General features: G+C 47.0%; 104 protein-coding genes, 10 tRNA genes, 3 rRNA genes, 3 pseudogenes and 2 riboswitches (1 of these 122 only partly in view). Of the genes and pseudogenes, 24 read left to right on the forward strand and 96 right to left on the reverse strand.

All coding sequences use genetic code 11. The annotated features are described in order from the left end of the window. The 5 genes from AC07KQ_RS11685 to AC07KQ_RS11705 form a co-directional block, all read right to left on the reverse strand. A protein-coding gene (locus tag AC07KQ_RS11685; protein WP_003567411.1) for a metal ABC transporter permease crosses the window boundary here: on the reverse strand, nucleotides 1-506 show its 5' portion. Its footprint begins 391 nt before the window's first position; only the first 506 of its 897 coding nucleotides appear in the window; its start codon is at nucleotides 504-506; its stop codon lies off the left edge, out of view. After that, nucleotides 503-1,246 carry a metal ABC transporter ATP-binding protein gene (locus tag AC07KQ_RS11690; protein ID WP_003567413.1) on the reverse strand — a complete coding sequence of 248 codons (744 nt, stop codon included), beginning with the start codon at nucleotides 1,244-1,246 and terminating at the stop codon, nucleotides 503-505. The genes AC07KQ_RS11685 and AC07KQ_RS11690 overlap by 4 nt, the downstream gene beginning before the upstream one ends. A gap of 275 nt (nucleotides 1,247-1,521) precedes the next feature. Beyond that, entirely contained in the window at nucleotides 1,522-2,988 is a 1,467-nt protein-coding gene (gene aldA, locus AC07KQ_RS11695; protein WP_003588856.1) for an aldehyde dehydrogenase, read from the reverse strand. Between the two features lie 200 nt (nucleotides 2,989-3,188). After that, a complete protein-coding gene (gene rpsN, locus AC07KQ_RS11700; RefSeq protein ID WP_003567416.1) occupies nucleotides 3,189-3,458 on the reverse strand; it encodes a 30S ribosomal protein S14 in 270 nt (89 codons plus the stop codon). Nucleotides 3,459-3,546: 88 nt separating this feature from the next. Then, on the reverse strand, nucleotides 3,547-3,666 hold the full coding sequence (locus AC07KQ_RS11705) for a putative metal homeostasis protein (RefSeq protein WP_003567418.1): 120 nt from the start codon (nucleotides 3,664-3,666) through the stop codon (nucleotides 3,547-3,549). Between the two features lie 200 nt (nucleotides 3,667-3,866). Between AC07KQ_RS11705 and AC07KQ_RS11710 the strand changes: the two genes are divergently transcribed. Both AC07KQ_RS11710 and AC07KQ_RS11715 read left to right on the forward strand, forming a co-directional pair. After that, nucleotides 3,867-4,784, forward strand: a complete 918-nt coding sequence (locus AC07KQ_RS11710) for a metal ABC transporter solute-binding protein (RefSeq protein ID WP_003576335.1) — start codon at nucleotides 3,867-3,869, stop codon at nucleotides 4,782-4,784. Nucleotides 4,785-5,023: 239 nt separating this feature from the next. Beyond that, nucleotides 5,024-5,665: an SDR family oxidoreductase gene (locus AC07KQ_RS11715; RefSeq protein WP_003567422.1), complete on the forward strand. Its 642-nt coding sequence runs from the start codon at nucleotides 5,024-5,026 to the stop codon at nucleotides 5,663-5,665. Nucleotides 5,666-5,782: 117 nt separating this feature from the next. Here AC07KQ_RS11715 and AC07KQ_RS11720 read toward each other — a convergent pair. Beyond that, a pseudogene (locus AC07KQ_RS11720) lies at nucleotides 5,783-6,415 on the reverse strand (NUDIX hydrolase N-terminal domain-containing protein). A 157-nt stretch (nucleotides 6,416-6,572) separates the two neighbouring features. Further along, nucleotides 6,573-7,097, reverse strand: coding sequence for a hypothetical protein (locus AC07KQ_RS11725; RefSeq protein WP_003567424.1), 525 nt, complete (start codon nucleotides 7,095-7,097; stop codon nucleotides 6,573-6,575). Between the two features lie 262 nt (nucleotides 7,098-7,359). On the opposite strand from AC07KQ_RS11725, the gene AC07KQ_RS11730 reads away from it, so the two are divergent. The 3 genes from AC07KQ_RS11730 (at nucleotide 7,360) to AC07KQ_RS11740 (ending at nucleotide 10,641) form a co-directional block, all read left to right on the forward strand. Further along, nucleotides 7,360-9,195, forward strand: coding sequence for a SpaA isopeptide-forming pilin-related protein (locus AC07KQ_RS11730; RefSeq protein ID WP_020751755.1), 1,836 nt, complete (start codon nucleotides 7,360-7,362; stop codon nucleotides 9,193-9,195). 150 nt (nucleotides 9,196-9,345) lie between these two features. Further along, entirely contained in the window at nucleotides 9,346-10,248 is a 903-nt protein-coding gene (locus AC07KQ_RS11735) for a metal ABC transporter solute-binding protein (protein WP_003585593.1), read from the forward strand. Between the two features lie 243 nt (nucleotides 10,249-10,491). Further along, a complete protein-coding gene (locus AC07KQ_RS11740) occupies nucleotides 10,492-10,641 on the forward strand; it encodes a hypothetical protein (RefSeq protein WP_003567431.1) in 150 nt (49 codons plus the stop codon). Between the two features lie 263 nt (nucleotides 10,642-10,904). Here AC07KQ_RS11740 and AC07KQ_RS11745 read toward each other — a convergent pair whose 3' ends face one another. The 3 genes from AC07KQ_RS11745 to AC07KQ_RS11755 form a co-directional block, all read right to left on the reverse strand. Then, nucleotides 10,905-11,087 (reverse strand): hypothetical protein, encoded by a 183-nt coding sequence (locus tag AC07KQ_RS11745; protein ID WP_003588867.1) that lies wholly within the window; start codon nucleotides 11,085-11,087, stop codon nucleotides 10,905-10,907. 159 nt (nucleotides 11,088-11,246) lie between these two features. Beyond that, on the reverse strand, nucleotides 11,247-13,670 hold the full coding sequence (locus tag AC07KQ_RS11750) for an SEC10/PgrA surface exclusion domain-containing protein (RefSeq protein WP_013246069.1): 2,424 nt from the start codon (nucleotides 13,668-13,670) through the stop codon (nucleotides 11,247-11,249). Between the two features lie 174 nt (nucleotides 13,671-13,844). Then, the gene (locus AC07KQ_RS11755; protein ID WP_013246070.1) at nucleotides 13,845-15,032 is read right to left on the reverse strand and encodes a hypothetical protein; all 1,188 of its coding nucleotides are present in this window, start codon (nucleotides 15,030-15,032) and stop codon (nucleotides 13,845-13,847) included. Nucleotides 15,033-16,220: 1,188 nt separating this feature from the next. Between AC07KQ_RS11755 and AC07KQ_RS11760 the strand changes: the two genes are divergently transcribed. Further along, complete coding sequence (locus AC07KQ_RS11760) at nucleotides 16,221-16,385, forward strand: hypothetical protein (RefSeq protein WP_003576369.1); 165 nt, start codon at nucleotides 16,221-16,223, stop codon at nucleotides 16,383-16,385. Nucleotides 16,386-16,768: 383 nt separating this feature from the next. Here the strand turns inward: AC07KQ_RS11760 and AC07KQ_RS11765 are convergent, their stop codons facing one another. The 3 genes from AC07KQ_RS11765 to AC07KQ_RS11775 form a co-directional block, all read right to left on the reverse strand. Beyond that, the gene (locus AC07KQ_RS11765) at nucleotides 16,769-17,125 is read right to left on the reverse strand and encodes a fluoride efflux transporter FluC (RefSeq protein WP_003576372.1); all 357 of its coding nucleotides are present in this window, start codon (nucleotides 17,123-17,125) and stop codon (nucleotides 16,769-16,771) included. Further along, nucleotides 17,119-17,529 carry a fluoride efflux transporter FluC gene (locus AC07KQ_RS11770; protein ID WP_274991016.1) on the reverse strand — a complete coding sequence of 137 codons (411 nt, stop codon included), beginning with the start codon at nucleotides 17,527-17,529 and terminating at the stop codon, nucleotides 17,119-17,121. The genes AC07KQ_RS11765 and AC07KQ_RS11770 overlap by 7 nt, the downstream gene beginning before the upstream one ends. Before the next feature lie 154 nt (nucleotides 17,530-17,683). Then, nucleotides 17,684-17,738, reverse strand: a riboswitch (Fluoride riboswitch). A 381-nt stretch (nucleotides 17,739-18,119) separates the two neighbouring features. After that, nucleotides 18,120-18,407, reverse strand: coding sequence for a hypothetical protein (locus AC07KQ_RS11775; protein WP_013246073.1), 288 nt, complete (start codon nucleotides 18,405-18,407; stop codon nucleotides 18,120-18,122). A gap of 52 nt (nucleotides 18,408-18,459) precedes the next feature. Next, a riboswitch (Fluoride riboswitch) is annotated at nucleotides 18,460-18,524 on the forward strand. 59 nt (nucleotides 18,525-18,583) lie between these two features. On the opposite strand from AC07KQ_RS11775, the gene eno reads away from it, so the two are divergent. From eno to phnE (AC07KQ_RS11805), 6 genes and pseudogenes are all read left to right on the forward strand, one after another. Further along, nucleotides 18,584-19,870, forward strand: a complete 1,287-nt coding sequence (gene eno, locus AC07KQ_RS11780; protein WP_013246074.1) for a phosphopyruvate hydratase — start codon at nucleotides 18,584-18,586, stop codon at nucleotides 19,868-19,870. 189 nt (nucleotides 19,871-20,059) lie between these two features. Beyond that, nucleotides 20,060-22,200, forward strand: a pseudogene (locus tag AC07KQ_RS11785) (HAD-IC family P-type ATPase). Nucleotides 22,201-22,581: 381 nt separating this feature from the next. Further along, nucleotides 22,582-23,529 (forward strand): phosphate/phosphite/phosphonate ABC transporter substrate-binding protein, encoded by a 948-nt coding sequence (locus tag AC07KQ_RS11790; protein WP_003567447.1) that lies wholly within the window; start codon nucleotides 22,582-22,584, stop codon nucleotides 23,527-23,529. A gap of 59 nt (nucleotides 23,530-23,588) precedes the next feature. Further along, nucleotides 23,589-24,362 carry a phosphonate ABC transporter ATP-binding protein gene (phnC, locus tag AC07KQ_RS11795; RefSeq protein ID WP_003567449.1) on the forward strand — a complete coding sequence of 258 codons (774 nt, stop codon included), beginning with the start codon at nucleotides 23,589-23,591 and terminating at the stop codon, nucleotides 24,360-24,362. After that, complete coding sequence (phnE, locus tag AC07KQ_RS11800) at nucleotides 24,362-25,144, forward strand: phosphonate ABC transporter, permease protein PhnE (RefSeq protein WP_003576383.1); 783 nt, start codon at nucleotides 24,362-24,364, stop codon at nucleotides 25,142-25,144. The genes phnC and phnE (AC07KQ_RS11800) overlap by 1 nt, the downstream gene beginning before the upstream one ends. Continuing rightward, entirely contained in the window at nucleotides 25,141-25,944 is an 804-nt protein-coding gene (gene phnE, locus AC07KQ_RS11805) for a phosphonate ABC transporter, permease protein PhnE (protein ID WP_003606005.1), read from the forward strand. The genes phnE (AC07KQ_RS11800) and phnE (AC07KQ_RS11805) overlap by 4 nt, the downstream gene beginning before the upstream one ends. Before the next feature lie 379 nt (nucleotides 25,945-26,323). On the opposite strand, the gene AC07KQ_RS11810 is transcribed toward phnE (AC07KQ_RS11805), so the two are convergent. The 9 genes from AC07KQ_RS11810 to AC07KQ_RS11850 all read right to left on the reverse strand — a co-directional run bounded on the left by AC07KQ_RS11810 (nucleotide 26,324) and on the right by AC07KQ_RS11850 (nucleotide 35,037). Continuing rightward, nucleotides 26,324-27,298, reverse strand: a complete 975-nt coding sequence (locus tag AC07KQ_RS11810) for an aliphatic sulfonate ABC transporter substrate-binding protein (protein ID WP_003567455.1) — start codon at nucleotides 27,296-27,298, stop codon at nucleotides 26,324-26,326. Then, on the reverse strand, nucleotides 27,288-28,820 hold the full coding sequence (locus tag AC07KQ_RS11815) for an AMP-binding protein (RefSeq protein ID WP_274991015.1): 1,533 nt from the start codon (nucleotides 28,818-28,820) through the stop codon (nucleotides 27,288-27,290). Before AC07KQ_RS11815 ends, AC07KQ_RS11810 begins: the two co-directional genes overlap by 11 nt. Then, nucleotides 28,777-30,009, reverse strand: coding sequence for an acyltransferase (locus AC07KQ_RS11820; protein ID WP_003567458.1), 1,233 nt, complete (start codon nucleotides 30,007-30,009; stop codon nucleotides 28,777-28,779). Before AC07KQ_RS11820 ends, AC07KQ_RS11815 begins: the two co-directional genes overlap by 44 nt. Continuing rightward, nucleotides 30,006-30,707 carry an ABC transporter ATP-binding protein gene (locus tag AC07KQ_RS11825; RefSeq protein WP_480156566.1) on the reverse strand — a complete coding sequence of 234 codons (702 nt, stop codon included), beginning with the start codon at nucleotides 30,705-30,707 and terminating at the stop codon, nucleotides 30,006-30,008. The genes AC07KQ_RS11820 and AC07KQ_RS11825 overlap by 4 nt, the downstream gene beginning before the upstream one ends. Further along, nucleotides 30,704-31,519, reverse strand: coding sequence for an ABC transporter permease subunit (locus AC07KQ_RS11830; RefSeq protein ID WP_003571451.1), 816 nt, complete (start codon nucleotides 31,517-31,519; stop codon nucleotides 30,704-30,706). The genes AC07KQ_RS11825 and AC07KQ_RS11830 overlap by 4 nt, the downstream gene beginning before the upstream one ends. Nucleotides 31,520-31,813: 294 nt before the next feature. Further along, a complete protein-coding gene (locus tag AC07KQ_RS11835) occupies nucleotides 31,814-32,593 on the reverse strand; it encodes an ABC transporter permease (RefSeq protein WP_003567464.1) in 780 nt (259 codons plus the stop codon). 3 nt (nucleotides 32,594-32,596) lie between these two features. Next, the gene (locus AC07KQ_RS11840; RefSeq protein WP_003571452.1) at nucleotides 32,597-33,367 is read right to left on the reverse strand and encodes an ABC transporter permease; all 771 of its coding nucleotides are present in this window, start codon (nucleotides 33,365-33,367) and stop codon (nucleotides 32,597-32,599) included. Further along, nucleotides 33,364-34,314, reverse strand: a complete 951-nt coding sequence (locus tag AC07KQ_RS11845) for an ABC transporter ATP-binding protein (RefSeq protein WP_003567469.1) — start codon at nucleotides 34,312-34,314, stop codon at nucleotides 33,364-33,366. Before AC07KQ_RS11845 ends, AC07KQ_RS11840 begins: the two co-directional genes overlap by 4 nt. A 474-nt stretch (nucleotides 34,315-34,788) precedes the next feature. Further along, complete coding sequence (locus tag AC07KQ_RS11850) at nucleotides 34,789-35,037, reverse strand: hypothetical protein (RefSeq protein WP_003659627.1); 249 nt, start codon at nucleotides 35,035-35,037, stop codon at nucleotides 34,789-34,791. A gap of 247 nt (nucleotides 35,038-35,284) precedes the next feature. Between AC07KQ_RS11850 and AC07KQ_RS11855 the strand changes: the two genes are divergently transcribed. Further along, entirely contained in the window at nucleotides 35,285-35,725 is a 441-nt protein-coding gene (locus AC07KQ_RS11855) for a DUF2785 domain-containing protein (protein ID WP_003659628.1), read from the forward strand. A gap of 1 nt (nucleotide 35,726) precedes the next feature. Then, entirely contained in the window at nucleotides 35,727-35,999 is a 273-nt protein-coding gene (locus tag AC07KQ_RS11860) for a DUF2785 domain-containing protein (RefSeq protein ID WP_013246079.1), read from the forward strand. A gap of 103 nt (nucleotides 36,000-36,102) precedes the next feature. Here AC07KQ_RS11860 and AC07KQ_RS11865 read toward each other — a convergent pair whose 3' ends face one another. Next, the gene (locus AC07KQ_RS11865) at nucleotides 36,103-37,062 is read right to left on the reverse strand and encodes a hypothetical protein (protein WP_003567472.1); all 960 of its coding nucleotides are present in this window, start codon (nucleotides 37,060-37,062) and stop codon (nucleotides 36,103-36,105) included. 363 nt (nucleotides 37,063-37,425) lie between these two features. Here AC07KQ_RS11865 and AC07KQ_RS11870 point away from each other — a divergent pair, with 363 nt between their 5' ends. Further along, nucleotides 37,426-37,749 carry a hypothetical protein gene (locus AC07KQ_RS11870; RefSeq protein WP_003567474.1) on the forward strand — a complete coding sequence of 108 codons (324 nt, stop codon included), beginning with the start codon at nucleotides 37,426-37,428 and terminating at the stop codon, nucleotides 37,747-37,749. Nucleotides 37,750-37,912: 163 nt separating this feature from the next. Here AC07KQ_RS11870 and rpsI read toward each other — a convergent pair whose 3' ends face one another. The 3 genes from rpsI to AC07KQ_RS11885 form a co-directional block, all read right to left on the reverse strand. Next, nucleotides 37,913-38,305 (reverse strand): 30S ribosomal protein S9, encoded by a 393-nt coding sequence (rpsI, locus tag AC07KQ_RS11875; protein WP_003567483.1) that lies wholly within the window; start codon nucleotides 38,303-38,305, stop codon nucleotides 37,913-37,915. Between the two features lie 13 nt (nucleotides 38,306-38,318). Beyond that, entirely contained in the window at nucleotides 38,319-38,765 is a 447-nt protein-coding gene (gene rplM, locus AC07KQ_RS11880; RefSeq protein ID WP_003567485.1) for a 50S ribosomal protein L13, read from the reverse strand. 243 nt (nucleotides 38,766-39,008) lie between these two features. Continuing rightward, nucleotides 39,009-39,620, reverse strand: coding sequence for a TetR/AcrR family transcriptional regulator (locus AC07KQ_RS11885; protein WP_013246080.1), 612 nt, complete (start codon nucleotides 39,618-39,620; stop codon nucleotides 39,009-39,011). 79 nt (nucleotides 39,621-39,699) lie between these two features. On the opposite strand from AC07KQ_RS11885, the gene AC07KQ_RS11890 reads away from it, so the two are divergent. From AC07KQ_RS11890 to AC07KQ_RS11905, 4 genes are all read left to right on the forward strand, one after another. Beyond that, nucleotides 39,700-40,758, forward strand: coding sequence for an FtsX-like permease family protein (locus AC07KQ_RS11890; RefSeq protein ID WP_003567491.1), 1,059 nt, complete (start codon nucleotides 39,700-39,702; stop codon nucleotides 40,756-40,758). A gap of 1 nt (nucleotide 40,759) precedes the next feature. After that, on the forward strand, nucleotides 40,760-41,470 hold the full coding sequence (locus AC07KQ_RS11895) for an ABC transporter ATP-binding protein (RefSeq protein WP_003567493.1): 711 nt from the start codon (nucleotides 40,760-40,762) through the stop codon (nucleotides 41,468-41,470). A gap of 173 nt (nucleotides 41,471-41,643) precedes the next feature. Further along, a complete protein-coding gene (locus AC07KQ_RS11900; protein WP_003567496.1) occupies nucleotides 41,644-41,865 on the forward strand; it encodes a P8 family protein in 222 nt (73 codons plus the stop codon). Between the two features lie 285 nt (nucleotides 41,866-42,150). Further along, the gene (locus tag AC07KQ_RS11905) at nucleotides 42,151-42,912 is read left to right on the forward strand and encodes a MerR family transcriptional regulator (RefSeq protein WP_003567498.1); all 762 of its coding nucleotides are present in this window, start codon (nucleotides 42,151-42,153) and stop codon (nucleotides 42,910-42,912) included. Nucleotides 42,913-43,007: 95 nt separating this feature from the next. On the opposite strand, the gene truA is transcribed toward AC07KQ_RS11905, so the two are convergent. The 34 genes from truA to rpsJ all read right to left on the reverse strand — a co-directional run bounded on the left by truA (nucleotide 43,008) and on the right by rpsJ (nucleotide 61,464). Continuing rightward, nucleotides 43,008-43,751, reverse strand: coding sequence for a tRNA pseudouridine(38-40) synthase TruA (gene truA, locus AC07KQ_RS11910; protein ID WP_003567500.1), 744 nt, complete (start codon nucleotides 43,749-43,751; stop codon nucleotides 43,008-43,010). 13 nt (nucleotides 43,752-43,764) lie between these two features. Further along, nucleotides 43,765-44,559 carry an energy-coupling factor transporter transmembrane component T family protein gene (locus tag AC07KQ_RS11915; RefSeq protein ID WP_003567501.1) on the reverse strand — a complete coding sequence of 265 codons (795 nt, stop codon included), beginning with the start codon at nucleotides 44,557-44,559 and terminating at the stop codon, nucleotides 43,765-43,767. After that, on the reverse strand, nucleotides 44,552-45,418 hold the full coding sequence (locus AC07KQ_RS11920) for an energy-coupling factor ABC transporter ATP-binding protein (RefSeq protein WP_003567503.1): 867 nt from the start codon (nucleotides 45,416-45,418) through the stop codon (nucleotides 44,552-44,554). Before AC07KQ_RS11920 ends, AC07KQ_RS11915 begins: the two co-directional genes overlap by 8 nt. Further along, nucleotides 45,394-46,230: an energy-coupling factor ABC transporter ATP-binding protein gene (locus AC07KQ_RS11925; protein WP_003580999.1), complete on the reverse strand. Its 837-nt coding sequence runs from the start codon at nucleotides 46,228-46,230 to the stop codon at nucleotides 45,394-45,396. The genes AC07KQ_RS11920 and AC07KQ_RS11925 overlap by 25 nt, the downstream gene beginning before the upstream one ends. Before the next feature lie 143 nt (nucleotides 46,231-46,373). After that, nucleotides 46,374-47,045 (reverse strand): hypothetical protein, encoded by a 672-nt coding sequence (locus AC07KQ_RS11930; RefSeq protein ID WP_003567507.1) that lies wholly within the window; start codon nucleotides 47,043-47,045, stop codon nucleotides 46,374-46,376. A gap of 416 nt (nucleotides 47,046-47,461) precedes the next feature. Beyond that, entirely contained in the window at nucleotides 47,462-47,845 is a 384-nt protein-coding gene (gene rplQ / locus AC07KQ_RS11935; RefSeq protein ID WP_003567509.1) for a 50S ribosomal protein L17, read from the reverse strand. A 21-nt stretch (nucleotides 47,846-47,866) separates the two neighbouring features. After that, nucleotides 47,867-48,805: a DNA-directed RNA polymerase subunit alpha gene (locus AC07KQ_RS11940; protein ID WP_003567511.1), complete on the reverse strand. Its 939-nt coding sequence runs from the start codon at nucleotides 48,803-48,805 to the stop codon at nucleotides 47,867-47,869. Nucleotides 48,806-48,879: 74 nt separating this feature from the next. Continuing rightward, nucleotides 48,880-49,269, reverse strand: coding sequence for a 30S ribosomal protein S11 (gene rpsK, locus AC07KQ_RS11945; protein WP_003567514.1), 390 nt, complete (start codon nucleotides 49,267-49,269; stop codon nucleotides 48,880-48,882). Between the two features lie 20 nt (nucleotides 49,270-49,289). Beyond that, the gene (gene rpsM, locus AC07KQ_RS11950) at nucleotides 49,290-49,655 is read right to left on the reverse strand and encodes a 30S ribosomal protein S13 (protein WP_003567516.1); all 366 of its coding nucleotides are present in this window, start codon (nucleotides 49,653-49,655) and stop codon (nucleotides 49,290-49,292) included. A 33-nt stretch (nucleotides 49,656-49,688) separates the two neighbouring features. Then, the gene (gene rpmJ, locus AC07KQ_RS11955; RefSeq protein ID WP_003567518.1) at nucleotides 49,689-49,805 is read right to left on the reverse strand and encodes a 50S ribosomal protein L36; all 117 of its coding nucleotides are present in this window, start codon (nucleotides 49,803-49,805) and stop codon (nucleotides 49,689-49,691) included. A gap of 27 nt (nucleotides 49,806-49,832) precedes the next feature. After that, nucleotides 49,833-50,051, reverse strand: a complete 219-nt coding sequence (gene infA, locus AC07KQ_RS11960) for a translation initiation factor IF-1 (RefSeq protein ID WP_003567521.1) — start codon at nucleotides 50,049-50,051, stop codon at nucleotides 49,833-49,835. A 143-nt stretch (nucleotides 50,052-50,194) separates the two neighbouring features. Continuing rightward, entirely contained in the window at nucleotides 50,195-50,851 is a 657-nt protein-coding gene (locus AC07KQ_RS11965) for an adenylate kinase (RefSeq protein WP_003567523.1), read from the reverse strand. A gap of 147 nt (nucleotides 50,852-50,998) precedes the next feature. Then, a complete protein-coding gene (gene secY, locus AC07KQ_RS11970) occupies nucleotides 50,999-52,324 on the reverse strand; it encodes a preprotein translocase subunit SecY (protein ID WP_003567525.1) in 1,326 nt (441 codons plus the stop codon). Then, a complete protein-coding gene (gene rplO, locus AC07KQ_RS11975; protein WP_003567527.1) occupies nucleotides 52,324-52,764 on the reverse strand; it encodes a 50S ribosomal protein L15 in 441 nt (146 codons plus the stop codon). Before rplO ends, secY begins: the two co-directional genes overlap by 1 nt. Nucleotides 52,765-52,797: 33 nt before the next feature. Next, complete coding sequence (rpmD, locus tag AC07KQ_RS11980) at nucleotides 52,798-52,983, reverse strand: 50S ribosomal protein L30 (RefSeq protein ID WP_003567529.1); 186 nt, start codon at nucleotides 52,981-52,983, stop codon at nucleotides 52,798-52,800. 11 nt (nucleotides 52,984-52,994) lie between these two features. Continuing rightward, entirely contained in the window at nucleotides 52,995-53,498 is a 504-nt protein-coding gene (gene rpsE / locus AC07KQ_RS11985) for a 30S ribosomal protein S5 (RefSeq protein WP_003567531.1), read from the reverse strand. Between the two features lie 22 nt (nucleotides 53,499-53,520). Beyond that, entirely contained in the window at nucleotides 53,521-53,880 is a 360-nt protein-coding gene (rplR, locus tag AC07KQ_RS11990; RefSeq protein ID WP_003567533.1) for a 50S ribosomal protein L18, read from the reverse strand. 37 nt (nucleotides 53,881-53,917) lie between these two features. After that, complete coding sequence (gene rplF, locus AC07KQ_RS11995; RefSeq protein WP_003567536.1) at nucleotides 53,918-54,448, reverse strand: 50S ribosomal protein L6; 531 nt, start codon at nucleotides 54,446-54,448, stop codon at nucleotides 53,918-53,920. Between the two features lie 30 nt (nucleotides 54,449-54,478). After that, nucleotides 54,479-54,877 carry a 30S ribosomal protein S8 gene (gene rpsH, locus AC07KQ_RS12000; protein ID WP_003567538.1) on the reverse strand — a complete coding sequence of 133 codons (399 nt, stop codon included), beginning with the start codon at nucleotides 54,875-54,877 and terminating at the stop codon, nucleotides 54,479-54,481. 25 nt (nucleotides 54,878-54,902) lie between these two features. Continuing rightward, on the reverse strand, nucleotides 54,903-55,088 hold the full coding sequence (locus AC07KQ_RS12005; RefSeq protein ID WP_003567540.1) for a type Z 30S ribosomal protein S14: 186 nt from the start codon (nucleotides 55,086-55,088) through the stop codon (nucleotides 54,903-54,905). Nucleotides 55,089-55,102: 14 nt separating this feature from the next. Further along, nucleotides 55,103-55,645, reverse strand: a complete 543-nt coding sequence (gene rplE, locus AC07KQ_RS12010; RefSeq protein ID WP_003567542.1) for a 50S ribosomal protein L5 — start codon at nucleotides 55,643-55,645, stop codon at nucleotides 55,103-55,105. 24 nt (nucleotides 55,646-55,669) lie between these two features. Continuing rightward, complete coding sequence (gene rplX / locus AC07KQ_RS12015; RefSeq protein WP_003567544.1) at nucleotides 55,670-55,981, reverse strand: 50S ribosomal protein L24; 312 nt, start codon at nucleotides 55,979-55,981, stop codon at nucleotides 55,670-55,672. Between the two features lie 29 nt (nucleotides 55,982-56,010). Beyond that, complete coding sequence (gene rplN, locus AC07KQ_RS12020; RefSeq protein WP_003567546.1) at nucleotides 56,011-56,379, reverse strand: 50S ribosomal protein L14; 369 nt, start codon at nucleotides 56,377-56,379, stop codon at nucleotides 56,011-56,013. Nucleotides 56,380-56,410: 31 nt separating this feature from the next. Further along, the gene (rpsQ, locus tag AC07KQ_RS12025; RefSeq protein ID WP_003567548.1) at nucleotides 56,411-56,674 is read right to left on the reverse strand and encodes a 30S ribosomal protein S17; all 264 of its coding nucleotides are present in this window, start codon (nucleotides 56,672-56,674) and stop codon (nucleotides 56,411-56,413) included. A gap of 20 nt (nucleotides 56,675-56,694) precedes the next feature. Next, nucleotides 56,695-56,889, reverse strand: coding sequence for a 50S ribosomal protein L29 (gene rpmC / locus AC07KQ_RS12030; protein ID WP_003567550.1), 195 nt, complete (start codon nucleotides 56,887-56,889; stop codon nucleotides 56,695-56,697). Beyond that, on the reverse strand, nucleotides 56,879-57,313 hold the full coding sequence (gene rplP / locus AC07KQ_RS12035) for a 50S ribosomal protein L16 (RefSeq protein ID WP_003567551.1): 435 nt from the start codon (nucleotides 57,311-57,313) through the stop codon (nucleotides 56,879-56,881). The genes rpmC and rplP overlap by 11 nt, the downstream gene beginning before the upstream one ends. A 3-nt stretch (nucleotides 57,314-57,316) precedes the next feature. Beyond that, nucleotides 57,317-57,979, reverse strand: coding sequence for a 30S ribosomal protein S3 (rpsC, locus tag AC07KQ_RS12040; protein ID WP_003571453.1), 663 nt, complete (start codon nucleotides 57,977-57,979; stop codon nucleotides 57,317-57,319). Between the two features lie 13 nt (nucleotides 57,980-57,992). Then, nucleotides 57,993-58,346 (reverse strand): 50S ribosomal protein L22, encoded by a 354-nt coding sequence (rplV, locus tag AC07KQ_RS12045; protein ID WP_003567555.1) that lies wholly within the window; start codon nucleotides 58,344-58,346, stop codon nucleotides 57,993-57,995. A 17-nt stretch (nucleotides 58,347-58,363) separates the two neighbouring features. After that, the gene (gene rpsS / locus AC07KQ_RS12050) at nucleotides 58,364-58,645 is read right to left on the reverse strand and encodes a 30S ribosomal protein S19 (protein ID WP_003567557.1); all 282 of its coding nucleotides are present in this window, start codon (nucleotides 58,643-58,645) and stop codon (nucleotides 58,364-58,366) included. Nucleotides 58,646-58,684: 39 nt separating this feature from the next. Further along, nucleotides 58,685-59,521 (reverse strand): 50S ribosomal protein L2, encoded by an 837-nt coding sequence (gene rplB / locus AC07KQ_RS12055; protein ID WP_003567560.1) that lies wholly within the window; start codon nucleotides 59,519-59,521, stop codon nucleotides 58,685-58,687. Nucleotides 59,522-59,549: 28 nt separating this feature from the next. Beyond that, a complete protein-coding gene (gene rplW, locus AC07KQ_RS12060) occupies nucleotides 59,550-59,852 on the reverse strand; it encodes a 50S ribosomal protein L23 (RefSeq protein WP_480156567.1) in 303 nt (100 codons plus the stop codon). Further along, a complete protein-coding gene (gene rplD, locus AC07KQ_RS12065; protein WP_003567564.1) occupies nucleotides 59,852-60,475 on the reverse strand; it encodes a 50S ribosomal protein L4 in 624 nt (207 codons plus the stop codon). Before rplD ends, rplW begins: the two co-directional genes overlap by 1 nt. Before the next feature lie 22 nt (nucleotides 60,476-60,497). Next, on the reverse strand, nucleotides 60,498-61,130 hold the full coding sequence (gene rplC / locus AC07KQ_RS12070) for a 50S ribosomal protein L3 (protein ID WP_003567566.1): 633 nt from the start codon (nucleotides 61,128-61,130) through the stop codon (nucleotides 60,498-60,500). A 25-nt stretch (nucleotides 61,131-61,155) separates the two neighbouring features. Further along, complete coding sequence (gene rpsJ, locus AC07KQ_RS12075) at nucleotides 61,156-61,464, reverse strand: 30S ribosomal protein S10 (RefSeq protein ID WP_003567567.1); 309 nt, start codon at nucleotides 61,462-61,464, stop codon at nucleotides 61,156-61,158. A 324-nt stretch (nucleotides 61,465-61,788) separates the two neighbouring features. Here rpsJ and psiE point away from each other — a divergent pair, with 324 nt between their 5' ends. Then, nucleotides 61,789-62,226 (forward strand): phosphate-starvation-inducible protein PsiE, encoded by a 438-nt coding sequence (psiE, locus tag AC07KQ_RS12080; protein WP_003567569.1) that lies wholly within the window; start codon nucleotides 61,789-61,791, stop codon nucleotides 62,224-62,226. A gap of 144 nt (nucleotides 62,227-62,370) precedes the next feature. On the opposite strand, the gene ahpC is transcribed toward psiE, so the two are convergent. The 6 genes from ahpC to AC07KQ_RS12110 all read right to left on the reverse strand — a co-directional run bounded on the left by ahpC (nucleotide 62,371) and on the right by AC07KQ_RS12110 (nucleotide 76,630). Continuing rightward, nucleotides 62,371-62,934, reverse strand: a complete 564-nt coding sequence (gene ahpC, locus AC07KQ_RS12085; protein ID WP_003567571.1) for an alkyl hydroperoxide reductase subunit C — start codon at nucleotides 62,932-62,934, stop codon at nucleotides 62,371-62,373. Between the two features lie 280 nt (nucleotides 62,935-63,214). Next, nucleotides 63,215-64,249, reverse strand: coding sequence for a helix-turn-helix transcriptional regulator (locus AC07KQ_RS12090; RefSeq protein ID WP_003591912.1), 1,035 nt, complete (start codon nucleotides 64,247-64,249; stop codon nucleotides 63,215-63,217). A gap of 181 nt (nucleotides 64,250-64,430) precedes the next feature. Then, a complete protein-coding gene (gene fusA, locus AC07KQ_RS12095) occupies nucleotides 64,431-66,533 on the reverse strand; it encodes an elongation factor G (protein WP_003585667.1) in 2,103 nt (700 codons plus the stop codon). Nucleotides 66,534-66,622: 89 nt separating this feature from the next. After that, entirely contained in the window at nucleotides 66,623-67,093 is a 471-nt protein-coding gene (rpsG, locus tag AC07KQ_RS12100; protein WP_003567577.1) for a 30S ribosomal protein S7, read from the reverse strand. Between the two features lie 197 nt (nucleotides 67,094-67,290). Then, on the reverse strand, nucleotides 67,291-67,707 hold the full coding sequence (gene rpsL / locus AC07KQ_RS12105; RefSeq protein WP_003567580.1) for a 30S ribosomal protein S12: 417 nt from the start codon (nucleotides 67,705-67,707) through the stop codon (nucleotides 67,291-67,293). A 730-nt stretch (nucleotides 67,708-68,437) separates the two neighbouring features. After that, complete coding sequence (locus AC07KQ_RS12110; RefSeq protein WP_480156568.1) at nucleotides 68,438-76,630, reverse strand: SpaA isopeptide-forming pilin-related protein; 8,193 nt, start codon at nucleotides 76,628-76,630, stop codon at nucleotides 68,438-68,440. Nucleotides 76,631-77,017: 387 nt separating this feature from the next. Here AC07KQ_RS12110 and AC07KQ_RS12115 point away from each other — a divergent pair, with 387 nt between their 5' ends. Continuing rightward, entirely contained in the window at nucleotides 77,018-77,512 is a 495-nt protein-coding gene (locus AC07KQ_RS12115; RefSeq protein WP_013246085.1) for a peptidase, read from the forward strand. Between the two features lie 183 nt (nucleotides 77,513-77,695). Here AC07KQ_RS12115 and rpoC read toward each other — a convergent pair whose 3' ends face one another. The 30 genes from rpoC to pth form a co-directional block, all read right to left on the reverse strand. Then, entirely contained in the window at nucleotides 77,696-81,358 is a 3,663-nt protein-coding gene (rpoC, locus tag AC07KQ_RS12120) for a DNA-directed RNA polymerase subunit beta' (RefSeq protein ID WP_013246086.1), read from the reverse strand. 12 nt (nucleotides 81,359-81,370) lie between these two features. After that, on the reverse strand, nucleotides 81,371-84,970 hold the full coding sequence (gene rpoB, locus AC07KQ_RS12125) for a DNA-directed RNA polymerase subunit beta (RefSeq protein WP_003567588.1): 3,600 nt from the start codon (nucleotides 84,968-84,970) through the stop codon (nucleotides 81,371-81,373). Between the two features lie 329 nt (nucleotides 84,971-85,299). Further along, a complete protein-coding gene (locus AC07KQ_RS12130; protein ID WP_003567589.1) occupies nucleotides 85,300-87,807 on the reverse strand; it encodes an ATP-dependent Clp protease ATP-binding subunit in 2,508 nt (835 codons plus the stop codon). Between the two features lie 39 nt (nucleotides 87,808-87,846). Further along, a complete protein-coding gene (locus AC07KQ_RS12135) occupies nucleotides 87,847-88,314 on the reverse strand; it encodes a CtsR family transcriptional regulator (RefSeq protein WP_003567591.1) in 468 nt (155 codons plus the stop codon). A gap of 125 nt (nucleotides 88,315-88,439) precedes the next feature. Then, a tRNA-Pro gene (locus AC07KQ_RS12140) sits at nucleotides 88,440-88,513 on the reverse strand. A 4-nt stretch (nucleotides 88,514-88,517) separates the two neighbouring features. Continuing rightward, nucleotides 88,518-88,589, reverse strand: a tRNA-Gly gene (locus AC07KQ_RS12145). Between the two features lie 49 nt (nucleotides 88,590-88,638). Next, nucleotides 88,639-88,712, reverse strand: a tRNA-Arg gene (locus AC07KQ_RS12150). An 11-nt stretch (nucleotides 88,713-88,723) separates the two neighbouring features. Then, nucleotides 88,724-88,809, reverse strand: a tRNA-Leu gene (locus AC07KQ_RS12155). Nucleotides 88,810-88,820: 11 nt separating this feature from the next. Further along, nucleotides 88,821-88,892: transfer RNA gene (locus AC07KQ_RS12160), tRNA-Gly, on the reverse strand. A gap of 75 nt (nucleotides 88,893-88,967) precedes the next feature. Then, nucleotides 88,968-89,050 (reverse strand) — tRNA-Leu (locus AC07KQ_RS12165). 17 nt (nucleotides 89,051-89,067) lie between these two features. Continuing rightward, nucleotides 89,068-89,140 (reverse strand) — tRNA-Lys (locus tag AC07KQ_RS12170). Nucleotides 89,141-89,142: 2 nt separating this feature from the next. Then, a tRNA-Val gene (locus AC07KQ_RS12175) sits at nucleotides 89,143-89,215 on the reverse strand. Nucleotides 89,216-89,223: 8 nt separating this feature from the next. Then, nucleotides 89,224-89,340: ribosomal RNA gene (gene rrf / locus AC07KQ_RS12180) — 5S ribosomal RNA — on the reverse strand. 122 nt (nucleotides 89,341-89,462) lie between these two features. Beyond that, nucleotides 89,463-92,380 (reverse strand): 23S ribosomal RNA (locus AC07KQ_RS12185). A 160-nt stretch (nucleotides 92,381-92,540) separates the two neighbouring features. Then, nucleotides 92,541-92,613 (reverse strand) — tRNA-Ala (locus AC07KQ_RS12190). A 34-nt stretch (nucleotides 92,614-92,647) separates the two neighbouring features. Further along, nucleotides 92,648-92,721 (reverse strand) — tRNA-Ile (locus tag AC07KQ_RS12195). Nucleotides 92,722-92,807: 86 nt separating this feature from the next. Further along, a 16S ribosomal RNA gene (locus AC07KQ_RS12200) occupies nucleotides 92,808-94,377 on the reverse strand. The 16S, 23S and 5S rRNA genes sit together here with 10 tRNA genes alongside, the layout of an rRNA operon. A 416-nt stretch (nucleotides 94,378-94,793) precedes the next feature. Continuing rightward, nucleotides 94,794-96,290, reverse strand: a complete 1,497-nt coding sequence (gene lysS / locus AC07KQ_RS12205) for a lysine--tRNA ligase (RefSeq protein WP_003658719.1) — start codon at nucleotides 96,288-96,290, stop codon at nucleotides 94,794-94,796. Nucleotides 96,291-96,429: 139 nt separating this feature from the next. Further along, complete coding sequence (dusB, locus tag AC07KQ_RS12210; RefSeq protein ID WP_003567619.1) at nucleotides 96,430-97,431, reverse strand: tRNA dihydrouridine synthase DusB; 1,002 nt, start codon at nucleotides 97,429-97,431, stop codon at nucleotides 96,430-96,432. A 62-nt stretch (nucleotides 97,432-97,493) separates the two neighbouring features. Beyond that, entirely contained in the window at nucleotides 97,494-98,378 is an 885-nt protein-coding gene (hslO, locus tag AC07KQ_RS12215; RefSeq protein WP_003567621.1) for an Hsp33 family molecular chaperone HslO, read from the reverse strand. A gap of 256 nt (nucleotides 98,379-98,634) precedes the next feature. Beyond that, nucleotides 98,635-99,534 (reverse strand): WxL domain-containing protein, encoded by a 900-nt coding sequence (locus AC07KQ_RS12220; protein ID WP_003567623.1) that lies wholly within the window; start codon nucleotides 99,532-99,534, stop codon nucleotides 98,635-98,637. A gap of 407 nt (nucleotides 99,535-99,941) precedes the next feature. Continuing rightward, nucleotides 99,942-102,089, reverse strand: coding sequence for an ATP-dependent zinc metalloprotease FtsH (ftsH, locus tag AC07KQ_RS12225; RefSeq protein WP_003567624.1), 2,148 nt, complete (start codon nucleotides 102,087-102,089; stop codon nucleotides 99,942-99,944). Between the two features lie 61 nt (nucleotides 102,090-102,150). Then, nucleotides 102,151-102,696 (reverse strand): hypoxanthine phosphoribosyltransferase, encoded by a 546-nt coding sequence (hpt, locus tag AC07KQ_RS12230; protein ID WP_003567626.1) that lies wholly within the window; start codon nucleotides 102,694-102,696, stop codon nucleotides 102,151-102,153. Next, nucleotides 102,693-104,003 carry a tRNA lysidine(34) synthetase TilS gene (gene tilS, locus AC07KQ_RS12235; RefSeq protein WP_003567628.1) on the reverse strand — a complete coding sequence of 437 codons (1,311 nt, stop codon included), beginning with the start codon at nucleotides 104,001-104,003 and terminating at the stop codon, nucleotides 102,693-102,695. The genes hpt and tilS overlap by 4 nt, the downstream gene beginning before the upstream one ends. Before the next feature lie 77 nt (nucleotides 104,004-104,080). Next, a complete protein-coding gene (locus AC07KQ_RS12240; protein ID WP_003567630.1) occupies nucleotides 104,081-104,566 on the reverse strand; it encodes a S1 domain-containing RNA-binding protein in 486 nt (161 codons plus the stop codon). Between the two features lie 355 nt (nucleotides 104,567-104,921). After that, on the reverse strand, nucleotides 104,922-105,323 hold the full coding sequence (locus AC07KQ_RS12245) for an FtsB family cell division protein (RefSeq protein ID WP_003567632.1): 402 nt from the start codon (nucleotides 105,321-105,323) through the stop codon (nucleotides 104,922-104,924). Between the two features lie 99 nt (nucleotides 105,324-105,422). Then, complete coding sequence (locus AC07KQ_RS12250) at nucleotides 105,423-105,686, reverse strand: RNA-binding S4 domain-containing protein (protein ID WP_003567635.1); 264 nt, start codon at nucleotides 105,684-105,686, stop codon at nucleotides 105,423-105,425. A gap of 3 nt (nucleotides 105,687-105,689) precedes the next feature. Next, complete coding sequence (locus AC07KQ_RS12255) at nucleotides 105,690-107,267, reverse strand: polysaccharide biosynthesis protein (RefSeq protein ID WP_003567637.1); 1,578 nt, start codon at nucleotides 107,265-107,267, stop codon at nucleotides 105,690-105,692. A 120-nt stretch (nucleotides 107,268-107,387) separates the two neighbouring features. After that, entirely contained in the window at nucleotides 107,388-110,912 is a 3,525-nt protein-coding gene (mfd, locus tag AC07KQ_RS12260; RefSeq protein WP_003567639.1) for a transcription-repair coupling factor, read from the reverse strand. A gap of 72 nt (nucleotides 110,913-110,984) precedes the next feature. Next, nucleotides 110,985-111,542, reverse strand: a complete 558-nt coding sequence (gene pth, locus AC07KQ_RS12265) for an aminoacyl-tRNA hydrolase (protein WP_003567642.1) — start codon at nucleotides 111,540-111,542, stop codon at nucleotides 110,985-110,987. Between the two features lie 641 nt (nucleotides 111,543-112,183). Between pth and AC07KQ_RS12270 the strand changes: the two genes are divergently transcribed. The 3 genes and pseudogenes from AC07KQ_RS12270 to AC07KQ_RS12280 form a co-directional block, all read left to right on the forward strand. Next, the gene (locus tag AC07KQ_RS12270; protein WP_003662706.1) at nucleotides 112,184-113,191 is read left to right on the forward strand and encodes an L-lactate dehydrogenase; all 1,008 of its coding nucleotides are present in this window, start codon (nucleotides 112,184-112,186) and stop codon (nucleotides 113,189-113,191) included. Between the two features lie 405 nt (nucleotides 113,192-113,596). Then, nucleotides 113,597-114,967 (forward strand): L,D-transpeptidase family protein, encoded by a 1,371-nt coding sequence (locus tag AC07KQ_RS12275; protein ID WP_003571470.1) that lies wholly within the window; start codon nucleotides 113,597-113,599, stop codon nucleotides 114,965-114,967. A 174-nt stretch (nucleotides 114,968-115,141) separates the two neighbouring features. Further along, nucleotides 115,142-115,298: pseudogene (locus AC07KQ_RS12280) on the forward strand (NAD(P)H-dependent oxidoreductase); the annotation flags it as partial. Nucleotides 115,299-115,343: the final 45 nt, after the last annotated feature.

Genomic DNA, 115,343 nt, shown 5'->3' on the forward strand with positions numbered 1-115,343 from the left:
GCAAACGTATTATCAAACGAGGTGATCAGCAGTTCCTTATAGAACAGAACCACGAACAGGATCACAATTCCCAACACGACAGCGGTGGTGACAATGTCGCTGTCGCTGACGGCTAAAATGTTACCGAACAGAATATGGTGCAAGTTAGTCGCACTTTCAGCCATTGAAATCAGAATAAAACCCAAGGCATAGAATGCACTGAACACGACCCCGATAGATGTGTCGGTTTTGATTTTACTGTTGGCTGCCACAAACCCGATCAGCAAAGCCGCAATAATTCCGAAAACCGATGCCCCGATCATGACGTTAATACCGAGCATATAAGCAACGGCTACCCCGGGCAGGACCGCATGGGAAATCGCATCCCCCATCAGCGACATGCCGCGTAAAATGATGAAACTTCCGATCAAGCCTGACATGATACCAACCATGATGGCGGTGATCAACGCGCTTTGCAGGAAATCATATTTTCCCAAAGCGGTAAAGAATTCCATTATTGATGTCATACGCGCGCACCCTCCTTTGCCGTAAACAAGACGGACGACAGGTCGGCTGAAAATGCCCGTTCGATATTTTGGGCGGTGTAAACTTCCTTGACCGGTCCTTCCGCAACAATGCCGTGGTTCATGACCACAAGTTCGTCAAAATATTTTGAAACTTTATTCAGATCATGATGGACCACAATCAGCGTTTTACCGGCATCGCGCCACTGATTCAAAATCGTCATGATCTCTTGTTCACTTTTCATGTCGATCCCCACAAACGGTTCGTCCATGATGATAATTTCTGCATGTTGCACAATCGCCCGCGCAACGAAAACGCGTTGCAATTGACCACCTGATAACTGGCTGATCTGACGTTTCTTAAAATCCTCAAGACCGACTTGGGTCAGGGCGTCAAGCGCCGCCTGTCGTTCCTTTTTGCCAGGACTTTTCAGTAAGCCCAATCGGCCATATGTCCCAGTCAGCACAAGATCTTGAACATTGATCGGAAACGTCAGATCAAGATCTTTACGTTGCTCGACATAAGCGATTGACTGCTGTACCTCTTTGAGTGTCCGGCCGGAAAAGTCGACCGTTCCTGATTGTACCTTGATCAATCCCAAAATAGCTTTGATCAAGGTCGATTTACCTGCTCCGTTAGGCCCAATGATTCCGGTGATCTTACCTGCGTTAAAATGAACGGCAACATCAGCAAACACCGGTGTGTCAGCGTAGGCAACGGTCAGGTCCTTAACTGTTAACATAAGAGCCTCCAATTTTTAGGGTGACCTAATTCGCTTTCATCTTAAGCTTACAGAAAATTTCAAATGCTATCAAGTGTTTTTTAAGGCGAACTTAAAAAAGCTAAAGAACATGAACTAGTGACTATCACGAATCTAATGCTTAAATGGCTTACTTCTCGACAACTGCCGTAGATAAAAGTATGTAATCGCATTCATTCATAAGCGCTGAGCATCATCAAAAAAGAGAACCATGATCGAGATAAATGCTCGCTCATGGTCCTCTGGTTATCGCCTAGTTATTTTAAGCTTTCTGGGTGACGCTGTAAATAAATGACATGTGTGTTGGTAAATTCTTCAACACCGTGAATACCATCGGCGCCTCCGACACCAGATTGTTTCCAACCAGCATGGAAGCCTTGGATGCCTTCAAAGTTGAATCGGTTAATGTAGGTCTCGCCAAACTCAATCTCGTTAGCAACATACGAAGCGGTTTCCAGATCACGCGTATAAACGGAGCTGGTCAGGCCATATACCGTGTCATTCGCCATTTCGATTGCTTCTGGAATGCTCTTGAATGTCAAAATCGGTAACACCGGTCCGAAGATCTCATTTTGCACAATCTCGGAATCCTGCGCGACATTGGTAATCACAGTTGGTTCGTAGAAGAAACCACCGTCAATGTCAGCTGGGTGACCACCTGTTTGAATCTGGCCGCCTGCTTCAACCGCCCGCTGAACCAAACCGTCCACTTTATCAAGGGCGCCTTGATTGATCAACGGACCCATTTCGGCATCTGGATCAGTGTTCGGATTACCGACTTTCACCGCCGCCATCTTTGCCGTCATTTTCTTAATAAACTCATCCGCAACATCTTCTTGCACATAAATCCGTTCAGCGTTGTTACAAATTTGCCCATTGTTATCAATTCGCGAGTCAAAAATGGCCTGCACAGCTAAATCGATATCAGCATCCTTAGCAACAATTGCCGGTGCCTTCCCGCCAAGTTCCAATGACATCTTTGCCACATGATTCGCCGCAGCTGCCATGACCTTCTTACCGGACGCGGTGGACCCAGTCAGGCTGATAATGCCGACTTTGGGGTTCTTCGCCAAATCATCCCCAATGATGGACCCGCGACCACTCACAAAGTTGGCTACCCCTGCCGGCAAACCGACTTCATCAACCAGTTTTGCAAATGCCAACGCCAGTCCTGGGGTGTCCGAACTTGGTTTGATCACGATGGTATTGCCGGTTACCAAAGCTGGCCCCATTTTCCGAGCAATCAGGAAGAACGGGAAGTTCCAAGCAATAATACCAACCGCAACACCGATTGGCTGACGGGCAATGATAATATTTTCGTTTTCATTGTCAGATTGCATCACATCGCCGGAATAAACGCGTGCGGCGTTGGCCATATAGTCAAAATAATCCGCCGAAAACTCAATTTCGGTTTTCGCTAAGGCATGAATTTTTCCTTGCTCCAACATCAGAATCTTCACCAGTTCATCTTCATGCTCACGCACTAAAGTAGCAAGCTTGCGCAAGTACGCACCACGCGTTGGAGCAGGCACGCGCCGCCAAGCATTCTTAGCCGCCCAAGCAGCATCCACGGCTGCGCGGGCTTCCTCAATTGTCGCTGCCGGTGCGGTCCACAATTTCTTACCTGTGGAAGGATCGATCACGGTTTCAACATCGCCTGATGCCGAATCCATGAACTTGCCATTGATATACATCTGATAGTGCGTTGACTGCAATTCAGCCATTGTGTTTTTCCTCCTTGCAAACGTCTTTTCTGTCCGACGAACATAAGCAAAGCCACTTTGCTCATATTATGTAAGCGCTAACTTCGTACATCTTAAGTATAACGTCATCTTCAGGCAAAAGACATGATAATTGCTTGTGAGTTAGCAAACATGAGGAAATAAAAAACACAAAACGAATTCATCGCCGGTGGCTTCAGGTTTCACCAACTGGCTTTCCGCACCCCAGGAATTTGACCTTTATGGGCGAGTTCACGGAAATTAAGCCGGGACATGCCAAACTTCCGCATATAAGCATGCGGTCGCCCATCCAAAACGTCACGATGATGTAAACGAACTGGGCTTGAATCACGTGGGAGTTTGCTTAGACCAATATAGTCACCTTTCGCTTTTAATGCAGCGCGTTTTGCCGCGTATTGTTGAACAAGTTTTTCTTGTCGTTTTGCTTTTGCAATTTTAGATTTTTTTGCCAAAAGAATGCCTCTTTCCTTCACTGATGGTCTTTAATCTCCCGCAAACGAGTCACTCAAAGTATTCAAATGACCACCAATTATTGATACATTACCGATTTTTCTGTTGCTTACGCTTAGCATCGTGCAAAACTTTTAACGCCCGTTTTCGGGTCTTAATGTTGGGACTCTTCATACGCCGCCGTGCACTGGCAAGATCTGTCTTTTCCAAAAATGATCACCTCTTTTTAATTCGTAATCATTACTATTTAAGCAACGGCAGTAACCGTATCACGACTGCGATTTATCTGTCAATTAGAATTTAAGAACGACACTTTTCTCAATTTTTTTGAAAATTTTCCTTGCCAGACCGCTCACTTTGCTTTATGGTTTAAATCGTAATTATTACGTTTTGGAAGGAAGCGGGAATTTATGATGAAGCGATTACTTGCAGGTATCAGTGTCGCATTGCTGGCAATTTTTGCAGTCGCATGCGGTAGTAACGGTGCCGCAAAGCAATCCAGCTCGAATGGCAGCAAGATTCAAGTTGTTGCCAGTCTTGATTTTTATGGTGAGGTTGCCAAAGCTGTGGGTGGTAACAAGGTGTCGGTGCAGTCGATTATCAACAATCCGGCGGTTGATCCCCATGACTATGAGCCTACTACCAAAGTTGGGAAATCAGTTGCGTCTGCCGATCTTGTTGTCGCTAGTGGCATTGGTTACGACGGCTGGATGGATAAGGTCGTGAAATCAGCGGACAAATCCAAAAATTACTTACGTGTCGCTGACGATTTGATGAATAAAAAGGAAGGCGACAACGAACATATCTGGTACGATCCGCGAACCATGCCAAAACTGGCCAATACGTTAGCTGATAAGTTTGCCAAGAAAGATCCAGCTGACAAAGCGACCTTCAAGGCGAATGCAAAAAAATACATCGCTTCACTGGACGATCTCAATACTTTGATCAACAAGTTGAAGTCGAAAGTAAATGGCCAACTCGTTGATGTCTCCGAACCTGTCTTTGGCTACGCGCTCGATTATCTGGGCTACAAAGTCAATGACGATCACTTCTCGAAGTCAACCGAAGACGGCACAGACTACAGCGCAAAAGATATCCATGGTATCGAAACCGATATTAAGGAAAAGAAAATTGCCTTCTTTGTCAATAACATCCAAGCAAGCTCAAAGACTGTCAATCAACTCGTCAAATTAGCTGAACAAAATAATGTGCCGGTTTTGAAAGTGACCGAGACATTACCTAAGGGCAAAAACTATCGGACTTGGATGACCAGCCAATACCAGCAACTTGAAAAAATTCAGGATCAAGCAACGAACAGCGCAAAATAGCATCACTTCTGGTCACAGGGGTTTATCATTCCCCCAATGTTTCGGCAAAGCTCACCCTCTGTCGAAGTTTCGTTAATTGCTTTGATGACAAGATAAACCATATGCCCGGGCCAACAACACCGGACAGCACTTGACCAGAAGGAAGCCCGCGAAGAAATTCGCGGGCTTTTTTGATCGTTCCGCCCACAAATACCGGTGTTACAATAAAACTGTATTGGGAACAAGAAAGGAAGATTCAAATGGCAAATGTCATGATCTTAGGCGCACACGGGCAAATTGCAACGTTGGCGCGGCATCAGTTGCTGAAAGAAACCGATCATCACCTGAGTTTGTTTCTACGCAATGCCGGGCGGCTGCAAGACGTCAATCCGCAACGGGAGACGGTGATTGACGGGGATGTCACCGACACCGCCAAGTTGACCAAGGCGCTTGCTGGCATTGACGTTGTCTATGCCAACCTTGGCAACAAGGGAATTGAAGATCAGGCAAAATCCGTCGTGAAAGCGATGGATGCTGCAGGTGTGAGTCGATTGATTTGGATTTCGACGTTGGGAATTTACGATGAAGTCCCCGGCGCTTTTGGCAAGTGGAATCATCAAATGCTTGATGGTGGTTATCTTGAAACCTACGCCGCAGCCGCCAAAGTCATTGAAAATTCTGACTTAAAATATACGATCATTCGGCCAGCTTGGCTTTCCAATAAAAACATTGTCAGTTATGAATTAACGGAAAAAGGCGAGCCATTTAAGGGCACAGAAGTCTCTCGGCGCAGCATCGCTGACTTCGTCGTCAAGCTGATTAACGATCCAAGCAAACACATCGGTGCTTCACTTGGCGTTGACCAACCTAACACCCAAGGCGATAAGCCTTCCTTCTATTAAAGTAACCAGTCATCGGCCAAATCAAAAAGAGTTTATTTCCGTGTTCATCACTGGGAAATAAACTCTTTTCTGTTGCCATGCCCTTTACTTGTCTATCAAAGTATTATCTTTTTAAACTCAATCAAACTTTGTCACCCAGTGACTAGCCGTATGTGCGTCAAATGCCATCTCAATGTCGGCCGGCAAATTGCGTTGTAGCGATAAGGGCACCTGAAGCGCTTGTTCTCGCGTAAAAAGTTAAACCTTTGCAGTTTCGATCCCGCTTTTTAACGCACGATTCTCCGGTAGACAAGCAATGAACATTTTGTACACATCTTGCGAACTTTGCTTGGCATAGGCGTGCTTACGTAGTGCCCGAACTGTCAGTAATTGTTGCGGTTTCACGGTTAAGCCGGCCTCTTCACGGGTTTCTTTTACAGCAATTTCACCCGCACTATAACCCAAATCCGCCCAACCACCGGGGATGGACCATGTACCGCCCGCTCGTTCCTGAACCAGCAATAGTTGATCCTCAATAAAGGTAACCGCACGAACATCAACTTTGGGCGTCACATAGCCAAAATCCGCATCGACAAATAACTTTGCTTGCTGGTCACTGGCACCAAGCTTTATTGCCAGCTTAATCGTCACGTCAGCCAGTTCTGTATAACGCTGCTGATCAAAAACATCCTTTGCGTAATAGTTACCCGTCTGTGCAATTGCCTGCAACTTGGCCAGCAAAGTATTCAAATCATCTTGATAGGGTGCCAAACGATCGCCTCCTCACGTCCAACCTAACAAATCAGCGCGCCATCACCTATCACAAACCCCGTCAATTTGAAAAAGTCTTACGTTTCAGGTCGCCTGACGCTGTGTAACAAAAAAAGCAGTCATCAACTGCCTTTTGCGATCCTATGTAACTTGATTGTTACTTCGAGCTTCCGCTAGTTGTCACCGCTTGCTGATTGTTCGCATAGTTGCGCACGGATTCCGGAACTTGACCGCCGAAAGACTGTTGACCAATACTGACGGCTTGCTTAAAGAAAGCTTGAGCGCTTGACTGATAGCCTTTTCCATCATTGTTAATAACGGCTGTCAACACGTCACTTGATTGCTTGGCATAATCAACCAATGTCTTTGCCAAGGCATCATCCCCTGAATCCTGTGATTTGTTATTATCCAATTCCAGCCGGATCTTATCAAGTTTAGAGAGACTGGCTTTAGCCGACTGACTGAGGGTCTTGTTATCACTTTGCAGTGAGACCTCTGTCATCGTTTTCATCACCAAGTCAGAAATGGTCGTATACTGTTTCTGCAAAGTCTGCTTGGTAAAATGGTTCACCTTAATCATCGTCGACCCAGTCGAGCTAGACGACTTTGAACTTTTTGACTGACAACCAGTTACACCGATCATAGCCATCACTGATACTGCAATAACAAGCCACCTTCGCAACTTGATCCCTCCCCAACATGATGACGAATAACCGCATCATTAAATTAATTCAAACATAAGCCGTTCGAGACGTCAAACATTTCACCAGTTATTTGATCCCTTTAACCAAATAAGCCAAGCGTCATTGTTTCGTTATTTTTGTAAGTATTATCTCACAAAAATTGCCTTGCTAAACAAGGGGATATTCATTATATTTGTTAATCCGAATAAATATCCTTATGTTATAATTATTTTGTTAAATTATGACTAAGGAAGTGCCGAGATGCAAAAGCGCCGCCACTCACAAAAGCGTGCTTCAGTCTTTTTACTTATCACCTTGTTGTTGTCAGTTCTGGTTGCCTTAATCCCACCGCTCATAAGCAAGCCGATCAGTGTCGGTGCTGGCCAGAATATCGCGGTCACCGGTTTTGGTAGTCAAGATGCTACGATTACTGACACCACTGGGAAAGATTTCACCCACGCACCCAATCTTTCGATGTATAGCGTGTACACATTAACCTATCACTGGCGAATTCCTGACGAAGTGGTCGTCAAAGCCGGTGATACCGCGACAGTTTCCCTGCCAGCAACGGTTGTATCGCGAGCCAATGTGGACTTTGCAGTGGTTGATCCCACAACTGGCGCCACGATTGGCCATTTCTTTTCCAAAGCAGGTAGTTCAACCGGTATTTTGACCTTCACGGACTTCTTCAGCCATTCAACAGTCGGCCGCCAAGGTGAGCTTCAATTCATGGTAAGTGGCCGCTATGATGATAGTGGTCATCAACGTCCAGGATGGTATATCTACAAAGCCGGGTGGGTTGTCAATCCGCCAACAGGTGCAACTCCAGAAGAAAAAGCGCAGTATGTTGATGACCTTGGTCGACCCAAAATTTTCCAGTGGGAGATTACGATTAATCCAAATATGGAGCATGTCGACAATGTGGTGCTCACTGATACACTTGGTCCCGGGCAGCATTTTGATACAAGTCGTGGGCTGGTCGTCCACACTGGTACTTACGATGACAACTGGTTCCATGCTACCGGCACCATCACCCCAAGCTATCAAGTGAATGGTAACCAAGTCAAAATATCGCTGGGAACGATCACAACCGCCATCCAAATTGATTTGTGGACTAATCCCACCTCTGCAAGTTTCGAAACCACAGATTCTTGGACGAATTCAGTCGTTGCTTCAGGCAAGCAAGGCGGTAGCGGTGCTCCAGCGCAAGCAAACGGCACAATCACTTGGCGTAACGGCGGTAGTGGCACCGGCCAAGTTGGACAGGTCACGCTAATTAAACAAGACCAAAAAACACATCAGCAGGCTCTCGCCGGTGCTGTTTTCTCACTCTATCGTGCCGATGGAACCTTGGTGCACGACGACCTCATCACTGATACGAAGGGCAAGTTAACCTCTACCCAACTCTTAGTCGGCCAATACTATTTTGTCGAAACAAAGGCGCCTAAAGGATACAAGCTGAATGCGACGCACTTGCCGTTTACCATTACCCTTGATAAACCGCAAGTGACGGTCAAGGCCTATGACGAGAACCTGACGCCGCCACCGGTAACGCCGTCGACGCCATCTTCTGAATCTTCCAGTTCCAAACCGTCTGTACCTTCTAGCTCGGTGACACCGCCGTCTAAACCATCAACACCTTCTAGTTCAGTGACACCGCCGTCTAAACCATCAACACCTTCTAGCTCGGTGACACCGCCGTCTAAACCATCAACACCTTCTAGCTCGGTGACACCGCCGTCTAAACCGTCGTCACCTTCTAGCTCAGTGACGCCGCCGTCTAAACCATCAACACCTTCTAGCTCGGTGACACCGCCGTCTAAGCCGTCGTCTTCATCTAGCGAGCCTTCAAAGCCGGCTGCTTCATCCACCCCTAGCCATCAGGAAAGCTCATCTTCCATATCTAGCAGTGATGTGATCCCTTCATTCTCTTCAGAAAGCGATTCTTCCGCAAGCGTGGAGGTTATCACGCCAAGCCACAACAACACCCATCATCTACCTGACACAGGTGAGCGTGTTTTAGGCTGGCTAGCCATTGCAATAGGAAGTCTTTTATCAATTACTGGTATCCTTCTATTAATTAAAGATTATCAATAAGCGCGTTTCAAAAACTGCAGCATGACGATGAAATGAAGCCATCGTCTGCTGCAGTTTTTTGCTGCTTTAAATTTTGCTTGCGTGTACGCCATGAATACGCTACGCTTACAACCGTAACCATTACGCTTTCCAACAAAGGAGCTTTTGCCCATGTTCAAACGATTATTGACCGCCTTCAGCGTCATGTTGTTGGCAATCCTTGCTGTCGCTTGCAGCACCAGCGCCAAATCTGGCAGCAACCAAAAGATTCAAGTTGTGGCTACCGTCGATTTTTACGGTGAAGTAGCTAAAGCAGTCGGCGGCGATCAGGTAAGTGTCCAATCGATCATCGACAATCCCGCCATTGATCCCCATGACTACGAACCCACCACTAAAGTCGGTAAACAAGTGGCCACCGCCAACCTCATCGTTGCCAGTGGTATCGGCTATGATGGCTGGATGGACAAACTCGTGAAATCCGAAAGCAAGTCCAAACAATACTTACGTGTGGCCGATGACCTCATGGGCAAACACGAAGGCGATAACGAACATATTTGGTATGACCCACGCACCATGCCTAAACTTGCCAATGCCTTGGCAGACAAGTTTGCCAAACAGGACCCATCCAAAAAGGCCATCTTCAAAGCCAACGCCAAGAAGTACATCGCCTCACTCGATAACCTCAATGCTTTGATTCAGAAACTCAAGCAAAACGTTCACGATCAAAAAGTCGACGTCTCCGAACCTGTCTTCGGCTACGCGCTGGACTATCTAGGCTACAAGGTTAACAACACCCACTTCGCCCAAGCTACCGAAGAAGGCACCGATTATAGTGCCAAAGACATCAACGGTGTTCAAGACGATATTAAAGAAAAGAAAATCGCCTTTTTCGTGAATAACAGCCAAGCCAGCTCGAAAATCGTCGACGGTCTCGTCAAATTAGCTAAGCAACACGATGTCCCTGTGCTCAACGTCTCCGAAACCCTGCCAAAGGGCAAAAATTATCGCACTTGGATGACCAGCCAATACCAACAGTTAGAAAAAATCCAAGCAAAGGCCGACAAAACAAACTAGTCTCTCTGTCCTACCACAAAAAAACCACTTCGTCTTCAAAAATCGCAACTTGCATCAACGGATACCTCTCTAAAGGAAGGTAAAAAATGCATGGCCTGCTGTTCATTTTGTGACAACTGACATCTTTTCGTAAAATTTTTGCAATGAATTCGTTTTCAAAAGCCCTATACCAATTGAAGTTTTGCTTGGCGACTCTTACAATGTAGTTGTAAACAGGAACAACTAATAGGGGAGATGTTTTAAATGTCACTGATCAAGCATACTTTTAAACGCGTTGAGCACATGATCGCAGCACCACGCGATCCCCACGAAGAAGAACAAGCTCGTCTTCAAGAAAACCTGTTCTATACGAACCTCAGTAGTCTGCAACCAAAAACGAACGCTAAGTTTTGATTGAATAGATATGAAGTGAATGACCGCCTCAACGGCATGTTGAGACGGTTTTTTAATGCCGTCCATTTTGCTTTAAGAATCAAAATGACCACCTTGAGGAGCAAATGCTCCTCAAGGTGGTCAAAAAAACTTTCAGGTTATGTTGTTGAGCCTGTGACGGCTATGCCAACTGTTTTAGCTTTCCTAAATTGTTTTCATACGGTTTTTTTGGCAGTTTAAACCACCTCCCTGTTGATACAGACCTTTGTGCTGCCTTCTCATGGTTAGTGCAATCCCAACATCAACTCAACCATGAAGACTTGTATGCTCTCTTTTCGAGACATCACAATCATGACCGCCACTAAGGCCTTCAAAACGCTTTTAAACCATCCGATGGTGTTTACCCACTTCTGTACCTCAAGCCATACTAAATTAATAGCAGGCAACTCAATCCAAGGGTTGCACATATCAAGCCGCTCTCGCTCCCAAAGCGAAAACACGTGTGATGATCAAAGAGCAACTTACATCTCAATGAAGAATGCTCTCTAATCAAACCAAATAGCAGCTGCAGTGACATCTGAGCCATCATCCCATGTGATAGTCCAGCTGCTAGTGTAAACAGCTCATTACTTTGCGTGACGATACTTGCGAACTCCGGCCAAGCCAAGAACCGCAGTCACGACAGCACCGGCCTCAGCCAAAATTGTGCCCGCTTGGCTTTCACCAGTTGCAGGATAGGCATGTTTGCCATTCTTCTGAGCAACCCGACTCATCGGCTGACTACTTGAAGGCTGTGCGGCAACAACTGGAATAACAGCAGCACTGGAAGTCTTCGGGTTAGCCGCACTTGATGCTGACGAACTAGCAGCACTTGACGCTGCTGAACTGCCGGCGCTTGATGCTGACGAACTAGCAGCACTTGAGGCTGCTGAACTACCCGCACTTGAGGCTGACGAGCTAGCAGCACTTGAGGCTGCTGAACTGCCCGCACTCGAGGCTGACGAGCTAGCAGCACTTGAGGCTGCTGAACTACCTGCACTTGATGCAGACGAGCTAGCAGCGCTGGATGCTGCTGAACTGCCCGCACTCGATGCAGATGAACTGGCAGCACTTGACGCTGCTGAACTGCCCGCACTCGATGCTGACGAACTAGCAGCGCTGGATGCTGCTGAACTGCCCGCACTCGATGCAGATGAACTGGCAGCACTGGATGAAGCTGAACTGCCCGCACTCGATGCGGATGAGCTGGCAGCACTAGATGAAGCTGAACTGCCGGCACTAGATGCACCCGATGATGAGGCACCACTAGAAGGCGTTGACGGCTTAGGACCAGGATTCAACGCTTCAACCTGTTTAGTTAATGCAGCAATAAATGAGGCCAAGGCACTTTCTTGTTGCGCATTGAAAGCTTGAACCTTACTGTTATTGTCTTTTTCCGCTTGTGCTTCTTGACTGGCAAACTGGTCAGCTAATTGTTGAACTGCGTTGTTCAAAGCGGTCGTTTGAGCTTGATAAGTTTGATCTTGACTGTTCTTGAGATTCTGAAGATTATCTTTTACGGTTTGAATTTTTTGATCAATTTCTTTGTTGTTGTCTTGACCAGCAGAGGGCGATGATGTTTGAGCTGGAACTGTTGCGATGTTTGCGCCAAATAGATTTCGATCGGTACCATTTGAATTCATTATCCATGCATTCTGAACTGTATTATATTGCAGAGAAAATCCCATGAACTTATCTTGACTCAATAAAATATTGCGATGCCCTTGATAACTATCATTATCAAAATTAAAGAGACCATTAATAGAATCTGCCATAGCTTCCATAATTTCAAGCATTGTTGGATTTTGTTCATAGCGATTACCCATGAACGAAGGCGTACTAATTGAAGACAAAGTTTCATCAACGTCATAACCAAACACATTTAAAATTATATTCTCATTATGATCAGTTTCTCTGACATTTGTTAAAGTCTGTCCACGTTGTTGAACCATATTAAGAAAATCATTAGTGGTAGAAATCGGCGCCAGACTCATTGACTTACGATAATTATTAACCAGCATCATAGCATATTGATTCAATTCATTCTTCTGAGCATCTGTTAACTGATTGTTATATACAGTATCGCCTAAAGACCATGAAGGTGTCTCATTGATGTCCCCCTCATCTCCATCATCAGAATGAGCATAGATGCCATCCATCAACCCAGCCTGTGTCGGATCTGTGAATACAGGAAGATTTTGAATTAAGTAATTACCATTCCAATTACTATTGTTATCCCTATGAGTAACAACATTGGTCCAGAGTCCATTCTTTGCTACATAATCAAATGTCCCACCGTCACTGACAGTATCAGCCGGTTGACCAGAAGTGCGTTGAGCATTCAATGAATCAATTTGCGCATTTGCAGACTGACTAGCGGCTGCATAAGATGACGCTTGCTGTGATTGTAATGCTGCTAGGCTACTTGCTGCACTTGAACTAGCAGCAGCCAGAGAAGCTTGATCTTGCTGTTTTTGCGCCGCTGCTTGGCTAGCTAAGCTGTTGGCATAAGAAGCTTCTGTTTCACTGGTCTTTTGCTTTTCAGCAGCTTCAGAGACAGCTGCGTCTGATTTGGCTTGATCATATTTTGCTTGTTGTGCCTGCCATTCTGCTTCGGTCATGCCTGATGAAGCTGGCATGCTGGTGTTGGCATTGGCGGCTTGACTTGCTGCTTGATAGGCCGCAGTTGCTTGTTGTTGTGCAGCTGCCGGACTGGCCTCACCGTTGGCTTTAGCGGCGTTGGCTGTTGCTACAGGTTGGGTGTTTTTAACAGCACTTGCAGGTTCAGTTTGTGCTGCCGCCGGTTGACTCACTTGTCCATCTTGGGTGAGTGTCACTGGCTGAACGACAAGGTGCGTGTCTGTTTCTGCAGCATTGACAGGTTGAAGTTGCGTCAAGGCGACACCACCTAACGCTAAGGCAAATGCGGAAACTACGACCCACTGGCTGCCGCGTTTGTACATCTTTTTTCTATCATTAACAACATGTTCTTTAACCCGGTTATATAACATGTTACTTCCTCCAATACCATTAAAATTATGTCTTTTGATTCGGGGCACAAATTTCATTATATATATTTATTAGGTATATTATGCCTAGGCAACCTGTTACTAGCCTTTCGTTGCTGGCGTTACCGATATTGTGCCAAAACGGGCATCCGCACCAAAATGGCCTTGATCTATTGGTTATTCTCTAGTAATCGTTGCATGTCGAAATGGTGTCACAAAAGTGTCTTTAAAGTCACCTGTCCCTTGGATCTTTTCAAGATTACGGTCACTGATTGACGCGCTTTGTGCACTTACATACTGCCAAAAGAAATCTTGTTCAAATGCTTGTAACAATGACGCAACAGTTGATCCTTTCTCCTTCAAGCTTGCTGGCAGAATGTCCCATCTTTGTGTCAGAAATACTTGCAGTGCTGGTTGCCACCAATTCTTATAGCTGCGGAGAACAAACGTTGGTGCCGGAATCCGATTTGGCTCGTCGAGATATTGACGAATCCGCTCGATGACACTTGCTAAAATAAATTGTGTGGACGGTAATAACGCAACCTGCGCGCCACTTGGTAGTGCTTTGAATGATTTTTGCTTATTTGTCGCCAGTTGATAAGCTTCCACACTCTTTGCTTGATAACTCGAAGTGCTTTTAATTTGTATAAACTTGATAAAGTCATCTGCATTTTGCGTTCGATAAGGGACTAAATCGATAAACTGAATTGGATAGTGACTTAAAATTTGCTTTGCTTCGCTAACGGGCATCGTTGTGTTAGATTTTTCATCTGCATCAAACAAGGCCCGAAGCAACATCGAAGTGTGCTGCGCATACCAATGCTGTTTATCTCGCTTTGTGTTCTGTCTCAGATAGTCCGTTAGCGTCATGTCGCCAGTATCTGTCTTGTTTGTTCGGAAGAGCTGTTGATAAATAATATTGTTGGCTGGCTTACCATCTATCCATTCTGCATCCTCCTCATGCACATATTTTTGAATGTTGACGGAGCCACCCTCTCTTTCTGCACGAATCAATTCCTCAACTTGTCCAGATGCTACCGCTGGATTAATGTTCGCGATATAAATCTGTGCTTTTTGCGGATCATGTTCAATCGGTCCAGCAGGGACACCATCATAAATCGTTGTTTCGGTTTCATTAAAATTAGCTCTTGCTTGTGGCTTATGGATATATTGCGCATCTGCTTCAAATAGCCAGTTGAAGGATAGTTCCTCTGCCATTGCTTCTTCTTCTTTCAATTGCTCGTATTCAGCAATCTTCTCTTCAAGCTCAGGCCGCCATTGGCCTTTATTTTTGGTATTCGGTTCTCGATATGGATTCAAATTTGCTAGCAGATCTCGCCAGCTCTGTTCGTCTTGTTTCGTCATAGAATCCCCTCCATTCATCTAGGTAAAATAACTATAGTATTTTAAATGGGCATATTACGCCTATCTAAACCCAACTAAAAAATTTCACCAGTAAAAAAGGAGACTGCTGAATAGGTAACGATTTTCTTGCGGTTTATGATAAAAAGTCCGGCAGAATCTGATTTGACGTCAGATTTTCCCGGACTTTTGTCGTATCAGGGTTTTCCACCCTCTTACTTTTCGCTCATTATTTTCATAATTCGCTCCATATTGGCATAAAAGAGCGTCATGGCCTCAATGCTATTAGACCAGCTTATTGATGGCTATGTTTGGTTTTGACTGCTGCATTCTTCGCGTCAATTCGATACCGTAACTTGATGATGTCTTGAAATGCTTGAGTTGCCTGAAAGGTCCTCTGGTCTTGATGTGTTTAAGATTTAATCGTGACGCTATAAGTTTTTGTCTTTGCGCCTGGTTGATAACACCCTTGCTGCCGTGGACATTCATGACAATGATGCGTGTCAAAGTAATAAGTCCGGCCTTGATCGCAGCTTTTACCTTTTCTCGTGACTCGCGAGTCCATAAAATCTGCAGGACAAACAAACATACCGGCATCTTTGTTGAAGTTCCAAGTCTGGACTGGAGTCCTTGATCCGTTGAGATGATGAGATAGAGCAATGAATATAACTGAAAGTGATCACGCTTGGCAAGTTTCAGATTTTTCCCCAGACGAGGCGATGTTACCGGTCATTTCTTCAACCCTCAGAACATTTTTTCTATTTTGATTAACTAAGCTTTCCAGAAACTGCCCATCACATTTTGACATAAGAGTGGCAGCTCGTTTCAGTTCAGTGGCTGTCAATCACTAAATTGATGCGACTAACAATTAGCACTATGACATCCTTAAAAATAACCGCCATGAAATGCAGGATTAACGGTGCTTTTTAGATAAATCTTGAAAAATTTCAACGTTTATCGGTAATTGTACGGCGTTTAAAAAATAATAACAAAAAGCTCGACATTTTCGTGTACATTGTTTGTAGGAAGCTAGCCCCCTGTGTTGTGAGCATTATGTCGAAAACAAACACGAGGTGATTTGTCTAACATTCAATTATTAACGAATACCGAACTCTGCAAGGTAAACGGTGGTAGTAACGCTCTTGACTGTGCTGCAGGAGTCGGTGCTAGCCCACAAAGGGGACTGATTTTTTGAAAACTCTTTCCAAGATTGCTCATATCGTCAGTGCCTTGTCAGGCGTTATTTTAGTCATCACCATCATTTCCATTCCAAAATACGACAGTATGGCACTGAATGTGTTTATTCTGACAGTCTCAGCAACAATGATTATTGATAACTATAGTCGAGAATGCTAAGACAAATTTTTAATAAAGTTCCATTCTTTCAGAATTTCACAAATTAAATACCTTGCCACTAACAACAGCCTCTACTTTGCAGCAATTCGCAAGCAAAGCAGAGGCTGTTATTTTGCGGGAAAAGTGTACCTTCTGTCTCAAACACATGTATGGTCATACTTTGGTTTTCTGTTGTTAACGAAAGAAAAGATGTGCGATGGCACTTTTTATTGATAAGGTGAAGTCTCGCAAAATTTTCGACTCACGCGACAACCCAACAGTGGGGTTGATATCATTTTGTCTAGCGACACCGTTGACCAAGACGTGATACCTTTAGGGGCTTCTACTGGAAAAAGAAGCTGTTAAACTGCACTATAGCGGTGATCGGCAGGCACACTTGCCAGTTAGGCAAAAAGTATCCCTGAAGTCATCATCCCCACAACCACCGCTACCATCCCCGCTACCACCGTGCCAACATAATAAAAGATCGCCATTGACCACCGCCGATTTTTAATCAGGATAAACGCGTCTGCCATGAACGTTGAAAAGGTCGTAAAGCCGCCGCAAAAACCGGGCAGTAGGAACAGTCGAAACGCTGAGAGCGTTGGTAAGCCAACTAAAAGTCCTGCCAGCAATGAACCCAGCACATTGATGAGTAGCGTCGCCAACGGCTTGCCGGGCCAGAGCATTTTCCCTAATACGGTTATACCGTACCGGCAAACAGCGCCGAGACCGGCTCCGATACCAATTAAGATCACCATTGTTTTTTGTCCCTTCTTCCAACGAGTTTCGAGGCCAAGAATCCGGCTGTTGCTGCTAGCAGTCCGCCCAGCAGATTGAGCATCAACAGTAGTGTGGCATAAATCGCATGCCTTGGTGCCAAGGTCGCAAAGTCCAGCATGAGCGTGGAGAATGTCGTGAAACCACCGATGACACCTGTCCCGAGGACAAGCAACAGCCATTCAGGCAGATCGAACTTCATATCCAAGCCATAAGTGGTGAAGGCCAGTAAAAAGCTGCCGATTAAGTTCACAATGCTTGTCCCCATCATGGTTGTGCCATCGTGGGTCACGCCACTGATGACATATCGCAAAATGCCACCAATAAAACCGCCAGCAAAGACGGCCAACAACCAACTAACATGTATTTTTTCACGATGCTGCATCATGATCTCCTTTCGTGGGAACGCACTCGCTGACGCAGAAACCTCTGCATAAACATATCAGGCTAAGATCTGTCACTTTGTCCTGAGGCCATTTATGCTGCAATTTTTAAACGCACCAGCTCATACTCAGAAAAAAGACACCTACCCTGATTTGCTCAAGGTAGGTGTCATCAACTTGCGTATAGGCGAACACCATCGCCATTTAATTTATTGAAAGTATAGCAAATGTTTGGTCCGAACATCAACAACAATGAACGTGGTTTGTGCATATCTTGACACACACAAAACGAGTTGTTATTTTGTTCGTATATACGTGATATATTAAAACAATGCGTAGATAAGAACATTCTCCTGAAATCTAATTGGTCTCTCAATGGTAATGGGTTCATCCTAGTCGCACTTACAAGCCAACTGATGATCGCTTTTTCACATCAACAGCCGCGCTACTGCTGGATCAAGTTCAATTAGTTGCACTGCACAAGTATATTGACCGCTTCACGACCTCTAAGGTATAATTAAGGAGTTGAAAAGAGGCCACCGGGGTGCGACCCGATGACCTCGACGCAGTTCAGATGACGATTTGGTAAAAGCTAATCCTTGAGGTTAGCTTTTTTGATAATCGCGTACGCTTTGGCCATACTGGTAATCAGTATGCTAAGCGCAACGATAATCGACGCCACATCCAACGCGGCGAACCCCTTTCGTCTCCTGATTTTGGCATGGCTATCACCTCCGCACTTCAAAAAATGTTGAGGGGTGTGTGCCATCCAATCTGCTGGACTAAGAAAAAGGGTAATTAGTCCTCTCTCTAAGCTTGCTTTCAGTCTATAGGTTTTCCCGAATGCGGTCAATAAGAAAAATTGGTCTTTCGCACTCAAGTTAATCTCCCTCTTGCACCCAAAAAGAAAAAAGCGTACGCTCTATTCGTATAGAAGAACAGGCGATGATGTTCGCCGCAAATGATTGTGTAGCAATCTGATGACGTCTACTGAAACGACTTTTATGTCGCTTCGGTAGGCGTTTTTTCGTTGTTACCAAAAGGAGAGATATTATGATGGCACTTTTTATTGATACAGTGAAAGCTCGCGAAATTTTCGACTCACGCGGCAACCCAACAGTGGAGGCTGATGTCGTTTTATCTGATGGCACCCTTGGTCGAGCCGAGGTACCTTCAGGGGCTTCTACTGGTGAAAAAGAAGCGGTTGAGTTGCGCGATGGCGGTGATCGACTGGGCGGTAAAGGTGTGCTGAAGGCGGTCAATCATGTCAACACGGCGATTAATCAAGCCTTGCATGGTGTTTCGCCTTTTAATCAGGCTCACGTTGATCAGATCATGATTGATTTGGACGGCACCCCGAACAAGACCAAGCTTGGCGCAAATGCTATTCTTGGCGTCTCGATGGCCACGGCTCGGGCCGCTGCCTTGGCCACCCATCAGCCACTTTATCGTTATCTAGGCGGGACAGATCTAGAGTTACCACAAACCTTCCACAATGTGATCAATGGCGGTGAACATGCCGATAATGGTATTGATATTCAGGAATTTATGATCACCCCAGTTGACCGGACGTCTTTCCGTGATGGCTTTGAGAAAATTACGAACACCTATCACACCTTGAAAAAAGTCATCGAGAAGGCCGGTTACACGACTGGGTTGGGTGACGAAGGTGGCTTTGCCCCTGACTTGAAGAATTCCGAAGATGCTTTGCAAATGCTACATGACGCGATTCTTCAAGCCGGCTACACCCCCGGTAAGGAAATTGCGATTGCTTTTGATGCGGCGGCTTCTTACTTCTACAACCACGACACCAAAAATTACGACTTTGAAGGCAAAACCTACACGCCAGAAGAACTTGGTGCTTACTACATCAAGCTGCTTGATCAATTTCCTGAAATCATTTCGATTGAAGATCCTTACGGTGAAGACGACTGGGATAACTTTGCCAAATTTACCGCTAAGTACGGCAAGCGTATCCAGATCGTGGCTGATGATCCAGTCTGCACCAATCCGAAGTTGATCACGGAGGCTATTCAAAAAGGCATGGCTAATTCGATTCTGATTAAGCTCAATCAAATCGGTACTGTTACTGAAACCCTCGAAGCGATTCGCTTAGCCCGTAAAAACGGCTACACCACGATGATGTCCCACCGCTCTGGCGAAACTGGCGACACCTTTGTTGCTGACTTCACCGTTGCCACCAACGCCGCCCAACTTAAAGCCGGCGCCCCAGCCCGGTCTGAGCGCGTCGAGAAGTACAACCAGTTGCTGCGGATTGAAGAGGAACTCGGAAGTGACGGCACGCGACTGGCCCATTTTCCAGATAGTGTTCAATTCGACTAAATTCAGAGCAAAAGCAAGCAAGAGACCGAGCGTTTAGCGACGATCGGCCTTTTTGTCTGAAAGGATATCGATGCAATGACACAATATAACGGTCTTTCACAATCTGAGGCAACCGCACGCTTAAAATAAAATGGCCCCAACGAGGTCAAAGAACCAACCGTGAGTTTCATCCAAGGCGTACTCGCGCGTCTGTGGGAACCTTCCGCCTGGATTTTGGAGGCAGCTTTAGTTGTCGAAATCGTTCTTGGCAAAGGTATTCAGGCAGGTTTTATTGTGCTGATGTTGCTGTTTGCGGCTGTGAATGGCGCGATTCAATCAACGCGGGCTCGGGCGGTTTTACGCAAGCTATCACATGAATTGACCCCGCTTGTGGCCGTGAAACGTTCTAGCAAGTGGGTCACAAAACCCGCAAAAGAGTTGGTCGTCGGCGATTTAATTAGTCTGCGTCAAGGAGATATCATCCCCGCTGATGCCTGCCTTCTGGACAACGCGATTCAAGTCAACGAAAGTAGTATCACTGGCGAAGCTGCCTCGGTTCATCGGCAGGTCAATCAAACTGTTTATGCTGGAACCGAAGTACTGACTGGACACACGCTTGCTGTCGTGACAGCGATTGGTGCAGACAGTCGTTCAGGAAAAACGATCACCTTGCTCAACCAATCAGCCGCACCCGGTCACTTGCAGCAACTGCTCGGTCGAATCATCAACGACCTTGCGATTCTCGATAGTGTGCTAGCCATCATTCTGATCGTTGCCGCTTTAATTCGTGGTGAAAACTTGATCAGCATGTTTCCCTTTTTGGCCATGTTGTTCATTGCAACGATCCCAATTGCCATGCCTTCCAGCTTTGCGGTGGCAAATTCAGTTGAAGCAAAAGTGCTTAGTCGTGACCATGTTTTAGTTAGTGATCTGTCTGGCATTCAAGAAGCGGCTAATCTTGACGTGTTATTGGTTGATAAAACCGGCACCATCACTGAAAACAAGCCTGTCGTTGTGACGTTTACAAATCTGTCGGATCTGCCTGACGAAACCGTACGAGCTTACAGTGCTTTTGCTTGTGACCAACAACACCCTAGTGTCATCGATCAAGCTATTTTGACATTCACTAGTAACAATCATGTTGAAGCAACCCTGAGCAACTTCACACCGTTTACTGCCGAAACGGCTATGCAAGTGCAACCATCACAATTGCTGATCGTTTGCTGAAAGTTCGTCTTGGCTCTTTAAAAGTGCTACAGTCACGTGATCCTGAATCACCAAAACTACCACATCTAGCCTTAGATGCAGGCCGCTCAGTCGCTATCTCAATTAATGAGCACCTTGTTGGCGTCTACATTCTTGAAGACACTATTCGGGCCGATAGTAGGCAAGCCATTGAAGCTATTAAAAACCGCGGTGTGCAGCTGGTCATGCTCACTGGCGATAATGTCAAAACGGCTCAGACCATTGCTTTGAACGCAGGCTTGACAGGTCAAATCGTAGCCTTTTCACAATTACCCGCCACCTTTTCTTTGCAGAATCTAGCTGGCATTGCCGAGGTAAAACCGGAGGACAAACTAGCTATCGTCCAGCGATTGCAAGCCAGTGGACACATCGTGGGAATGACCGGCGATGGCGTGAACGATGCCCCTGCTATCAAGCAAGCTGAAGTCGGCATTGCAGTTGAGAATGCCGTGGATTTAGCCAAACGAGCAGCTAAAATGATTTTGCTTGAACCCGGTCTAACCTCCATTATTGAGATTCTTGATAGCGGCCATCGCGTTTATCAGCGCATGATGACGTGGACCATCACCAAGTTATCGCGAACCGCCGAACTGACGATCATCCTAACGCTAGGTTATTTGCTGAATCATTTTCTGCCGTTGACATTAAACGCGATGATCCTTGTTGCCATCTTAAATGATCTCGTGACATTGGTACTTGGTACTGATCGCACCAGCATCTCCCACCATCCTGAAAACTGGCACTTAGGCAAACTCGGTTTTATCAGCGGCACACTCGCAATCGGCTGGACGCTCGTTGGGATGATTATCTTGACGCTGCTCACCAACCTTCACGTATCGCAAGGCCAGATAAGTACCATCATTTTCAACTATCTGATCTTCAGTGCCATGCTAACCATCCTGATCACCCGCAGCAATCGCAACTTTTGGCGCAGCAAACCAAGCCGTGCCGTTATGACGGCGATCACGATTAATATCGTCCTCACAATCACCCTTTCATTACTCGGCTGGGGCATTGTGGCTATTCGGGCAACAACAATTTTGGCTGTTCTAGCCATCACGCTGGTAACAGGTGTGCTATTAACTAGGATGCGGCGACTTCTCTAATATTGTTTTCCAAACAGAATAAAAAAGTAATAACGGTGCAGTTGGTCTAATGAATTTTATATAATTTACGTTATTTTTTGTCACGATCCGAGCACCGAAATTTTCAAAAAATCAGAAATGTTGTATCGGGTTAACCTCAGTATCGTTCTGCACCAGACTAAATCTAAGTATAACGGTCATCAAAAAGCAGGCCATTTGTGTAAAAACCGAACGAAATGTATAAAATGTAAAATTATTGTAAAGTTATTGATTCGGATATTATAAAAAAGTATGATTTGAATGTTCAAGTGACTTGTTCGTCTCAGTTCACTCTTTTGCGTCGCCGAGACAAGCAAGGTTCTGCTTACAAATGATTGATTCTACTTTTATGGAGGAAAACTGATGAAGTTCTGGAAAAGAATTGCAGTGGCTGGGATGGCAACCATTGCTGCGTTATCGCTGGCTGCTTGTGGTAGTAAGAGTAGTTCTAGCAGCACAAGTACAAGCAATAGTTACACCCCCAAGTCATTAAATATTCAGTTTGTACCATCAAGCAACGCCAATACAATCGAAGCAAAAGCAAAACCTCTGGCTAGTTTGCTGAAGAAAGAGCTTGGCATCCCTGTCAAAGTCACCGTTTCGACAGACTACAACTCAATTGTCGAAGCTATGAAGAGTAAACAAGTCGATGTTGGGTTCTTACCACCTGATGGTTACGTTCAGGCACACGCGCAAAAGGCAGCCGACGTTTTGTTGATGGCGCAACGATTTGGGATCAAACAGCCAGGTGGGAAAAGCACCGACAAACTGGTTGATTCATATCGTTCGATGATTGTTGTTAAAAAAGGCAGTAGCATCAAATCTTGGAAAGATCTCAAGAATAAAAAAATTGCCGTTCAAGATGTTACCAGTTCCGCTGGCTATATTTGGCCGATTGCCGAACTGTCCCAAAAGGGTCTCGACATTGTTAAACAAGATACCTTGGTTACTGTCAAAGGTCACGATCAAGGTGTCATGTCAGTGCTAAACGGTGATACCGATGCCGCCTTTGTTTTTGAGGATGCCCGCAATATTGTCAAAAAAGATGTCCCTGACATTATGGACAAGGTTGAACCCATCTACTTCACAAAGCCAATTCCTAATGACACGATTTCCGTACGTCAGGACATGAGTGCCGCCTTCCGCAAAAAGCTTAGCAAGGCTTTCATCGACATTGCTAAGACAAAAGAAGGTCATGCGATTATCTCAAGTATTTATACACATGAGGGCTATGTCAAAACCACAGATAGTGCCTTCAACATTGTGCGTAAGTATGACAAAATTGCCACTGGTGAATCAAAAAGCAAGTAAAGCAACGTTGCAAAAGCGCTAGCCACCTAGCGCTTTTGCTATACATGGAGGAAGTTTGCATGTCAGAAAGTAACCACCCAGTTATTGAGTTTGACCACGTCTCAAAAATCTATCCTAACGGTGTCGTAGGCCTTAAAGACATCGATTTAACCATTAATCAAGGCGAATTTGTGGTTGTCGTTGGCTTGTCAGGAGCCGGGAAAAGTACACTGATGCGGGCCATCAATCGGCTTCACGACATCTCTGAAGGCGACGTACGTATTGATGGTGTTTCCATTACCAAAGCAAAAGGCAAGAAACTATTGAATATTCGTCGGAAAATCGGGATGATTTTTCAAAGTTTTAACCTAGTCAACCGCTCGTCAGTCTTGAAGAATGTTTTAACTGGACGAGTCGGCTATTATCCAACTTGGAAAATGGTACTAGGTTTATTTTCCGCTGAAGACAAACAACGTGCTTACGATGCCTTGCGGACAGTAGAATTGGAAGATAAAGTTTATACCCGTGCCGACCAACTTTCCGGTGGTCAACAGCAACGTGTGGCGATTGCACGTGCCCTTACGCAAACCCCAACGATTATTCTCGCAGACGAACCGATCGCCAGTCTTGATCCTCAAACTACAAAACGGGTGATGGATGACTTGCGGCGAATTAACCAAGAAATGGGCATTACTGTCGTGGCTAATCTACATAGCGTTGAGGTTGCTCAAGCTTATGCTACTCGCATTATCGGTATTCGGGCGGGTCAAAAAGTGTTTGACGGTCCGGTTGCCGAAGCCACTGATGAAATCATAGCTAGTATTTACAGCGGTAATGAGCAGGAGGTGTCATAATGACAGCTCCTACGTTACCGAAACGTCAGCTGCAATGGCGCAAGTGGCTGCTTACTGGCATCATGGTACTTGGTTTAATTTGGTCGATTGGGATCACCAATGCAAATCTCGGGTTGTTTTTTAAGAATTTCAGTCAATTCACTGTCATTTTTACCGAAATGGCGCATGTTGACTGGAGTTACGCTTATTACACAATCGATCCGATGATTCAGACATTGAAAATGGCAATCATTGGCACCTTGATTGGCTCTGCCGTTGCTTTTCCATATGCCCTTTTAGTTTCGCGCAACATTGTGACTAATAAAATTGTGGTAGGCATTTTTCGCTTTGTGCTCAATATTGTCCGTACCATCCCCGATCTCATGTTAGCGGCACTTTTTGTCGCCATTGTCGGAATCGGACCAGTGGCCGGTATTTTTGCGTTAGCGATCTTTACTTTTGGGATGGTTGGCAAGCTGTTTTATGAGGCAGTTGAAACGATTGATCCTGGGCCGCTTGAAGCACTTAAGGCAGCAGGTGCAGGCCGAATTGAAATGATTCGTTTTGCAGTGTTGCCGCAGATCGCAAATTATTTTGTTAGCTTCGTCTTGTATGCTTTCGAAATTAACGTTCGGGCTAGTACGGTGCTCGGCTATATGGGAGCTGGCGGGATCGGTATTTACTTGCAACAGGCATTATCCATGTTTCGGTATGATCGGGTCGGTTTGATTGTGCTAGTTATCTTTGCTGTTGTACTTGTCATTGACTACATTAGCGGTAAGGCTAGGGAGGTGCTTCTATGAATCACTCAGCTTCATTGCCAAAGGCCCCCCTGCAACATCGTTGGCGCAATTGGTTACTGACAATAATCACCTTAGCGATTATCGTTTGGTCATTCACAGGTATGCCAAGTCTTGAAATCAAACCCAATGCGTGGGTCGTTACCAAGTCAATCGCTGCGGGGTTGGCACATCCCGATTTTAGCTATGTTTGGACAGGTGATGGCGAAGATCTGACTTCTACGCTGCTGCAAACCTTAGGAATCGCCTTTTTAGGAACGTTCATTTCAGCTATTATTAGTCTGCCATTTGCTTTTTGGGCTGCGAACACACAACACAAGTTTTGGCTGACGACTCGTTCTGGCAAATTTGTCTTGACTGCCATTCGAACTTTTCCTGAAATTGTCCTGGCGTTAATGTTTATCAAAGCCGTTGGTCCAGGCTCTTTTGCTGGCGTACTAGCAGTTGGCTTTCATAGTGTTGGCATGCTCGCAAAACTTTTTTCCGAAGCGATTGAAAACATGAACAATCGTGCCGGAGAAGCCGTGATTGCCGCTGGTGGCAATCGATTGGATGTCACTGTGATCGCCAGTTTGCCACAATTGATACCAGAGTTTGTTTCTAATACTCTCTACCGTTTTGAGTTGGCCATTCGTTCAGCATCGATTCTTGGTATGGTAGGTGCTGGCGGTGTCGGAACACCTTTGATTTTCGCTATTCAAACCCGTTCTTGGTCTAGAGTGGGCATCATTCTGTATGGCATTATCATTTTAGTAACCCTCACCGACTGGCTTTCTGGTTTTCTGCGGAAACGGTTAGTATAAAGTTCGTTGAAATCCTAACATGTCGGATCATTTGCAGATGAAGATCCGCTCTTCTTCGACCAAAAGTGAGAGGTTATTTTAGTTCAGTGGCAGTCGTTCAACAATCAAATTGATTTGATGGAAAAGGATTTTCAAGGCCGAGGTTCGCTTAATTCTGTTTTTGATTTCAGAGACAATGAAAAGGTACATCAAGGCCATTTTCATGCATAACCAAAGATTGATGCTGGAAAAATGCCAGAAGCACTCAGCATTGAAAAATGTCCCGTTAAAAAAATAATTGTGATTGCTTTATGATGCCATGGTCCTATCAAAAAAGACTCCCTGAGATATTTCATCTTAAGGAGTCTTTTTTATCCAGCAAGTCCCGGGCTGCAACTGATCAGTCGCTACCACTGACTAATGTTGTCTTCATATCCACCTTCTCGGTCACAACACCTTCTTGATAAAAGGTATTCGCGATTTGATTTTCTTCATCGACAATGCTGCTATCTGCTTTAACGAGCGCCATGGCATAAGTTCGGCGTTCAACCATTTTTTGAATCACAGCGTCTGATAGTTTCAAGGTTTTACTGAGCATGGCAATGAGTTGTGTGTGGTGATTATTGGCCCACGTCATATCATCGTTGATATAGGTTGTCAGCAATTTGCTCAGCGCGGTGTGAGTTTTGGCATAATTTTGGGTTGAGATCAGGAAGTCACGATTCTTTGCCAAGCCGGTGCCGTTTGTCAGCAACTTGGCCCCTTGATTGACTTGTGCTGTTGCCGTATACGGATCCCAAGTGACCCAAGCATCCACACTGCCTTTTGCAAAAGCGACCGATGCTGAACTTTGATCCATATTCACTAATTTAACATCATTGGTGGACAAACCTGCCTTTTTTAAGGCCTGAATAATCAAGTATTGGGCGGCAGTGCCTTTTTGATAGGCGATCGTCTTGCCTTTCAATTGCTTGAGATTGGTGATCTGGCTGTTCTTACCAACAAGAATACCGCTGCCATATTCCTTGGTGGCACCAGCAGCAATCAGCGCAATATCCGTGCCAGCAGCTTTTGCTGTCACTGGCGGCGTATCGCCAACGCGAGCGTAGTCGATCGCCCCACTTTTCAAAGCAGTCATGAGCGCAGCACCATCAGAAAACTCCTTGAAGACGACTTGATAGCCTTTTGCTTTCATTTTTTTGATTAACTCACCGTGCTGGCGGGCAATGTCGACAGGATCGGCCTTTTGGTAGCCGATCGTGACTGTTTCCAGATCACTGGCCGCCGTCGTGGTCTGCGTATAGCCATAGACGGCAACACTAAGCCACATGATTAAGCCGATCACCAAGAACCAAAGGTGTTTTTTATGCTTCATAGGCTTGTCCGCCTTGCATTAGCTGTTTGCGCAGTTTCGGTCGGAGTACTTTCCCAGTTGCATTGACCGGAAAGGCTTTGACAAAAACGACATCGGTTGGACATTCATACGCTGCCAAATGCTGGCGAGCGTAATCGATCAAGGCGGCTTTGGCTTTCATTGGGTCGCCAGTCACGTTTTGGCGAATGACAACCGCCGTGACTGCTTCGCCATAAAGTGCATCCGGCAAACCAATCACCGCTACTTGAGCAACCCAGTCTAACTCATTAAGGATATTTTCGACTTTTGCCGGGGCAACCTTTTCACCAACGCGATTGATCATTTCCTTACGACGGCCTTTGACAAACAGATAGCCATCTTCGTCTAAATAGCCAAGATCGCCAGTGAGGAACCAATCGTCTTTGAAAGATTCAGGATGCGGTTCGAGGTAATCATGAATGACGTGATCGCCGCGAAGAGCAATTTCACCTTCAACATACGGTTGCTGGCTCAAAGAACCGTCCGCCAGCATCAGTCGCAGTTCTGTACCCACCGGCTTGCCGGCAGACCCAATTTTCGGTGCATTAATTGGATTTAAGGTACTCTGACTCGCCGTCTCAGTCATACCATAACCTTCGAGAATCTGCGTATGAAAATACGTCTGAAAGGCTATCAACTTATCTTCTGGCAATGCAAACGAGGAACTGCGGACGAATCGCAAATGAATGTCAGGGTGATAAGCTTTCAAGGCGTTTTCGTTCATGAGCAAAATCGAAATGATTGTCGGCACAACTGAAACCCACGTGACATGGTTGTCTGCGATGAGCGGCCAGAATTTGCTAGCGGAGAACTTCGGTGCGATGACAAGTTTGCCACCTGAAAGTCGGGTAGCCAAAACCGAAATCACCTGCGCATTGATGTGAAACATCGGCATCACGACCATGGCGATATCATCAGCTGATAAGGCATGGCTTTTGGCATCGTGTTGGGCCGCATTCAACAACATGCGATGGGTTAAGCCCACGCGTTTCGGCTTGCCAGTTGTGCCCGAAGTGTTGAGGATCAAAGCCAGATCCTCTTCTTTTGGCCGTTTCTGCGGCGCGTTTATGCGATACGCAAGCTGACTGGCATCAGTTAAAATCGCTAGCGCTGCGATAGTATGCAGACGAAGCCGACTGCACGGCACCAATGGTTCTGCCAGCTTTTCGCCAACATCAGGCAAGGTAATAACTGCCTGATAGTGATACAATGACCATTCCGCCTTCAGTTCTGGCAACGGGGTCGCGGCAGCAATCGGATGGACAACCGCACCAATCTCCCAAAGCGCCTGATTTAACGCCAGATGGACGGGAGCGTTTGGCAAAGCGACAAGAATCTGATCCCCTGCACCGATTTTCAGTTTATTCAACTGGACACGCAAGGCTGCGACGTCCTCTTCAAGATCGCGCCCGGTATACCAAGTATCGGCAGCGACTGATTTCACAATTGGGTAATCACGCTCATTTATTAGATTCTGAGACAACAGATCGGTGAGTTTGCTCATGATTCAAGACTCCTTTCGATGAAACTGACAAGGACTGCGGACGGCCAATCAGCCACCCAAACGGCGCGATCCGGTAGCATAGCCAAGCAATGGTAAATGAAACAACTAGAATAAAGATATAGCCGATTGGTAGTAGTAAGATCAACATGCCATTGCTAAAACCACCGAGACTCAACAAGCTGCCTAACAAGCTAATAGCAATGGTTTGACAAAGATAAACGCCGAAAGAAACTTGCGCACCATGACCGATCAGTCGTGCCAACCAATGTTCGGGTCGCTTCGTATGCCAGACCGCGTATCGCTGGCCTAATACGAATACAAAAGCGATCATCACGACATCGTAGATCAACATATAAGGTTGGTGCGGCGAAACAGCAGCGTTGTGACCAAAGTTCAGAACTTGTTTGTTAAAAACATAGAGACCAATGGTGCCGATACTGAGACTCAAAGCACCCCAGCCGATTAACACCTGATGGGCAAGAAGCCATTGCTTGACCTTTTCATAGTGCAGGCTGACGAGTCCACCGCTGATGAAGAAGAACTGATAGGTGAAAACATTGACCCCATAGGCCTTAAACCACCATAACCAGTTGCTTGTGTTGACATGTGGCAACCCATACTTAATGCCGATGACTAGCAGCATTTGAACGCCGAAGCTAGCGACGACTAACCTGATATGATGACCAGCCATCCGTTTAAATAGCCACAGCATGGCTGGAAACAATAGATACAATTGTAAGGTGACCAAAACGTAGTAGAGGTAAAATTGATCGCCATGCAGCAAGGCACTGAGATAGTCTGGCCAGAAGTTGGCGATGGTAAAGCCGCCAACACCAAGCAGTACTGAACCTGCCAACAATAAAGTGTTCCACAAGACGTAAGGTACGCCGACTGTTGTGAAGCGTTTTTTGTAAAACAGCGGCCAATTGCGCTGACGCCGGTAATACACCATCGTCAATACCAAACCGGTCATAAACATGAAACCCATTCGCGTAAAATGAATCATTAAATGTGTGGCTAAGAATCCAGTACTGATTAAACCGCTGGATGTTTGATGCTGAAATGCCGTTGTCGTGTGATTCAACAGCACACCCGCAATAAAAATCAAACGCATAAGATCAATTTCATATAGATAAGGATGCTTAACTTTTTTCGGCTCGCGCCGCTCGCCGTCATTCGCCTGCTTCATGTTGTCACCGGCTCTGACACAATCGCGTTCAAAACTCGTGCTGCTGTGTTCGCAATTTTCTCTGGTGATTGACCACGAGCACCGCTTGTTTCGTATGCCAGCTTGCCATCTTTGACAACCACAATGCGATCGGCCATGCGTGCAGCTTCATTAACATCATGCGTGATGAGCAAACTGCTTAAATGCTGTTTTGTGAAAATATCAAGGATCAGATCTTGCATATGTTGCCGCGTCAAGACATCTAATGCGCCAAGCGGTTCATCGAGCAACAGTAACTGCGGCTTAGCTAACAACGCTCGCGCCAACGCCAGCCGCTGCTTTTGACCACCTGAAAGTTGTACTGGATAACCATCGCTTTTGTCAGCAAGGCCAACTGCTGTTAACAGTGACTTAGCTTGTTGCACGATAGCGGGATCGTGTGATCGAAAAGAAACGTTGTCCAAATTGGTTAACCACGGCAGCAAGCGATCATTTTGAAACATCATCCGCATGACCAGTCCATTTTGACGTTGGATGTCACCGGCAGTCGGCGGCTCGAGTCCTGCGATTAGGCGAAGAATGGTGCTTTTGCCGCCGCCACTCATGCCGACCAGTGCCAAGAATTCACCTGGGTACAAATTAAGATGAATGTCATGCAAGACAGTTTTATCGTTATAGGTTTTTTTAATCTGACGTAAACTAATAATTGGATCAGTCATGCCTCGACACCTCCTTGACGCCAACTAAGGAAGACTCTTTCTAAACTTTTCGCAATGAGGTCGGACACCTTGCCGAGCAATGCGTAGATCAAAATACAAAGCAGGACGGTGTCCATCCGCATAAATTCTTGTGCATTCGTTGCCATGTAGCCTAAGCCGGAACTCGAAGAAATGGTTTCTGCGACAATCAATGTGGTCCACATCACGCCCAGCGCGTACCGCACACCCATCAAAATGTTGGGTAAAGCCCCAGGAAAAATAATTCGCGTGAACAAGTCGCGCTTTGAAAGACCATAGGCATGCCCCATTTCAAGCAATTCTGGATTGGCCGTTGTTATACCTTGATAAGTATTGATGTAGATCGGGAACATGACCCCGATTGCCACCAACGATATTTTGGCCGATTCGCCAATGCCGATCAGAATAATCAGCAAGGGAATCAAGGATAGATGCGGAATGTTGCGAAGCATTTGAATCGGACTATCTAATAAGGCTCGGATTGGTCTGACCAAACCGTTCATCAGGCCAAGTACAAATCCGATACTGCCACCGATCGCAAACCCAGCTGTTGCACGATACAGGCTAATCGCAATATTTTTTGGCAATTCGCCACTTTGCCACAAGGTGATGCCATCTTGAATCACCGTTAAGGGTGCTGGAAGTAAGGAACTCGTGAGCCAGTTAAAACTGACCGCGGCTTGCCATCCAGCCAGTAATCCCAACGGCACGATCCAAGGCAGTACCTTGAACCAATTGATATGTCTTTTGGTCCGCGGCTTTGGCCGTTGCGTGAGTGTCGTGACTTCTTGCATCAGGGCCATCTCCTTTAAGTTGATGGTGTTCATACTAACGAGAGCAACTTAAAGCTGACTTAACTCCATTTGAAGAGTTTATGACCTAATCAGCATAAAAAAATGCCCTTTCAGCACGAATCATCAGCTGAAAGGACCGGAAGTTTGTCTAAAATGGTTCTTGACCAAAAGGAATTCATAATCAATAACATGGCGAGCACATTTGAGTTTTAAATCATTTGGCTCAATTCTGTCACTTCAAAATTTAAAAAAGGGCATCAGGTGTTGGATGTCGCAAATGATTTTCGCCTTATTTTACGTGCCTGTACTTTGATATTTCACCAGAAAAAGCCGCCATAGTTGATAAACGAGGGTGAAGAAAGCAACCGAGATGCCAACAACCAGAATAGCAAAATACCAGCGGCCGTTGTCAATGACCGTTGATTGCGGAATAGCGGCCACCCAACCTAATGGTAAAAACCAGGTGAGGATCATTTTTAACGGCGTATTGTAAATGGAAAGCGGATATTTTGAAAATTCAAAAAAGTCATAAACTGTCTCCGATAAATCTGCTAACCCTTGTGACAACAACGACACCATCCCGCCTAGTAAGGTTAAGGATAAGAAGATTAAAGAAGTGGCACAGCACATCAGCAGGACCAGCAAGAAAATAAGTAAAGGCATGTGCGAGCTGAATGCAATCGTGGTCAAAATCAGTACGGATATCGCCAAGTCACCCCAAGCATCTTCATCAAAACTTTCATTCAACAACTGAAAAAGCGGATTGACAGGTTTAACCAACAAGCCGTCAAACTTTCCTTTTCGCACATAATCCGCAATATTCAGCGTATTAATGAAAAAACAGCGAAAAATCGCAAATGAGGTGCTGGCAATGGCATACGTCGTCAACAGTTCCGTAAACGTATAGCCCTGAATCGTCGGGACTAACAAATATAAAAAGCGAAGTGCCGCAACATTAATCAAATTTTGAATCATCATGCCAGCAATTGAAAAATAAAAATCAAAATCGTAAATGGCTAATGATTTGAAATTAATTTTGAAAAAGGCTAACAGTAAGCGCGCATATCTCGTCATCAGCTAACCTCCCTGAACCACAACACGTTGGATCGCTATTTTCAGCTGCAAGTGATAGACACCAAATAACGTGGCAATATAGAGACTCTGCATGAACAATGTCGGCCAAAAGTCGGCAGCCTGCTGCTGTGATAACAACTTACCAATCGCACCGAACGCGTATTGAAATGGCAAAAACTGTGCGATTGTTTTCACCGCTGCTGGGTAAAAATTCACTGGAAAAACATTTCCCGACACGGCCAGCAAAACAGCAGCTTTAAACGTATTGATACCCCAAATGCTATAGGTGTAAAAAGAAAATAGCCCTATGATCGCCTCGAGTTCAAAATACAGTACATATCCAAGCATGACCGCCATCACCAACAACGGTAACGTCTGCCACGCAAGCGCTGACTGCCTCACCACGACCAATAGGATGACATCAGGGATACCGATAAAAATCAACTTGCCAAATGAATAACCAACACTTTCCCAAAAATAATGGGTCAGTAACGGCACTGGCCGCAATAACAGGCGGGCGATATTACCTGTACGAATATCGTCGTGGATAGCAAAGCTAGTTTTCGGAAAGACGGCCGTCAATAGTTGCATGAAAATCAAATAAGTGATCGTTTCGGCAAAAACGGCACTTGGCCGATGCCGCAAAACACTTTGCCACAGAAAAAACATCACGGCAATCGAAATTAAATTGCCAAATAAGTAGAAGCCAAACGCATAGCGATTGGCGACACTCCTTTTCAAACCAATTCGAATCATCATCAGTCTTAACGTCATTGGCCGCCACCTGTTGTCAGTCCTGATGAAATGACATATTCTAAGCGTTTATTCGCAATCGTCACAGAAGCCAGCTCGGTTGTCGCGATGAGTCGCCTCATAAAATCTTGAACCTCTTTAGAAGATAGTCCCGCAACTCTAAAATTGCCATTGGGTAGTGTCTGCACCCCAACGTCAGCAAGAGCCGCTGGCAGATTAGCTGAATCAACGAGTGAAAATTCAATCTGTGATGGCGTCGCGATTTTTGACAAAGCTTGTGCGGAAATGTCTGTCAACAGTTTTCCGTGATCAAGAATTAAAATGCGTGAGCAAATTTTTTCAACATCCTCAAGATCGTGCGAGGTGTACAACAAGGTCTTGCCTTCGACTTGTTGTAGGAACTTAACGATTTTATTCTTAGTGACCACATCAAGGCCAATAGTTGGTTCATCCAAAATGATCAGCTCCGGATCATGAAGCAGCGATGCCATCACCTCCGCTTTCATCCGCTGACCTAAGCTTAACGTTCTAACCGGTTGCTGCAAAAAGTCTTTTGCATCCAGTAATGACGTTAAATGCTCAACCCGCGCCAAAAAATCTTCTTTTGAAATACGATAAATCTCTTTGTTTAATAAAAACGTATCATAAACCGGGAGATCCCACCTAAGCTGACTGCGCTGCCCGAACACGATGCCAATGCGTTGCGCATTTCGCTGCCGATATTTTGTCGGATCTCCCGAAAATGTAGCAAGTGTCCCATCATCTGCCCGCAAAATCCCCAAAATCATCTTGATGAGTGTTGACTTTCCCGAACCATTTAAGCCGACAATGCCAACTTTTTCACCTGGCTCAACGGCAAAGCTGACATCATCAACCGCCGTGAAAAGTGTACGTTTCTTTTTAACAACGCCAATTTTTGCTACTTTGACGTATTGTTTAGTAACATGGTCTACCTCGATAAGCGCCATGAAGCTCCTTCTTTCGTTCAAATCCATGTGACCTCAATGTTAGTGTCAATAAAGACATTTGTCCGTTTTTGCTCAGCTTCATCGTGCTTCCTCCTTAGTCTTTAAAAGAATAACTCCTGACATGTTTACTTTAGTAGATTACAGAACGTTGTTTGCGCCGTCAAACAAAATCACTCGATAGAAAGTGAATATTATCGGCTTATTATGCCTACAACATTTCTTGACATAAATTAATTGCATTATTAATATCAGAACTCTTCCATTCTATAACTCTCGCTTTAATTTTTTGATGATAAATGCTATTTGGTTTAAATGTTACTTCCAAATTTTCGAGTAAAAAAACTAACTACTGGAAAAGCGTTCGCAAGCCATGCTATACTTGAAGCAGAAAAAACCGCCGCGTACCAGCGCGGCGGTCGGGCAGAAATGCCCTCACAGAACCATCTAATGAACGATGGCTGTTGGAACAGGCAACTAAAAGCCGCGAGATCCGCTCAAAGGAAACGCGGCTTTTAGTTTGCCTATTTTTCTCGGAGTTGTCCGAGCGCCTTGCGGAATTCGTCCACTGCTAGTAGCAGTTTGGTACTGGCTCTGATCAACCGTGTTAGGGCGACCACCAGTATCATGCACGAAACCACGCAGGCCGTGATCGTCGTTAATGCAGCGACCACAGACAAGTGAATGTACCTTTCTCATCAATGTGTGGCTGATAGGTTTCCCCATACGCACCACCACCTCTCTGATCTGGTACCACCGTTCATTATCCTTTTCTGTGTTGCGTTCAGTATATCAGACCAAAAAATACCATGATGGAAGTTTTTTGAATATGACTTATTCAACAGATAATAGACTCCATACGAGGTTAGCGACCTGCTTGGTGCAGATTAGCCTAAAATAAGTAATTTTCTAACTCAAAATTTTAATATCCGATTCTTTATAAAAGATAAATTAAGAAAGGTCCTTCCCGTCAATGGAAAATGAACTCAAGAAGCTGCTTTCGATGCCCGATCCTTTGCAATTCAACCAGCATCAGTGCGAATGGCTGCTAGATCATATCAGCGATCCCAATGCCGAGATTCGGGATAATCTTGTTTATTCCCTATTAGCACGCGGTTTTTTAACTGAAGGTTTCACAACTGCTCAACGAAAAGCAATTGCCACCCGCACCACGCAACAAGCACAACTTTTTACTGGTCTCAACAATTCAGACAATGACAAGGTCTTCACCAGAACCTTCACCGCCTTATTAGGGGCGATTTTATTAGAAACCGATAGCAGCAAACCATTTCTAACTGACAAACAAATCCAAACTTGGATAGATTGGGCTCTCAAGTATCTGCAAATCGAAACCGATTGGCGCGGTTATGTTTCGATAAAAAGGCTGGGCGCATGGCATTGCCCATGGCAGTGATTTGCTTGCAGCGGCAGCCGCTCATCCTAAGATAACCACAGCGCAGCTTCAGCAGGCGTTGGATGTCGTCGCTAATGTCTTAGCTCAACAAAAAAAGCCCTTCCTAGACGATGAGGAAGAGCGGTTAGCCATGGTCGTTTTACGTGTTAGTCAAAATTCAAACCATGCAACTGACAGCATCAGCCGTTTTTTTAACGAAACCGACATTATTCGCTGGACTGATTATACAGAGCATCCGCATAAAAACAAAGCTTATTATCGCGTCTCGTCGTAGAAGCGCCTGATGATGACGTTGTATTTTATGGCACCGTCTATGCAGCCAACACTGTTGCCGCTGGTGACAAAGTATTTTCAGAAGATGGGTTATCTCGATTAGGTTATGGGTTTGTCCCGTCCGCGCCGGAACTTGCCTGCCCGTCTATACCAGTATTACCCGTCGCACTAGATGATTGATTGCCATCGTCAGCTCCGGTTGACGCCCCTTGATCTGTCGCTCCAGTGCCAGCACCACTATTGTCGGCATTCGGCGTAGTTGTTGTTCCTGCGCCGCTATTGTCTGTCACTGACCCCGAGCTACCGCTGCCAGTATTCGGCGCATACCAACTATTCCAAGGGTTGTTATACCCATATCCGCCAGTGCTTGTACCTGTGTCTGTCTGCCCATTATCAACGTTACCTGACTGGCTGGTGTCAGCAGATTGCCCACTAGCTGATTGGTCAGTCTGATCCTGCTGACCTTGCGACTCAGAAGCTGTGTTGCTACTCTCAGCTGGTTGACTAGCTTGACCTTCATCCTGCGTCATCTGCCGTAAGCGTTCAGCATAGCGTTCACTCAGATGCTGAATCTCAGTACTTAAAGTCTTAAAATTCTTATCATTGTAGACAATATCTCTCTGTGTATTAAGCACATCGGTCAAAGCATTTAACCCAGCGAGCTTCGCCTGAAGGTCTTTCTTCTTGATGTCTTTCAATTGGTCATCAGTCAGCTTATTTTTCTTCAGGCTCTTTTGATTCTTGTCAGTAAAATAGGCCTTTTCCTTGTTGATGAGTTCCTTATAAAGCGCTATGACCGGCTGTTTTCTATCTGCACGCAGCGAATACGCCTCACTACGCGTCTCAAGATTCGCCAGTGCCTGCAATCGTTTGGCATCATCCTTCAGCGCCACATTCTTTTTATGTTGTGCTCTTATAGCGGTTAATGTTTGATCAACCTTAGCATTGCGCGCTTGAATCGCTTGTTCAGCTTGCGTTTTGTTATGCCTTGCAACTCCAAAAATGAGTGCCGCAATCACGACGACCACGGCCAAACTAATTAAGACCAGTTTTCTCCTTTTCATCACTCAATCAAAATATGTAGATCACACACGGCGATCTATCTATTTTTCCTCCAAAGTTTTATAGTTTAACGATTCCCCAAATACGGTGGCGCAAAAAGGCTACAGCACTATGCACCATTCTCCTATTAATTCTACCATGTGAAGTTTTAAAATGTTATAGGCGTCCATAAATCTTGCTTTCAGAAATCAGCATGCTTCAGTGCTTGCCATAGTTGCTGCCCTCGTGATACATTTTTGATGAGTACTAGTATGAGCTTTTTCATTTAACAAACAGCACAGTCATTCTTCCTTCCACAAATGGAACCTCAAAATCGCACAACTATTTAAACAAATAAATCCGACAATCCGAATGTGAGGATACTGATGAAAGCGACTTATAAAGATCAATCCGCCGAAGTTTGGGAAATTAGTAAAAACAACGAATTCCCTGACTGGGTCAAAGAAGCTTTTGAAAAGAACTACCTTGTTTGGTTGGATGACCGACTTCGTATTTTAATGGCCGGTTTGTTCCCGCCAATGATCGAAAGCTTACAGCATGAGAAAGCCAGTGTTTTTCGCGTTCAAGGCGTTCAGTTTGGGGTCGTGACCATTGGCTATCTAGGTGACTATTTGGACGTCACAAATCACCGCGTCGTCTCTAAGCAGCAGTTTGCTAGGCAGTATCGAATTGAAAAAACAGGTAACTAATTTTAATCCCACATTAAATAAAAACGCATGTGAACAGACTAGTTCAGACTAGATGATCACATGCGTTTTTTAATTTCAAAATCAGCTGACTATTTTCAGCGCAACAAAAAACACCTTCCCGAAAACCAGGAAAGTGTTGAAACGCCAAATGTTGATCGAATGATTAACGCTTGGAGAATTGTGAAGCTTTACGAGCCTTCTTCAGACCGTACTTCTTCCGTTCCTTCATACGAGGGTCACGGGTAAGCATGCCGGCCTTCTTCAATGGGCCGCGGAAGTCTGGATCGACGGTCAACAGGGCACGGGCAATGCCGTGACGAGTGGCGCCGGCCTGACCAGAAAAACCGCCGCCATTGACGTTAACGAGCACGTCATAGCTGCCAGTTGTTTCGGTGATACCGAACGGCTGGGATAAATCAGTGATCAGGTTTTCATATGGAAGGTAGTCGCGAACGTCTTTACCGTTCATCGTGATCTTGCCGGTGCCGGGAACCAAACGGACCCGCGCAACGGAGTTCTTGCGACGACCTGTACCTGCGTATTGTACTTGTGCCACAGTAATTGCCTCCTTAGATTAAGTTTGAAATGTCGAGTACTTCTGGCTTCTGTGCCAAATGCGGGTGTTCCTCCCCAGCATAGACATGAAGCTTCAAGAATTGCTGATGGCCAAGTGTATTCTTGGTCGGGAGCATCTTCTTAACAGAGTATTCAACGAGACGAGCTGGGTTATCCCGCAAGAGATCCCCAGCGATTTCATGTTTCAAACCACCTGGATGCTGGCTGTGGTGATAGTAAATCTTGTCTGAGGCTTTTTTGCCAGTCAACTTCAGTTTGGAAGCATTGATAATGATGACATTGTCACCAGTATCAACGTTTGGGGTGAATTGCGGCTTATTCTTGCCACGCAAGATCGAAGCAACGACAGATGAGAGACGGCCCAGCGGAATATCCGTTGCGTCGACCACATACCACTTACGTTCGATTTCACCTGGCTTAGCCAAAAATGTTGTACGCACGATTTGTTTCCTCCATAATTCTGTGCTTGTTTGAACACGTTAAGTTTCCGGGGCTTATCGTGGGGCAAACAATACCAGCTACTAGAATACCAACGATTGGCGTCTAAGTCAATGTAAAAATCGAAAAACGATCGCCGCGAAACTGTCGACTGCTCAGCAAACCAGTAGTGCCGAACCGCCTTATCTAGAGCAGCTTTCTCATGCTATGTTTTTGAAAGGACGCACCATCATCCAGCACACTTATCAGTCTTGCTGGATAGTTCCTTTCTGCTGGACCCCTGTACAAAACATTTGCAACGCGCGATCAAGCGATAATTGGCGTTTGAATGTTATCCGGTTGCTAGTCGGACGCTCATTTGGTTGGAGATAAACTGATAGGACTGTCAAAAAACACAACGTCACTTCCCGAATTTGGTAATCCGGCGCGAGTCGTTGTTTAAAAACGGTAAAGAAACTGTCTAAGGGATTCAACAGGCCTTTTTGCCACGCTTGAAACACTTTGAATCGCGCTGCTTCATTTAAGTTGCCAATATCATGGAGCACCAACTGCAAGTTCATATCATTGTCGTCAGTTAACAAATGGCCCAGCCGATTGACGTTGGCGACAAAATGTTGACTATCTGTTTGTTCATGCACGATTTTTGCGGCCATTGCTTCACTTACATGCATGACAACAGCAAGGTACAAAGCCTCTTTAGTCTTGAAATAGTGGTAAAGCAACGGCTGCTGGACATCAGCGGCGTCGGCAATCATCCGCGTTGTGACCGCAGCATAACCGTGCGTCATGAATAAAGTTTGTGCTGTCGTCAAAATGCGTTGCATGGTTGCTTTTTTCTGTTGTTCACGTTGATTCATTTTTTAAGTCCTTTTCGTTTATCATTTGATAAATGAGTGATATTATAATTGTGCAAAATCAAACCTGGAGGTGAACAAGATGTTCCTTGCCTATAAAGAGATTACGCACAACAAGGCCCGTTACCTTTTAGTGGTGGTGACTTTTGTGCTAATTTCCTACCTAGTTTTCTTTCTGACTGGCCTGGCAACCGGTTTAGCGCGGAACAACCGAACCGCGATTGATGCCTTACCAGGTAACTATGTGCTCATGTCAAAATACGCAAATAAAAATCTGTTAAGCTCGACTGTCACTAAGCAACAAGTCGACCAGGCAGACACTCATCAGGCAGCGCTGCTTGGTCAAGTGTCCGTTGTCGCCGAAAACACCAAGACGAATCAAAAGGTGAACAGTAATATTTTTGGTGTCAATCTTAGTGGCAAGTTGAAGCCACCTGTCACCAGCGGCCGAATGCCCGAGGACAGCAATGAGGTACTGGCTGACGACAGTGTTCTTCATTACGGCCTCCATCAAGGTGACCATATCACGCTCAATGGCAGCGATCAAAAGTATCACATTGTCGGACTCACCCATGATCGCCTTTTTTACACTGTACCTGTATTCTACACAACTTTAACGACTTTTCGGCAATTAAAATACGGCCAAAGTCGTGTCCAGAACGTTTCGGTTTTGATTAGCCCGCATGCCTTCAAAAAGGTGCCCGCCAAAATGGAGCAAGTCACCCGGGCAACGTTGATTAACAACATCCCCGGTTATACCGCCGAAACTTCGACATTTGCTTTGATGATTGGTGCCATGATTGGCATTATGTTGCTCATTATCGGGATTTTCATGTACATCTTGACGATCCAAAAAATCTCGATGTATGGCGTCATGCGGGCGCAAGGTATCCGAACGCGTGCCATCATCGCCGCATTATTATGCCAAATCCTAATGCTCGCTGTGGTAGGCGTTGCGGTGGGGGCAGGCCTGTTGATGCTGACTGAGCTGATACTTCCCAAAACAATGCCATTTTATGCCAATAGTATCCTCTTTTTCAGCATTGCGACGGCGTTAATCGTCATGTCGCTTATTGGTGGACTATTTTCACTTCGACGCATTTTACGAATTGATCCATTAGCAGCGATTGGAGGCGAATGAGATGGCAATTCTTATTCAGTTGAAACAAGTTAGTAAAACTTACGGTACTGGCCATACCGCGGTCACAGCTCTGTACCCGACCGATTTCACTTTAAAGGCCGGTGAATTTGCGGCCATCATTGGCCCTTCAGGTTCAGGCAAAACAACTTTGCTGACGATTATCGGCAACCTGCAACGCCCAAGCAACGGTCAGATTATCGTCAATCATCAAGACACCACCCATTTGAATGAAGGCCAACGAACTGATTTACGCTTCAATACGTTTGGTTTTATTTTACAAGCTAGCAATTTGATTCCTTTTTTAACCGTCAAAGATCAGCTCACCTTAGTTGATCGGTTCAATCATCATCATAAGCATGAAACAACCATGTCGGCACTTTTTGACATGCTTGGCATTAGCGACTTGGTTACTAATTACCCTGCAGCTTTATCTGGCGGCGAACGGCAACGCGTTGCCATCGCGCGAGCATTGTACAACGATCCGTCGATCATCCTCGCCGATGAGCCAACTGCCAGTCTCGACACTAAGCGCGCCTTGCAGGTCGTTGATTTGTTAGCAGATATCGCACACCATTCTCAACGCGGCGTCATGATGATTACCCATGATACACGCTTACTTGATGCTGTCGACACCGTTTATGAAATGCGCGACGGCCATTTAAAGACGTTAACTGACGAAGGGATGCGGAAAATAAAGGCAAGTGCCATCTAAAAGGTGCTGTCGTAAACGCACTGACTGTTACCAGCTATCGGCTAGCAACGAAGAAACACTCCTAAAAATTAGCACTCAATTAAAAACAGTGCTAAAAATTTGCACCATCTCCTAGTAAAAGGATTATAATGAACTTGTATCAAAAATGAGTATAAATCATGGAGGTAATCATTATGGCATCAGTAGATCCTGAAAAGACATTGTTTCTCGATGAACCAATGAACAAGGTATTTGACTGGAGCGACAGCGAAGCACCTGTACGTGATGCGCTGTGGGATTATTACATGGAAAAGAACAGCCGCGACACCATTAAGACTGAAGAAGAAATGAAGCCAGTCTTAGATATGTCCGACGACGAAGTCAAAGCTTTGGCCGAAAAGGTCCTCAAGAAGTAACCATCGTCAAACAACTGAATATCATGAACCGCGGATCGCACTATCGGGTCGCGGCTCTTTTTTTTGCAAATTTTAGGAAGTCCTCCCCGCCAAATAATTAATTTCTTTTGCGCTTGACCCTGACCTTACGTCACGGTTTATTGTTATAGTTGATTAAGGGAGCGCGCGAACCAAGTCGGTTTGAAACCGGCATATAAGCGACTTCAAGGACATCGGCCGGGTCTTTGGCCATCTTTGGCCATTGCCCTTGGAAGTGTCTGGTTGAGCGCGTTTAGGAGGCAAGTGATGACCTATTCTACAAAGCAACTAGCCGATTTGGCTGGTGTGACACCACGAACATTGCGCTACTATGACAAGATTGGCTTGCTGAAAACGCAACGTGATCCTGATAATCAGTATCGCGTTTATACTCAGGCTGAGGTTGATCGTCTGCAAACCATCCGCTTCTTACAATTATTTGAGATGCCGCTTGCCCAAGTGAAGGTGCTGCTAGACGGTCCTGCTGAAAACTTAACCGCCGCTCTCAAGCAACAACGCAAACGCATCACTGCCAAACGCGATCAACTAAGCTTACTGCTCACTACCCTTGATCAAACTTTAGAAAAAGGAGTCGATACAATGACTGATGACGAAAAATTTGCCGCTTTTAAAGATCAATCCATCAAAGCAAACGAACAACAATATGGTGAAGAAATCCGGCAACAATATGGGGATGATATTGTCGAAGCCAGCAACAAAAAGTTCCGCGATATGTCACAGGCGCAGGTTGCGCAACTAACTGCCCTACAACAGGAAATTTTGGATGCCTTAAAGCCGGTAGTTGGCACCACCGATTTCAACACCCCGGAGGCAAAACGCGTCTTCAAATTGCACAAGCAATTTCTACAAATGACCTGGCCTTCTGAACAATATTCACAAAAAGCTCATCGCGGTTTAGCTGCGATGTATGTTTCCGATCCACGTTTTAGCAAGTATTACGAAGACGGCACCGGCAAAGCCGGAGCGGCTGAAACGTTAAATGCGATTGTGCGGCACTATACGCGGTAATTTAATCGAATCTTTCCTAAGAGCAGATTGATGCAATACGCAGCATCAATCTGCTCTTTTTTCATAAAAAAAAGCCAACGCCGCAGCGTCAGCCTCTAATAATAAACTTCCTTCAAGTACAGCCCTGATGCTGGTGCGGTGCCGCGTGCTTGTTGACGATCTTTGACTGCAAACAAACGCTGAAAGTCGTGAACATCACGCCGCCCATTACCAATTTCAAGCGCTGTCGCAACGAGAATCCGAACCATGTTGTAAAGAAAGCCATTGCCATAGAATTCAAAAATAATTTCGTTTGTCACTGGATCTTCTCGAACAGTTGCCTCATAAATCGTCCGAACTTTATCGACAATCACGCCGCCACTGGCCGCAAAGCTTGTAAAGTCGTGTGTGCCGACTAGGTCCTTCAATGCCACTTCAATTCGTTGCACATCAAGTTTGTAAGGATAATGACCAGTATATAGGCGGTTAAACGGATTTGTATAGTAACCACGAGCCACTCGATACAAATACCGTTTGCCTTTAGCGGAATAGCGGGCATGAAAATCGGCATCAACGATTTCAGCTTTAAGAATTTCGATGTCTAATGGCATCAACGAATTCATCGCTTTCAGCATCGACTCAGCCGGAATATTTCCCGGGTAATCAAAACTGATCACCTGACCTAAAGCGTGAACACCAGAATCAGTTCGGCCTGAACCATCGACATGCACTGGCTGCCCCTTCGTCATTTTGGTTAAAGCTTTTTGCAGCACACCTTGGACTGTGCGCTGTTTTGGTTGAACCTGATAGCCAGCAAAGTTGGTGCCATCATAGGCCAGTGTTACCTTGTAATGCGTCATGATGTCCCTTCTATTAAGCACGCAACAACAGCAACAGACCGGTTAAAACAAGCATCCCGCCTGCTGCAACCCAGTCGCGCCGATGATAGCGTAGGATACGGTACTTCGTTCGGTCATCGCCGCCTTGGTAGCCACGCGCTTCCATAGCAGTAGCCAATTCATCGGCAGTCGTAAAGCTTGAGACAAATAGTGGAATTAGCAACGGTACAACAGCCTTCATCTGCTGGAAAATGTTACCTTCACCGAAATCAACACCACGGGCACGCTGCGCATTCATGATTTTGGTCGTTTGATCCATCAGCGTGGGTACGAAACGCAAGGCAATCTGCAAAACCAAAGCCAGCTCGGTTACTGGTACGCGAATGACCCGCAGTGGCTTCAACAGACTTTCCACCGCATCAGCTAGCGACAGCGGCTGGGTACTCAAGGTGAGCAAAGTGGACATGAAAATGATCAACACAAACCGGACAAAGATAAAGGCTCCGTTTATCAGACCAAATTCAGTAATCCATAACCAGCCCCAATGCCAGTAAACTGTACCACCACGAACGAATAGCACCTGCAGCACAACCGTAAACAAAATCAGCCAAATCAGTGGGCGAACCCCCTTAAGGAAGAAGCCGATTTTGATACCCGATAACCAAATCATGAACAGTGTCGCTACAAACATCATTAGGTATGTCTGCCAATTATTGGCTAAAAAGACAATTCCAATATAGTAGAAGCTGGCGATAAGTTTGGTTCGCGGATCTAATCGATGAACCCACGAGTCGCCGGGAATATAGCGGCCTAGCAGTAATTTATCCACGCTGGCCACCTCCAATTTGCGGCACCAATTGATCTGCCAACTCGCTTTCAGTTAGCGGTTGTGGATCAAAGTGGAACCCCTTAGCTGCTAATTGTTGCGCCAGTTGCGCCGTCTTTGGCAGCCCTAGCTGATTCGCTTTTAACCAAGCTGGGTCAGCAAAGATCTCTCGCGGTGTTCCTGTTTTGATTAACTTGCCTTCTGCCATGACCCAAACTGTATCCGCATAGTCTGCCACATCATCCATTTGATGTGTCACCAACACGATCGTTTGTCCTTGCTCGCGGTGCAACTGTTCAAACATTTGCATCATCTCATGGCGTCCTGAGGGGTCCAGGCCCGCCGTTGGCTCATCCAGTACTAATACCTCCGGCTGCATCGCTAACACGCCTGCAATCGCAACACGACGCATCTGACCACCAGACAGATCAAACGGCGACTTTTCCAACACATCATGCGGTAAGCCAACCATTTTGACCATTTTATCGGCCAAAGCTAAGGCATCTTTTTCGCTAACTCCAAAATTTTGGGGGCCAAAAGCGATATCCTTAGCGACTGTTTGTTCAAACAACTGATTTTCCGCAAATTGGAAAACCATCCCGACTTTTTGCCGTAGCGGCTTGAGGTTCTTATTGTTAGTTTCATTGGTAATGACCTTGTCGCCAATCGTCACCGTGCCGGAAGTTGGTTTCAACAACGCGTTCAGATGTTGCAGAATGGTTGATTTGCCAGAACCGGTGTGACCGATAATTGCCGTATAGCTGCCGTCTCGAATAACCCCGCTCACATCTTTAATGCCATCACCAGCGAAAGGCGTACCTGCCTGATAGGTAAAGCTCACATGGTCGAATGTAATGTCCACAGGTAGTCTACCAACCTTTCATTGTCCATATAGTCTTTCGGCATCGCAATGCCGCGCTGGGCCAAAGCATCTTTCAGCTTCTCCGAGTATGGGACATCCAATCCCAGTCGTAATAACTCCATCCCATGCGAAAAGATCTCGCTTGGGGTACCAATCTCATTAATTTTGCCATCATTCAAGAGAATAATCCGGTGTGCTTCGGCCGCTTCATCAATATCATGTGTAATTGAAAGAACCGTCAACCCAAGTTCGTCTTTCAATTCCCGAATAACACCCAACACTTCTTGCCGACCAGCTGGGTCCAGCATTGATGTGGATTCATCTAGAATAATAATTTCCGGTCGCTGAGCCACGATGCCAGCGATGGCAACCCGCTGTTTTTGACCGCCAGACAACCGTGCCGGTTCCCGATCGGCAAAAGCCGTCATGCCAACACGATCCAAGGCCTCGTCAACTCGCTTAATCATTTCCGGTCGCGGGACGCCACGATTCTCTAAGCCAAAAGCGACATCATCTGCGACTGTCGCACCGACAAACTGATTATCAGGATTCTGAAAAACAATGCCGACTTTGGCGCGAATATCCCAAACGGTTTCTTCACTCAACGTCATGCCTGCTACCTGCACAGTACCGGATTCGGGTGCCAGCAAACCATTTAGATTTTTGGCAAGGGTACTCTTCCCACTGCCGTTGTGCCCGATGATCGCCAGCCACTCACCCTTGGCCACATCAAATGAAACATCCGTCAGCGCTTGCTGTTTGGCTTCAGGATAAGTGTAATTCAAATGTTGAACACGAATGACGTTGCCCACGATGCCCCTTCTTCCTACGCTTTGTATACCGGATAATGATACCATATTTTACTTAGCCGATGGGAGTTAGGCTCCCCTTGTCTTGCAGTTTCCAAGCCATGACGACATGGGTGAAAATCATGCATCCATGAAAAACAGGTTTGCTAGAAATTATTTTTAACGATATCGGGATTAGTACTAAGGAATGCAAAAACCGCACTAAATATCAAACTGCCAACCAACAACATCCAAGCCTGTACTCGCATTGGAGTCGCATTCAACATCACCATACCAAATTGACTGTTGCCATTCACGATCAATTGATTAGTGTGCATTGTCATCAGCAAAAGCACAAGGAAAATGACTGTTAAATACCGAGAACCGTTCACAAACAATCCTGCATATGCGGCGCAGATCCCGACTGGCATAATGACAACAAAACTAAGCATTGCCAGCAGCAGAAAGCCGTCAAGTGAGTGTGGTTTCGTCAACCAAGACAGTGGATACCATTGAGCAAGAAGCAAAATGATGACCCAGAAAGTCGTTAGTGGTATAAGTGTTTTGGGCAATGCAGGGGTTAGTTTTTGCTTGCGATATTGTCGTCCCGTCAGATAACCACTTAACATCGATATGAGCCAAGCATATGACAGCCATTGCACAATAACGCTGCCGTTAGCAAGGTGATCCACTCCCGGCATCAATAAACCACCTGTGCTGCCATTTGGTGGTGTTAACAAGACCAACAGGAGAACCCAAACAATGGCAATCAGTGACCAAATGCCGATGACATATAATCCAATCTGCCATGGTGCTCTTTGTTTAAGCCAATTGTGCATGTTGTTAACCTCCGTTATTTTGCAGTATACAGGAAAAACCGCCAATTTTGGCGGTTTTCTGCGAGGTTTTTCAGGTTTTCTGTGGTTCATGCTACTGTAGGAATGTTCTATCCTTGACAATACCATTGAGCTTCTGCGCGTTCTATAACGTGCTCGCCAGCCCAGAAACCTGCGTGTAAGGACTTTGGTCGCAATGGCCAAAACCCAGCCATCACGACCAAAGCCACTTATACTCCGGTTTCTACCCGGGCTGGCTCGCGCTTCCACAAAAAAAATCATTTAATGATGGAGACAACCGGTTGCCCGGTGCTCTCAAGCTAGACTAAGCAGGAACTGGGCCTGCCATCATCGTAACGCTCCATCGATCAAATGATCAAAGTTGGTTGACCGCGTGGGCCATCCATTTTTAACTGTGTTTAGACGAGCTCAATGATAACCATTGGTGCACCGTCACCGCGACGTGGCGCAGTCTTCAAGATGCGGGTGTAACCGCCCTTGCGATCTGCGTATTTTGGTGCCAAGTCACTGAACAGCTTTTGCAAAGCGGACTTCACAACAACACTGTTGTCATCTTGTTCCTCGACACTCGCGATTTCATTGCGAACGTAAGCTGCTGCTTGGCGACGGGCGTGCAAATCGCCGCGTTTGCCCAAAGTAATCATCTTTTCAGCAGTTGAACGAACTTCTTTAGCGCGGGCTTCAGTCGTGACGATCCGTTCATTGATCAAAAGATCAGTGGTCAGGTCACGCAACAATGCCTTACGTTGTGAGCTGGTCCGCCCTAATTTACGGTAACTCATGGATTGGCCTCCTTTTCGAAATTAGTCTTCTTTACGCAATCCTAAGCCGAGATCTGCCAACTTGTTTTTAACTTCTTCAAGTGACTTACGACCTAAATTACGTACTTTCATCATATCGGCTTCTGTTTTGTTGGTTAACTCCTGAACTGTGTTGATCCCAGCACGCTTCAAGCAGTTGTAAGAACGAACGGACAAGTCAAGCTCTTCGATAGTCATCTCAAGCATCTTTTCCTTGTGAGTCTCTTCTTTTTCAACCATGATTTCAGCGTTCTTGGCTTCATCCGTCAAATTGACGAAGATGTCCAAGTGTTCTGTCAGGATCTTCGCTGCTAAGCTGATGGCTTCTCGTGGTGAGATTGAGCCATTAGTCCATACATCCAGCGTTAACTTGTCGAAATCATTCCGACGGCCAACACGGGTGCTTTCAACTTGATAGTTAACCCGGCTGATCGGGGTGAAAATCGAGTCGATCGGCAAAACACCGATTGGCATGTCATCAGACTTGTTTTGGTCAGCTGCCACATACCCGCGACCCTTTTTAACGGTCATACGTACATGGAAGTGCCCGCCATCTGCAACAGTACAGATATACTGTTCAGGATTTAAGACCTCAACATCAGGATCAGCGACGATATCAGCAGCAGTTACCTTAGCCGGACCGTTGACATCAATTTCGATGTTCTTGTCTTCATCAGTGTTCATTTTGAGCGCCAATTTTTTGATATTCAAAATGATCTGGGTCACATCTTCCAGCACACCGTCAATCGTGGAGAACTCATGTAGTACCCCGTCGATTTGGATGCTGCTGATAGCTGCCCCAGGCAATGAAGAAAGAAGGATCCGCCGCAACGAGTTACCTAAAGTAGTACCGTAGCCGCGTTCCAACGGTTCAACCACAAACTTGCCATAGTTGGTGCTTTCGTCAACTTTGGTAATGTTCGGCTTTTCGAATTCGATCATCTAGTTTGTACCCCTTTCAAAACGAGAAGTGAAGATTTGTCTGCCTGACCGTTAAAGCGGCCGAAGGGTAACAATTAAACACGACGACGCTTTGGAGGACGAGAACCGTTATGCGGAACCGGTGTAACATCACGGATCGCAGTAACTTCAAGACCAGTTGCCTGAAGTGAACGGATCGCAGCTTCACGGCCAGAACCTGGGCCCTTAACCGCAACTTCAACCGACTTCATGCCATGTTCCATTGATTCCTTTGCAGCAGCTTCAGCAGCCATCTGCGCAGCAAAAGGCGTCGACTTACGACTGCCTTTAAAGCCGAGTGCACCAGCAGAGGACCAAGCGATCGCATTGCCGCGAGGGTCCGTGATCATTACTAAGGTGTTGTTGAATGTTGAGTGGATATGAGCCACGCCAGATTCAACGTTCTTGCGGACACGGCGCTTCCGCGTAGTTTTTCTACCTGCCATCGATCAATGACCTCCTTTAATTATTTTTTCTTACCTGCCATGCTTGCTTTCTTCCCTTTACGGGTGCGAGCATTGTTTTTGGTGTTTTGCCCACGAACTGGCAAGCCACGACGATGACGGATGCCGCGATATGAACCGATTTCCATCAATCGCTTGATGTTCAGGTTTACTTCACGACGAAGGTCACCTTCAACCTTAACGGAGTCTAAGGCTGCACGAATCTTGTCTTCTTGTTCTGGGGTCAGGTCATCTTGACGAACGTTTTCCGGAACACCGGCATTCTTGAGGACCTTTTGAGCGGTTGTCTTGCCAACACCATAAATATAGGTTAAGGCAATGACGATTTGCTTACCACGTGGTAAGTCGACACCTGCGATACGAGCCATGTACAATGACACCTCCTATTGAATTAGTTTGTATTATCCCTGACGTTGCTTATGCTTTGGGTTTGCAGAGCAGATAATCATGACCCGGCCTTTACGACGGACCACTTTGCAGTGCTCGCACATCTTTTTAACAGATGGACGTACTTTCATGAGAATTTAGCCTCCTTGAGTTGGCAACTACTTGAAACGGTAAGTGATTCGGCCTTTGGTCAGATCATATGGGGAGAGCTCCACCGTTACCTTATCTCCTGGTAAAATCCGGATATAGTGCATGCGAATTTTACCGGAAACATGGGCGAGGATCTCTGCGCCGTTTTCAAGTTTGACTTTGAACATCGCGTTGGGTAAGGTATCCGTCACGGTGCCTTGGATCTCAATTACATCGTCTTTTGCCACGAAGTGTTTCCTCCTAAAAATTATTGGTTCTATTAACGCGCGAAAAGGGTGAGGCCGATTGGCACTCACCGCATACCGCGATATTGTACCATAATTCTTCGACTTTGAAAACAGTCATGAGGGGCGTGCAATCGTCCAAGCACTTACTTTGCCACAGCAGCCAAAATCGCTTTGATCTCGGCAAACACCTTATCAATGTCCTGGTCGCCATTAACCGTGTGAAGCAGGCCCTTCTTTTCATAGAAGTCCAACAGCGGTGTGTTCATTTCGATGTTTACCTTGAGCCGATTTTTAACCGTTGCCGGTTTGTCATCTTCACGCTGGAAGAATTCATGACCGCCGCAACGATCACAAGTGCCGGCAACCTTTGGCGGGTTGTAGATTTTGTGATAAGTCGCGCCGCATGTCTTGCAAATAAAACGGCCAGACAAACGATCGACTAATTTTGCAGGTGCAACATCGATATTGATGACAGCATCTAACGGTTTCTTCAGATCGGCTGTAATCGTTTCGAGTGCCTCTGCTTGTTGGATGGTGCGCGGGAAGCCATCAAGCATATAACCAGCATCGGTATCAGATTCAGCGAGTCGTTCCTTGACAATGCCATTCGTGACCGAGTCCGGTACGAGTTGACCCTTATCAATGAAACCTTTCGCTTCTTTACCTAATGCGGTACCAGCAGCCATCGCAGCTCGGAACATGTCACCGGTTGAAATATGTGCAATCGGATAAGTGTCTTCGATCCGTTCTGCTTGAGTACCTTTCCCTGCACCGGGAAGTCCCATTAAAATGAGATTCACGTTGCATCCTCCTCTAAACGCGCTCGCCAGACTAGAACCTGACGTATAAACGCTCTTAAACACAATAACCGAACCCGGTCATCATACTCAGATTCGCTTACACATTTGACTCTAATCAAGCTGACTCACGTTCTGTTTAAATGACGTTTATTTTTTACTGTCGCCTTTAATCAAGTCTCCGCGAATGAAACCGATATACTCGCGTTTCATGAGTAAGCCGTCTAACTGACGAACCAATTCAATCGCTGTCATGACGACAATCAAGAGACTTGTGCCGCCCAGTCCGATTGACTGTGGCAAGCCCCAAATGTTGGCAGCTAACTGTGGCAGCAATGCAACCAAGCCAAGGAACAATGCCCCGACGGTTGATAACCGCATCAGTAAACGCGAGATGTAATTCTCGGTTTCTTTTCCTGGCCAAACGCCTGGAATGTAACTGCCTTGTTTGGTTAAGTTCTCAGAGACCTTTTCGGGATTGACCTGAACAAACGCATAGAAGAACGTGAAAAGAATGATTAGAAGCGTGTAGATCGCAGTCCCGGCAGGTTTTTGCATATTGAAGATGTTGGTCATGACTTGATACCAGCCATCACCGCTATGATTCTTTTGAAAAGCCATCAGAATTGTTTGCGGAGTTACGATGAAGGAACTCGCAAAGATAACTGGAATAACGCCGGCCACGTTGACCTTTAAAGGCAAGTAGCTGTTGCTGCCTGCGCTGGTGACACGCCGGGTATATTGAATCGGAATCTTGTAATTCGCTTGCTGTACCCATGTGACAAACGTGATCACTAGAATCACGATAATGGCTAAGGCTGCCATGAAGGCAATCCCTTTCCAGATTTCGGCACCAGAGTATACCTGAACGTTATCGCGGTATAGCTCTTGAAGGCCAGAAGGCAAGCGAGCAATGATCCCGGAAAAGATCAGCAAGGAAACCCCATTACCAAGACCTTTATCAGTGATCTGTTCACCCATCCAAGTCAGCAACATGGTGCCGCCGGTTAAGATGATCCCGATCGTGATATAGGTGCTAACAGACGGATTTTTGACCAAGCCCATCGAACTTAACGTTTGAAAGCCGGCCGTAATCCCGATTGCCTGAAAGAACCCGAAGATAATGGTTAAGTAACGAGTCACCTGATTCAGCTTACGCCGACCAACTTCCCCTTGCTTGCTCCATTCAACAAACTTCGGAACGATATCCATTTGCAGCAGCTGAACCACAATCTGTGCCGTAATGTACGGTGAGACCCCCATCGAGAAGATGGAGTACTGGGCCAGTCCGCCACCACTGACAGTATCCAGCAGTGAGATCAGGCCTGTCGAACCGATTGATTGCAGCGCCTTTGCATTGACCCCGGGCACTGCGATCAGTGTACCTAATCGATAGACCAATAAAACCGCTAAAGTGAAGAGGATCTTGTTACGGATGTCTTTAACCTTGAGCGCGTTTTTCAGGGTCCTCAGCATTAGATCACCTCAATCGAACCGCCAGCTGCTTCAACAGCAGCCTTCGCTGCAGCAGAAGCCTTTGCTACCTTAATGGTCAGTTTTTTCTCAAGCTTGCCGTCTGCCAGCAACTTGACGCCGTTCTTTTCGTTCTTAACGATACCAGCATCGATCAAGGCTGCTGGGGTTACTTCGGCGCCATCGTCGAAGCGGTTAAGATCGGAAAGGTTAACAACAGCATATTCTTTGCGGTTAATGTTGTTGAAACCGCGTTTTGGCATACGCCGGAACAATGGCATCTGGCCACCTTCGAAGCCAAGACGCGTTTTGCCGCCCTGACGTGCCAATTGACCCTTTGTCCCTTTACCAGCTGTCTTACCTTGACCGCTAGAAGTACCACGGCCCAGACGCTTGCGGGAATGACGGGAGCCGACACTCGGCTTTAATTCGTGCAATTGCATACTCTTGGGCACCTCCTTGTCGAAATAATGTTATTAATCCTTGATTTCTTCAACGGAAACCAAGTGTGAAATCTGGAAAATCGCACCACGAGTGGCTGCGTTGTCAGGCTTGATCACTGAGCTATTTACTCGAGCTAAGCCTAATTCCTTCACAATTTTACGTTGCTTAGGAAGACGGTGGGCAGCACTACGGGTCAAAGTAATCTTCAATTGAGCCATGTGTTTACCTCCTAGTCTTCTAATGATGACGCAGAAACGCCACGCAATTCAGCAACTTGTTCACGGGTACGCAGTTGTGTCAACCCGTCCATCGTTGCCCGGATCATGTTGATCGGGGTGTTACGGCCGAGTGACTTGCTGGTAATATCAGCAATGCCGGCAAGTTCCATGACGGAACGGATAGCGCCACCAGCAGCAACCCCAGAACCTTCTTCAGCAGGCTTCAGCAAAACTTCGCCGGCGCCAAAATGGCCGATAACTTCATGAGGAATCGTTGTGCCGACAATCGGTACTTCGATCAAGCTCTTCTTGGCCGCGTCAACAGCTTTACGGATCGCTTCAGGAACTTCTTGGGCCTTACCAGTTGCAAAGCCGACGTGACCATTCTTATCACCGACGATCGCGATCGCAGCAAAACGCAGACGACGTCCACCTTTAACAACTTTCGTGACACGGTTGATGGAAACGACTTGGTCTTCTAAGTCCAATTGGTTTGGATCGATAAATGATGCCATGTGTTGGTTATCCTCCTTTTTTCTAGAATTCGAGGCCATTTTCACGTGCTGCTTCAGCTAACGCAGCAACGCGACCATGGTACAGATAACCACCACGGTCAAAGACCACAACTTTATGACCATCAGCAACAGCACGCTTGGCGATCAACGCGCCAACTTGTGCAGAAGCAGCAGTCTTGTTTTCAGGATCTTTAATGTCCTTATCAAGAGTGGAGGCACTTGCTAGCGTCACACCCGCTACGTCATCAATTAATTGTGCGTAGATGTTTTTATTCGAACGGAAAATGTTCAAGCGTGGGCGCTCGCTCGTACCAGAAATCTTGCCTCGTACGCGGGCGTGACGCCGTTGCCGAGTCTTGTTCTTATCTGGCTTAGAAATCACAATGTTCACCTCTTGTTAAATTTGTTGAAGGTTAAGACTACTTACCAGTCTTACCTTCCTTACGACGGACATGTTCGTCAACGTAACGAATCCCTTTACCCTTATAAGGTTCAGGTGCACGGACGGAACGAACAACGGCTGCAAACTGGCCAACAACCTGTTTCGAGATCCCGCTGATGATGATCTGAGTGGTGCTTGGAACTTCAACAGTGACACCCTTAGGCGCGGTCATTTCAACTGGATGGGAATAGCCAACGTTCAAAACAAGCTTTTCGCCTTGTTTTTGTGCACGATAGCCGACACCGACCAACTTCATTTCTTTCTTGTAGCCTTCGGTAACCCCGACGACCATGTTGTTCAAGTTGGCCCGCATTGTTCCGTGGACAGCCTTGTAGGAATCATCAGGACGCGTGAAGTTGATCTCGTCGCCTTCCTGGTGCATTTCGATTTCCGGGGCAAAATGACGGGTCAATTCGCCTTTCGGGCCCTTAACCGTAATGTTGTCGCCATCTTTTGTGATGGTGACACCGGCTGGGACTTTAATGACTTTATAACCAATACGACTCACTTATCGGCACCTCCTTTTTGATATATTGAATTACCAAACGTAGGCGAGTACTTCGCCGCCGACGTTCTTGGCACGAGCTTCCTTGTCGGTGATAACACCTTCGGAAGTTGAGATGATAGCAATCCCTAAGCCGTTTAAGACCTTAGGAACAGCATCACTTTTAACGTATGAGCGCAGACCCGGTTTGGAAATCCGCTTCAAGCCAGAGATAACCCGTTCATTATTCTTACCATACTTCAAGAAAATGCGGATAACGCCTTGCTTGTCATCATCAATAACTTCATAGTCACGGATGAACCCTTCACGTTTCAGAATCTCAGAAATGTCTTTTTTCATCTTAGATGCAGGTACGACCAAGGATTCGTGACGCACCATGTTGGCGTTACGGATCCGGGTCAAGTAATCTGCGATTGGATCGGTCAAGACCATTGATTTAACCTCCTTTGTCTAGTGATTACCAGCTAGCTTTGCGCATGCCTGGAATTTGGCCGGCATGTGCTAACTCACGAAGGCAAATCCGGCAGAGTTTGAATTTACGATAAACGGAATGTGGACGGCCACAACGTTGGCACCGCGTATATTCCTGGACTGCAAATTTTGCAGGCCGATTGTTCTTAGCGATCATTGACTTCTTAGCCAAGTAGCGGACCTCCCTTATTTGGCGAATGGCATCCCGACTTGCGTCAGCAATTCGAGAGCTTCTTCATCAGTATTTGCCGTTGTAACGATGACAACATCCAACCCACGAACACGATTAACCTTATCGTAATCGATTTCTGGGAAGATCAGTTGTTCTTTAACACCCAAGGTATAGTTCCCGCGACCATCGAAGGACTTGGGGGAAATACCATGGAAGTCACGCACACGCGGCAGGGAGACATTGATCAGCTTATCCAAGAAATCATACATGCGTTCGCCGCGCAGGGTAACCTTTGCGCCGATTGGCATGCCTTCACGCAGACGGAAGCCAGCGATACTCTTCTTAGCCTTGGTGATCAGTGGATGTTGACCAGAGATCAGGGTCAGTTCGTCAACTGCTTCATCCAGCAATTTGGCGTTCTGAGTCGCATCACCAACACCCATGTTCAAAACGATCTTTTCGATCTTCGGTGCCTGCATGGTGCTCTTGTAGTTAAACTTGCTTACCAATGCAGGAGCGATTTCTTTGCTATAACGTTCTTCAAGACGATTCTCCATGAAAAAGTTTGTCCTCCTTCCCTATTATTTATCGATTGCGGTGCCAGACTTCTTAGCAATCCGCACTTTGTTGCCATCTTTAACTTCAGAACCGATCCGTGTCGGCTTATTGGTATCTGGATCAAGAAGCATCACATTGGACACGTGAATAGGCGCTTCCTTATCGATAATACCGCCTTGCGGATTAGCATTGTTAGGCTTTTGGTGCTTCTTGATCATGTTAATGCCTTCAACGACAACTTTATCAGCGTCCTTCAAGACTTTAGTGATCTGGCCTTCTTTGCCGGCATCTTTGCCGCGCATGACCCGCACTTTGTCACCAGTTTTGAACTTCATGTATCGCACCTCCTATTTGGTCAGAATGATTAAAGTACTTCGGGCGCTAAGGAGACGATCTTCATGAAATCGCCGTCACGCAGTTCACGTGCCACAGGTCCAAAGATACGAGTCCCACGAGGGCTCTTGTCGGCGTTAATGATAACTGCTGCGTTCTCATCGAACTTGATGTAAGAACCGTCAGCGCGACGGGCGCCAGACTTGGTCCGTACAATGACAGCCTTGACAACGTCAGCCTTCTTGACAACGCCACCTGGTGTTGCTTGTTTTACAGTTGCGACAACGACATCACCGATGTTACCAGTCTTACGGTATGAACCGCCAAGTACTTTAATCACCAGGATTTCGCGCGCGCCGGAATTATCCGCCACTTTAAGGCGACTTTCTTGTTGTATCACGGAATGGTCCTCCTTTCATCCGAAAAATTGATTAGATGATAACTGCCTTTTCGACAATGTTCAATAAACGGAAACGCTTATTGCGTGATAAAGGACGTGTTTCTGCGATCCGCACGATATCGCCAGTTTTAGCGGTATTGTCTTCATCATGCACGTAATACTTCTTGGAGTACTTCATACGCTTGCCGTAAACAGGGTGCATCTTGACCGTGCTGACTTCCACGGTGATCGTCTTGTCCATTTTATCTGAGACCACGCGGCCTTGATAAACCTTACGAGAATTACGTTCTGCCAAGGTAAATGTCTCCTTTCCGATTATTTATTGAGTGCCTGTTGCCGAAGGACCGTTTTGATCCGTGCAATGTTTTTCCGAACCTGACTCAAGCGAGCGGTGTTTTCCAATTGGCCAGTCGCCTGTTGGAAGCGCAAGTTGAACAGCTCTTCTTTATATTGCTTCTCTTTGTCGAGCATCTCAGCAGTGGTTAATGCAGTAATTTCTTTAGCCTTCATTTGATTGCCCACCTACTTCCTCGCGTGAAACGATCTTGGTACGGATCGGGAGTTTGTTGGATGCCAAACGCAAAGCTTCCTTTGCGACTGCTTCGGAAACGCCACCGACTTCAAACATGATCTTTTCACGTTTAACGACAGCAACCCATCCAGTTGGTGCACCTTTACCATTACCCATCCGGACGCCAACACCTTTACTGGTGTAGGACTTATGAGGGAAAATGCGGATCCATACTTTCCCACCACGCTTCATATAACGGGTCATTGCGACACGAGCAGCTTCGATCTGACGGTTGGTGATCCAGTGGGATTCCAATGCTTCCAAACCATATTCACCGAAGTCGACGTTACGGCCGCCTTTAGCTGCACCGCGCATCTTCCCACGGAATTCGCGACGATGCTTTACACGCTTAGGTACTAACATTGATTATTTCCCTCCTTTCACACTATTTTGCTTTGGCTTTTCAGGTAAAATCTCACCACGATTGATCCAGGTTTTGATCCCGATACGGCCATAAGTTGTTGCGGCTTCTTCCCATGCGTAGTCGATATCGGCACGCAAGGTATGCAATGGTACTAAGCCTTCATTGTAATGTTCGCGACGTGCAATATCCGCACCATTCAAACGACCGGAAGCTTGGGTTTTGATTCCCTTGGCACCTGCTCGCATGGTCCGTTGCATTGCTTGACGCATTGCACGACGGAAAGCGATCCGTTGTTCAAGCTGACGGGCGATGTTTTCGCCAACAAGCTTGGCATCCAGATCAGGTTTCTTAATTTCCACGATGTTGATGTGAACTTGGCGGCCAGTCAGCTTGTTCAGCTGCTTACGCAAGTTTTCAACTTCAGAACCGCCTTTACCGATAACCATACCCGGCTTAGCAGTATGAATGGAAATGTTGACGCGCTTTGCGGCACGTTCGATTTCGATACGTGATACGGAAGCATCTTGCAGCTTCTTGTTAATGAAGTTTCGGATTTCAATGTCTTCATGCAGAAAGGCTGCAAAGTCTTTGTCTGCATACCATTTGGCATCCCAGTCACGGATGACACCGACACGGAAACCGGTTGGATTAATCTTTTGACCCACGCGTTATCCCTCCTTATGCTTCTTTTTCGGATACAACCACGGTAACGTGGCTTGTCCGTTTGTTGATTGGTGATGCGCTCCCCTTGGCACGAGGACGGAACCGCTTGAGGGTCGGGCCTTCGTTGACGTAAGCCTTGCTTACATAAAGGTTTTGTGCATCTAAGTCATAGTTATGTTCTGCATTAGCGATGGCAGACTTGAGTACCTTCTCGATGATCGGTGAACCGGATCGAGGGGTGAATTCTAAGATTGCCAATGCTTCAGCAACATCGCGACCGCGAATCAAGTCGATTACCAGGCGCGCTTTGCGAGCAGCAATCCGAACTGTCTTGGCCGTTGCCGTTGCAGACGTAATTTGATCAGCCATGAATGTTGTGCTCCTTTCTAGCGTGCTGTTGTCTTCTTGTCGTCGGTGTTATGACCGCGGAAGGTACGCGTAGGAACGAATTCGCCCAACTTGTGACCAACCATGTCTTCACTCACGAAAACTGGGACATGCTTACGACCATCATATACGGCGATGGTGTAGCCAATGAAACTTGGAAAAATGGTGGAACGACGGGACCATGTACGAATAACGGTCTTCTTGTCGTTATCTGCCTGCGCTTCAATCTTCTTCAGGAGATGAGCGTCGGCAAAAGGTCCTTTTTTAAGACTGCGACCCATTTTGTGACCTCCTTTAATCGATGTAACACTTCAATGTGTTTACTTCGCTCTGCGGTGACGAACGATGAATTTCTCAGACTTAGCCTTGTGATCCCGGGTCTTCTTACCCAAGGTCTTCTTGCCCCATGGTGACATTGGAGATGGATGGCCGATTGGTGCTTTACCTTCACCACCACCATGCGGGTGATCGTTAGGGTTCATAACTGACCCACGAACTGTCGGACGGAAGCCCAACCAGCGCTTGCGGCCAGCTTTACCAATACTGATCAGCTCATGTTGCTCGTTACCAACGGCACCAATTGTGGCACGGTTTTCAGCCAAAATCAGACGAACTTCGCCTGAAGCTAACTTAATGGTAACGTACTTATCATTATCTTTACCCAACAATTGGGCCGAAACACCAGCTGAACGTGCTAATTGCGCGCCCTTACCTGGCTTCAGTTCGATGTTATGGATAGTTGTCCCGGCTGGAATATTCTTCAATTGCAATGAGTTGCCGACTTTGATATCGACATCTTCACCAGAATAAACCTTGTCGCCAACCTTGAGACCCTTAGGTGCCAAGATGTAAGACTTAACCCCATCTTCATAATGCAGCAGTGCAATGTTTGCGGTCCGATTTGGATCGTATTCGATTGCTTTAACTGTTGCAGCCATGCCATCCTTATTACGTTTGAAGTCGATCACACGGTAGAATTGCTTGTGACCGCCGCCACGATGACGCACGGTGATGTGACCATGGGCATTACGTCCTGCAGTATGACTTTGGCTGACCAGCAAAGTCTTTTCAGGCTTTGTCTTGGTGATTTCAGCAAAATCAGACCCGGACATGTTGCGCCGGCCGTTGCTTGTTGGTTTGTACTTAATAATCGCCACGTGTTTTACCTCCTATAACGGATTTTTGTTACTTTTTATCGTTATCTTCGTCAGCGAAGATCTTGATTTCTTTGGAATCGGCGCTCAAGGCAATCAATGCCTTGCGACGACGACGCGTCATGCCTTCGTAACGGCCTTGACGCTTCTTCTTACCGCCAACGTTCGCGATGTTGACGTTGACAACCTTCACACCGAAGATTTCTTCAACAGCCTTGCGAACTTGCGGCTTGGTTGCATGCAGTGCAACTTCGAATGTGTATTTACGGTTATCCATTTCAGCCATCGATTGCTCGGTGACGATCGGACGTAAAATGATATCGCGTGCTTCCATTATGCAAGCACCTCCTCAATCTTTTGGAGCGCAGATTGGGTCAAGATTAATTTCTTGTAGTCAACAACGTCCAAAACGTTGATACCCTCTGCAGGAACAACTTTCACGTTCGGCAGGTTACGTGCGGCTTTGGCAGCAACTTCATTGCCGTCTTCCAACACAACCAGTGCCTTGTCGCTAACCTTCAAGCCATCCAAGACAGTTGCAAAAGCTTTTGTCTTAGGTGCATCGAAGTTCAAACCGTCAACAACGACCAAGTCGCTATCGAGAACCTTCTGTGAAAGTACGGATTTGATTGCCAAACGACGAACCTTCTTTGGCAGCTTGTATGCATAGCTGCGTGGGGTCGGTCCGAAGACGATCCCACCGCCACGCCATTGCGGGCTGCGGATTGAACCTTGGCGGGCACGACCAGTACCCTTTTGGCGCCAAGGCTTGCGACCGCCGCCAGAAACAGCAGAACGGTTTTTAACGGCGTGAGTACCTTGACGAAGGGAAGCGCGCTGCATCACGACTGCGTCAAACACGACGTTTTCATTTGGTTCGACTGCCCAGATGGCATCGTTGAGTTCAACTTTGCCGTTTTCTGAGCCATCTTGCTTATATAAAGTAACGTTAGCCATTAGTTATTGTCCTCCCTTCGTATTATTTAGCTGCTTTAACAGCAGAACGGATCGTAACAAAGGACTTGTTTGCCCCTGGGACATTACCTTTGATCAGCAGAACATTGTGCTCTGTGTCAGCGGCAACGACTTGCAGGTTTTGCATGGTGCGGGTGTGGTTACCCATCCGACCAGGTAATTTCTTGCCCTTGAAGACCTTGTTAATGATGGCCCCAAGTGAACCTGGACGACGATGGTAACGAGAACCGTGCGCCATAGGACCGCGGGATTGGCCATCCTTCTTAATGTTACCTTGATAACCGTGACCCTTGGAAGTACCAGTGACGTCCACAATGTCGCCTGCTGCGAATTCGTCAGCCTTAACTTCACTGCCGATTTCATAATCACTAAGCGCTACATCGCGGATTTCGCGAACGAAGCGCTTAGGGGTCGTGTCTGCCTTTTTGGCGTGACCGACACTTGGCTTATTCGTCAAGACTTCACGCATATCGCCGTAGCCCAGCTGTACTGCTTCGTAACCGTCAGATTCAACGGTCTTGACCTGCATTACAACGTTTGGAGTTACGTCGACAACAGTAACGGGTACGAGTTCGCCGTTATCGGTGAAGACCTGCGTCATGCCAACTTTTTTGCCTAAGATTCCTTTACGTGCCATGGGTACACCTCCTATTTTCTAAGAATTATAATTTAATTTCGATATCGACGCCGCTTGGCAAGTCGAGCTTCATCAAAGCATCAACTGTCTTCGGTGTTGGGTTAACAATATCGATCAGACGTTTATGCGTCCGCATTTCGAATTGTTCACGTGAATCCTTGTACTTATGCGGGGAACGTAGAACCGTGTAAAGTGTACGTTCCGTTGGCAGAGGGATCGGGCCTGAAATTGTTGCGCCTGTGCGCTTTGCAGTTTCCACGATCTTGTCTGCGGATTGATCGAGAATCCGGTGTTCATAAGCCTTAAGCCGGATCCGAATCTTTTGTTTTGCCATTGTGTGACCTCCTTCGTCTATTATCAGTTAGTAGACTAGCTCCGTGAAAATTACCAACACGCTGCCGTGGCAAAGCGGCCGGGCGTGTCGCAACCTCTCACATCCGCGCTACTCTGGTTCACCTTTGGAACCAAGTGCATAGTTGTCCCCTTTGAGAAACAGCACTCTTGATAGTATACAAAATCTCCCCCGCCATTACAAGGTTTTCTTTCGGTTTACAAAAAATATGTCAGAAGCAAACTTATTCCTTTGAACAGCTGCTTGTGCTAAATTCAAATTAAAGCCTTAACTTTTGAATAACCATAGAAAGAAGGGAGGCAGTTGATGAAATTTGACCATTACAAAAAGCTCGTCAACTCAACTTTAGATATTCTACTCGGTTTTTTAGCCATTGTCGTGGTAATTTTTATGCTACGCTACATTCTCGATATCGGTAGTCTGATCCTTCAACCACTTTCGACTGCTTTGTTTGGCAAAGTCATTCAGGAAGTTACCAGCTTCTTCATGCTCTTTGAATTTGTGATCATGCTGGTTCGCTACATTGAGGAAGGTCATCACATTCCTATCCGCTACCTTATTTTAATTTCAATGACCGCCATCTTACGCCAACTGCTCGTGCTGCATGACCGCGGGACTGAAACCCTGCTTTTAACCTTGGCCATTTTGGTATTAGCCGGTGTACTCACGGTGTTTTCGTTTGTCAGTGGCGATTTCAAACAGTCGCAGGATGGTAAAAACGTTGATATTGACCAACACTTTTAACTTTGTTTTTTTCTCGTTTCTTCTATATTAGTTTATACACGCAAAAAAGGAACCGCAGCGAAAATCATTGCGGTTCCTTTTTTGCGTGCGTCGCTGATTAGCCAAGCGCTGATATATTCACTGTTAGCTGATCAAAGCACCGTTTTAAATCTTGCCAACCAAGTCTGCCCCTGGTGTCAGTGTCTTAGCGCCCGGTTGCCAGTTAGCTGGGCAAACCTGATCGCCGTGAGCAGCAACGAATTGTGCCGCTTGCAAAGTCCGTAGAATCTCATCGGCATTACGGCCAATACCAAAGTTATTGACGGCATAGGCCTGAATCACACCATCGGGATCAATGATAAAAGTCCCACGGAAGGCTTGACCGCTAGCTTCGTCACGAACATCCAACGCCGTTGCCAGTTTACCTGCAGGATCGGCAAGCATTGGGTATTGAATCTTCTTAATGGTGGGACTCGCCTCGGCCCATGCCATATGTACAAACTCGGTATCCTCAGAAGCAGAATAGACTTCAGCTCCAACAGCTTGGAACCGCTCATAGTGATCTTGCAAGTCGCCAAGTTCTGTCGGGCAAACGAAAGAAAAATCGGCAGGGTAGAAACAAATCACTGCCCACTTGCCCTTAAGATCAGTATCACTGACTTCATGGAAATCGCCATGTTGATAGGCGTTCAACTTAAACGCCGGTAAATGTTGGCCAATATAGCTCATGATATTACCTCCATTTTTAGAATGATTATTATTTACATATTCACCGTACCTTTTCCTTATGCAATTATCAAGCATTGCCAAAAAAATTCTGCCTTTTTGTCGGCAGTCAACTTTGGCCACCTTTACCTGTTTAATGATGCCGATCTCATATAATAAGGCATACGAGAATATGTGTTCACATCACGCCGTCATCATGCGCTTGCCTTCCCAGAAATCGGGTTGGTTCGCCCTCAGCAAAAAACCGAGTCTGCATTCATTCGCAAACCCGGCTGCACAACTGCTATAAATACTTGCCAGTATCATCTTCGTTTTGATAATTCTTCAAACTTTTACGCAAGACCCAAACCACATAATCACGAATATGTTTGGGAGCCAGGACTTTTACGAGATCCCCTTGCCCTTGGAGCCACATCCGGACGCCAAAACCATCGTTAACCGGAATCGTAATGTGATAAACCTTTCTTGCGTATGGATTCTTAATAAACGGACGATCACGGACATTTTTCCAATCAACAATGGCCTCGGGAAAGCGATCAAGGACAAACTGCGGATCATAACTGTAGAGAATTTCCAAATTGATCGGTTTGCCTAGATACGGATACCACGTGTGATTCTGTAAGCGTCCCCCGCGGAATCGCTCATCATGATCATGGGTCGGCTGCTGACGATGATAGGTAATATTGCGCATATAGTCGAGCCGAAATCGGACGAATTTGCCCTCGTCTGGATCATCATCCGCCTGTTCATCGCTGCCATCGACAATAAGATAGAAGAAGAGATCGCCAAAAAACAAGCCGGTTGGCAGTCGCCGGTCAAAGTGCCGCATTTCGCCGTGATACACGTGATCAAAGCTGATCAGTTCGTGATTAACGATAGCTTGGCTCAATCGGGCCAACCGATTAGTCAACGATATTTTGGGGACACCACGATACTCAAAAACTGGATTTTTGGTAAGCCGATCCAATCCTTTGTGCTCGGGTCCGGCTGGTAATAATTGTGCCATTAGTTGCTTCATTTCTACGGACGACAAGCCACGGCTAGCCGTCAGTATCAAGGCAATCGCCAACAGTTGCCCGTCGTCCAGACTGCGGCCAGCGGCGTGCAGGTCTGGCTTGAGTCGATAATCCCCAGAACTTGCAGCAATAAATGGCGCCGGTTCACTGAACACATCGTCAAAGGCACGTTTGATGACGCTAATATCACGGCGAATCGATGATTCATCCTTATTGAATTCTGTCATGAGCGCTTGCTTATTGAGTTGATCGCCTCGCAGCAAGCGCAATAAAATGGTCGTAATACGCTCCTGACTCGACACGCTGCTTCGCCCCCTAACGCTTATAGAATAACATCAGTATACTATAATCTTTTCCCAAGCCCAGCAATCAGGTTCACGATTTTCATGCTTATTTCCGGATTTTGACTTCTGGCGCACTTTTAGAAAAAAACGACGATGCCTTTTAGGCATCGTCGTTCATGCAGCTGGTAACAATCAAAGACTAGTCTTTGGTTGCGACGCCGCCGCCATTTTTCTTGATGATTTCTGCTTGAATGCTCTTTGGAACAGCTTCGTAGTGGTCAAAGGTCATGGTAAACGTACCACGGCCTTGGGTAGCACTACGCAAGGTGGTTGCATAACCGAACATTTCGGCAAGCGGCACCATGGAGTTAACCAATTGGGCATTCCCGCGGGCTTCCATCCCTTCAACGCGACCACGACGAGCCGTGATTTGTCCCATAACATCGCCAAGATATTCTTCAGGGGCAACCACCTCAACGTGCATGATCGGTTCAAGGATAACCGCGCCGGCACTCTTCGAGGCATTCTTCAATGCCATAGAAGCAGCCACTTTGAAGGCAGCTTCAGAAGAATCGACTTCATGGTAAGAACCATCATAAAGCTTAGCCTTAACGTCGATTAATGGATAACCGGCGAGGACACCATTGGCCATGGCTTCCTTCAGACCTTGCTCAACAGCTGGGATGTATTCACGAGGAACAACACCACCGACAATGGCATTTTCAAATTCAAAGCCTTTGCCTTCTTCGTTTGGACTGAATTCAATCCAAACATCACCATACTGACCTTTACCACCAGACTGACGAACGAACTTACCTTGCGCGGAAGTTTCTTTAGTGAAGGTTTCGCGATAAGCAACTTGTGGTTCACCAACCTTAGCAGCAACCTTGAATTCACGCTTCAGACGATCAACCATGATGTCCAAATGCAATTCGCCCATGCCGGCGATTAATGTTTCGCCAGTTTCAGGGTTGGTTTCAGCTTTGAATGTTGGATCTTCTTCAGAAAGCTTTTGTAAGCCGACATCCAGCTTATCTTGGTCTTCTTTAGAGTCAGGTTCGATGGAAACTTGGATAACCGGATCAGGCACATCCAGAGATTCAAGAATCAGCGGGTGGTCAACATCAGTCAAGGAATCACCAGTAGTGGTGTTCTTGAGACCGATAGCAGCCGCGATATCACCAGAGAAAACTTCAGGGATTTCTTCACGGTGATTACTGTGCATTTGCAACAGACGACCAACACGTTCGCGGTTATCTTTAGTTGCGTTCAGCACGTAAGAACCGGCTTCAAGCGTCCCACTATAAACCCGGATGTAGGTTAGACGGCCAACGAACGGGTCAGTCGCAACCTTGAAGGCCAAGGCAGCAAACGGCTTGTCGTCGCCAGCGGTCAATTCAACTGCATCGCCAGTGTCAGGATCGGTCGCATGATATGGCCGAACATCAAGTGGTGATGGCAAGTAATCAATCACAGCATCCAACAACATCTGAACACCCTTGTTCTTGAAGGCAGAACCAGCCAAAACTGGGTAGAATTCCAAGTTGATGGTTGCTTTACGGATCGCAGCCTTCAATTCAGCATTGGAAATCTCTTCACCTTCAAGGTACTTGTCCATGATGCCGTCGTCAACGTCAGCAACGGCTTCGATCAAGTCGTTATGCGCTTTTTGAGCAGCTTCCTTGTAGTCATCTGGAACATCTACAGTGTCCCACTTGGTACCCAATTCATCTTCGTCATACAAATCGGCCTTCATTTCGATCAGGTCAATGACCCCTTCGAACTTATCCTCGGCACCGATCGGCATCTGAACGGCGTGAGCGTTAGCCTGAAGCCGATCATGCAATGTCGTCATCGAATAATCGAAGTCGGCACCGATCTTATCCATTTTGTTGACGAAAACCAACCGCGGAACGCCGTATGTCGTTGCTTGACGCCAAACGTTTTCGGTCTGCGGCTCAACACCGGATTGGGCATCCAAAACGGTGATCGCACCATCCAGCACACGCAGGGAACGTTCAACTTCAATCGTGAAGTCCACGTGTCCTGGGGTGTCAATGATATTGACCCGGTGATCCTTCCAGAAAGCCGTAGTAGCAGCACTGGTGATGGTGATCCCACGTTCCTGTTCCTGTGGCATCCAGTCCATCTGTGAAGCTCCTTCATGAGTTTCACCGATTTTATGAATTTTACCGGTATAATACAAAATCCGTTCAGTCGTGGTCGTTTTACCGGCATCGATGTGAGCCATGATCCCGATATTACGGGTACGGTCTAACGGAAATTCACGTTTGTTGGCCATGTGGCGTATTGCTCCTCTCTTGTTTCAACTGGCTTTATACAAAGAATGGCTACTATATACCAAGCCGCGGATATAATAGCCAAATCATCTTACCAACGATAATGTGCAAATGCCCGGTTGGCATCTGCCATCTTGTGGGTATCTTCACGCTTCTTCACTGCGGCACCGGTGTTGTTAGCGGCGTCCATGATTTCTTTAGCCAAGCGTTCGTCCATCGTATGTTCACCGCGTTGACGGGAATACTGAACGATCCACCGTAGGCCCAAGGTGGTCCGACGATCCGGACGAACTTCGATCGGCACTTGGTAGTTAGAACCACCGATACGGCGAGCTTTAACTTCCAAGACCGGCATAACGTTTTTCATTGCTTCTTCAAAAACGTCCAATGGTTCGTTCCCGGTTTGTTTCTTAATCATATCAAATGCATCATATAAAATAGTTGATGCCTTCCCGCGCTTACCATCAATCATTAAGTGGTTGATCAAGCGAGTTACCAGCTTTGAATTGTAAACTGGATCAGGTAAAACATCACGTTTTGCGACACTGCCTTTACGTGGCATGCACTTTGCCTCCTCTTAAACGCGCTCGCTGGCGCAAAAACCTGCACATAAGGACCTTGGTCGCAATGGTCAAAAACCGACCATCACGCCCAAGCCCACTTATGCTCCGGTTTCTACCGCACCAGCTCACGCTCTGTCTATACCGCACATAGCGGATCTAAAAATTTTTAATAGCGATCTTTAATGTTGATCGTGAATTACTTCTTCTTAGGGCGCTTTGCACCGTACTTGGAGCGACCCTGCATCCGGCCGTCAACACCAGCCGTATCAAGCGCACCACGAACAATGTGATAACGAACCCCTGGCAAGTCCTTAACACGGCCGCCACGGATCAAGACAACACTATGTTCTTGCAAGTTATGGCCAATACCCGGAATGTAAGCTGTCACTTCAATTAAGTTAGACAGACGAACACGGGCATATTTCCGCAATGCGGAGTTTGGCTTCTTCGGTGTCATGGTACCGACACGAGTTGCCACCCCACGTTTTTGCGGTGCTGGGTTATTGGTAAGGCTCTTCTTCTTGCTGTTGTAACCGAAGTTCAACGCAGGAGAGTCTGACTTGGTTGAAATTGATTTACGACCTTGGCGAACTAATTGATTAATAGTAGGCATTAAGCTTCTCCTTCCTTAATTTACATCATTTTATAAGTCCACACATCCAGGCGGTTCATTTTTTCTGATAAAAAAATGGCCAACCGAACGGCAACGGCTCTTAACCCAGTCAGCACGTCCGGGCAACCCGAATAAACTGGAAAAAAGCACCTTTGATAGTGTACTATCCTTTGCGGCTGAGTGTCAAGAGAAAAAGAAAGAGCGGGGTGACTCGCGCGACAAACTCAAAGATTTGTATTAGTTCTATTTGAGTCGCGTGTTCTCGATTGTCCGAGTTGGCTACGCGGCGAGGAGGGCTGGCGACCGCGAAGCTAGAGCTGTGGGCACAGCTTTGAACTCGCGCAAAGCCCGCACGATTTCAAAGTCTGGCCTTGTTCTAAAACGGGAAAACCACCCGTTTAAGAACAATATCACGGCTGAGCCCCCTCGCCGCTTTGCCAGCTCTCATGGCTCTATTCTTGAATTCATACCTTTTAAGATCAGCATCCCCCGACTTTAGTTCCAATCAAAGAAGTGGTGAGCCGTTCTCAAATAGCAGATTCACCGGTTGTAACTAAGTTGTTACTTTTTCAATAAACACAGTTTATCAACCGCTTTAATCGGCCCCGAACGGCCATACCCCTAACCATAACAAAATAGCTCCGCAAAGCAAGTCTCCGGCTAGAAGACTCACCTCGCGGAACTACTGTAACGTGATGCCGTTCAGTCTCGAACAGCTCGTGTCAATTGATTATGATCGCTTGCGCCGCCGCAGGATCACGGTGCTGCCGGCGATGACGAGAATCACGATGCCTAAAAGGACAAGGGTAATCGCATCTCGATCACCAAAGCTGCCGAAGAGTAAGCGGCGTGACGGTTGGTCATGGCGCACATCGTTACCATTATTCCCACCTTCTGTACTTGGCAGAACATGGCGCTGGTCGGCGATTGTCATGCGGATTGTATCACCGCTCTTAATATCAACTGCGACCGGCTTTGCGTAGTCCGGATTAATCGTGTACCCAGCCGGCGCTTTGACCTCGGTCAGCCAGTAACGACCCAGTTTCAGGTTATCAAAGGTGACCAGCCCATTGACATCAGTCGTGAATTCCTTGCTATAGCCTTTGTCATTTGTCAGTCGGAAAATGGCCCCTGCTAAGACTTGATTGCTATCAGCAGCATCCACCTTCTTGATGACGAGTGAATTGATCTGATAGTTGGCAACCTGTACAGTAACCGGCTGCTGCTTATTCTGGCTTGCTAGCGCGCTCACGGTTTGCGTCAGGTCGGTTTGTTCTACTTTAAAGTCGATCTTATCGGTATTCAGTTCATATTTCGGCAAGGTCTTGGTTTCTTCAAAGTAGTAGTCGCCGATTGGCAAGTTAAACGGCAGGTTGATCTGCCCGACTTCATCCGTGACAAGATCCTTGGCAAGAACATTGCCATTGCTACCATATAAGTCAAAGGTAATGCCGGCCAAATGATTGCCAAAATTACCATCCGTCTTTTGCAGCTGAATGGCGCGTCTAAATTCGGGTTCGATAATCGGATCAAGAGCAACTTTTTGGTCGCCCTTGACGTTCACATCAATCCCCTTGGCCAGATCATCTGGGATAACGTAGCCGCGTGGTGCCTGCGTTTCAACCAGCAGATACTTACCTTCATAAAGATCATGATCATTGAAGGTCACAATGCCATTCTGGTTGGTGATCGTTGTTGTCCATGCGTGACTGTGATCAACCGTGCCGTCTTCACGATAACGATACATCGCAAATTGGGCGCCAATCATGGTCATTTTGCCCGGGAAGCGATCATCGGTTGTGGTGTCCGCCTTCTTCGTCACAATGATTTGGCCAGCCTTCTTCTGGTTAGTTGCGGTCAGCTTCAGCTGGGTTTGATCAGTCTTGATGGTGAAATCGACACTACCAGCGGCCAAACTATCTTCCCATCGTTGCTTCTGGACGCCGCTTGTCGCGTTAGCTTGATCAGCGGCATCCCCTTCATAATGCTCAGGGGCTTGGGTTTCGACTAGGCGATATGAATTGTCCGGTTTCAACCCTTCGATCGCGTATTCGCCATCCTTGAGTGAGGTGTCAAAGCTGCTTGCTGCGCCAAAGGTCAATTGCCCATCAGTGTTGGTCTTCATGTCGGCCTTCAACGTTTTGTTGGTTACGGCATCCACAAGCTTATACGTCGCTCCCGGCAACAGATACTGCTTGCGTGTTGCCGCATCATCGGTCTTCTTAACCCGGTTATCGTACTTGGTTAAGGTGACCTGATAAGGATCATCGGCAATTTGCTTGTCGATGGTGATCGGTGTCGGCGTGATCGCTGAGGATAAGGTGATCGCATGAACGGTCTTGTCCAACCGATACCCAGCTGGTGCCTTCACTTCTGTCAACGAATAGCTGCCGAGTAGGAGATCGCCGAATGAGGCCAGCCCGTTTTCGTCAGTGGTGATGTCACGACTGTAGCCGGCACTGTTGGTCAGCCGGAAAACGGCACCCGGCAGCACATGAGCCGCGAAAGTGCGATCAACCTTTTTGACATTCAGGGTTTTGACTTGATAGTTGGTGACGTTGACTCGAATCGGTTGTTGCTTATTTTCAGTTGCTAAACTGCTGGCCGTTTGCGTTTGATCAGTCTGCTTGACTTCAAAAGCATGTTTGTCCGTATTTGGCCGATATGGCGGCAAGGTCTTCGTTTCCTGAATATAATAATGACCAACTGGCAGACTAAACGGGACATTGACTAGGCCATTTTTGTCTGTCACCAAATCCTTGGCTAACTCAGTGCCGTCTTCGCGATACAACGCGTACGTAATGCCAGCAATTGGATTGTTAAAGTTGCCATCGGTCTTAGCTACCTGCAAAGCACGGCGGTAAACCGGCTCCGTGATGGTCGGTAACTTCAGGGTCTCATCACCAGTGATGTTGACGTCAACACCTTTGGCAAGGTGATCAGGGATAACGTAACCATCGGGTGCTTTAGTTTCAACCAGTTGGTATTGGCCTTCATATAAATCTGAATCCTTAAAGGAGACGGTGCCGTCATTGTTAGTGATAGTAGCGTCCCATGACCGGCTGCGATCAACTTTGCCAGCTTCGTCATAACGATAAAGCTTAAATTCAGCGCCAGTCATTGGTTGACGATCAGGGAACTGGTCATCCTTGATGGTTTCAGCTTGTTTCTTAAGATCCAGCTGACCCGGTTTCTTTTGGTTCGTTGCGGTCAGCTTCACTTGCGTCTGATCAGCCTTGATAGTGAAATCAACACTGCCAGCCGCTAAGTTGTCTTCCCACGCCTGTTTCTGGGTGCCGCTTGTCGCGTTGGCTTGGTCAGCAGCATCCCCTTCATAATGTTCAGGAGCTTCCGTTTCGACCAGCCGATATGAGGTATCCGGCTTCAACCCTTCAATTGCGTATTCGCCATCCTTGAGCGGCGAGTCAAAACTGCTTGCCGCGCCAAAGGTCAGTTGGCCATCAGCATTGGTCTTCATATCGGCCTTTAAGGTCTTGTTGGCCGTCACGTCGACAAGTTTGTATACTGCGTTTGGTAACAGATACTTCTTTTGACTCGCCGGATCATCCTTCTTGACGCGATTATCGTATTTCGTCAGATTAACCTGATAAGGATCGTCAGCAATCTCCTTATTAACCGTAATCGCTGTCGGCGTTTCGGCAGATGACAACGCAATTGGATACACCGTGTTGTCCAGCCGATACCCAGCCGGTGCCTTGATTTCAGTCAGCGAGTAACTGCCCAGCAACAAATCGCCAAATGAAGCAATCCCGTTTTCATCTGTCGTCACGTCGCGGCTGTAACCAGCACTATTCGTCAGCCGGAAGACGGCACCTGGCAACCCATGAGTTGCGTACATGCGATCAACCTTTTTGACATTCAGGGTTTTGACTTGATAATTAGTCACATTGACTTTAATCGGATGCTCTTTATTCTCGGTTGCCAAATCGCCTGCCGTCTGAGTTTGATCTGTCTGTTTCACTTCAAACGGATGCTTGTCGCTGTTTGGCCTATATGGCGGTAAGCTCTTGGTTTCCTGAATATAGTACTTGCCTGCTGGTAAATTAAATGGCAAGTTGACCTGACCATTGTCATCCGTGACTAAATCCTTGGCGATCTCAGTACCATCATTTTGATACAACGCGTACGTGATGCCGGCAATTGGGTTGCCGAAGTTGCCATCCGTCTTAGCCACTTGCAAGGCGCGTCGGTAAACTGGCTCCGTGATCGTCGGCAGCTTCAGCGTCTCGTCACCAGTGATATTAACGTCAACACCTTTGGCAAGGTCATCGGGGATGACATAACCTTCAGGCGCTTTGGTTTCGACTAACTGATACTTACCTTCATACAAATCAGGTGAATCGAAGATAAAGGTACCATCTTGGCTAATGATCGTTGCGTCCCAAGATTTGCTTTGATCAACCTTGCCGTCATCGCCGTAACGATAAAGCTTAAATTCGGCGCCGGTCATTGGCTGGCGATCAGGGAACTTGTCGCCAGTGATCGTTTCTGCCTGCTTCTTGATGTCCAGTTGACCAGGTTTCTTCTGGTTATACGCCGTCACTGTAGCGGACGGTGCCTTGTTAGAAATGATTGCCGCCACACTGCCGGCTTTCAGACTATCTTCCCAAACTTGTTTGTCAGGCCCGCTGGTAATTGTTGCCTGATCATGTGCATCCCCGCGATAATGATCTGGGGCTTGCGTTTCAACCAGCTTGTAATTGCCTGGCTTCAAGTCTTCAAGGACGTATTCACCATCTTTCAAGTCAGGGGTGAACTTGTCGCCAGCATACTGACCTGAAAAGCTGCTAGCCGTTCCGATAGTGATTTTGCCATCAGCGTTGGTCTTCATGCCCGACTTCAATGTTTTCTGCGTATCGGTATCCACTAAGTCATAAGTGGCGCCGGGAAGCAGATAGTGTTTGTTATCTGTTTCTGATTGGCCATTAGCGCGGTTGTCATACTTCGACAGCGTGATCTGATAAGGCTCGTTTTCAACCGCTTCCGTTTGAATCGCCGTGCCTGTGTCGGAAGTTGCGTTCAAACGAATGGTCTGTGGTGCCAATGGCTTATACCCAGCTGGCGTACTGAGTTCCGTCAACGTATAGTCAATCCCAATTGGCAGTCCTTGGAAGGTTGCCAGTGCTTTATTCGTGGCCGAATCAAGTTTTGTGGTGGCTTCAAATGTATGGGTGCCGTCACTTAAGCGGAACTTAACGCCCGGAATTGGCGTGCCACTGACGCTATCCTTCTTTTCAACCACTAAGTTGGCTAATTGCGTGAGGGTCTCGCCGCTGATACCGGAACCCCAATAAGGCAAATACCCATTTGCGTTTGCTATTCGGGCATCAGGAGGGACACCATCACTTGGCTTTTGAGTCGTTTGGCCGCCATCCCATTCAACGCTACTCGAATTGTATACCCATCCTGAGTTCTTGCTACTGGTGGCATAGTCGACGCTTACTTGGTAATTATTAAGTGGGCTATTGGCCTCTTGCGTCAGATTCCCAAAAGTCCGCTTAAAGGTAATCGTAAATTTATTGCCATCTAAGGCAAGGGTATAATCATCCCCTTCTTTTAACGTGATCGGATCGGCAATGCCAACCTTCAATTTCACGACAAAACTGGTGGCATTGATTTCCGCCCCAGTACCTCTTGGATCCAAGGTGTCCTCAATGATTGGATTCACCATCGGCCGATATTTATCTTGGATATTGATCAGCTTTACCTGCCAATTCAAGACATTTTTCAACTTGGCGTCAGCACTGACAGTTTTACTAATTGGTGTCCAATAACTTTGCGCCGACTTCGAAGCTGACGGGTTGAAAGTAGGAATTGCCGTGGTCGGTTCGGTATCTGTCACAGTCGCATTGTTGGCGAAGTTAGGATCGTTATAGTTCCACTGGTTAGCGCGCATCGTCTTGAAAACAACCCAAACACGCCCCGTACCAATATTTGGAAAATCAAAATCCAATTGTTGTGCTAAGTTTGGATTGTTCTTGAGCCACGTATTTGGCGTGTTGGTTGGTAACAGATGTTGCTGTGCTGCATCCTCAGCTTTAAGTGCTGTTGATGACCAGCCACCGGTTCCATAATATGGGCTCGTCTTGATTTCTTTCACATCGTTAGAAGAAGCTGGATCACCTGTGTTCGATGGATCAACTCCGTCTGGTCCCGTGACTTCATAGAATTTAATCGAATCAGGAATCAACTCGTAATTAACGCCATCAAACCGCGGCAAAATATCGGTCAGGTGCATGTGGCCATATGGAAGCCCCAATTGATTAACCAAGACACCCCAATACTGGGTATCGGGCGCATCACTCCAAGAATTCTTCAAGGCTCCGCTAAAGGCCCCTTCTTCTGGTGTTGGTGTACTACTACTATCACCGCTGGCAACGTCATCATCACCTGGTGGCAAGTCAAAGAAGAAAAATGCGCGATTATTTAAAGCCTTTTTCAAAGCGTCTGGGTCGTGACCGACTTGGCCTAGCTTCAACATGTCCAGCTTAGTATGCGTATAAATCACAATTTGCGAATCTGTTTCTGCATACGCCCCTTTGAGCGTGACGACAAAGCCGCGAATGCCTTTTTCCTGACCATTCGCATTAATCGGATTTGTCTTATCCTTGTCGTTATATTGCTTAACTGCAGATTGAACGTCAGCGTCTTGGGTACTCATATCGTAATCAGTCCTCGGCTTCAGCAACGTTCTTGCGCCGTCCGGATTCTGGGCGTAGACAAGAATACCGTCATTAGCGCCGTCGTCAACATTTGCTGAGACATTTTCACCGGAGATGGTGTTGATGTTATCGGCCGTTGGATCGTTGTCCAGCTTATCGACCCCATCCGGGAAAAGGTCGAAGATTTTACCATTCTTCATGTTCCGGAAAACGCGGTTGGCATTGATCCGCCACGTCATTTGACCATTGTAGGCATCAATCTTGCCGCCTACTTTTGTAATCCCGCTTGGCAGCCTAACTGGATAGGTCGCATGATCGTAATGATTCTTCTGATCATTCACAATATTGGTTAAGTTGTCGCCATTTTTCGGTGTGTTCTTCAGTTTCGTTTGATATTGAATCTGGAAAGAAGCATTTTCCGGGAGATCGCCGCCGCCAAGATAAGTTAGTGTGAACTCGCCGTCGCCTTTTTCAGTGAGCTTAAAGTACTGCGCGATGTCGACCTTGGAAACACTCGGCGTTGCCCACTCGTCAAACGTGACTTGAAAGACCTTCAGGGACTTCGTGTCTAAGGTTTGATTGCCATCTGTCTCGATGTTGGGTTGATCATGCTCATCTTTCCCGCTGGTTTGCTTGCCAAAGCGGTCCGTCAGCGTGGCGCCAGCTTTCATGGTGTCCATGCTGTAATTCCAATTAATTTTCCAGTTAAGTGCTCGGAAATTATTGGTGATATCGCCAGATTTGGTGACCGCCACGCCGGAGTTGCGCATGGTGACACTATCATAGTCATAACCATCATGCGTCTGTGAACCAGTTAAGTAGCGATAGCCTTCAACTAAGGCACTACCCACTTTCCCGGTATCGTCTAAAGATCGGTCAATCGTGGCCGTGTAATCTACTTGATACCCAGTTGTCTTTTTAAAGCCGCCTGTCAGATAAATCTTAACCGTTCGTTTGTCATCCGATAAAACAGCATGAAAATCTTGGCCGGCGACTAACGGCTTAAGTTCTTCAGAAAAGCCGCCGAGAATATTGACTGGTGCCAACGAGACCTTGATCTTCGCCAGATCGCTGTCGCTAAAGGTCAGCGATTTGAGATAATCTGTTCCGCTGCCTCGTGCCGTCAGTGTCAATGCCATGTCAGCGTTCTTTGACCGTTTAGCCGGATCACTGTCCCACTTTGTCGGATCGGTTTTGCTGGTTTCGTTCCCGTTTAAATTAAACTTCGCGGTCCCAGCAATGCCAGTCGGATTCAAGCTTTGTGGTGTCGTCGTAGGCGCATACACCACCACCGGCTTGGCATTCGACCTAAACGTGATTGGAAACTTTGTGTCCTGATCTTTTGTATGGAAAACCAGTGTCTGATTGAGTGAATCATTAGCAGTTAAAGCCTTAAAGCTTGCTGCAATATGCACTAACCAAGAACCATTACTCGTGGCTTTCAAAAGTTTGATCGTCAGCTGTCCTGTGATTGCGTCAAAATAGTACGAGGCGACATCACCGGAAAAATTGCCGCCGCCACTTTCAGGAAAAGCAATCTGCTCCTTTGGCAAGGTCGTTGTAAAGGATGCCCCTGCCGGAAACGGGGTGCTCGTTGCCGGTAGTGTAAAGGTCATCTCCATCTTCACAGCACTTTGCTGATCGACTTCCGTTCCCAAAGGCTGATCATTGCCGTCCTTCAGTGCCACCTTCGTGAAAATATTGGGCAGCTCAGTATCGGCCTTTGCGTCCGGTGTCGCGCTTTTTTCAGCTTCTGGCGTCTTCGCTTCCGCTGGTTTTGCGGCTGTACTACTGCTACTGCCGCTGCCGCTGCCGCTGCCGCTATCAAGTGTGGCTGATGCGCGACTCTTAAACAGTAGTGTCACATTGCCCGATGCCGTGACACTGAAATTTTTCGTCTGCTCAAGAGCTGTGTAACCGGAAACAGACTGTTTTTCGGTTGCCGTGTAATTTCCGACCGGCAAGTTTGGTACCGTCGCCTGGCCGTCCTTACTAATCTCGCTATTCGCCACTACCTGATGCGATTCATTTTGAATCTCATACTTAGCGCCGTTTAGCGGTGATCCTTGTTCATCTTGGTTCTTGATCGTGAGCGTACCAGTCACTGCCTGTGTCGGATTTTCGGCTGCAAGGGCTAGTGCTGGCGAAATCAGTTGTACAATCATGCCAAGGATCACCGTTAAGTAAATCCCCACTTTAAGCATGAAGTGCCCGGTTTTCTTGCCACCTAACTCTCTCATTTTTCTCCTCTTCCTCCTCTTTACAAACCTACTTGGTATCTCCCCCTGAGACCATTAACCTATAATTTATGGATACATTAATTTACACTCCGCTCAATATCATTGTATAACATTTCTATAAATATTGAAGGGATTATAAAGAATATTGATTAAATATATATGCTTATGTTTATTCTTTTCGCCTAGTGGTGATTTGCTTTTAAATCCTTACATATCAGGTGTTGCAGCCAGTTAAAAAATGTACTGTTAGACAGGTTTATTAAATATCGATTTTCCCAGAAGTTGACAGCGTTAACAATAGAGCTTTTTTAGCCCATTATCATCTGCTTTTTACTTGTGCAAGAAGAAAAGCAAATGCGAAATCTGCTTCATGAAGAGGTGAATGCTATGCTAATAACTGTACTTTTGCTCATTGTTCTGTACTTAGTTCGTCAGCACTGCTTGGCAACCCGTTGCTTTCACTGTCTATTAGCCGTCCTCTTTGGATTAAGCATCCATACTTGGTTAACTTTTTTGCTTGCCTCAGGCTTAATCATCTTTAGCGTGGCTGACTGGCATGAGCGAACGGTTCCTTTCTTTAGCTTTACTGGTTGGTGTTTGACTTTGCTGGTTTGTTTTCCCTATGACCTTTTCGGCATGATGCTACTTGCTGTCATGATTGGCGGTTTAGCCGTTGTGTCGCAAGGGCTTGGGAGTGCGGATGTGATGTTAATTGCCTTGCTGGCCTGCGTTTTACGACTCGAGGCGGCGTTAATCGTGACACTGATTGCTTGCGGAACCGCCTGCCTGCATTGGATAGTTGCCCGCCCGCCGAGTTTGCCAATGATCAGTCATTTAGCGGCTGGTTATGCGTGCTTTGCTCTGGTCAATGGCGGACTATAACGCGCTCGCAGTCGCAGAAACCTACACGTAAGGACCTTGAAGCTCAGTGACCAGTCATTGAGCTTCAAGGTCCTTATGTTCCAGTTTCTAAACGCTCCTACTCGCGCTCACCAAAAAAGCGGCGCAAGCATCTTTTCAGATGTTTACGCCGCTTCTTTTTGATTTAACTGTCAGTTCACGCGATTACTTTTTGTCCGTATCGCCTTGCTGGCCGTCTTTTGCTTTCATTTGCTTTTCGATGTCTGAAATCGAATAGACACTGTCGGAAACGGTGCCGACACTCTTTGGTTCTTCGTGTCGATACGTTGCCATCCCGGTACCAGCCGGAATGATCTTCCCAATGATGACATTTTCCTTCAAACCGATCAGCGGATCGTTCTTGCCGCGAATCGAGGCATCGGTCAATACCCGTGTCGTTTCCTGGAAGGAAGCGGCAGACAGGAAACTGTTGGTCTCCAAGGAAGCCTTGGTGATCCCCAGTAGAACTGGCCGGCCAGTAGCAGGGATACCGCCACTGATAATTGCCTGCGTATTCTTTTCCTTAAAGTCAGCAATATCGAGTAAGGTTCCTGGCAAGATGTTGGTGTCGCCTGGATCCATAACCCGGATCTTGCGCAACATCTGGCGGACCATCACTTCAACGTGCTTATCGCCGATATCAACACCTTGCATACGGTAAACTTTCTGAACTTCAGAAAGCAGGTAATTTTCAGTGGCCATGACATCGCGCACTTTAATCAATTGCTTAGGATCAATCGAACCACCAGTCAGGCGTTCGCCACGATTAATGTGGTCGCCTTCAGCAACTGCCACACTGGAAGCATATGGCACGCTGTAAGTCCGGGTGTCGGTTTCACCTTTGACCGTGATTTCCCGTGTGTGCTCAGCTGGATTTTCGTCAATCGCCGTAATTTCACCGGTCACTTCCGTAATCACAGCTTCACCTTTAGGGTTACGAGCTTCAAAGATTTCCTGAACACGAGGCAGTCCTTGCGTAATATCTTCGCCACCGGCAACACCGCCAGTATGGAAGTTCCGCATGGTCAGCTGGGTACCAGGTTCACCGATAGATTGCGCAGCAACAGTCCCGACAGCTTCGCCGACTTCAACTTGTTCGCCAGTGGCCATGTTACGACCGTAGCACTTCTGGCAGACACCATGTTTGGTGTTGCAAGTGAAGACCGAACGGATCGTGACGGATTCAACCCCGGCATCCACGATCATCTGAGCAGTATCTTCGTCCATCAAGGTATTGCGCTTGACGAGTACTTCGCCACTCTTCGGATCCAGCACATCCTTCATGGTGAAACGACCAACCAGTCGATCATACAGCGGTTCGATCATTTCATTACCTTCACGGATAGCACTGACAACTAAGCCACGGTCGGTACCGCAGTCCTCTTCACGAACAATGACATCCTGTGCAACATCAACCAGCCGCCGAGTCAGGTAACCTGAATCAGCCGTCTTCAGCGCCGTATCGGTCATCCCTTTACGAGCACCGTGAGTTGACATGAACATTTCCATGACGGACAGGCCCTCACGGAAGTTCGAGATAACAGGCACTTCCATCATCCCACCGTTTGGCGCAGCCATCAGACCACGCATGCCGGCAAGCTGTGTAAAGTTAGAAATGTTACCACGAGCACCTGAATCGGACATCATCGAAATTGGGTTGTTCGGGTCAAACGAATCAACCAGCTTCTGCTGAATATCATCTTTGGCATCATTCCAGATCTGGATAACCCGATCATGCCGTTCCTCGTCGGTAATCAACCCACGACGGAACTGCTTGGAAACAGTGGCAACCTTCTTATGGGCAGCTTCGACAATTTCAGGCTTTTCCTTCAAGTTAGTAATGTCCGCGATCCCGACAGTCAAGCCAGAGTTAGTGGACTGCGTATAGCCCAAAGTCTTCATATCATCCAGCAAGTCACTGGTCCGTTGAACTTTATAGACCTTGAAGACTTGCGCAATGATGTCAGACAGGAAGCCTTTCTTGAATGGATCGATTAACGGTGCATCTTCAAGGTAGTCGCTGATGTCTTCACCCTTATCGATGAAATACTTATCCGGCACACCATTGACGATGTTATCCTGCGTCGGTTCATTCAAATATGGGAAGTCTTTCGGCATAATCTCGTTAAAGATCGCCTTACCAACACTGGTGACCATGATCTTTTGTTTCTGATCATCGGTAAACGGCTTGTCCGTAAAGGAATTAGTCGCAATCCCGATGCGGCTGTGCAAGTGGACATAACCGTTTTGCAAGGCCATCAACACTTCGTTGGTGTCCTTAAAGATCATGCCTTCACCTTCGCGGCCTTTTTGTTCCATGGTCAGGTAGTAGTTACCCAGCACAACGTCCTGTGATGGCGTAACGATTGGCTTGCCATCTTTTGGTGCCAAAATATGGTGTGCAGCCAACATCAGCATCCGTGCTTCAGCCATCGCTTCGTCAGATAGCGGTACATGGATCGCCATCTGGTCCCCATCAAAGTCAGCGTTATAAGCTTCGCAGACCAGCGGGTGCAACCGGATGGACTTCCCATCAACAAGGACAGGTTCAAATGCCTGAATCCCAAGTCGATGCAAGGTAGGTGCACGGTTCAACAGCACTGGACGTTCCTTGATGACATCTTCAAGCACGTCCCAAACATCATCATCTTGGCGATCAATCTTGCGACGAGCATTCTTGATGTTGCTAGCCATGTCGCGCTTAACCAATTCACGCATCACAAATGGCTTGAACAGTTCCAATGCCATTTCACGTGGTACACCGCATTGATAGAACTTCAGCCATGGGCCGACATCAATAACGGAACGGCCGGAGTAATCGACACGCTTACCAAGCAAGTTCTGACGGAACCGGCCTTGCTTCCCTTTCAGCATGTGTGACAGGGACTTGAGCGGGCGATTACCTGGCCCCGTAACCGGACGGCCACGACGACCATTATCAATCAAAGCATCAACCGCTTCCTGCAGCATCCGCTTTTCGTTTTGAACAATGATACTTGGCGCATTGAGATCAAGCAGGCGCTTCAACCGATTATTTCGGTTGATAACCCGTCGATACAAGTCGTTCAGATCGGAAGTGGCAAAACGGCCACCTTCAAGTTGAACCATTGGCCGCAGATCCGGTGGGATAACTGGGATCGTGTCCATGACCATCCAAGCTGGATCATTACCGGATTCCTTGAAGGCATCCAGAATATCCAACCGGCGAATCGCACGGGTCCGCTTTTGGCCTTGGGCTGACTTCAAGTCTTCCTTTAATTCGGCAACTTCTTTATCAAGCTCAACATCCTGCAACAATTCCTTGATGGCTTCAGCACCCATCTTGGCATTGAAGGTTTGACCGTATTCTTCGCGTTTTTCACGATATTCACGTTCGGTCAGGAGCTGCTTTTTCTCCATCGGCGTATCGCCAGGATCGATCACAACGTAGGACGCAAAATAAATGATCTCTTCGAGTGACCGCGGTGACATGTCCAGTACCAGACCCATCCGACTTGGGATGCCCTTGAAGTACCAGATGTGGGTAACCGGTGCGGCTAGTTCGATATGACCCATCCGCTCACGGCGAACCTTGGAACGAGTAACTTCAACACCGCAGCGATCACAAACGATTCCCTTATAACGAATCCGCTTGTACTTGCCACAGGCACATTCCCAGTCCTTGGTCGGTCCGAAGATGCGTTCATCGAACAAGCCGTCCCGCTCAGGTTTTAACGTCCGGTAGTTGATGGTCTCAGGTTTTTTAACTTCCCCATAGGACCAGCTACGGATTTTATCTGGCGAGGCTAAGCCGATTTGCATACTTTCAAACTTATTGACATCAATCAAAGGGCTAACCTCCTATTTCTTATCGTCGGTACTGTTGGCAGACTTACCGTCAGTTGCTTGTGCTGCGGCTTCGTGAGCCTTCTTTTCTTCCTGCTGAGCAGCAAACTTCGCCAAGGCATCGACAGAAACAATGTCATCCTCGTCGTCGTCCATGTCCCGCAGTTCAATTTCTTTTTTATCCGCGCCAAGGACCTTCATATCCAGACCCAGTGCTTGCAATTCTTTGACAAGCACACGGAAGGATTCTGGTACACCCGGCTTAGGAATCGGTTCGCCCTTAACGATGGCTTCATAAGTCTTAACCCGGCCAACCACGTCATCGGACTTGTACGTCAGGATTTCCTGCAAAGTATAAGCCGCGCCATAAGCTTCAAGGGCCCAAACTTCCATTTCACCAAAACGCTGACCACCAAACTGAGCTTTACCACCAAGTGGCTGTTGGGTAACTAAACTGTAAGGTCCAATGGAACGAGCATGAATCTTATCGTCAACCATGTGAGACAGTTTCATGTAGTACATGATTCCGACAGAAACACGGTTTTCGAATGGTTCACCAGTTCGACCGTCATACAAGACAGACTTACCATCAGATGCCATACCGGCTTCCTTAACGGTTGCCCACAGATCTTTATCGTTGGCGCCATCAAAAACAGGCGTTGCAACATGAATGCCCAAGTTACGTGCAGCCATCCCCAGATGCAATTCCAGCACCTGTCCGATGTTCATACGACTTGGCACACCCATTGGTGACAAGCAAATGTCAACTGGGGTACCGTCTGGCAAGTATGGCATGTCCTCTTCAGGCACAACAACGGAAACCGTCCCTTTGTTCCCGTGACGACCGGCCATCTTATCACCGACCTGAATCTTCCGCTTCTGCGTAATATAAACGCGGACCATCATATTCACACCAGGAGACAGCTCATCGCCGGCTTCACGAGTAAAGATCTTAACGTCTTGAATGATCCCGCCGCCGCCATGAGGAACCCGCAGCGAGGTGTCACGTACTTCACGTGCTTTCTCACCAAAGATCGCATGCAGCAACCGTTCTTCAGCTGACAATTCAGTAACGCCCTTAGGTGTAACCTTGCCGACCAAAATATCACCGTCACGCACTTCAGCACCAACACGAACGACACCAAATTCATCCAGATCCTTAAGGGCTTCTTCACCGACGTTTGGAATTTCACGCGTTACTTCTTCAGGTCCAAGCTTGGTGTCACGTGCTTCAGATTCATATTCTTCAATATGGATTGAGGTGTAAACATCATCTTTAACGAGTCGTTCGGAGAGCACAATCGCATCTTCGTAGTTGTACATGTTCCAAGTCATGAAGGCGATGATTGGGTTTTGTCCCAATGCCAATTCACCATTTTGCATGGCTGGTCCATCAGCGATGATTTCGTCAACATCAACATGATCGCCGATGGTCACGATTGGCCGCTGGTTGTAGTTTTTACCGGCGTTACTACGCTTGAATTTCATCAAGTTGTAGGCATCCAAGGCGCCATCTTCACGACGAACCCGAATTTGCTTAGCATCAACATATTCAACGGTACCAGCGTTATTAGCCAAAACCGCTGTCCCGGAGTCATGGGCTGCCTTGTATTCCATCCCAGTCCCAACAAGTGGGGCATGCGGATTAACCAACGGCACAGCCTGACGTTGCATGTTCGCACCCATCAAAGCACGGTTGGAGTCATCGTTTTCCAAGAAAGGAATGCAAGCCGTTGCGACCGCAACAACCTGTTTAGGTGAAACGTCCATGTAGTCAACTTTGTCTGGAGAGATTTCAATGTTGTTATCCTTGTGACGAGCCAGAACGGTTTCGTCAACAAAGGAACCATCGTCGTTCAAAGGCGAGTTCGCCTGCGCAACGATGTAGTTATCTTCTTCATCGGCAGTCAAATAGTCGATTTTGTCGGTAACTTTATGCGTATCCCAAGAAACACGACGATATGGCGTTTCAATAAAACCATAAGGATTAACAACCGCATAAGAAGCAAGACTGTTAATCAACCCGATGTTCGGGCCTTCAGGCGTTTCAATCGGACACATACGGCCATAATGGGTGTAGTGAACGTCCCGGACTTCATAACCGGCACGGTCACGCGTCAACCCACCAGGTCCAAGAGCAGACAGACGACGCTTATGCGTTAACTCACCAAGCGGATTCGTCTGATCCATAAACTGCGACAGTTGGGAACTGCCGAAGAATTCCTTGATAGAAGCTACAACTGGCCGAATGTTGATCAATTGTTGCGGCGTTACCGTAGCGGTATCTTGAATGGACATCCGCTCACGGACAACACGTTCCATCCGAGAAAGCCCGATCCGGAATTGGTTTTGCAACAGTTCACCAACAGAACGAATCCGCCGGTTACCCAAGTGATCAATGTCATCAATTGAACCCAAGCCTTCCTGAAGATTCAGGAAGTAGTTCATTGATGCCAAAACATCAGCTGGGACGATGTGCTTCACTTTTTTACCAATATGACCGTTACCAATCAAATTGATTTCTTTATCAGGGGTCACTTGTGAGTATACTTTGATACTCTGTAATTCGATCGGATCAGTGACAACGCCTTGATCGGAAGGTTGGTAGGTGATGGTCTTGAAATCGTCGCGGTCAAGATATGGTGCCAACTTGTCCATCACTTGACGATCAACCTTGGTGCCCTTTTGCGCAATAACTTCACCAGTATCAGGATCGGCCAGTGTTTCTGCCAAAACCTGATTCAAAAGCCGGGTCTTAAGGCTCAGCTTCTTATTCACTTTGTAACGACCAACCGAAGCAAGATCATAACGCTTCGGGTCGAAGAAGCGGGCATACAAAAGAGACCGCGATGAATCGGCTGTTTTTGGTTCGCCAGGACGTAGACGTTCGTAGATATCCTTCAACGCTTCGTCCGTACGGGAATCATCCGTGTTCTTATGCACATCTTTTTCAAGCGTAAGCATCAAGGAATCATTGTCACCAAACATGTTGATAATGTCTTGATCGGAACCGAAGCCCAACGCCCGAACCAATTCGGTCAGCGGGATCTTCCGTGTCCGATCGATTCGGACATACGCGATATCTTTGGCGTCAGTTTCATATTCAAGCCAAGCACCCCGGTTAGGAATCACGGTTGTGCCATAAGTGACACGTGAGTTCTTGTCTGTTTCGCTATGGAAATAAACGCCAGGTGAACGGACCAACTGAGAAACGATGACCCGTTCGGCACCATTAATAATAAACGTCCCTTGTTTGGTCATCAGCGGGAAGTCGCCAAAGAACACATCTTGGCTCTTAATCTCGCCTGTTTCATGGTTGGTTAAACGTAAGGTCACATGCAACGGTGCAGAGTAGTTTGCATCGTGTTGGCGTGCTTCCTCAACAGTATATTTTGGTTCCAGCAGTTGATAGCCGACAAATTCCAGTGACAGTTTCCCTTGAAAGTCATCGATCGGCATAATATCGTCGAACATTTCTTTGAGACCTTCATCGAGGAACCATTGGTAAGAATTCGTTTGGATCTCGATCAGATTAGGAAGATCCAAAACTTCCTTGATCCGGGCATAGGACCGGCGTGTCCGGTGCTTACCATAATTCACTAAGTGTCCTGCCAAATTATTCACCCCTTGTAAGATTTTCCGGCTCAGGTTGATTGTAAAAATAATGTAAATATTGTTAAGTTTACATGACAACGACCATCCCGCAGACATTTTGAGCAAAAAAAAACCAAAAACAGATCGACCTTCAACCAGCCTGCTGTTTTTGCTTTTTCATTAGTCAGAACGGACAATAGATCGTCCTGACAGCCTGTCCAAACCGAAATGCGATTAGATTCATAATACGCGTATCAATCAACGATGTCAAGCGTAGGTTGATCCGTGCTGCGCAAGCAAAGCCAAAAAGAAATCGCAACCTATCAGCCGCGATTTCTTCATTATCAACACTAGGCTTTAACGGGTTCTTTTGAAGCACCGTTTTCTTTTTGCTTGCCTTTGTTCTCTTTAACAGTAAATGTCAGCTTGCCTTTTTTAGCCCCAATTTGGATCAAATCACCGGTTTTAGCTTGGCCTGTCAGTAAAAGTTCACTTAACTGGTCTTCGACACCGGTTTGCAGTGCCCGCCGAATTGGACGTGCACCGTACTCTGGATCGAAGCCGGCAGCGGCGACAGCGTCAATACCGGCTGGGGTAATTTTAACGTCAATCCCTTGATCCTTAATGCGACTAAGCACTGTCTTCGTCATGATCTTAACGATTTCATGCAGCTCAGCCTTGTTGAGACTGTGGAAGACCACGGTTTCATCAATTCGGTTAAGGAATTCTGGTCGGAACGCTTTTTTAAGTTCGTCCAGCATCCGGCTCTTCATGGCGTTAAAGTCAGCTTGTGGATCCTTGGCACCAAAGCCAACAGTCTTATCGTCACGAATAGCGGTTGCGCCGATGTTACTGGTCATGATCAAAATCGTGTTACGGAAATCAACCCGCCGACCCTTCGAATCGGTTAAATAGCCATCATCCAGCACCTGCAGCAAAATGTTAAAGACATCTGGATGCGCCTTTTCAACTTCGTCCAACAACACAACCGAGTAAGGCTTATTGCGGACTTTTTCGGTTAGTTGACCGCCTTCGTCGTAACCAACGTAACCAGGGGCCGCGCCGATCAACCGACTGGTACTAAATTTCTCCATGTACTCAGACATATCAACCCGGATCATGGCATCTTCAGAACCAAACATTGCCTCGGCTAACGCCTTAGCCAGCTCCGTTTTCCCAACACCTGTCGGCCCGAGAAACATGAAGGACCCAATTGGCCGCGTCGGATCTTTCAAACCAGAACGAGCACGCCGGATAGCACGCGCGACGGCGGAAACTGCTTCATCTTGGCCAACAACCCGCTCATGCAGGATCTTCTCCAAGTTAACCAACCGATCGGATTCTTTTTTCTGCAACTGGGTGACTGGCACACCGGTCCATTGAGAAACCACTTCTGCCACATCGTCGCCCGTCACTTTAATGTCAGTTCGAACGCCACTTTCATTAACTGGTTCAGGCGTGTCGGCCAACTTCGTTTTTAAATCAGCTTCCTGAGTCCGGATGTTCGCAGCCGTTTCGAAATCTTGATGGTCAATAGCGTCTTCTTTATCAGCTACCAGCTTGGCCAGTTCATCCTGAAGCTTGTCGGCCTTCGTCTCAACATTGGCCTTGTCCAAGCGAACCTTCGCCGCACTTTCGTCAACTAGATCAATTGCCTTGTCAGGCAAGAACCGAGTCGTGATGTACCGTGATGACAAAGCCACCGCCTGATGCAGCGCTTCGTCAGTAATCGTGACACCGTGATGCGCCTCATAACGAGGACGCAAGCCCTTCAAAATTTGTTCAGCTTCTTCTTCAGTTGGTTCGTCGACTTGAATCGTCGCAAACCGCCGCTCCAAAGCAGCATCTTTTTCAATATACTTTTGATATTCATCTAAGGTCGTGGCACCGATCAATTGTAATTCACCACGAGCTAATGCCGGTTTCAAAATATTGGAAGCATCAATAGCGCCTTCTGCACCGCCAGCACCGATCAAAGTATGCAATTCATCAATGAACAAAATGACATTGCCATCTTTATAAATTTCATCAATGATCTTCTTCAGCCGATCTTCAAACTCACCACGATACTTGGTGCCAGCGACAAGTGAGCCCATATCAAGCATCATCAAACGCTTGTTGACCATGTCATCCGGCACTTTACCAGACACAATTTTTTCAGCAAAGCCTTCTGCAATTGCAGTTTTACCAACACCAGGTTCGCCAATCAGTACAGGGTTGTTCTTTGTCCGCCGTGCCAGAATCTGGATCAGCCGGCGTACTTCTTTGTCACGCCCAACAACCGGATCCATCCGATTCTCGCGCGCCATTTGGGTCAAATCCCGCGCCAAACCATCTAGCGTTGGCGTACCTTGTCCATCTTGACGAGCACCACCACGTGCCATTGGACGACGCTTTGCTGCAGTGTCCGCAATCCCCATCTTCTTGAAGACCATTTGACGCGTCTTCGAAAGACTGAGACCAAGGTTTTGCAAAATCCGTGCTGCCAAGATGTCATCTTCACGTAGCAAGCCAAGCAAAACGTGCTCGGTACCGATCTTTAAAGCACCTAACCGTTTTGCTTCGTCACCCGCAAACGCCAAAATTTCTTTACCTTTTGGTGAGTAAGGCAAATAACTATCACTAGCTTGACCAGCGGCATCAACAGTCCCATACCCTGTGAAGCGCTCGATCTCGTCATGGACATCATTTTCAGTGACCCCTAACTGACGCAGCGTCTTACCAGCGATACCATCTTTTTCCATGACCAGTGCCATGAGCAAATGTTCTGTCCCAACAGCATGATGATGGAAGTACTTCGCTTGTTCCTGGGCTAAAAGCAATACATTTTTAGCACTAGGGGTAAATAAGTTGTCCATAAGCACGCTCCCTTTTTTAAAAACTGATGATAAACTGTTTCATCTTTCATACCGCAAACGATCCAAAAATGCAAGGAACAAACGCGATCGTAGATGCTCTTCTGCCCCTTGGTCGAAGATGCCCAACGTCTCATGATCCATCACCGCGAGCATCAGGTTGCCAGACTGGCGGGCGATCAACCCGTTATCAAACAATTCCTGAATCAAATCTCGGGCATCCCGCATCCGCAAACGACTTGGAATATGCTGTCGCATGATCTGAATGAGATCCTGATCATCTGTCAATTTGACCTTCACGATTCGAATATAGCCACCGCCACCACGTTTGCTCTCTACGATATAACCGCGAGCAGGTGTGAATCTGGTTTTGATCACATAATTGATCTGTGAAGGTACGCAATTGAAACGACGAGCAATTTCAGCGCGTCTGATTTCAACAGCCGCTTCTTGCGCCAATATCGTTTTTAGATAGGTTTCAATGATGTCCGAAATGTTCTCACGCTGCATGTCATTCAATCCTTTTTGACTTTGACCAATCTTGACTATTACACATTATACTGACATCTGTCCGTTTATACAAATTTATGACTTTGAACGCAAAAAAAAGACCACGACTATTCGTGATCCAAGAATCGGGAAGACAAGATTCGAACTTGCGACCCCTACGTCCCGAACGTAGTGCTCTACCAAGCTGAGCTACTTCCCGAGGAAGCGGAAGACGGGATTCGAACCCGCGACCCCCACCATGGCAAGGTGATGTTCTACCACTGAACTACTTCCGCATTCCGAGTATTTAGTTCTAATCGGCGCCAGCTTAGTAGCGGTCGATGATGCACCCAGTAGGAGTCGAACCTACAACCTTCTGATTCGTAGTCAGACACTCTATCCAATTGCGCTATGGGTGCATTCAACAAAATGCCGAGGACCGGGATCGAACCGGTACGGTCATCACTGACCGCAGGATTTTAAGTCCTGTGCGTCTGCCAATTCCGCCACCCCGGCATAAAGTGAAAAGCGGAAGACGGGATTCGAACCCGCGACCCCCACCATGGCAAGGTGATGTTCTACCACTGAACTACTTCCGCATACCGCATATTCAATTATTGAGACCGGGGAGAAAAAACCACCTATTGGAACCGAGCTTTTACTTCACAGTACAATGCGGGTGAAGGGACTCGAACCCCCACGGTCAAAAACCACTAGAACCTAAATCTAGCGCGTCTGCCAGTTCCGCCACACCCGCAAAAGGTGGGTTAAAAATGAGCCGTGACAGGCTCGAACTGTCGACCCACTGATTAAAAGTCAGTTGCTCTACCAACTGAGCTAACGGCTCAATGGAGGATACAGGGCTCGAACCTGTGACCCTCTGCTTGTAAGGCAGACGCTCTCCCAACTGAGCTAATCCTCCATATGTAAGCGTGGCAGCTTCCTACCCTCGCAGGCAGTTTCCCACCAACTACTCTCGGCGTGAAGAAGCTTAACTTCTGTGTTCGGCATGGGAACAGGTGTATCCTTCTTGCTATCGCCACCACACTTATGAGAACTTTGCGCTCTCAAAACTGGCTATCATTGTTTAATTGCTGCCTTGAACTTAACGTACTTGTCATCGAAACGTGTTCGCAGTCGCAGAAACCTGCACCTGCGAACACGCTTACTTGGTTAAGTCCTCGACCGATTAGTACTGGTCCGCTCCATGCATCGCTGCACTTCCACTTCCAGCCTATCTACCTGATCATCTCTCAGGGGTCTTACTTCCATATAGGAATGGGAAATCTCATCTCGAGGGGGGCTTCACACTTAGATGCTTTCAGCGTTTATCCCTGCCGTTCATAGCTACCCAGCGATGCGCCTGGCGGCACAACTGGTACACCAGCGGAACGTCCATCCCGGTCCTCTCGTACTAAGGACAGCTCCTCTCAAATTTCCTGCGCCCGCGACGGATAGGGACCGAACTGTCTCACGACGTTCTGAACCCAGCTCGCGTACCGCTTTAATGGGCGAACAGCCCAACCCTTGGGACCGACTACAGCCCCAGGATGCGATGAGCCGACATCGAGGTGCCAAACCTCCCCGTCGATGTGGACTCTTGGGGGAGATAAGCCTGTTATCCCCAGGGTAGCTTTTATCCGTTGAGCGATGGCCCTTCCATACGGAACCACCGGATCACTAAGCCCGACTTTCGTCCCTGCTCGACTTGTCAGTCTCGCAGTCAAGCTCCCTTATACCTTTACACTCTGCGAATGATTTCCAACCATTCTGAGGGAACCTTTGGGCGCCTCCGTTACATTTTAGGAGGCGACCGCCCCAGTCAAACTGCCTACCTGACACTGTCTCCCGCCACGATTAGTGGCGCGGGTTAGAGTGTTCATACAGCTAGGGTAGTATCCCACCAACGCCTCCATCGAAACTAGCGTTCCGATCTCTACGGCTCCTACCTATCCTGTACAAGCGGTACAAACACTCAATATCAAGCTACAGTAAAGCTCCATGGGGTCTTTCCGTCCTGTCGCGGGTAACCCGCATCTTCACGGGTACTATAATTTCACCGAGTCTCTCGTTGAGACAGTGCCCAAATCATTACGCCTTTCGTGCGGGTCGGAACTTACCCGACAAGGAATTTCGCTACCTTAGGACCGTTATAGTTACGGCCGCCGTTTACTGGGGCTTCAATTCTGGGCTTCGCTTGCGCTAACTCATCCTCTTAACCTTCCAGCACCGGGCAGGCGTCAGCCCCTATACATCATCTTACGATTTAGCAGAGACCTGTGTTTTTGATAAACAGTTGTTTGGGCCTATTCACTGCGGCTGACCTTGCGGTCAGCACCCCTTCTTCCGAAGTTACGGGGTCATTTTGCCGAGTTCCTTAACGAGAGTTCGCTCGCTCACCTGAGGATACTCTCCTCGACTACCTGTGTCGGTTTGCGGTACGGGTAGTTTATTTCTCACTAGAAGCTTTTCTTGGCAGTGTGACATCAGGAACTTCGCTACTATAATTTCGCTCCCCATCACAGCTTGTCCTTAAGACTGCAAGCATTTCACTCGCTGTCAGACTTGTTGCTTGGGCGCACATTTCCAGCCGTGCGCTTTCCTTAGCCTCCTGCGTCCCTCCATCGCTTAAACAAAATAAACTAGTGCAGGAATCTCAACCTGCTTGTCATCGACTACGCCTCTCGGCCTCGCCTTAGATCCCGACTAACCCTGGGAGGACGAGCCTTCCCCAGGAAACCTTAGTCATACGGTGGATCAGATTCTCACTGATCTTTCGCTACTCATGCCGGCATTCTCACTTCTAAGCGCTCCAGCCGTCCTCACGATCGACCTTCAACGCCCTTAGAACGCTCTCCTACCGCGCACCCTTACGGGTGCACCCACAGTTTCGGTATTATGCTTAGCCCCGGTATATTTTCGGCGCAGTGCCACTCGACTAGTGAGCTATTACGCACTCTTTAAATGGTGGCTGCTTCTGAGCCAACATCCTAGTTGTCTGTGCAACGCCACATCCTTTTCCACTTAGCATAAATTTAGGGACCTTAACTGGTGATCTGGGCTGTTCCCCTTTCGACAATGGACCTTATCGCTCACTGTCTGACTCCCGGAGTAAGATCGATGGTATTCGGAGTTTATCTGAATTCAGTAACCCTTGATGGGCCCCTAGTTCAAACAGTGCTCTACCTCCATGATCCATCCTCCGAGGCTAACCCTAAAGCTATTTCGGAGAGAACCAGCTATCTCCAAGTTCGTTTGGAATTTCACCGCTACCCACAACTCATCCCAGCATTTTTCAACATACATGGGTTCGGTCCTCCAGTGTGTTTCACCACACCTTCAACCTGGTCATGGGTAGGTCACTTGGTTTCGGGTCTACATCTGCTTACTCATTCGCCCTGTTCAGACTCGCTTTCGCTACGGCTCCGACTTTTCATCTTAACCTCGCAAGCAAACGTAACTCGCCGGTTCATTCTACAAAAGGCACGCCATTACCCATTAACGGGCTTTGACTAATTGTAGGCACACGGTTTCAGGAACTGTTTCACTCCCCTTCCGGGGTGCTTTTCACCTTTCCCTCACGGTACTGGTTCACTATCGGTCACTAGGGAGTATTTAGCCTTGGGAGATGGTCCTCCCGGATTCCGACGGAATTTCACGTGTTCCGCCGTACTCAGGATCCTGGACGGAGGGTTCGACGTTTCGCTTACAGGGCTTTCACCTTCTGTGGCGCAGCTTTCCAGCTGACTTCGACTACGTCGGACTTTGGTAACTCCAATGTCCAGTCCTACAACCCCGAGAAGCAAGCTTCTCGGTTTGGGCTCTTCCCACTTCGCTCGCCGCTACTATGGGAATCGAGTTTTCTTTCTCTTCCTGCGGGTACTGAGATGTTTCAGTTCCCCGCGTCTGCCGCCGGCCAGCTATGTATTCACTGACAAGCAATACACTGATGTGTACTGGGTTCCCCCATTCGGAAATCTCCGGATCAAAGCTTACTTATAGCTCCCCGAAGCATATCGGTATTAGTTCCGTCCTTCATCGGCTCCTAGTGCCAAGGCATCCACCGTGCGCCCTTTGTAACTTAACCTGTACTGACTTGCGTCAGCGGTTATGCGATGCGAATTTCTTTTTCAGAAACTCATACAAATACGCTGTGTTCTCGGCAATTTAAAACAATTAATACAATGATATCCAGTTTTCAAAGAACAAAGTAGCCGACTTTCGTCGGTCATTGGCCTTTCGGCCAATGGAGGATAACGGGATCGAACCGATGACCTCCTGCTTGCAAAGCAGGCGCTCTCCCAGCTGAGCTAATCCCCCATAAGGGTTGTTCAATTAACAAGCGTACGCTTGATGGGCCTAGATGGACTTGAACCATCGACCTCACGCTTATCAAGCGTGCGCTCTAACCAACTGAGCTATAGGCCCGATAGGCGTGAAGAGGTTATCCTCTCAAAACTAAACAAAGTTTCGTATGTGCAGGTTTCCGTCAGACTTTCAGTCTGTTTCCTTAGAAAGGAGGTGATCCAGCCGCAGGTTCTCCTACGGCTACCTTGTTACGACTTCACCCTAATCATTTGTCCCACCTTAGACGGCTCGCTCCCTAAAAGGGTTACGCCACCGGCTTCGGGTGTTACAAACTCTCATGGTGTGACGGGCGGTGTGTACAAGGCCCGGGAACGTATTCACCGCGGCGTGCTGATCCGCGATTACTAGCGATTCCGACTTCGTGTAGGCGAGTTGCAGCCTACAGTCCGAACTGAGAATGGCTTTAAGAGATTAGCTTGACCTCGCGGTCTCGCAACTCGTTGTACCATCCATTGTAGCACGTGTGTAGCCCAGGTCATAAGGGGCATGATGATTTGACGTCATCCCCACCTTCCTCCGGTTTGTCACCGGCAGTCTTACTAGAGTGCCCAACTAAATGCTGGCAACTAGTCATAAGGGTTGCGCTCGTTGCGGGACTTAACCCAACATCTCACGACACGAGCTGACGACAACCATGCACCACCTGTCATTTTGCCCCCGAAGGGGAAACCTGATCTCTCAGGTGATCAAAAGATGTCAAGACCTGGTAAGGTTCTTCGCGTTGCTTCGAATTAAACCACATGCTCCACCGCTTGTGCGGGCCCCCGTCAATTCCTTTGAGTTTCAACCTTGCGGTCGTACTCCCCAGGCGGAATGCTTAATGCGTTAGCTGCGGCACTGAAGGGCGGAAACCCTCCAACACCTAGCATTCATCGTTTACGGCATGGACTACCAGGGTATCTAATCCTGTTCGCTACCCATGCTTTCGAGCCTCAGCGTCAGTTACAGACCAGACAGCCGCCTTCGCCACTGGTGTTCTTCCATATATCTACGCATTTCACCGCTACACATGGAGTTCCACTGTCCTCTTCTGCACTCAAGTTTCCCAGTTTCCGATGCGCTTCCTCGGTTAAGCCGAGGGCTTTCACATCAGACTTAAAAAACCGCCTGCGCTCGCTTTACGCCCAATAAATCCGGATAACGCTTGCCACCTACGTATTACCGCGGCTGCTGGCACGTAGTTAGCCGTGGCTTTCTGGTTGGATACCGTCACGCCGACAACAGTTACTCTGCCGACCATTCTTCTCCAACAACAGAGTTTTACGACCCGAAAGCCTTCTTCACTCACGCGGCGTTGCTCCATCAGACTTGCGTCCATTGTGGAAGATTCCCTACTGCTGCCTCCCGTAGGAGTTTGGGCCGTGTCTCAGTCCCAATGTGGCCGATCAACCTCTCAGTTCGGCTACGTATCATCGCCTTGGTGAGCCATTACCTCACCAACTAGCTAATACGCCGCGGGTCCATCCAAAAGCGATAGCTTACGCCATCTTTCAGCCAAGAACCATGCGGTTCTTGGATCTATGCGGTATTAGCATCTGTTTCCAAATGTTATCCCCCACTTAAGGGCAGGTTACCCACGTGTTACTCACCCGTCCGCCACTCGTTCCATGTTGAATCTCGGTGCAAGCACCGATCATCAACGAGAACTCGTTCGACTTGCATGTATTAGGCACGCCGCCAGCGTTCATCCTGAGCCAGGATCAAACTCTCATATAAATATGAGCTGTTCGAATAGCTCGATTTGTTGTTCTAGCGAATTGACTTCGCAAATGTTACTTTTTGCCTCGGTACCGAAGTACCAAGGACCCTGCACATTTAAACGAAACTTTGTTCAGTTTTCAAAGGACGACCTTGTCAAAAGACAACTTTGATATATTATCACAAGCAATCAATGCTTGTCAATAACTTTTTTTCATACCTGATCGGTAATCGTTGTTGCTCATTTACGACGCTTTTTATCATACCAACGGTTTGCGCCATCGTCAACAACTTTTTCAATTAAAAATCACTCTCCGAATGTTAGCGAATAATAGCACAATATTATCCGTGATTTGTGCTACTTATATCCTGGTGGCCGTCATATCTTTCGGAAAATAAAAAATGCCGCCACAAGGGCGACATATCATGATTGGTTATGGCCGCAATGTTGGGAACAAAAGGACATCGCGAATGGATGGTGCATCAGTCAGCAACATGACTAAGCGATCAATCCCGATTCCGAGACCACCAGTTGGCGGCATGCCGTATTCCAAAGCTTCAACGTAATCGTCATCGATACCTTGTGCTTCGTCATTACCAGCACTCTTTTCAGCTGCCTGCGCCTCAAAACGCTGGCGTTGATCAATTGGATCGTTTAATTCTGTAAAGGCATTGGCGTATTCACCGCCACCAACAAATAGTTCAAAACGTTCAACAAACCGCGGATCTTTTGGATTCTTCTTTGCCAGTGGTGAAACCTCGATTGGATGGCCCGTGATGAAGGTCGGCTGAATGAGCGTCTCTTCGACAAACTGATCGAAGAAGGCACTGATAATATGGCCCACCTTCCAATAAGGTTCATAGTGAACATCATGTTCATCGGCAAGTTTACGCGCATCATCGACACTCATTTCAGGCCAGAAGTCCACGCCAGTCTTGTCTTTAATGGCGTCCAACATATTAATTCGGGCAAACGGTGCGTCCAGATCAATCGCCATTCCCTGATAGGTGAGCTTCCCGGTATCTAGCACCTTATGCGCAGCAAACCGGAAAATCCCTTCAGTTTCGGTCATAACATCTGTCAAATCCCAGTAGGCGGCATAAGTTTCAAGTTCAGTGAACTCGGGATTATGCTTGGTATCAATCCCCTCATTCCGAAAAACTCGGCCAATTTCATAAACACGTTCCATGCCGCCAACAATTAGACGCTTTAAGTGCAGTTCAAGAGCAATCCGCAAATATAAATCAATATCAAGTGCATTGTGATGAGTCACGAATGGACGAGCATTCGCCCCGCCAGCCTGATTGTGTAAGACTGGTGTCTCGACTTCCAAGAAACCATTGTTGTCCAAGTATTCACGGACAGCACTGACAATCTTGGTTCGCTTAACAAAACGATCAAAGCTGTCCTCATTAGAAATAAGATCAAGGTAACGTTTCCGATACTTTTGCTCGACATCGGTCAGACCATGCCACTTATCAGGTAATGGGCGGAGTGCCTTAGCAAGATGGGTCACATGGTTGGCTTTAACCGTCAGCTCGCCAGAATCAGTTTTCATGACTTCACCGCTGATACCAAGAATATCGCCAAGATCGGCCTTTTTGAAGATCATGTAGTTGTCATCGCCAACGACATCTTTACGTACATAGATCTGCATCTTCCCGCTACGATCACGAATATCCGCAAATCCAACCTTGCCTTTGCCACGTTTAGACATCATCCGGCCGGCAATTGTCACTTCTGGTTTTTCATCCAACAGTGTCTCTTTATCATCTTCACCGAATTCTTCGCGTACTTTCGCTGCGGTATGGGTCCGGTCAAATCGGTGCCCGAATGGATCGATGCCCGCTTCACGCAAGGCTTCCATCTTTTCTCGCCGCGCAATCATTTGGTCATTCATTTCTGGTTGCTGTCCGTTATCCTTAGCCAACACATGTTCCTCCGTTTCAATTTTTACCACTCTTTGATGATGACAATTTTACATCCAAAAAGCAACCTACTCTAAGAAAAAGACACTCGTCACTGACCAGCAAAAGCGGACAGGCGTGTGTCAATGAAACAATGCTAATTTATGCTTTAGCTTGCCGTTCGCGGGCGCGCTCTTCGGTTTGTTCAACAAAATCATCAAAGATGTGATCAACCTCTGCCTGCGTATCAACCATGTTCACCGCGGCTTTGGTTTTAGCCGAGCGCGGAATTCCCTTCAAGTAGTAAGCTGCCTGCATCCGAAATTCCCGAACGGCCTGATGTTCGCCATGAAGGTCAACCAGCCGTTGTAATTGCAGCTTTGCTGTCGCAATTTTCTCGCGCGGTGTTGGTTCCGGGATCAATTCGCCGTCTTCCAGATAAGCCGACATCTGTTTCAATACCCACGGATTACCTAATGCCGCACGGCCAACCATAACAGCATCAGCACCAACCTCGTCTAACATCCGCTTAGCATCTTGCGGGGTACGAACGTCACCGTTGCCCATGAACGGAATCGTGAGGTGCTGCTTCACTTCTTTCAAAATGTTCCAGTCCGCATGACCAGAATAAAGCTGTTTACGGGTACGACCATGCATGGCAAGCGCCGCGGCACCGCCCCGTTCTGCAGCTAGGGCATTCTGAACAGCATAGACATGCTTCTCGTCCCAGCCAGTCCGCATTTTGACTGTCACTGGTTTAGAGACGGCATCTGTTACAGCTGCAACCATTTCATAAACTTTTTCAGGATCCAGCAGCCAGTGCGCCCCGGCATCTGTCTTCGTCACTTTAGGGACTGGGCACCCCATGTTGATGTCAATGATGTCGGCTGCCGTGTTTTGGTCCACAAACTTAGCCGCATTCACTAAAGTCTCTTTGGTACCGCCAAAAATCTGAATAGAAATCGGATGTTCACGCGGATCTACAAATAACATATTCAGAGTTTTTTCGTTTTTATACATGATCCCACGGTCGCTGATCATTTCACAGACCACTAACCCGGCACCGAATTCTTTAGCCGTTACCCGAAAGGCCGCGTTAGTCACACCCGCCATTGGTGCGACAACTAAGCGATTCGGAATTTCAACATCGGCAATATGCCACATACAGGCCACCTCTTTCTTGCTTGCGCCTTGCTAACTTTACTTAAAATAAGTGTCAACTGCAACTATTCGTGTCGGGCCATCAAGGCTTCCAAGTCCGCCACACTATAATGATATTGATTGCCACAGAACTTGCACGTGGTTTCTGCACCACCGTCCTGATCAATCATTTCCTGTAATTGAGCATGCGGTAAAGTTGCCATAATATCGCCAAAATGTTCTTTTGAACAATTGCAGGCAAATTTTAACGGCTGCGCATCAAGAAATTGGACTGGTTCGTCACCGGCAATTCGCTGAATAATTTGCTCTGGTGTCAGGCCGCTTTTTAATAATTCAGAAACCAACGGTAATGTTTTGACGTTGGCTTCAAGTTTAGAGAGCTCCGCATCGTTGGCACCAGGCAAGGCTTGCAACATGAAACCGCCGGCCACCTGAATCGAGTTGTCGGCATTGACGAAGACTGACAGGCCAACTGCAGCCGGAATTTGCTCTGACTTGGCTAAATAATAGGTAAAATCTTCTGCCAACTCACCAGAAACCAAAGGAACTTGCCCAGTGAAAGGATCGCCGACGCCAATGTCTTTCGTCACTGCTAGTAAGCCACGTTTGCCAACAGCCCGCGCAACGTCGATTTTACCGACCAGATTCAGCGGCAAGTTAACGTGCGGTTCTTCAACATAGCCGCGTACTGTGCCAACATTGGTACCATCCGTGACGAGTGCGCCAACGGGACCGTCGCCTTTAATGCGAACCGTCAACATATCGTCTGCGTTTTTCAGCCCGGAAGCCGCTAACAATGCTGTGGCAACAAGCGTCCGACCAAGTGCAGCCGATGAAGCGCTCCAAGTATCATGGCGCCGCTGCGCTTCACGCACTGTTTGAGTCGCATCAGCAGCGAAAATTCGAAAATGTTCATCACGCGACAATGCGCTCGCGATATAGTCACTCATGTAGGGTCCTCTTTTCTGAAAGGTAAACGTGGCTATTTTACCAGAGATGGGTGTTATTGAAAAGATGCGGCTATCGTAGTCGCCTGAACAAGCGTGGATAAACAACTTTTATATTTGTCGCAAAGCTCTGTCCATTTCTTTCCATAAAAAATACCCCGCCTTTCTATCAGCGAGGTATTGATTGTTACTAATCAAAGCTTTGGTCACGTTCGGCCTATGTACCGGCCAAGTGAAAAGCTTAAGATGTCATTTGAATTTAGTTCAGGCCTGTTGCCAAAGTCCAAGTTAACGTGGTTTCGTACGTACCGTTATTAACGACTGATGTCTTAGGCAGCACCAGTTTGATATTGGTCTTGTCCCAGCCAAAGACGTTAGCGCCTTCACCTTCACCTGTAGCCGCATGTGCAACCTGATGATTGGTGTCAGTGCCACTCAAAGTCATCGTTGTTGTTTTGCTGATGTCAGTCAATGGTACCAATGCACCAACCGGCGTGAAGCCATCATCTTGCGATTCGTTGGTCAAACCGTAGACATTGCCAGTCTGGCCATAAGCCGTGTTCAGCATGGTCAATGTCGCATTGTCAATGGTCTTGCCAGTATCGGCACCATTATCGTCCTTCAATGAAAGTGGGCCATCTGCCTTGACGCTCAGTGTCCAATCCCCGGCTTTACTGTCAGTTTGGCCAGTTTTATCTTCAGCGTTCTCAGCATCAGTACGTGTCGTTTGCTTATCAACAACCGTTGTCCAAGCCTTGCCCTTAACATTAGCCAAAGCGGTGTCATCAGTATTAAGGACAGCGGTCAAGTTTGTATTACCGCTCTTATAACTTGGATAGCGAGTATTGTCAGCCCGCCCTGCGTTTTGTCCGTCAGCAGTGAAAACCGGGTAATCTGAGAAGAACTGTTCGTGGTTACCAAAGTCCAAAATCTTAGGAACCATTTGCAGGCGCAGATAACCGGTGTTACCGGTTGGCGGCAGTTGACTAAAGGAAATCCCCGCGGTTGTCTTGGCGTCTTGCGGTAGTGCCTGACCACCGTTAACGCCTGCATTACCTTCAACAGTAGCTGCTTGCGTTGCCGCTGGGGCAGCGATTGCCAAACCGGCAAGTAAGGTTGCACCCGCGACCAACGCACTTGTCATTTTAGTGAATTTCATTTTGAAATTCCTCTTCTTAAAATTTTTTACATCGTAGAAGTCTCAAAAAACAACAAATATTTTTATATATAATATCTAACGATACGAATATATTGCTTCAGCACTTCATAGGTAAGGTGTCAAGTTTCAAAAACCAGATGATTATTTATTAAAATATGATAACCTTCCTCTTCAAAGGTTCACAGTTCGTTATATAACACTTTTCATAAAAAGCATTAAAACCTCATTATTAACGAAAATAGATCGATCGGTCATTTTTTTAGCGCAATCTGACACACCTTTTAACTATACTTAACGAGATTTTTCCTGCTGCCATGCCATCATTTGAATTTAGCCATGGCATGAGAAGACGAAAAAAGTCCTTCTCAGCATCTCTGCTAAGAAGGACTTTTTCAAATCATTCAAATCTAAGCTTGCGGACCCTGCTGATCATCGTTGTTTGAAGATGAATTGTCAGTCGAAGTATCGTCTGGCTTTTCAACCTCATCAGAATCAGTATCGTCGTCACTGGCTTGCTGATCACCAGATTGTGGTGAATCAGTTTTACCACTGGCTTCTTCATCTGCTTGCTTTTCTTTATCTTTGTGTTCAAGGGCTGCTTTGGATTGCTCGAAAGTAGCGGCCTTTTCACTTGGAAATTCATCTTGGTCACGAGCAGGCATTTTGCCATCGTTGAACAAGCTGAGGATTTCCTTTTCATTCAAGGTTTCGTATTTAAGCAGTGCTTCCGCAATCAACTTATGCTGTTCACGGTGGGCCTCAATGATTTCGTGAGCCTGTTTATGGGCATCGTCGATAATGCGACGAATTTCATCATCAATGGCTGTAGCCGTCGTTTCAGAATAAGGTGGTGTCTGACCATATTGTGCACCCAGGAACGGTTGGCCTTCAGTTTCAAGCTGAACCGTGCCGAGACGATCGGACATCCCATACTGCGTCACCATACTGCGGGCAATTTGAGTTGCCTGTTCAAAGTCATTGGATGCCCCAGTAGACTCAACGCCAAAGATAATTTCCTCAGCTGTTCGTCCACCTAAGAGTCCAACGATTTGTTCTGTCAATTCCTTCTTGGTAAGTAGGAATTGATCATCCTTTGGCAGCATGATCGCATAACCGCCAGCGCGTCCACGAGGAATGATCGTGACTTTTCGAACTGTCCGCGAATCGCTCAGGACCAAACCAACAATGGCATGTCCGGCTTCGTGGAACGCTACCATATTCCGTTCTTTCGGATTGATGACGCGGTCGCGCTTCGCTGGGCCAGCAATGACCCGATCTTCGGCTTCGTCCACGTCTGAGGCATCAATTGCCTTCTTACTTCGTCGGGCCGCGACTAAGGCAGCTTCATTCAGTAAGTTTTCCAAATCAGCTCCGACAAAACCAGGCGTCTGACGAGCGACTTCCTTAAGATCAACACTTGGTGCAAGCGGCTTGTTCTTCGCATGCACTTTCAAGATGGCTTCACGACCCTTAACATCCGGTCGGCCAACTAGAATCTTCCGGTCAAAACGACCTGGACGCAGCAAAGCAGGATCAAGCACATCAGAACGGTTAGTAGCGGCAATGACGATAACCCCTTCGTTACCGGTAAACCCGTCCATTTCAACCAGTAACTGGTTCAAAGTCTGCTCACGTTCATCGTGGCCGCCGCCCATACCGGCACCACGCTGGCGGCCGACAGCATCAATTTCATCAATGAAGATGATGGAAGGAGCAGCCTTTTTAGCCTGATCAAACAGATCACGCACACGAGAAGCCCCGACACCGACGAACATTTCAACGAAATCTGAACCTGAAATTGAGAAGAACGGCACACCAGCTTCACCAGCAACCGCTTTGGCAAGCAGGGTTTTACCAGTACCAGGAGGGCCTTCCAAAAGCACCCCGGCTGGAATGCGAGCACCTAATGCCGAGAATTTCCGCGGATCCTTCAGGAATTCAACCACTTCAACCAGTTCCTGTTTCTCTTCTTCAGCACCAGCCACATCGGAGAAGCGAACTTTGTTGGCATTTTTATCTGCCTGCTTCGCCCGTGATTTGCCAAAGCTCATCACCCGCCCGGAACCACCGCCTTGGCCAGCCTGATTCATCATCATGTAGAAGAAGACCATCATGATCACAATCGGCACAACCGTAATCAGCAAGCTAAACCAGACGCCGGATTGTGATTCTTCCTGCGTGTCGGTTTTAACATTGTTAGCGCTGGTTGCCTTTTGGATCTGGCTCAAAGTCGCATCGTTCGTCGGAATATATGTCGAAAACTTCGTGACTTTGGTGCTCTGACTACCAAACAGACTCAGCGAGTTATTTGAACTAGAAGACTTCTGTGCCTTCTTGTATTCCCCACTGACCTTATAGACTCCGCCAGATGGCTGGAGTGAATAACTCTTGACGTTGTCTTTTTTCAACTCCGACAAGAACGTGCTGGTTTCAATCTCTTGGGACGATGTTGTCCCATTATCGCGCATATAATACGCAAAACCGGTGACCAATAGCACAAAAATAATGATATACGTTAATGTGCTACTGAACAGGCCGTTTTGTTTTTTCTTCATTTAGAACCTCCGGCAACATTCGATTAGTACCTTATATACTACCACAAACACAACATTCAGATCAGGATTTTGCTGCGTAGATTTCCGGTTTTAATACACCGATATAAGGCAGGTTTCGATAACGTTCAGCATAATCTAAGCCATAACCGACCACAAATTCGTTAGGAACAGTTGTCCCAACGTAATCGGCGTGCACATCAACGACGCGACCTTCTGGCTTATCCATCAACGCACAAATACGAACCGACTTCGCATGACGCGTTTTGAAAATGTCGGTCAGATATTTTAAAGTCCGGCCGGTATCAACAATATCTTCTACGATTAAGATGTCCCGATCCTTCACGCTGGCGTCAAGGTCCTTGATAATCTTGACTTCACCGCTAGACTCGGTCGCATCCCCATAGCTGGAAACGTCCATAAAGTCGAGTTCCATGTAATCATCGATCTCACGAACAAGATCTGTCATAAACATGATGGCACCTTTTAAAATGCACACCACTAAGGGGTTTTTCCCTGCATAATCGTGCTTGAGCTCAGCGCCAAGTCGTGCCGTGATGGCATGGATGTCGTCTTGAGAATACAACACCTTCAAAATATCGGAACTCATGATTTATCCTCACTTTTGTCAACATCTGGTGATTGCACCAGTACAACATGGAGTATATCAGTTTGATCTATGGCCGACAATCGTTCTAAAGGCTGACCTTCAACCCAAAACACTTGATGACCCCGAGCTAAAACCAATAATTGATCGCGCTGATAGGCTGGAATTTTTGTGTTAATCAAAAAACGCCGCAGTTTCTGAATCACGCCATTGGGTAATTGCACAACATCGCCAGCTTGCCTTGTGCGCAAAGTAATTGGCAGTTTCACTCTGACCGGCGTGCCTTTGTCAGCAGCAACGCTTGTCTGCAGGCTGAAAATGCCACGAGTGGTACGATGTTGCTGATCAAGCTTAGTGAATGTGACCGGTTTAACTGGCGCCTGCCGCGTTAAGCGAACAATTTGTTCACTCTGGACAGCAATTGAAATCCCGCCGCCCAGATCAAACCGCCGCTCTTTTGTCCCGCTTAGACTCGCTAGAACTGGCGAAAGTAGCTGGCGATCAACGTTGGGTTGCCATTGCTGCAGTATTTTTTTTAATAGCAGACGCTGAACAGCTTCCGGCTGCGGTGATGCGACACGCCAATTAAACGTTGCGTCATCAACCTGCAGGCGTTGAAGCCACTCAGCCAGTTGTGCTTCAGCCAACGCTAATAGGCCAGTCTGCTCCATCGTGAATGTTTGAATATGCGCCAGCAATTGCGTGTTTTGTTTTTTGAATGCAGGAATGACCTGATGACGCAACTGATTTCTTGCGTAATGCGGATCAGCATTGCTGGAATCTTCGCAAAACCTAACGTTGTGCTGATCAGCATAGGAGCGAATCATCGCCTTGCTGTAAGGCAATAATGGCCGCACTAACCGGCGTCCATGCCAAGTTCGATCAGCGCGAATACCGATTAACGCGGCCGGATCGCCAGAGCGCGCCAGCCGAAACAAAATTGTTTCAAGTTGATCATCAGCATGATGAGCTGTCATGACAACCTCAGCATGCTGCTCAGCGGCAGTCGCGGCTAAGAAGGCATAGCGTGCTTGCCGAGCGGCCGCTTCACTGGTTGGCTGCCCATCAGATCGCCGCCATTGTCCAGTCACCACTGGCACCTGCAATTGTTGGGCAGCGGCGACAACAAAGGCTTGTTCCTGCTGACTCTCTGGTCGCAGGCGATGATCGAAGGTTGCCACCACCACATCTAAGTCAGCTGCTTTGACAGCCAGGTTCAACAACACCATCGAATCCACGCCGCCAGAAACCGCCACGAGCACACGAGTATGCGGTGCAAAGCCAAATCGTTGAAAAAGTTTCGGGCTCATGGGCATCCTCCACGCAATCCTGCAGAAACCAAGAAAATGGGCCTAGAACAAAATGTGCTTTGTTCCAGACCCGATTTTTAACTGCGGCGACCACCACGGCCGCCGCGTTTACCCTCGGTATTGCGGCGAAGAACGCTTAATCGATCTTCGCTTTCCTTCAAATATCCTGACATCATCGCATCAAAATCATCTTTGGATGGTTGTGCTTTGTGTCCAAAATGATTGCCCCCGCCACTACGCGCACCGCCTTGATAGCGATTGCCGCTTGGCCGCGCAGATGGTGTATGATGACTCTCCCGATGACTATTTTCGTGTTCACTTTGCTGCGGTTTATCGACCGCTTTCCGGATAGACAGGCCAATCTTACCATCTTGGATCGAAAGTACTTTCACCGTCACCGGTTCGCCAACATGCAGCACATCATGAATATCTTTGACATAAGCATCAGAGACCTCGCTGATATGTACCAATCCGGTCTTGCCATCGCCTAATTCGACAAAAGCACCGAATTTTGTGATCCCGGTGACCTTACCAGTCACTTTCGTACCAACTTCAACTGCCATAAAAAAAGAAGTCCTCCTAGTTAAATGTACCTATTAGTATAGCACGGCAGAAAACCGACGCAAGAGCGCGAGCCAGCCCGGTTAGAAACCGGAGTGTAAGTGGCTTGGGTCGTGATGACCGGGTTTTGGCCATTGCAACCAAAGTCCTTACACGCAGGTTTCTGGGCTGGCGAGCGCGTTTAAGCAAGAGCGCGAACAGGCCCGGTTAGAAACCGGAACATAAGTGGCCTCAAGCCTAAATGGTTGGGCTTTAGCCATTTAGGCTTGAGGTCCTTATGTGCAGGTTTCTGGGTCTGTGAGCGCGTTTTAGATGCAACAGCGTCCAGAGCCTAGCCTTTCTATTTAGCTGTCCAAATCACTGATTCACATTCAAATCCGGAACCTTGTTGACCTTATCAGGCAAGTTAAAAATAATCTCTCCTTGCTTTGAATAGAGATATTTTTCGCGAATCAGCTTAGCCGTGTAGTCATCATTGTGCAGTTGGTCGACCTGAACCTTGAGGGCTGACTTGTTGGCTTTTAATTTTGTCAAACTGCCCTTCGCTTTTTGGACGGCGTGGTTTGTCTCTCCTAACGCCATTTGCGTTCGAACTAAACTAAGCCCGCCGAACCCCAAAATGGCGACAATCACGATCAACAGATTCCGAATCCGCTTCATATGTACGGCGTGCGCCCGTGGATTGGGCGTACGCTTGTGCTTTTGTTCGTGCTCACGCGTATACGCATTATTCAATTGACTGATATTGTTCTTTGCCATTTGACCGCACCTTCGTTTTTCACCAGCCATTTACTTACATCCGTAAATCAATAAATCAAGTATAACAAATCCCGAGGGCTGCGAGCCAATAAATACGTATTAAAATGTTTCTTTATAATCCTCTTTCAAAACCGTGTACATCCCCGCTGCGTCATTTTTCTTGGTGGTTTCAACCAAATCATCCGCTCGGACAGTAAGCGTCTTGTTGCCAAAGTTAATCACTAACGTATCCCCTACACGAACATCAGAGCTTGACTTAGCTGGTTTATCATTGATCATAATTCGCCCTTTATCGGCAATTTCTTTGGCAACTGTGCGCCGCTTAATAATTCGAGAGACTTTTAAAAACTTATCTAATCGCATAACTTAATTACCTCGCTTTATCCGTTGTAAGAACTTCATATATAGTTTACCGCCTGGCAAATCGAGCATTTCTCGCAGCGTTAGCATTTTAAGCCAAGTCCCTGCGGCTAAGAAAATGATGACTCCAAGTAATACCCCAACGACTGTCACACCCGCTGCCACCATCCGGGAGCTTAACGGAATCCAACCGACAGCGGCGTAGACTGCCGCGGCCATGATACCGGTCACGATGATTAACTTAGGGACGAACAGACGGATGGCACTAGCACCTTTGATCGTCTCAGGAACTGCATAATAAATCAAGCAAAGGATCAAGCCCAGTGAGAGGATCGTTGCGCCACTTGCCCCGGCAGTACCGAACTTCACGACAAGCGGCTGGTTGATGACGGCTTTAAGCAATATGCCTAGCAACAGCGCGACGCTAATGCCGGCATACTGATCAAGACTTTGCAAAATAGCATTATAGGCATTGATCATGGCGACAACGACAATAGCAACCGCATATAGTTGCAGCGCAAATGTCCCGGCTGTGTCTCCAAATAGCAGCAAATCAATAGCCGGCATCAAAACAATCAAGCCAGCTGTCGCCGCCAATGCGAATGCTAAATTAAAATGCACCAATTCGGCACCGCTGCGAATAAACTGACGGCGCTGGCGGGCTTGGCGCGCCTGAGTCAGACTCGGTAAAAGCGTTGTCGACAAGGATGCCGCTACTACAAGGCCCAATTGCACTAAAGGCTGTGCCCGGTCATAAACCCCTTTAAGACTTTTCGCAGTCACCATGGCGATACCTGAAGCTGTGAGCCCTTTTGTAACCGTAAAGCTATCAATCAGCTGCAACAAAATCAACAAAGCTGCGTAAAGTGTGATCGCCCCGCCTTCACGGACAAACCGGCTAATGAGACGTACATAAGCCTGCATCCCCGGAAAACGAAAGTTCTGCTGACCAAACACTTGCCGATATGGCCGCCATAACGTCAATGCAGCCGCCGCGCCGCCGAAGAATGCACCGGTCATTGCCACAGCACCCATCTGATAAACGCTCCAATGATATTGCAAAAACCACCAAGCTGCTAGCAGAATCACAGCAACACGCACGACTTGCTCAACAACCTGACTAGTGGCTGTTTTAGCCATATCAAAAGTGCCTTGAAAATAACCGCGGCCTGTGGCCAGCAACGGCATCGTCAAGAACATGAAAGCCACCGTTTGAATCAACGGCAGCAATTCCGGATCTGCCATGGCTTGCGCGATCACGCCACCAAAGATTTGCAGGCCTAAAAACAATGCCCACGAGATCCATGTTAAAATCACGCGGCTTTGGTGCGCGACTGTTAGCTTGGCCTCATCGCTATCCGCTTCAGCAACTAGTTTAGAAATATAAACCGGGAACCCGGACAAAGCGAATGTCATGCCTAATCCGTAAATCGGGTAAATCTGTTGATAGGCATAGAAGCCGGTGTCACCTACCATGTTTTGGAACGGTACCCGATAAACGGCACTGAGTATTTTGGCGATTAGTGAGCTCAGGCTCAAAATCCACGCGCCGCGCATCAAGTGCTTCATTTCTTGGTTGTGCATGGGAGCCCTCCTATCACTATATCCACTGACACCGAAGTCTGCTTGAGCTGATTGATCATTGGCATGTCATCACAGCCAAGTTGGGTCAAAAACAATGAATGCCCCTACTTTTCACAGCAACTATGCCGATTTCTTTTCCGGTTGCGGATTGACAACAGTCAGTAATCCCTGCAAAAAGCCGGTCAATTGATCAAGCCAAGTCGCAGTCTTCATATCTTTTGGCAATGCTAACGTAACTGTCAGCTTGCCATCCGTGATCGCGACCTGCGCTTTCAATGTTGTCGCACTTAACGCTTTGAAAATCGGCTCGCCTTGTGCTTTAGCAGTTGCTTGCGGTGACAACACAACCGTCAATTTTTGCCCCGCCTTCGTTACGTGATTGACCCAAGCCAAGTCAGCAAACCGCTTGAGATGCGCAATCGCCAATAAATTGGTCACCGGTTGCGGATAGTCACCAAAACGATCAATCAGATCTTCGCTGATCTCAGTTTCGGCTTCATCACTGTCTGCTTCTCGAATGCGTTTATACAACTCGATCTTCTGACGGGAATCGGCCACATAATCAGTTGGCAGGTATGCTTCCAGACCCAGATCAATTTCAGCATCCGTTTTCTCAGCCGATTTAATACCGCGCCGTTTGTTAACAGCTTCTTGCAGCATCTGGGTGTAAAGATCATAGCCCACTGAATCGATGAAGCCATGTTGCTGCTTGCCAAGTAGGTTGCCAGCTCCGCGAATCGATAGATCACGCATCGCAATTTTGAAACCACTACCCAATTCCGTGAAATCTTTAATCGCCTGAAGCCGCTTTTCAGCAACTTCATTGAGCACCTTCATCGGCTGATACATAAAGTACGCATAAGCGACTCGACTTGACCGCCCAATTCGGCCGCGCAATTGATAAAGTTGTGACAGGCCGTAATGATCGGCATTCTCGATGATTAAAGTATTGGCATTGGGCATGTCCACGCCAGTTTCAATAATGGTTGTGGTCACCAGCACATCGTAAGCACCGTGCAAAAAGTCATAAATGACGTTCTCCAACTGCGTCTCAGTCATCTGACCATGCGCATATCCGACACTTGCATCTGGCACCAGCTCCTCCAGTTGACTCACGGTACGTTCCATATCTTCCACCCGGTTATGCAGGTAAAAAACTTGACCGCCGCGTTCCATTTCCCGTTCAATGGCTTCGCGAATCACGCCTGGATTTTGTTCCATGACAAAGGTTTGAATCGGATAGCGATTCGTTGGCGGCGTTTCAATGACACTCAAATCACGCACGCCTAGCATGGACATGTTCAACGTCCTTGGAATCGGAGTTGCCGTCAGCGTGAGCACATCGACATTACTCTTGAGTTGTTTGATCCGTTCCTTATGCTTAACGCCAAAGCGCTGTTCCTCATCAATGACCAGCAATCCCAAATCCCGAAAAGCGACATCTTTAGACAACAGCCGATGGGTGCCAACGACAATATCAATGGTGCCGTTCTTAAGCCCCTTAATCGTTTCCTTGTTCTGATGCGCTGTCTGAAATCGTGACAACAACCCGACTTTGATTGGAAAGTCCGCAAACCGTTCTTTCATCGTGTCAAAGTGTTGCTGGGCTAAAATCGTTGTCGGCACCAAAATGGCTGCCTGTTTGCCATAATCGATTGCCTTGAAAGCAGCACGCAACGCAACTTCGGTTTTGCCAAACCCAACATCGCCAACCAATAAGCGATCCATTGGCTTCGGCTTTTCCATATCATGCTTAATTTCTTTGGCTGACCGCAACTGGTCCGGTGTCTCAGGATAAGGAAACTCCGCTTCGAACTTGTGCTGCAGGTCATCATCCGGCCCAAATGCAAACCCTTTTTCTGCTTCACGCTTGGCATATAAATCAATTAATTCGTCAGCGATATCTTCAATTCGGGCAGCTACTTTGCGTTTGGTTTTCTGCCACTCAGCACCACCAAGTTTATTGACGCTTGGCGTTTTGCCATCTGCGGAAACATATTTTTGGACTAGATTTAGTTGGTCAACTGGAATGAACAGCTTATCGTTGTTGCGGTAAACAATCGTAATGTAATCACGATGCACACCGTCAACTTCTAATGTCTCCATCCCGGTGTATTGACCGATCCCGTGATTAACATGCACCACGTAGTCACCAGGCTTGAGCTCGTTATAGCTTCGCAATCGCTCTGTATTCGCCAGTGTTTGGTGCCGTGCGTGACGACGTTGGCGAGCATTGAATAACTCGTGCTCGGTCACAACGACTAATTTCAAGTCGGGCAGCTCGAAGCCATTTTTCAGGCTGCCTTCTGTCAATTGCACCTGGCTTGGCAACAGCTTAGTCGGGGCTGTCATGACATTGCTAATCTCAAAATCTGACAACGTTTCGCTCAGCTTTTCCAGCCGATTTTTATCTGTGATCAAGAACACCACGGTTTGCTGCTGCTTTACCCAGCGATCGGTTTCTGTTTTGAGTAACGGCATCTGACTGAAAAATTGCTGCACGTTACGGCTGGGAATATTGGTCAAGCTGTCAAGTCGCAACTGCCCCATGCCTTTTTGAAAAAGGCTAAGGTAAAGCCGCGGGCGCTTATCTTGCTGTGCAAGTTCCTGAATCGTCAGGTTCGGCGTGCTAGGTAGCAGACGGCCTTCTTCTTGCAACTGTGAGTACCATTCTGCCGTATCCTGCACCAAGGTTGTATCGCTATCTAGCAAACGACTGTAATCATCGAATGCTACCAGTGCATCTGGTTGCAAATAGTCACTGATGCGTTGCTGCTCTGGGTATAGTTCGGCCGCATATAAAGCTAGATTTTCAGGACGCTCGTGGGCCGATAGCTGCTGGCCAGTCGTCAATAAACCATCTGTAACGGCCTGCTTAGCGGCGGCATTTTTCACTTTTGCCTTGTAGGCATTAGCTTGCTTGGTAATGCGCTCGCCAGCAGCGGCCAAAACCTGATCAGTCGCCACCATATCGGTTGCCGGCGCAATCGTGATCTGCTGAAGTTTTTGCAGACTACGTTGGGTGGCAATGTCAAAACTGCGGATGGAATCGATTTCAGTATCGAACAATTCAATTCGAATCGGATCGTCTTGATTCAACGGATAGACGTCAATGATGCCGCCGCGAATGGCAAACTGTCCCGGCGCGCTGACTAACGAATCGCGTCGATAGCCCATGGCGACCAGCTGTTTGGCAACGGTTTGCGGATCAAGCTCGGAAGTCATATCAATGGCCAATTCACTAGCTGCCCAATCGGCTGGTGACGGCAAAAGCCGCTTATAACCGGCCAGACTGGTTACGATGATTCCAGGTTTGCCGCTTTGAATAAACGTCAAAGCATTAATACGATCGTTACGCGTCTCTGGCGAACTAACCGCGACTTCAGCTGCCAACACATCCTCAACTGGAAAATCGTAAACCACTGCATCTCCGAGCAAACTGCTTAAATCAGCAGCTAATTCATCGGCATGAAAGCGATTGTTTTCAACAATTAGAATCTGCTGCGGTCGCTGTTGCAATAGTGCGCCAAAAAAGACCGTCTTGGCTGAGCCCGACAGTCCCGTCACCAAATGGCGACCCGTTTTCAGCTTCGGCCATAATGCCGACAATGCTGGATCTGCCTGCACCATGTCGATCAAATTCATCGCGTCACCTGCTTCTTTCTTCTACTAATGTACACATGTGCTTCACCTTTTCGCCATGAAGTCACCTATCTTTTAATTAAACTTATTCATCAGCTGATCAAACGGCATCCCATTTAACCAATCTTCCAAGGCATCATCAGCCTTCTCAATCGCATCATCGATTAACGGCTGGTCAGTTTTGGAAAACGGCGTCAGTACCCAATCAACGACCCGTTGCCGCTGCGGATGCTGAATACCGATTTTTAGTCGACAAAACTCATCGCTGCCAGTGGCACTGATAATATCCTTGATGCCATTATGGCCGCCTGCTGAGCCGCGTTTGCGTAAGCGCAATTTGCCTAAGGTTAAATCCATATCGTCTTGCACGACAAAAATTTCATCTAATTGTATCTGATAAAACATCATCAGCTCGCGGACGGCGCGACCTGAAGCATTCATAAATGTCTGTGGTTTAACAAGAAAGATCTTTTCGCCATTTAGACGGGTTGTCGCGGTAGCTGCATCAAACTCCAGCTTGTCAATCGTCAGGTTCAGTCGTTTGGCCAAGCCATCAACGACCATGAACCCCATATTGTGTTTGGATCCTGCATATTTCTGACCGGGATTTCCTAGGCCAACAATCATTTTCATTGGAACTTTTATCCTCCTTGGGGAAAACGCGTTTATAGTTGTAAGGACTTTTTTTGTGAGTGTTTCTATATTCTGGCCGGACGAGCTAACTCGCTTATCTTCTGGTAGCGGCCGGTCACGTTTTGCTCGGAAACGCGCTCACAGGCCCAGAAACCTCCACATAAGGACCGGGGATCTGTAAGACTGCTTCGATAAGCATCGTGCCTTTGTGGTAGCGGCCTGTCACGCTTCGCTCGGAAACGCGCTCACAGGCCCAGAAACCTCCACATAAGGGTCTTCGACATAAATGGCCAAAGACCGGCCATTTATGTCGAAGACCACTTATGCTCCGGTTTCTAAGCGCTCCTGTTCGCGCTTTAACACGAATAGACGGATTTTGCTTTTCCGTCCAGAGCAGTATACCATACTGACGCCTTGCGTCTGTGCGAGTTGACCGTGGGAACTGTTGAATTTCCCACATTCGTGAAAACAGATGCTGGAAACGCTTACGTTATTGGAAGCTTGCTTGAAACAGGATTCACAAGTCTTGCTGTAGTAAGGCTCAACGCCATTTTTTGACAATGGCAAAATCATGAAAAAGTCTATCAAATTTGTTTCAGGGAATTGATAATGTGTTATACTCAACGTGAAATGCAGTTTGCATGCACATAAGAAAGGATGATATCACCGTGGCAAGTATTACGGATAAGGATCACCAAAAAGTTATTCTCGTTGGTGACGGCGCCGTTGGTTCAAGTTATGCCTACGCAATGGTTTTGCAAGGTATCGCTCAGGAAATCGGAATCGTTGACATTTTCAAGGACAAGACAAAGGGTGACGCGATTGACTTGAGCAACGCGCTCCCATTCACAAGTCCTAAGAAGATTTATTCAGCTGAATACAGCGATGCTAAGGATGCTGATCTGGTTGTTATCACAGCTGGCGCTCCTCAGAAGCCTGGCGAAACTCGTTTGGACTTGGTTAACAAGAACTTGAAGATCTTGAAGTCCATTGTTGACCCAATCGTTGATTCCGGCTTTAACGGTATTTTCTTAGTTGCTGCCAACCCAGTTGACATTTTGACCTATGCAACTTGGAAACTTTCTGGCTTCCCGAAGAACCGGGTTGTTGGTTCCGGTACTTCACTGGACACCGCCCGCTTCCGTCAGTCCATTGCTGAAATGGTTAATGTTGACGCTCGTTCGGTCCACGCTTACATCATGGGCGAACATGGTGACACTGAATTCCCTGTATGGTCCCACGCTAACATTGGTGGCGTTACCATCGCTGAATGGGTTAAGGCTCATCCAGAAATCAAGGAAGACAAGCTTGTTAAGATGTTTGAAGACGTTCGTGACGCCGCTTATGAAATCATCAAACTCAAGGGTGCGACCTTCTATGGTATCGCAACTGCCCTTGCCCGGATTTCAAAGGCAATCCTTAACGACGAAAATGCGGTTCTGCCACTTTCCGTTTACATGGATGGTCAATATGGCTTGAACGACATCTACATCGGTACCCCAGCTGTGATCAACCGTAATGGTATCCAGAACATCCTGGAAATCCCATTGACCGATCACGAAGAAGAATCCATGCAGAAATCTGCTTCTCAATTGAAGAAGGTTCTGACCGATGCTTTCGCTAAGAATGACATCGAAACTCGTCAGTAATCATCACGATCACTGATAAGTAAGCAACCAGCCCAGTCGCTGGTTGCTTTTTTTGTGAGCGCGAGCAGGAGCGTCTAGAAACCGGAGCATAAGCGACCATGGCCGTGATGGTCGGTTTTTGACCATTGCAGCCATGGTCCTTATGCGGAGGTTTCTGCGACTGCGAGCGCGTTATGGTGAGCGCGAGCAGGAGCGCCTAGCAAACCGCAAATATCTAAATGTTTTTTAATAATTCTGTAACACCACGGTAACACTTGATATTGTCACTCATGCCGCGTTTGAAACAGGTGATGTTGCTTTTAATTCGACCTTCAATACCTTATAATGGCGAAGTACAATGTCATCTTATTTGAGGAAGTGCTTGCCACGAAACAAGAACAAACGAAGAACAGGAGGCAGCGATCAGTGAAGAAAAACAAGCGATGGCTCCTCGTTGTTGGCGTCCTCGTCGTACTCATGGGCGGATTTTACATCATTCAAAGTATGCATTATCGCGACCATTTTCTGCCAAACACAGAAATTCTCGGTGTCGATGTCTCCGGCCAGACCGTCAACGCGGCTAACAAGAAATTGACCGACCAATTCGATCAACGTCAGTACACATTTGTTGAAAAGAATAAAAAGATTTTGAAAGTTAAAGGTGATGCTTTAGGACTTAGCCAAGATTTTAAAAAAGGCTTAACACAAATCCTTAACAAGCAAAATCCTTGGCAATGGACGACATCAGTCTTTGCTGGTCAAAAAACCAATGCTCAGGAAGACCCTACTATTAACACTGCTGCTCTGAAGCAATTCGCAACTTCGACGGCTGACAAGTTAAATCAAAATCGTCAGGAACCGGTCAATGCGAAGCTTGTGACAAGCGGTGATCAGTTCAAGATTCAAAAGGAAGTTAATGGTGATCAAATTGATGCCGACAAGCTGGCGACAACTGTCACAAGCGCACTTGATAACCATCGTCAAGTGATTGAACTAACAGATGCTTATAAAAAGCCAACGGTTAAAGCATCTGATCGCGACTTGCAGACAACTGAACGTGATATGAACAAACTTGCAAGCACTAAAGTCAGCTTGCAGATTCAAAGCACTACCGTCACGGTTCCGCAAGCAACTGTTTTGAGTTGGGTCACTAATGATAATGGTAAGGCAACGGTTTCTTCCCAAGCCATTACAAACTATGTCACGGCCTTGTCGCAACAATACAGCACCATTCACAAGACTCGTCAATTTAATTCCCAACAACAAGGTACCGTTTCCGTTCCCGCTGGCACTTATGGTTGGAGCATCAACATTAGCGCCACCTCTGCTATGATTCTTGCTAGCGTAAAAGCTGGCCAAGACTTGAATAAAGAAGTCAGCCACAGCGGATCTGGTTATACAACCACTGGCGACATCGGCAATACCTACGTGGAAGTCTCCAAAGAAAAACAACACGAATGGTATATTAAGGATGGCAAGGTCGTCATGGATTCTGACATCGTGACTGGTAAACCAGGCCAAGATACGCCGTCTGGTGTGTTCTATGTTTGGTCTAAGCAACGTAACGCTACCTTACGGGGGAAGAACGACGATGGCAGTTCTTATGCCAGTCCGGTTTCTTACTGGATGCCGATTGATTACACCGGTGTTGGTCTTCATGACAGTCCATGGCAACCAAAATACGGTGGTGATTGGTACAAAGAACATGGCTCTCATGGGTGCGTCAACAACCCACCAGACTTCATGGCGAAGTTATATGCAGCTGTTGACGAAGGCACACCTGTGATCGTGTATTAAAAATAGATTCGCACGACCCATAACTATTCTTTTTAGCGTCACAAAAAGGCTTGATACCCGATATCAAAGGATCAAGTCTTTTTTGTTTATTCTAAATTGTAAACATTAGCTGATCGGACGCGACTTTACGCCACTTGGCGCTAATGTTTCTTTGAGTCGTTTATCTTCATTGCCTCCGGAAACGGAATTCAAAAGATCTTTATCAACAAAACGCTGGAACAATTAGGCATTCGTAAGGCTAATTGGTACAACTTCGGTAATATCAGTCATGCAACAAAAAAAACGAACCCATTATTTAATGACATGTCAGGAACGGTCACTGCACTTTTAAAAACAATCGTTTCCGAATAGCATTGTGCAACAGATATAACATTAC

The sequence above is a fragment of the Lacticaseibacillus sp. YLM2-1 genome, assembly GCF_056583465.1.

Coding starts and splice junctions, on each gene's coding strand:
- AC07KQ_RS11690 (WP_003567413.1), bottom strand. CDS start 1,246: ATGTTAACAGTTAAGGACCTGACCGTTGCCTACGCTGACACACCGGTG.
- aldA (WP_003588856.1), bottom strand. CDS start 2,988: ATGGCTGAATTGCAGTCAACGCACTATCAGATGTATATCAATGGCAAG.
- AC07KQ_RS11710 (WP_003576335.1), top strand. CDS start 3,867: ATGATGAAGCGATTACTTGCAGGTATCAGTGTCGCATTGCTGGCAATT.
- AC07KQ_RS11715 (WP_003567422.1), top strand. CDS start 5,024: ATGGCAAATGTCATGATCTTAGGCGCACACGGGCAAATTGCAACGTTG.
- AC07KQ_RS11730 (WP_020751755.1), top strand. CDS start 7,360: ATGCAAAAGCGCCGCCACTCACAAAAGCGTGCTTCAGTCTTTTTACTT.
- AC07KQ_RS11735 (WP_003585593.1), top strand. CDS start 9,346: ATGTTCAAACGATTATTGACCGCCTTCAGCGTCATGTTGTTGGCAATC.
- AC07KQ_RS11740 (WP_003567431.1), top strand. CDS start 10,492: ATGTCACTGATCAAGCATACTTTTAAACGCGTTGAGCACATGATCGCA.
- AC07KQ_RS11745 (WP_003588867.1), bottom strand. CDS start 11,087: ATGTGCAACCCTTGGATTGAGTTGCCTGCTATTAATTTAGTATGGCTT.
- AC07KQ_RS11750 (WP_013246069.1), bottom strand. CDS start 13,670: ATGTTATATAACCGGGTTAAAGAACATGTTGTTAATGATAGAAAAAAG.
- AC07KQ_RS11755 (WP_013246070.1), bottom strand. CDS start 15,032: ATGACGAAACAAGACGAACAGAGCTGGCGAGATCTGCTAGCAAATTTG.
- AC07KQ_RS11765 (WP_003576372.1), bottom strand. CDS start 17,125: ATGGTGATCTTAATTGGTATCGGAGCCGGTCTCGGCGCTGTTTGCCGG.
- AC07KQ_RS11770 (WP_274991016.1), bottom strand. CDS start 17,529: ATGCAGCATCGTGAAAAAATACATGTTAGTTGGTTGTTGGCCGTCTTT.
- eno (WP_013246074.1), top strand. CDS start 18,584: ATGGCACTTTTTATTGATACAGTGAAAGCTCGCGAAATTTTCGACTCA.
- AC07KQ_RS11790 (WP_003567447.1), top strand. CDS start 22,582: ATGAAGTTCTGGAAAAGAATTGCAGTGGCTGGGATGGCAACCATTGCT.
- phnC (WP_003567449.1), top strand. CDS start 23,589: ATGTCAGAAAGTAACCACCCAGTTATTGAGTTTGACCACGTCTCAAAA.
- phnE (WP_003576383.1), top strand. CDS start 24,362: ATGACAGCTCCTACGTTACCGAAACGTCAGCTGCAATGGCGCAAGTGG.
- phnE (WP_003606005.1), top strand. CDS start 25,141: ATGAATCACTCAGCTTCATTGCCAAAGGCCCCCCTGCAACATCGTTGG.
- AC07KQ_RS11810 (WP_003567455.1), bottom strand. CDS start 27,298: ATGAAGCATAAAAAACACCTTTGGTTCTTGGTGATCGGCTTAATCATG.
- AC07KQ_RS11815 (WP_274991015.1), bottom strand. CDS start 28,820: ATGAGCAAACTCACCGATCTGTTGTCTCAGAATCTAATAAATGAGCGT.
- AC07KQ_RS11820 (WP_003567458.1), bottom strand. CDS start 30,009: ATGAAGCAGGCGAATGACGGCGAGCGGCGCGAGCCGAAAAAAGTTAAG.
- AC07KQ_RS11825 (WP_480156566.1), bottom strand. CDS start 30,707: ATGACTGATCCAATTATTAGTTTACGTCAGATTAAAAAAACCTATAAC.
- AC07KQ_RS11830 (WP_003571451.1), bottom strand. CDS start 31,519: ATGCAAGAAGTCACGACACTCACGCAACGGCCAAAGCCGCGGACCAAA.
- AC07KQ_RS11835 (WP_003567464.1), bottom strand. CDS start 32,593: ATGACGAGATATGCGCGCTTACTGTTAGCCTTTTTCAAAATTAATTTC.
- AC07KQ_RS11840 (WP_003571452.1), bottom strand. CDS start 33,367: ATGACGTTAAGACTGATGATGATTCGAATTGGTTTGAAAAGGAGTGTC.
- AC07KQ_RS11845 (WP_003567469.1), bottom strand. CDS start 34,314: ATGGCGCTTATCGAGGTAGACCATGTTACTAAACAATACGTCAAAGTA.
- AC07KQ_RS11850 (WP_003659627.1), bottom strand. CDS start 35,037: ATGGGGAAACCTATCAGCCACACATTGATGAGAAAGGTACATTCACTT.
- AC07KQ_RS11855 (WP_003659628.1), top strand. CDS start 35,285: ATGGAAAATGAACTCAAGAAGCTGCTTTCGATGCCCGATCCTTTGCAA.
- AC07KQ_RS11865 (WP_003567472.1), bottom strand. CDS start 37,062: ATGAAAAGGAGAAAACTGGTCTTAATTAGTTTGGCCGTGGTCGTCGTG.
- AC07KQ_RS11870 (WP_003567474.1), top strand. CDS start 37,426: ATGAAAGCGACTTATAAAGATCAATCCGCCGAAGTTTGGGAAATTAGT.
- AC07KQ_RS11885 (WP_013246080.1), bottom strand. CDS start 39,620: ATGAATCAACGTGAACAACAGAAAAAAGCAACCATGCAACGCATTTTG.
- AC07KQ_RS11890 (WP_003567491.1), top strand. CDS start 39,700: ATGTTCCTTGCCTATAAAGAGATTACGCACAACAAGGCCCGTTACCTT.
- AC07KQ_RS11895 (WP_003567493.1), top strand. CDS start 40,760: ATGGCAATTCTTATTCAGTTGAAACAAGTTAGTAAAACTTACGGTACT.
- AC07KQ_RS11900 (WP_003567496.1), top strand. CDS start 41,644: ATGGCATCAGTAGATCCTGAAAAGACATTGTTTCTCGATGAACCAATG.
- AC07KQ_RS11905 (WP_003567498.1), top strand. CDS start 42,151: ATGACCTATTCTACAAAGCAACTAGCCGATTTGGCTGGTGTGACACCA.
- truA (WP_003567500.1), bottom strand. CDS start 43,751: ATGACGCATTACAAGGTAACACTGGCCTATGATGGCACCAACTTTGCT.
- AC07KQ_RS11930 (WP_003567507.1), bottom strand. CDS start 47,045: ATGCACAATTGGCTTAAACAAAGAGCACCATGGCAGATTGGATTATAT.
- rplQ (WP_003567509.1), bottom strand. CDS start 47,845: ATGAGTTACCGTAAATTAGGGCGGACCAGCTCACAACGTAAGGCATTG.
- AC07KQ_RS11940 (WP_003567511.1), bottom strand. CDS start 48,805: ATGATCGAATTCGAAAAGCCGAACATTACCAAAGTTGACGAAAGCACC.
- rpsK (WP_003567514.1), bottom strand. CDS start 49,269: ATGGCAGGTAGAAAAACTACGCGGAAGCGCCGTGTCCGCAAGAACGTT.
- rpsM (WP_003567516.1), bottom strand. CDS start 49,655: ATGGCTCGTATCGCAGGTGTCGACTTACCACGTGGTAAGCAAATCGTC.
- rpmJ (WP_003567518.1), bottom strand. CDS start 49,805: ATGAAAGTACGTCCATCTGTTAAAAAGATGTGCGAGCACTGCAAAGTG.
- secY (WP_003567525.1), bottom strand. CDS start 52,324: ATGCTGAGGACCCTGAAAAACGCGCTCAAGGTTAAAGACATCCGTAAC.
- rplO (WP_003567527.1), bottom strand. CDS start 52,764: ATGCAATTGCACGAATTAAAGCCGAGTGTCGGCTCCCGTCATTCCCGC.
- rpmD (WP_003567529.1), bottom strand. CDS start 52,983: ATGGCTCAATTGAAGATTACTTTGACCCGTAGTGCTGCCCACCGTCTT.
- rpsE (WP_003567531.1), bottom strand. CDS start 53,498: ATGGCATCATTTATCGATCCAAACCAATTGGACTTAGAAGACCAAGTC.
- rpsH (WP_003567538.1), bottom strand. CDS start 54,877: ATGGTCTTGACCGATCCAATCGCAGATTACTTGACCCGGATCCGTAAC.
- rplE (WP_003567542.1), bottom strand. CDS start 55,645: ATGGAGAATCGTCTTGAAGAACGTTATAGCAAAGAAATCGCTCCTGCA.
- rplX (WP_003567544.1), bottom strand. CDS start 55,981: ATGAAGTTCAAAACTGGTGACAAAGTGCGGGTCATGCGCGGCAAAGAT.
- rpmC (WP_003567550.1), bottom strand. CDS start 56,889: ATGAAGGCTAAAGAAATTACTGCATTAACCACTGCTGAGATGCTCGAC.
- rplP (WP_003567551.1), bottom strand. CDS start 57,313: ATGTTAGTACCTAAGCGTGTAAAGCATCGTCGCGAATTCCGTGGGAAG.
- rplV (WP_003567555.1), bottom strand. CDS start 58,346: ATGGCTGATCAAATTACGTCTGCAACGGCAACGGCCAAGACAGTTCGG.
- rpsS (WP_003567557.1), bottom strand. CDS start 58,645: ATGGGTCGCAGTCTTAAAAAAGGACCTTTTGCCGACGCTCATCTCCTG.
- rplW (WP_480156567.1), bottom strand. CDS start 59,852: ATGGAAGCACGCGATATCATTTTACGTCCGATCGTCACCGAGCAATCG.
- rplD (WP_003567564.1), bottom strand. CDS start 60,475: ATGGCTAACGTTACTTTATATAAGCAAGATGGCTCAGAAAACGGCAAA.
- rplC (WP_003567566.1), bottom strand. CDS start 61,130: ATGGCACGTAAAGGAATCTTAGGCAAAAAAGTTGGCATGACGCAGGTC.
- rpsJ (WP_003567567.1), bottom strand. CDS start 61,464: ATGGCAAAACAAAAGATTCGGATCCGGCTTAAGGCTTATGAACACCGG.
- psiE (WP_003567569.1), top strand. CDS start 61,789: ATGAAATTTGACCATTACAAAAAGCTCGTCAACTCAACTTTAGATATT.
- ahpC (WP_003567571.1), bottom strand. CDS start 62,934: ATGAGCTATATTGGCCAACATTTACCGGCGTTTAAGTTGAACGCCTAT.
- fusA (WP_003585667.1), bottom strand. CDS start 66,533: ATGGCCAACAAACGTGAATTTCCGTTAGACCGTACCCGTAATATCGGG.
- rpsG (WP_003567577.1), bottom strand. CDS start 67,093: ATGCCACGTAAAGGCAGTGTCGCAAAACGTGATGTTTTACCTGATCCA.
- rpsL (WP_003567580.1), bottom strand. CDS start 67,707: ATGCCTACTATTAATCAATTAGTTCGCCAAGGTCGTAAATCAATTTCA.
- AC07KQ_RS12110 (WP_480156568.1), bottom strand. CDS start 76,630: ATGAGAGAGTTAGGTGGCAAGAAAACCGGGCACTTCATGCTTAAAGTG.
- AC07KQ_RS12115 (WP_013246085.1), top strand. CDS start 77,018: ATGCTAATAACTGTACTTTTGCTCATTGTTCTGTACTTAGTTCGTCAG.
- AC07KQ_RS12130 (WP_003567589.1), bottom strand. CDS start 87,807: ATGGACAACTTATTTACCCCTAGTGCTAAAAATGTATTGCTTTTAGCC.
- AC07KQ_RS12135 (WP_003567591.1), bottom strand. CDS start 88,314: ATGCAGCGTGAGAACATTTCGGACATCATTGAAACCTATCTAAAAACG.
- dusB (WP_003567619.1), bottom strand. CDS start 97,431: ATGTGGCATATTGCCGATGTTGAAATTCCGAATCGCTTAGTTGTCGCA.
- hslO (WP_003567621.1), bottom strand. CDS start 98,378: ATGAGTGACTATATCGCGAGCGCATTGTCGCGTGATGAACATTTTCGA.
- AC07KQ_RS12220 (WP_003567623.1), bottom strand. CDS start 99,534: ATGAAATTCACTAAAATGACAAGTGCGTTGGTCGCGGGTGCAACCTTA.
- ftsH (WP_003567624.1), bottom strand. CDS start 102,089: ATGAAGAAAAAACAAAACGGCCTGTTCAGTAGCACATTAACGTATATC.
- hpt (WP_003567626.1), bottom strand. CDS start 102,696: ATGAGTTCCGATATTTTGAAGGTGTTGTATTCTCAAGACGACATCCAT.
- tilS (WP_003567628.1), bottom strand. CDS start 104,003: ATGAGCCCGAAACTTTTTCAACGATTTGGCTTTGCACCGCATACTCGT.
- AC07KQ_RS12240 (WP_003567630.1), bottom strand. CDS start 104,566: ATGGCAGTTGAAGTTGGTACGAAAGTGACTGGTAAGGTCACCGGGATC.
- AC07KQ_RS12245 (WP_003567632.1), bottom strand. CDS start 105,323: ATGGCAAAGAACAATATCAGTCAATTGAATAATGCGTATACGCGTGAG.
- AC07KQ_RS12250 (WP_003567635.1), bottom strand. CDS start 105,686: ATGCGATTAGATAAGTTTTTAAAAGTCTCTCGAATTATTAAGCGGCGC.
- AC07KQ_RS12255 (WP_003567637.1), bottom strand. CDS start 107,267: ATGCACAACCAAGAAATGAAGCACTTGATGCGCGGCGCGTGGATTTTG.
- mfd (WP_003567639.1), bottom strand. CDS start 110,912: ATGAATTTGATCGACATGGTGCAGGCAGATCCAGCATTGTCGGCATTA.
- pth (WP_003567642.1), bottom strand. CDS start 111,542: ATGAAAATGATTGTTGGCCTAGGAAATCCCGGTCAGAAATATGCAGGA.
- AC07KQ_RS12270 (WP_003662706.1), top strand. CDS start 112,184: ATGCACATAAGAAAGGATGATATCACCGTGGCAAGTATTACGGATAAG.